The organism is Streptomyces flaveolus, assembly GCF_014648815.1.
Taxonomy (GTDB): domain Bacteria; phylum Actinomycetota; class Actinomycetes; order Streptomycetales; family Streptomycetaceae; genus Streptomyces; species Streptomyces flaveolus.
This window is the reverse complement of the sequence record NZ_BMRV01000022.1, coordinates 1-112580: the sequence shown is the minus strand read 5'-3', so window position 1 is coordinate 112580 and position 112580 is coordinate 1. Positions and strand designations below refer to the sequence as shown.

Annotated in this window: 95 protein-coding genes and 2 riboswitches; of the genes, 32 read left to right on the top strand and 63 right to left on the bottom strand. The window is 71.9% G+C overall.

What is annotated here, in order from left to right; genetic code table 11:
• Together IEZ05_RS33935 and IEZ05_RS33930 are read right to left on the bottom strand one after the other, a co-directional pair.
• Nucleotides 1-367, bottom strand: a 367-nt coding sequence (locus tag IEZ05_RS33935) for a carboxyl transferase domain-containing protein (RefSeq protein WP_308426982.1), incomplete at its 3' end; no start/stop codon positions are given.
• 154 nt (nucleotides 368-521) lie between these two features.
• The gene (locus IEZ05_RS33930) at nucleotides 522-2879 is read right to left on the bottom strand and encodes a polysaccharide lyase 8 family protein (protein WP_373298902.1); all 2358 of its coding nucleotides are present in this window, start codon (nucleotides 2877-2879) and stop codon (nucleotides 522-524) included.
• A gap of 155 nt (nucleotides 2880-3034) precedes the next feature.
• On the opposite strand from IEZ05_RS33930, the gene IEZ05_RS33925 reads away from it, so the two are divergent.
• Nucleotides 3035-3631, top strand: a complete 597-nt coding sequence (locus IEZ05_RS33925; RefSeq protein WP_189234158.1) for a YceI family protein — start codon at nucleotides 3035-3037, stop codon at nucleotides 3629-3631.
• Here IEZ05_RS33925 and IEZ05_RS33920 read toward each other — a convergent pair.
• Nucleotides 3618-4193 (bottom strand): cysteine hydrolase family protein, encoded by a 576-nt coding sequence (locus IEZ05_RS33920; protein WP_189234157.1) that lies wholly within the window; start codon nucleotides 4191-4193, stop codon nucleotides 3618-3620. The genes IEZ05_RS33925 and IEZ05_RS33920 overlap by 14 nt on opposite strands.
• A gap of 227 nt (nucleotides 4194-4420) precedes the next feature.
• On the opposite strand from IEZ05_RS33920, the gene IEZ05_RS33915 reads away from it, so the two are divergent.
• Nucleotides 4421-5590, top strand: a complete 1170-nt coding sequence (locus tag IEZ05_RS33915) for a Cmx/CmrA family chloramphenicol efflux MFS transporter (protein WP_189234156.1) — start codon at nucleotides 4421-4423, stop codon at nucleotides 5588-5590.
• 135 nt (nucleotides 5591-5725) lie between these two features.
• Here the strand turns inward: IEZ05_RS33915 and IEZ05_RS33910 are convergent, their stop codons facing one another.
• The 6 genes from IEZ05_RS33910 to ureA all read right to left on the bottom strand — a co-directional run bounded on the left by IEZ05_RS33910 (nucleotide 5726) and on the right by ureA (nucleotide 13104).
• A complete protein-coding gene (locus IEZ05_RS33910; RefSeq protein WP_189234155.1) occupies nucleotides 5726-7069 on the bottom strand; it encodes a hypothetical protein in 1344 nt (447 codons plus the stop codon).
• Between the two features lie 60 nt (nucleotides 7070-7129).
• Entirely contained in the window at nucleotides 7130-8734 is a 1605-nt protein-coding gene (cimA, locus tag IEZ05_RS33905; RefSeq protein WP_189234154.1) for a citramalate synthase, read from the bottom strand.
• A 309-nt stretch (nucleotides 8735-9043) separates the two neighbouring features.
• Nucleotides 9044-9646, bottom strand: coding sequence for a TetR/AcrR family transcriptional regulator (locus IEZ05_RS33900; RefSeq protein WP_189234153.1), 603 nt, complete (start codon nucleotides 9644-9646; stop codon nucleotides 9044-9046).
• A 10-nt stretch (nucleotides 9647-9656) separates the two neighbouring features.
• A complete protein-coding gene (locus IEZ05_RS33895) occupies nucleotides 9657-10676 on the bottom strand; it encodes an agmatine deiminase family protein (protein WP_189234152.1) in 1020 nt (339 codons plus the stop codon).
• 14 nt (nucleotides 10677-10690) lie between these two features.
• Nucleotides 10691-12403, bottom strand: a complete 1713-nt coding sequence (locus tag IEZ05_RS33890) for an urease subunit alpha (protein ID WP_189234151.1) — start codon at nucleotides 12401-12403, stop codon at nucleotides 10691-10693.
• On the bottom strand, nucleotides 12400-13104 hold the full coding sequence (ureA, locus tag IEZ05_RS33885; protein ID WP_189234150.1) for an urease subunit gamma: 705 nt from the start codon (nucleotides 13102-13104) through the stop codon (nucleotides 12400-12402). The genes IEZ05_RS33890 and ureA overlap by 4 nt, the downstream gene beginning before the upstream one ends.
• Nucleotides 13105-13248: 144 nt before the next feature.
• Here ureA and IEZ05_RS33880 point away from each other — a divergent pair, with 144 nt between their 5' ends.
• Nucleotides 13249-14706 carry a cytosine permease gene (locus IEZ05_RS33880; protein WP_189234149.1) on the top strand — a complete coding sequence of 486 codons (1458 nt, stop codon included), beginning with the start codon at nucleotides 13249-13251 and terminating at the stop codon, nucleotides 14704-14706.
• Nucleotides 14707-14919: 213 nt separating this feature from the next.
• On the opposite strand, the gene IEZ05_RS33875 is transcribed toward IEZ05_RS33880, so the two are convergent.
• The 3 genes from IEZ05_RS33875 to IEZ05_RS36895 all read right to left on the bottom strand — a co-directional run bounded on the left by IEZ05_RS33875 (nucleotide 14920) and on the right by IEZ05_RS36895 (nucleotide 17531).
• Nucleotides 14920-16008, bottom strand: coding sequence for a branched-chain amino acid aminotransferase (locus IEZ05_RS33875; RefSeq protein ID WP_189234148.1), 1089 nt, complete (start codon nucleotides 16006-16008; stop codon nucleotides 14920-14922).
• A gap of 260 nt (nucleotides 16009-16268) precedes the next feature.
• Complete coding sequence (locus tag IEZ05_RS33870; protein WP_189234147.1) at nucleotides 16269-17312, bottom strand: 3-isopropylmalate dehydrogenase; 1044 nt, start codon at nucleotides 17310-17312, stop codon at nucleotides 16269-16271.
• Nucleotides 17313-17399: 87 nt separating this feature from the next.
• On the bottom strand, nucleotides 17400-17531 hold the full coding sequence (locus tag IEZ05_RS36895) for a hypothetical protein (RefSeq protein WP_077799388.1): 132 nt from the start codon (nucleotides 17529-17531) through the stop codon (nucleotides 17400-17402).
• Between the two features lie 329 nt (nucleotides 17532-17860).
• Between IEZ05_RS36895 and IEZ05_RS33865 the strand changes: the two genes are divergently transcribed.
• Complete coding sequence (locus IEZ05_RS33865; protein ID WP_189234146.1) at nucleotides 17861-18067, top strand: DUF5988 family protein; 207 nt, start codon at nucleotides 17861-17863, stop codon at nucleotides 18065-18067.
• A gap of 65 nt (nucleotides 18068-18132) precedes the next feature.
• Here IEZ05_RS33865 and pruA read toward each other — a convergent pair whose 3' ends face one another.
• Both pruA and IEZ05_RS33855 read right to left on the bottom strand, forming a co-directional pair.
• On the bottom strand, nucleotides 18133-19764 hold the full coding sequence (pruA, locus tag IEZ05_RS33860; RefSeq protein ID WP_189234145.1) for an L-glutamate gamma-semialdehyde dehydrogenase: 1632 nt from the start codon (nucleotides 19762-19764) through the stop codon (nucleotides 18133-18135).
• 46 nt (nucleotides 19765-19810) lie between these two features.
• Nucleotides 19811-20737 carry a proline dehydrogenase family protein gene (locus IEZ05_RS33855; RefSeq protein WP_189234144.1) on the bottom strand — a complete coding sequence of 309 codons (927 nt, stop codon included), beginning with the start codon at nucleotides 20735-20737 and terminating at the stop codon, nucleotides 19811-19813.
• A gap of 164 nt (nucleotides 20738-20901) precedes the next feature.
• Between IEZ05_RS33855 and IEZ05_RS33850 the strand changes: the two genes are divergently transcribed.
• Nucleotides 20902-22140 carry a PucR family transcriptional regulator gene (locus tag IEZ05_RS33850; RefSeq protein ID WP_189234143.1) on the top strand — a complete coding sequence of 413 codons (1239 nt, stop codon included), beginning with the start codon at nucleotides 20902-20904 and terminating at the stop codon, nucleotides 22138-22140.
• Here the strand turns inward: IEZ05_RS33850 and IEZ05_RS33845 are convergent.
• The gene (locus IEZ05_RS33845) at nucleotides 22121-22711 is read right to left on the bottom strand and encodes a TetR/AcrR family transcriptional regulator (protein ID WP_189234142.1); all 591 of its coding nucleotides are present in this window, start codon (nucleotides 22709-22711) and stop codon (nucleotides 22121-22123) included. The genes IEZ05_RS33850 and IEZ05_RS33845 overlap by 20 nt on opposite strands.
• An 83-nt stretch (nucleotides 22712-22794) precedes the next feature.
• Between IEZ05_RS33845 and IEZ05_RS33840 the strand changes: the two genes are divergently transcribed.
• On the top strand, nucleotides 22795-24342 hold the full coding sequence (locus tag IEZ05_RS33840) for an MFS transporter (RefSeq protein WP_189234141.1): 1548 nt from the start codon (nucleotides 22795-22797) through the stop codon (nucleotides 24340-24342).
• Nucleotides 24343-24350: 8 nt separating this feature from the next.
• Here the strand turns inward: IEZ05_RS33840 and serA are convergent, their stop codons facing one another.
• From serA to IEZ05_RS33810, 6 genes are all read right to left on the bottom strand, one after another.
• Nucleotides 24351-25940, bottom strand: coding sequence for a phosphoglycerate dehydrogenase (gene serA / locus IEZ05_RS33835; RefSeq protein ID WP_189234140.1), 1590 nt, complete (start codon nucleotides 25938-25940; stop codon nucleotides 24351-24353).
• Between the two features lie 268 nt (nucleotides 25941-26208).
• Nucleotides 26209-27207, bottom strand: a complete 999-nt coding sequence (ilvC, locus tag IEZ05_RS33830; protein WP_189234139.1) for a ketol-acid reductoisomerase — start codon at nucleotides 27205-27207, stop codon at nucleotides 26209-26211.
• Nucleotides 27208-27325: 118 nt separating this feature from the next.
• Nucleotides 27326-27850 carry an acetolactate synthase small subunit gene (gene ilvN, locus IEZ05_RS33825; protein ID WP_189234138.1) on the bottom strand — a complete coding sequence of 175 codons (525 nt, stop codon included), beginning with the start codon at nucleotides 27848-27850 and terminating at the stop codon, nucleotides 27326-27328.
• Between the two features lie 21 nt (nucleotides 27851-27871).
• Nucleotides 27872-29719 (bottom strand): acetolactate synthase large subunit, encoded by a 1848-nt coding sequence (locus IEZ05_RS33820; RefSeq protein WP_189234137.1) that lies wholly within the window; start codon nucleotides 29717-29719, stop codon nucleotides 27872-27874.
• A gap of 243 nt (nucleotides 29720-29962) precedes the next feature.
• On the bottom strand, nucleotides 29963-33046 hold the full coding sequence (locus IEZ05_RS33815; protein ID WP_189234136.1) for a putative bifunctional diguanylate cyclase/phosphodiesterase: 3084 nt from the start codon (nucleotides 33044-33046) through the stop codon (nucleotides 29963-29965).
• Between the two features lie 398 nt (nucleotides 33047-33444).
• On the bottom strand, nucleotides 33445-34386 hold the full coding sequence (locus IEZ05_RS33810; RefSeq protein ID WP_189234135.1) for a 2-hydroxyacid dehydrogenase: 942 nt from the start codon (nucleotides 34384-34386) through the stop codon (nucleotides 33445-33447).
• 75 nt (nucleotides 34387-34461) lie between these two features.
• Here IEZ05_RS33810 and IEZ05_RS33805 point away from each other — a divergent pair, with 75 nt between their 5' ends.
• Both IEZ05_RS33805 and IEZ05_RS33800 read left to right on the top strand, forming a co-directional pair.
• A complete protein-coding gene (locus tag IEZ05_RS33805) occupies nucleotides 34462-35460 on the top strand; it encodes an aldo/keto reductase (RefSeq protein WP_189234134.1) in 999 nt (332 codons plus the stop codon).
• Nucleotides 35461-35517: 57 nt separating this feature from the next.
• A complete protein-coding gene (locus tag IEZ05_RS33800; protein WP_189234133.1) occupies nucleotides 35518-36717 on the top strand; it encodes a PQQ-dependent sugar dehydrogenase in 1200 nt (399 codons plus the stop codon).
• Nucleotides 36718-36727: 10 nt separating this feature from the next.
• Here IEZ05_RS33800 and IEZ05_RS33795 read toward each other — a convergent pair whose 3' ends face one another.
• From IEZ05_RS33795 to IEZ05_RS33770, 6 genes are all read right to left on the bottom strand, one after another.
• Complete coding sequence (locus tag IEZ05_RS33795) at nucleotides 36728-36943, bottom strand: DUF6191 domain-containing protein (RefSeq protein ID WP_189234161.1); 216 nt, start codon at nucleotides 36941-36943, stop codon at nucleotides 36728-36730.
• A 37-nt stretch (nucleotides 36944-36980) separates the two neighbouring features.
• On the bottom strand, nucleotides 36981-40103 hold the full coding sequence (locus tag IEZ05_RS33790) for a helix-turn-helix transcriptional regulator (RefSeq protein WP_189234132.1): 3123 nt from the start codon (nucleotides 40101-40103) through the stop codon (nucleotides 36981-36983).
• 104 nt (nucleotides 40104-40207) lie between these two features.
• Nucleotides 40208-40393: a hypothetical protein gene (locus IEZ05_RS33785; protein ID WP_189234131.1), complete on the bottom strand. Its 186-nt coding sequence runs from the start codon at nucleotides 40391-40393 to the stop codon at nucleotides 40208-40210.
• 195 nt (nucleotides 40394-40588) lie between these two features.
• The gene (locus IEZ05_RS33780) at nucleotides 40589-41170 is read right to left on the bottom strand and encodes a hypothetical protein (RefSeq protein WP_189234130.1); all 582 of its coding nucleotides are present in this window, start codon (nucleotides 41168-41170) and stop codon (nucleotides 40589-40591) included.
• A 35-nt stretch (nucleotides 41171-41205) separates the two neighbouring features.
• The gene (locus tag IEZ05_RS33775) at nucleotides 41206-41781 is read right to left on the bottom strand and encodes a GNAT family N-acetyltransferase (RefSeq protein WP_189234129.1); all 576 of its coding nucleotides are present in this window, start codon (nucleotides 41779-41781) and stop codon (nucleotides 41206-41208) included.
• Nucleotides 41759-44005, bottom strand: a complete 2247-nt coding sequence (locus tag IEZ05_RS33770; protein WP_189234128.1) for an MMPL family transporter — start codon at nucleotides 44003-44005, stop codon at nucleotides 41759-41761. The genes IEZ05_RS33775 and IEZ05_RS33770 overlap by 23 nt, the downstream gene beginning before the upstream one ends.
• 251 nt (nucleotides 44006-44256) lie before the next feature.
• On the opposite strand from IEZ05_RS33770, the gene IEZ05_RS33765 reads away from it, so the two are divergent.
• Nucleotides 44257-45024 (top strand): SAM-dependent methyltransferase, encoded by a 768-nt coding sequence (locus IEZ05_RS33765; protein ID WP_189234127.1) that lies wholly within the window; start codon nucleotides 44257-44259, stop codon nucleotides 45022-45024.
• 111 nt (nucleotides 45025-45135) lie between these two features.
• On the opposite strand, the gene gatB is transcribed toward IEZ05_RS33765, so the two are convergent.
• The 10 genes from gatB to IEZ05_RS33715 form a co-directional block, all read right to left on the bottom strand.
• On the bottom strand, nucleotides 45136-46647 hold the full coding sequence (gatB, locus tag IEZ05_RS33760; protein ID WP_189234126.1) for an Asp-tRNA(Asn)/Glu-tRNA(Gln) amidotransferase subunit GatB: 1512 nt from the start codon (nucleotides 46645-46647) through the stop codon (nucleotides 45136-45138).
• 15 nt (nucleotides 46648-46662) lie between these two features.
• Nucleotides 46663-46902 carry a hypothetical protein gene (locus IEZ05_RS33755; protein ID WP_166002421.1) on the bottom strand — a complete coding sequence of 80 codons (240 nt, stop codon included), beginning with the start codon at nucleotides 46900-46902 and terminating at the stop codon, nucleotides 46663-46665.
• Entirely contained in the window at nucleotides 46899-48392 is a 1494-nt protein-coding gene (gatA, locus tag IEZ05_RS33750) for an Asp-tRNA(Asn)/Glu-tRNA(Gln) amidotransferase subunit GatA (RefSeq protein WP_189234125.1), read from the bottom strand. Before gatA ends, IEZ05_RS33755 begins: the two co-directional genes overlap by 4 nt.
• A 5-nt stretch (nucleotides 48393-48397) precedes the next feature.
• Entirely contained in the window at nucleotides 48398-48694 is a 297-nt protein-coding gene (gene gatC, locus IEZ05_RS33745; protein WP_070023066.1) for an Asp-tRNA(Asn)/Glu-tRNA(Gln) amidotransferase subunit GatC, read from the bottom strand.
• Nucleotides 48695-48775: 81 nt separating this feature from the next.
• Nucleotides 48776-49294 carry a cupin domain-containing protein gene (locus tag IEZ05_RS33740; protein WP_189234124.1) on the bottom strand — a complete coding sequence of 173 codons (519 nt, stop codon included), beginning with the start codon at nucleotides 49292-49294 and terminating at the stop codon, nucleotides 48776-48778.
• A 430-nt stretch (nucleotides 49295-49724) separates the two neighbouring features.
• On the bottom strand, nucleotides 49725-51944 hold the full coding sequence (locus IEZ05_RS33735) for a putative bifunctional diguanylate cyclase/phosphodiesterase (RefSeq protein WP_189234123.1): 2220 nt from the start codon (nucleotides 51942-51944) through the stop codon (nucleotides 49725-49727).
• Nucleotides 51945-52203: 259 nt separating this feature from the next.
• The gene (gene ligA, locus IEZ05_RS33730) at nucleotides 52204-54399 is read right to left on the bottom strand and encodes an NAD-dependent DNA ligase LigA (RefSeq protein ID WP_189234122.1); all 2196 of its coding nucleotides are present in this window, start codon (nucleotides 54397-54399) and stop codon (nucleotides 52204-52206) included.
• A 15-nt stretch (nucleotides 54400-54414) separates the two neighbouring features.
• A complete protein-coding gene (locus IEZ05_RS33725) occupies nucleotides 54415-55416 on the bottom strand; it encodes a methionine synthase (protein ID WP_189234121.1) in 1002 nt (333 codons plus the stop codon).
• 151 nt (nucleotides 55417-55567) lie between these two features.
• Nucleotides 55568-56257 carry an SDR family oxidoreductase gene (locus IEZ05_RS33720; RefSeq protein ID WP_189234120.1) on the bottom strand — a complete coding sequence of 230 codons (690 nt, stop codon included), beginning with the start codon at nucleotides 56255-56257 and terminating at the stop codon, nucleotides 55568-55570.
• Nucleotides 56258-56284: 27 nt separating this feature from the next.
• Nucleotides 56285-56824 carry an LOG family protein gene (locus IEZ05_RS33715; protein WP_189234119.1) on the bottom strand — a complete coding sequence of 180 codons (540 nt, stop codon included), beginning with the start codon at nucleotides 56822-56824 and terminating at the stop codon, nucleotides 56285-56287.
• 95 nt (nucleotides 56825-56919) lie between these two features.
• Between IEZ05_RS33715 and IEZ05_RS33710 the strand changes: the two genes are divergently transcribed.
• Both IEZ05_RS33710 and IEZ05_RS33705 read left to right on the top strand, forming a co-directional pair.
• On the top strand, nucleotides 56920-57243 hold the full coding sequence (locus IEZ05_RS33710) for a DUF427 domain-containing protein (protein ID WP_189234118.1): 324 nt from the start codon (nucleotides 56920-56922) through the stop codon (nucleotides 57241-57243).
• Nucleotides 57244-57279: 36 nt separating this feature from the next.
• The gene (locus IEZ05_RS33705) at nucleotides 57280-58059 is read left to right on the top strand and encodes an alpha/beta fold hydrolase (RefSeq protein ID WP_189234117.1); all 780 of its coding nucleotides are present in this window, start codon (nucleotides 57280-57282) and stop codon (nucleotides 58057-58059) included.
• Between the two features lie 12 nt (nucleotides 58060-58071).
• Here the strand turns inward: IEZ05_RS33705 and mnmA are convergent, their stop codons facing one another.
• The gene (gene mnmA, locus IEZ05_RS33700) at nucleotides 58072-59202 is read right to left on the bottom strand and encodes a tRNA 2-thiouridine(34) synthase MnmA (protein WP_189234116.1); all 1131 of its coding nucleotides are present in this window, start codon (nucleotides 59200-59202) and stop codon (nucleotides 58072-58074) included.
• A gap of 60 nt (nucleotides 59203-59262) precedes the next feature.
• Here mnmA and IEZ05_RS33695 point away from each other — a divergent pair, with 60 nt between their 5' ends.
• Nucleotides 59263-59964 carry an N-acetylmuramoyl-L-alanine amidase gene (locus IEZ05_RS33695; RefSeq protein WP_189234115.1) on the top strand — a complete coding sequence of 234 codons (702 nt, stop codon included), beginning with the start codon at nucleotides 59263-59265 and terminating at the stop codon, nucleotides 59962-59964.
• Nucleotides 59965-59980: 16 nt separating this feature from the next.
• On the opposite strand, the gene IEZ05_RS33690 is transcribed toward IEZ05_RS33695, so the two are convergent.
• The 3 genes from IEZ05_RS33690 to IEZ05_RS33680 all read right to left on the bottom strand — a co-directional run bounded on the left by IEZ05_RS33690 (nucleotide 59981) and on the right by IEZ05_RS33680 (nucleotide 61707).
• Entirely contained in the window at nucleotides 59981-61144 is a 1164-nt protein-coding gene (locus IEZ05_RS33690; RefSeq protein WP_189234114.1) for a cysteine desulfurase family protein, read from the bottom strand.
• Between the two features lie 90 nt (nucleotides 61145-61234).
• Nucleotides 61235-61501 (bottom strand): DUF4190 domain-containing protein, encoded by a 267-nt coding sequence (locus IEZ05_RS33685; RefSeq protein ID WP_189234113.1) that lies wholly within the window; start codon nucleotides 61499-61501, stop codon nucleotides 61235-61237.
• A gap of 38 nt (nucleotides 61502-61539) precedes the next feature.
• Complete coding sequence (locus IEZ05_RS33680; RefSeq protein ID WP_189234112.1) at nucleotides 61540-61707, bottom strand: hypothetical protein; 168 nt, start codon at nucleotides 61705-61707, stop codon at nucleotides 61540-61542.
• A gap of 115 nt (nucleotides 61708-61822) precedes the next feature.
• Here IEZ05_RS33680 and IEZ05_RS33675 point away from each other — a divergent pair, with 115 nt between their 5' ends.
• Nucleotides 61823-62449, top strand: a complete 627-nt coding sequence (locus IEZ05_RS33675; RefSeq protein WP_189234111.1) for a TetR family transcriptional regulator — start codon at nucleotides 61823-61825, stop codon at nucleotides 62447-62449.
• Between the two features lie 102 nt (nucleotides 62450-62551).
• Here IEZ05_RS33675 and IEZ05_RS33670 read toward each other — a convergent pair whose 3' ends face one another.
• The 10 genes from IEZ05_RS33670 to IEZ05_RS33625 all read right to left on the bottom strand — a co-directional run bounded on the left by IEZ05_RS33670 (nucleotide 62552) and on the right by IEZ05_RS33625 (nucleotide 73586).
• Nucleotides 62552-63412 carry a thioesterase family protein gene (locus IEZ05_RS33670; RefSeq protein WP_189234110.1) on the bottom strand — a complete coding sequence of 287 codons (861 nt, stop codon included), beginning with the start codon at nucleotides 63410-63412 and terminating at the stop codon, nucleotides 62552-62554.
• Between the two features lie 90 nt (nucleotides 63413-63502).
• Nucleotides 63503-64162 carry a trimeric intracellular cation channel family protein gene (locus IEZ05_RS33665; protein ID WP_189234109.1) on the bottom strand — a complete coding sequence of 220 codons (660 nt, stop codon included), beginning with the start codon at nucleotides 64160-64162 and terminating at the stop codon, nucleotides 63503-63505.
• Nucleotides 64163-64232: 70 nt separating this feature from the next.
• Nucleotides 64233-65741 (bottom strand): ABC transporter ATP-binding protein, encoded by a 1509-nt coding sequence (locus tag IEZ05_RS33660; RefSeq protein WP_189234108.1) that lies wholly within the window; start codon nucleotides 65739-65741, stop codon nucleotides 64233-64235.
• The gene (locus IEZ05_RS33655; protein WP_189234107.1) at nucleotides 65738-66835 is read right to left on the bottom strand and encodes an ABC transporter ATP-binding protein; all 1098 of its coding nucleotides are present in this window, start codon (nucleotides 66833-66835) and stop codon (nucleotides 65738-65740) included. Before IEZ05_RS33655 ends, IEZ05_RS33660 begins: the two co-directional genes overlap by 4 nt.
• Nucleotides 66832-67839, bottom strand: a complete 1008-nt coding sequence (locus IEZ05_RS33650; RefSeq protein ID WP_161163154.1) for an ABC transporter permease — start codon at nucleotides 67837-67839, stop codon at nucleotides 66832-66834. Before IEZ05_RS33650 ends, IEZ05_RS33655 begins: the two co-directional genes overlap by 4 nt.
• 69 nt (nucleotides 67840-67908) lie before the next feature.
• Nucleotides 67909-69660 (bottom strand): ABC transporter substrate-binding protein, encoded by a 1752-nt coding sequence (locus IEZ05_RS33645; protein WP_457852747.1) that lies wholly within the window; start codon nucleotides 69658-69660, stop codon nucleotides 67909-67911.
• Between the two features lie 59 nt (nucleotides 69661-69719).
• Complete coding sequence (locus IEZ05_RS33640; protein WP_189234105.1) at nucleotides 69720-70718, bottom strand: ABC transporter permease; 999 nt, start codon at nucleotides 70716-70718, stop codon at nucleotides 69720-69722.
• A 356-nt stretch (nucleotides 70719-71074) separates the two neighbouring features.
• Nucleotides 71075-71872: an enhanced serine sensitivity protein SseB C-terminal domain-containing protein gene (locus tag IEZ05_RS33635; RefSeq protein ID WP_189234104.1), complete on the bottom strand. Its 798-nt coding sequence runs from the start codon at nucleotides 71870-71872 to the stop codon at nucleotides 71075-71077.
• 167 nt (nucleotides 71873-72039) lie between these two features.
• The gene (locus tag IEZ05_RS33630) at nucleotides 72040-72840 is read right to left on the bottom strand and encodes an enhanced serine sensitivity protein SseB (protein WP_189234103.1); all 801 of its coding nucleotides are present in this window, start codon (nucleotides 72838-72840) and stop codon (nucleotides 72040-72042) included.
• Between the two features lie 80 nt (nucleotides 72841-72920).
• A complete protein-coding gene (locus IEZ05_RS33625; protein WP_189234102.1) occupies nucleotides 72921-73586 on the bottom strand; it encodes an AAA family ATPase in 666 nt (221 codons plus the stop codon).
• 179 nt (nucleotides 73587-73765) lie between these two features.
• A riboswitch (glycine riboswitch) is annotated at nucleotides 73766-73860 on the top strand.
• Nucleotides 73861-73977, top strand: a riboswitch (glycine riboswitch).
• A gap of 43 nt (nucleotides 73978-74020) precedes the next feature.
• On the opposite strand from IEZ05_RS33625, the gene gcvT reads away from it, so the two are divergent.
• The 7 genes from gcvT to IEZ05_RS33590 all read left to right on the top strand — a co-directional run bounded on the left by gcvT (nucleotide 74021) and on the right by IEZ05_RS33590 (nucleotide 81098).
• Nucleotides 74021-75139, top strand: coding sequence for a glycine cleavage system aminomethyltransferase GcvT (gene gcvT, locus IEZ05_RS33620; RefSeq protein WP_189234101.1), 1119 nt, complete (start codon nucleotides 74021-74023; stop codon nucleotides 75137-75139).
• Nucleotides 75140-75252: 113 nt separating this feature from the next.
• Nucleotides 75253-75630, top strand: coding sequence for a glycine cleavage system protein GcvH (gene gcvH / locus IEZ05_RS33615; RefSeq protein WP_189234100.1), 378 nt, complete (start codon nucleotides 75253-75255; stop codon nucleotides 75628-75630).
• 14 nt (nucleotides 75631-75644) lie between these two features.
• Complete coding sequence (gene glyA, locus IEZ05_RS33610; RefSeq protein ID WP_189234099.1) at nucleotides 75645-76907, top strand: serine hydroxymethyltransferase; 1263 nt, start codon at nucleotides 75645-75647, stop codon at nucleotides 76905-76907.
• 89 nt (nucleotides 76908-76996) lie between these two features.
• Complete coding sequence (locus IEZ05_RS33605) at nucleotides 76997-78364, top strand: L-serine ammonia-lyase (RefSeq protein WP_189234098.1); 1368 nt, start codon at nucleotides 76997-76999, stop codon at nucleotides 78362-78364.
• 108 nt (nucleotides 78365-78472) lie between these two features.
• A complete protein-coding gene (locus tag IEZ05_RS33600) occupies nucleotides 78473-78868 on the top strand; it encodes a hypothetical protein (protein WP_189234097.1) in 396 nt (131 codons plus the stop codon).
• Nucleotides 78869-78997: 129 nt separating this feature from the next.
• Complete coding sequence (locus IEZ05_RS33595) at nucleotides 78998-80410, top strand: MFS transporter (protein ID WP_189234096.1); 1413 nt, start codon at nucleotides 78998-79000, stop codon at nucleotides 80408-80410.
• 130 nt (nucleotides 80411-80540) lie between these two features.
• Nucleotides 80541-81098 (top strand): glycoside hydrolase family 25 protein, encoded by a 558-nt coding sequence (locus IEZ05_RS33590; protein ID WP_189234095.1) that lies wholly within the window; start codon nucleotides 80541-80543, stop codon nucleotides 81096-81098.
• A 7-nt stretch (nucleotides 81099-81105) separates the two neighbouring features.
• On the opposite strand, the gene IEZ05_RS33585 is transcribed toward IEZ05_RS33590, so the two are convergent.
• The 3 genes from IEZ05_RS33585 to IEZ05_RS33575 form a co-directional block, all read right to left on the bottom strand.
• A complete protein-coding gene (locus IEZ05_RS33585) occupies nucleotides 81106-81846 on the bottom strand; it encodes an NADPH-dependent F420 reductase (RefSeq protein ID WP_268255245.1) in 741 nt (246 codons plus the stop codon).
• 140 nt (nucleotides 81847-81986) lie between these two features.
• A complete protein-coding gene (locus IEZ05_RS33580; RefSeq protein ID WP_189234093.1) occupies nucleotides 81987-82199 on the bottom strand; it encodes an EF-hand domain-containing protein in 213 nt (70 codons plus the stop codon).
• Between the two features lie 59 nt (nucleotides 82200-82258).
• A complete protein-coding gene (locus IEZ05_RS33575) occupies nucleotides 82259-83173 on the bottom strand; it encodes a helix-turn-helix domain-containing protein (protein ID WP_189234092.1) in 915 nt (304 codons plus the stop codon).
• 49 nt (nucleotides 83174-83222) lie between these two features.
• Between IEZ05_RS33575 and IEZ05_RS33570 the strand changes: the two genes are divergently transcribed.
• Entirely contained in the window at nucleotides 83223-83915 is a 693-nt protein-coding gene (locus IEZ05_RS33570) for a GNAT family N-acetyltransferase (RefSeq protein ID WP_189234091.1), read from the top strand.
• On the opposite strand, the gene IEZ05_RS33565 is transcribed toward IEZ05_RS33570, so the two are convergent.
• From IEZ05_RS33565 to IEZ05_RS33535, 7 genes are all read right to left on the bottom strand, one after another.
• On the bottom strand, nucleotides 83869-84480 hold the full coding sequence (locus IEZ05_RS33565; protein ID WP_189234090.1) for an ADP-ribosyltransferase: 612 nt from the start codon (nucleotides 84478-84480) through the stop codon (nucleotides 83869-83871). The two genes, IEZ05_RS33570 and IEZ05_RS33565, sit on opposite strands and share 47 nt — an antisense overlap.
• A gap of 95 nt (nucleotides 84481-84575) precedes the next feature.
• On the bottom strand, nucleotides 84576-85757 hold the full coding sequence (locus IEZ05_RS33560; RefSeq protein WP_189234089.1) for a YncE family protein: 1182 nt from the start codon (nucleotides 85755-85757) through the stop codon (nucleotides 84576-84578).
• A complete protein-coding gene (locus IEZ05_RS33555; protein WP_189234088.1) occupies nucleotides 85757-86536 on the bottom strand; it encodes a polysaccharide deacetylase family protein in 780 nt (259 codons plus the stop codon). The genes IEZ05_RS33560 and IEZ05_RS33555 overlap by 1 nt, the downstream gene beginning before the upstream one ends.
• Nucleotides 86537-86645: 109 nt before the next feature.
• Entirely contained in the window at nucleotides 86646-87149 is a 504-nt protein-coding gene (locus IEZ05_RS33550; RefSeq protein ID WP_189234087.1) for an ATP-binding protein, read from the bottom strand.
• A 272-nt stretch (nucleotides 87150-87421) separates the two neighbouring features.
• Nucleotides 87422-88189, bottom strand: coding sequence for an enoyl-CoA hydratase/isomerase family protein (locus tag IEZ05_RS33545; protein WP_189234086.1), 768 nt, complete (start codon nucleotides 88187-88189; stop codon nucleotides 87422-87424).
• Nucleotides 88190-88602: 413 nt separating this feature from the next.
• A complete protein-coding gene (locus IEZ05_RS33540; RefSeq protein WP_373298899.1) occupies nucleotides 88603-89862 on the bottom strand; it encodes a L,D-transpeptidase in 1260 nt (419 codons plus the stop codon).
• Between the two features lie 144 nt (nucleotides 89863-90006).
• Complete coding sequence (locus IEZ05_RS33535; RefSeq protein ID WP_189234084.1) at nucleotides 90007-91245, bottom strand: L,D-transpeptidase; 1239 nt, start codon at nucleotides 91243-91245, stop codon at nucleotides 90007-90009.
• A gap of 163 nt (nucleotides 91246-91408) precedes the next feature.
• Between IEZ05_RS33535 and glgX the strand changes: the two genes are divergently transcribed.
• Complete coding sequence (glgX, locus tag IEZ05_RS33530; protein ID WP_189234083.1) at nucleotides 91409-93667, top strand: glycogen debranching protein GlgX; 2259 nt, start codon at nucleotides 91409-91411, stop codon at nucleotides 93665-93667.
• A gap of 33 nt (nucleotides 93668-93700) precedes the next feature.
• Here the strand turns inward: glgX and IEZ05_RS33525 are convergent, their stop codons facing one another.
• Nucleotides 93701-94516 carry an alpha/beta fold hydrolase gene (locus IEZ05_RS33525; protein ID WP_189234082.1) on the bottom strand — a complete coding sequence of 272 codons (816 nt, stop codon included), beginning with the start codon at nucleotides 94514-94516 and terminating at the stop codon, nucleotides 93701-93703.
• A gap of 203 nt (nucleotides 94517-94719) precedes the next feature.
• On the opposite strand from IEZ05_RS33525, the gene IEZ05_RS37160 reads away from it, so the two are divergent.
• The 9 genes from IEZ05_RS37160 (at nucleotide 94720) to IEZ05_RS33485 (ending at nucleotide 108603) form a co-directional block, all read left to right on the top strand.
• The gene (locus tag IEZ05_RS37160; protein ID WP_373298898.1) at nucleotides 94720-94815 is read left to right on the top strand and encodes a putative leader peptide; all 96 of its coding nucleotides are present in this window, start codon (nucleotides 94720-94722) and stop codon (nucleotides 94813-94815) included.
• A 59-nt stretch (nucleotides 94816-94874) separates the two neighbouring features.
• On the top strand, nucleotides 94875-96275 hold the full coding sequence (locus tag IEZ05_RS33520) for a sulfatase family protein (RefSeq protein ID WP_189234081.1): 1401 nt from the start codon (nucleotides 94875-94877) through the stop codon (nucleotides 96273-96275).
• Between the two features lie 130 nt (nucleotides 96276-96405).
• Entirely contained in the window at nucleotides 96406-98283 is a 1878-nt protein-coding gene (locus tag IEZ05_RS33515; RefSeq protein ID WP_189234080.1) for an ABC transporter ATP-binding protein, read from the top strand.
• The gene (locus IEZ05_RS33510; protein ID WP_189234079.1) at nucleotides 98280-100148 is read left to right on the top strand and encodes an ABC transporter ATP-binding protein; all 1869 of its coding nucleotides are present in this window, start codon (nucleotides 98280-98282) and stop codon (nucleotides 100146-100148) included. Before IEZ05_RS33515 ends, IEZ05_RS33510 begins: the two co-directional genes overlap by 4 nt.
• Entirely contained in the window at nucleotides 100145-101908 is a 1764-nt protein-coding gene (locus IEZ05_RS33505) for an ABC transporter ATP-binding protein (RefSeq protein WP_229869974.1), read from the top strand. The genes IEZ05_RS33510 and IEZ05_RS33505 overlap by 4 nt, the downstream gene beginning before the upstream one ends.
• Nucleotides 101905-103707, top strand: coding sequence for an ABC transporter ATP-binding protein (locus IEZ05_RS33500; protein WP_189234078.1), 1803 nt, complete (start codon nucleotides 101905-101907; stop codon nucleotides 103705-103707). Before IEZ05_RS33505 ends, IEZ05_RS33500 begins: the two co-directional genes overlap by 4 nt.
• 297 nt (nucleotides 103708-104004) lie before the next feature.
• Nucleotides 104005-106035 (top strand): M4 family metallopeptidase, encoded by a 2031-nt coding sequence (locus IEZ05_RS33495; protein ID WP_189234077.1) that lies wholly within the window; start codon nucleotides 104005-104007, stop codon nucleotides 106033-106035.
• Nucleotides 106036-106363: 328 nt separating this feature from the next.
• Entirely contained in the window at nucleotides 106364-108013 is a 1650-nt protein-coding gene (locus tag IEZ05_RS33490) for a M4 family metallopeptidase (protein ID WP_189234076.1), read from the top strand.
• Nucleotides 108014-108093: 80 nt separating this feature from the next.
• On the top strand, nucleotides 108094-108603 hold the full coding sequence (locus tag IEZ05_RS33485) for a DUF1990 family protein (protein WP_189234075.1): 510 nt from the start codon (nucleotides 108094-108096) through the stop codon (nucleotides 108601-108603).
• Between the two features lie 39 nt (nucleotides 108604-108642).
• Here the strand turns inward: IEZ05_RS33485 and IEZ05_RS33480 are convergent, their stop codons facing one another.
• The gene (locus tag IEZ05_RS33480) at nucleotides 108643-111261 is read right to left on the bottom strand and encodes a glycosyltransferase family 1 protein (protein WP_189234074.1); all 2619 of its coding nucleotides are present in this window, start codon (nucleotides 111259-111261) and stop codon (nucleotides 108643-108645) included.
• 452 nt (nucleotides 111262-111713) lie between these two features.
• Here IEZ05_RS33480 and IEZ05_RS33475 point away from each other — a divergent pair.
• On the top strand, nucleotides 111714-112580 hold an 867-nt coding region (locus IEZ05_RS33475), incomplete at its 3' end, for a maltotransferase domain-containing protein (protein ID WP_189234073.1).

Sequence of the window (112580 nt, the reverse complement as noted above, 5' to 3'; positions counted from 1 at the left end):
TGTGGATCTTCGTGGCGTGGGCCTCGCCCAGCGCACCGCCGAAGATACGGAAGTCGTGCGCGTAGACGAAGACGGTGCGGCCCTCCACCGTGCCCCAGCCGGTGACCACACCGTCCGTGTACGGCTTCTTGGCCTCCAGGCCGAACCCGGTCGCCCGGTGCCGGCGCAACTGCTCGACCTCCCGGAACGAGCCCGGGTCCAGGAGCAGCTCGATCCGCTCGCGCGCGGTCAGCTTGCCCTTGGCGTGCTGCGCCGCCGTCGCCTTCTCGCTCGGCCCGGCCGCCGCCTGGGCACGGATCTCGTGCAGTTCGGCTACTCGCCCGCGCGCGTCCGTCGGCTCACCCGGCGCCTCATCCAAAACGGTCATGTAGCGACTCTACGAAGCGGACCGAGGAAAGCGAGCCGTCGACTCCGTACAGTCTCCGACGTGTTTTCCTGGTACCACTGAACAGAACCTCGAGAACATGCAGCCGTTTCGACTGCTCAGGGGGCCTGAGCCTTGTAGAGGTCGCACAAAGCCGTCAGCTGAGAGTCACCTCACATTCGTGGGTGGTACATACCACCCCTGGAGTGACACGGAGGTGCAGCCGGCGCCCGGTGGCGACGATCCCGACCGACTCGTCGGCCCTCACGACGCCCCTCACCGGGTGGTCCCAGACGATCTCCAGGGGCGCCCCCGTGCGCGGCGGCTCGCTCACGCAGAGCGTAGCGGTACGGCCTCGGCGCCGGACCAGCACGCTCGCCCCCGCCGTCGCGGTGAGCGGACCGGCCGTGCCGGGCTGCCAGAAGTTCGCCGCCGTCAGGCCGAGCGAGGGTACGGCGACGGCCTGGCACCGGTCGTCGTTGGCGAGGACCGTCATCCATCCGCGGTCGGCGGCGCGTCGGGCGACCGTCCGGCGGGACGCCCCCGGCATGACGACGTAGACGTACCCGGCGCCGTCCGGGTCCGTGCCGTGGTCCAGCCACAGCGTCTGCCAGCGGCGGGTGCGGCGCTCGGTGGTGCTGGTGGTGTTGATGTCCGACCAGGCGCCGGTGCGGTCCTCGCGCAGGGTCCGCAGGCCGCCGTCGGGCACGATCCAGCCGCCGTGGCCCTCCAGGTGGGCCCAGTCCCGGCCGCGGGTGAGGGTCTGGGTGCCGCCCTCCCCGAGGTTGCGGTTGTCGACGACCGTCTCGACGGGGACGCCGTCCACGCAGGTGATGCCGGCGCCCAGGCAGACCACGGCGTCGGCGAGGAAGTACCAGGACTTGCGGGCTTCGAGGGTGGATCCGAGACCCTTGAGGTGCTGGCCGACTGCGGCGTACTCGCCGTCGGTCGCCCCGCCGACCCAGCGCACGTCGGGCTTGGGCTCGCCCCACTCTCCGCCCGCCCGGTCGGGGAGCCGCCGGGTGGAGACGGTGGTGCCGGGCAGGCGGTACCAGTCGACGGTCGGCCAGAACCAGTCGGTGTACTGGTCGGACCGGCTTGCGTCGGCCCACCAGGTGAGCATCCCGGAGCCGGTGTGCCAGCCGCGGGGGTTCTCGCCGTTGCCGCACTCGTAGTGGGCGATGCGGTCGCTGGCCATGGCGAGGCCCGCGGTGAACGCGGGCCGGCGGTGCACGGCGCGGTCCATGGCGGTGTAGAGGTGGTGTCCGGTGGGTTCGGGCGCGGCCTCGACGGGCGCGTCGGCGATGGCCCGCAGCCGGGCCAGGTCGGCCACCCCGAACTGGGGCGCGGTGAGGACGGGGGTGACGGTGTCGCGTGCGATCCAGCCCTTGATCCGCGCGTGCCAGCGGCCGCGCTCGGCCTCGCTCGCGCCGCCCGCGAGCACCGCCATGGCCGCGATGAGCTGCTGCCCGTGGAAGTGGTCGCTGCGCATGACGTGCAGGTCGTCGCTCGCGAGGTATCCGCGGCTGATGGCGCGCCCGTTGACGCCGTCCATGACCAGTCCGTCGTGGATGAGCGGCGCGTAGGCGCGCTCAACGCTGTCGAGGACGATCTGCCTGCCCGGGTCGGTGACCTCCCACTCCGACCCGGCGAGCAGGGCGAACAGCCGGCCCAGCCCGTCCAGCATGACCTGGCCGTACGTCCCCGAGTAGGCGACCCAGGTGTGCTGGACGAACGACCCGTCGGCGTAGAGGCCGTCGCCCTCGGTGACGTACGGGAAGACGGGCGAGAGGGCGTCGCGGGCGAGGGCGATCTTGGCCGGGGTGCGGCCCAGGATGCCGCGCAGGGCGACGGAGCGGCACAGGTCGACGCGGTTGGCGCCGGTGGAGGTGCCGGTGTAGTCGCCGAGCATGGTGTCGGGGACGAAGTGGTCGACGGCGGCACAGGCCGCGGTGACGCGCTCGGGGCCGAGGTGGTCGTACAGGGCGGCCGTGATGTCCATGAGCAGGCGCGGGCTGCCGATCTGCCACTCCCACCAGTTGCCGTAGCGCGTGGTGGCGGGGTGGTAGACGGTGGCGGAGAGGTGGTCGAGGCCGCGCAGGACGTCGGCGAGGAGGGCCGCGTCGCCGGTGGATCCGGTGCCTTGCTGGACGTACGCCTGCGTCATGGTCCACAGCCGGCCGTAGCTGAAGGTGATGCCGGCGGGCGGGTCGAAGGGGTGGCCGGGCCAGAGCGACGTGGGGGTGGGGGCCATCGTGGCGCGGAAGGCGCGGGCGCGTTCGCCGGTCTCGGCGAGCCGTGAGGCGTACGGTTCGGCGGCCGGGTCGTAGCCGGTGCCGAGGGCGATGTCGAGCCAGCGGCGCCGGAGCGTGGCGTAGGCGTCCTCGGCTGCTGCGGCGGGGGCGGTGAGCGCCGGGGTGAGGCCGGCGGCCAGGGCCGCGGCGAGCAGGACGGTGCGTCGGGTGGGAGAGGCGGGGGGCCGGTGCGCGCGGTGCCGCGGAGAGGTCATGCTCATGCCGTCTATCACGTCCCCGAAGGACGGGGAAGCATGCCGTGCGGAGTGATCCTCCCGAGAAACATCGCGGATGATGTTGAAGATTGAACGGAATAGGTCTACGGTCGTTCTCGTTGGGACTGATTGAACATTCAACCAAAACCAAGGAGAACGTCATGGGCCTCTTCGGCAACAAGTCCGCCGCCGCCACCCCCGCCGCCGTCAACCCGGACCTCGCCGCCCTCACCGGCGACTACGCGATCGACCCGTCCCACACCACGATCGGTTTCGTCGCCCGGCACGCCATGGTCACGAACGTCAAGGGCAAGTTCCTCGACTTCACCGGCACGCTGCACCTGGACGGCACCGCCCCGGCCGAGTCCACGGCGTCCCTCGACATCACGATGGACAGCATCGACACCGGGTCCGCCGACCGCGACGGTCACCTGAAGAGCGCGGACTTCTTCAAGACGGACGAGTTCCCCACGATGACCTTCCGCTCCACCAAGGCGGAGGCCCTCGGCGGTGACGACTACCGCATCACCGGCGACCTGACGATCCTCGGCACCACCAAGCCGATCACCATCGACCTGGAGTTCAACGGCGCCGCCAGGGACCCCTTCGGCAACGAGCGCGTCGGCTTCGAGGGCAAGGCGGAGATCCTGCGCTCCGAGTGGGGCCTGACCTGGAACGCGGCCCTGGAGACGGGCGGCGTCCTGGTGTCCGACAAGATCAAGCTGAACTTCGACATCTCGGCGATCAAGCAGGCGTGAGGCCCCCGGCCCCCTCGGGGGCGGTGAAGTCCACGTCGGCGGCGGCCCGGACCCGGATACGGCGGCCGGGCCAGCCGATCGTCCGGTAGATCGCGTTGTACTGGGCGATCGAGCGGTCCGCCGGGACGAGATCGGCGTCCGCCTCACCGCGCAGCGAGGTGGTGTGCCCGTCGGCCACGACGACCAGGTCGTAGCCCCGGCTCAGCGCCTGCCGCGCCGTGGTGTCCACGCAGACCTCCGTGGCGAAGCCGGTCACGATCAGCTCGGTGACGCCGAGGGCCTTGAGCGTCCCGTCGAGATCGGTGGCCAGGAAGCTGTCGGGCGTGGTCTTGTCGACGACCGCCTCCCCCTCGCGGGGCGCCAGCTCCGGCACGACCCGCCACCCCTCGGTGCCGGGCACCAGTTCCTCGTCCCCCTGCCGCACCGTCACCACGGGCACACCGGCGGCCCGGGCCCGCTCGCTCAGCCCCGCGATCGCGGCGACGGTCTGCGCTGGCCGGTGGGCGATGCCCATCAGCGCGTTCTGCATGTCGATGACGAGGACGGCGGAGGAGTGCGGCATGGGGTCACGCTAATCGCTCGTGCCGCGGCGGGAAACGGGCTAGCCTTCCCTCCGTGAACAGCCCCGAAGCATCCAGACTCCGGCCACCGGCTCTCCGGTGGCCGTTCGTGATGTCGGACTGAGGGGCGCGCTCCGCGCGTACCCGGGCCGTCGTCGTCGTGACCGCCGCCGGACAGCCGTCCGCCGTGTCGTGTTCGACGTCGACTTCCGGAGTGCGGAGTTTCTTCATGCCGTTCGCTCTTCTTCTGCTGGGCCTTGCCGTGTTCGCCCAGGGAACGTCCGAGTTCATGCTGTCCGGGCTGGTCCCGGACATCGCGAGGGATCTACAGGTCACCGTCCCCGCGGCGGGGGCCCTGACCTCCGCCTTCGCGGTGGGAATGGTCGTCGGGGCGCCGCTGATGGCGGGCCTCGCACGGCGGTGGTCGCGGCGCGGGGCCCTGCTCGGGTTCCTGGTCGTCTTCCTCGCCGTCCATGTGATCGGTGCCGTCACCGACAGCTTCGGGACACTGCTCGTCACCCGCGTGGCCGGTGCGCTGGCCAACGCCGGGTTCCTGGCCGTCGCCCTGGTGACCGCCGCCGGCATGGTGCCGCCGCACGCCAAGGGGCGGGCCACGTCCATGCTGCTGGGCGGGGTGACGCTGGCCTGCGTGGTCGGGGTGCCGGCCGGGGCGCTCCTCGGGCAGGTGTGGGGCTGGCGGTCGGCCTTCTGGGCGGTGGCCCTGCTGTCGGTGCCCGCCGTGATCGCCGTCGCCCGGTCGGTGCCGGCCGGGGCCGCCGATGCCGCCGCTCCCCCGCTGCGGGGTGAGCTGGAGGCCCTGCGCAGCCCGCGTCTGTCGGTCACCCTGCTGCTGGGGGCACTGGTGAACGGGGCGACCTTCTGCACCTTCACCTACCTCGCTCCCCTGGCCACCGAGGTCGGCGGGCTGGACGGCGCGTGGACGCCCGGGGTGCTCGCGCTGTTCGGTGCGGGGTCGTTCGTCGGGGTCAGCGCCGGTGGACGGCTCGCCGACCGGCGCCCGGGGCCGGTGGTGACGGCCGGCGGGGCCGCGCTGTGCGCCGGGTGGGCGCTGCTCGCGCTCGGCGCCGGACACCCGGTGCTCGTGCTCGGGCTCGTGTTCGCGCAGGGTGCGCTGTCCTTCGGCGTCGGGTCCACACTGATCGCGCAAGCCCTCTACGCGGCGCCGGGCGCGCCCACGCTGGCGGGCGGCTTCGCGACGGCCGCGTTCAACGTGGGCGCGGCGCTGGGTCCGTGGGCCGGGGGCGCGGCGATCGGCGCGGGGTTCGGTTACCGGTCGCCGGTGTGGGTGAGCGCGGGCCTCGCGGCATGCGCCGTCGCCCTCGCCCTCGCGGCCCCGGTCGCGGGCACGGCCCGGTCGTGGGGTACGCGGCGGGCCTGACCGAGGCACCGCCCACCGGCGTGGTGGGGTGAGCGCGGGGCTCGCGGCCGCCGCCGGCCCCGCCTCCTCGGCCACCGGCACGGCCCGGCCGTGCCGTACGAGCCGGGCCTGACCGGGGCGGTGGGGGTGGGCTGTTCAGAAGCCTCCGCCGAAGTCCCCTCCGCCGCCTCCGCCGCCGAAGTCGCCGCCGCCGAAACCGCCGCCGAAGTCGCCGGGGTCGAAGTCGCCGCCGGACACGTCACCCCCGTCGTACCCGCCGAAGTCGCCGTACCCGGCGCCGTAGTCGGCCGCGTAGGCCGGGGTGGCCATCATGCTGCCCAGCATCGTGCCGACCAGCAGGCCGGGCAGGATGCCGCCGCCGAAGTAGCCGCCCGCCCAGGGGCCGTAGGCCGGGCCCGCGTCCCAGTACGGGCGGCGGCCGTAGTCGGTCTCCACCTCGCGGACCATGGGGTCCCGGCCGTCGGACAGGCGGGCCCGGTCGGCCGCGCAGACCGGCACCTCGCGCGTGGCGCCGCCCGGCGGGGTCCAGGTGGCGTCGGCGACGGACGGACCGTGGCGCGGGTCGAAGAAGCACGGCGGGCGGCGCTCAGGCAGGGGCCTGCCCTCACGGCGCGCGGAGAGCTGCGCGAGGGAGAAGCGGCCGTCCTCCAGTGCCTCGGTGACGGCCCGGACGTCCTCCGGCCGACGGGCGTCGGCCATGTACGTCTTCGCCTGGTCGTAGGCGTCCAGGGCGCGTTCGTAGTCGGCGCGCATCGCGTCGTCCGCGCGGGGCTCGGCGGGGTGGAAGTCCAGGCGGTCGAGTTCCTCGCCGAACGCCGTGATGTCCTCGTCGACCACCACCCGCAGCCGCTCCAGCGCCGCCCGCTGCTCCTCCTCGCGGCGGTGCCGGTTGCGCCGCACCAGCGCGTAGGCGCCCGCGCCGCCGACCACCACGACCGCGCCGGCGCCGATCAGCGCGCCCGTCGAGACGGCGGAGCCGCCCGAGTCCCAGGAGGCGGGGGCCGAGCCGCGCACGCTGCGCAGCGCGTCGTCGACGAAGTCGTTCAGCTGGGCCTTGGGGTCACCGGCGCCCTGCACGGCCGTGACCAGGTTGTTCACTCCCTGCCGGCTCAGCACGCTGCTGTCGGCGCGCGCGTCGAAGCGGTCGCCGAGGCGGATGCCGTACAAGCCGGTGATGCCGGTCTCCGTGCGGAGGTTCTGGAAGAGGTTCTGCGTCGGGTAGTCCGCCGGCAGGACCGCCACGAAGACCGGCTCGTCCGCGCTCTCGATCTTGTCGGCGAGCGCGTCGGCGTCCGCGTCGGACAGCAGGTCGGAGGCGGCCGGGTCCACGTACACGGGACTTTCACGCAGGGCCGCGCCGATCTCGGACACGTCCGTGGCCGCGTGGGCGCCGGGCGCACCGGCCATCAGCACCGCGAGGGCGGCGACGACCGGCACGACCAGCAGGCGTATGAGGACTTGCATACGGACGTCCTTCATACGTTCGAAAGTACCCGAATCCCCACCAATGAGACATCAGTGAGGACCGGGAAACCTCGCTCACCGGGCCGGTGCGACCCCCGCGCGCAGCAGGCCGTACGTGTACGCGTCCTCCAGCGCCTGCCAGGACGCGGCGATGACGTTCTCCGCGACGCCGACCGTGGACCACTCGCCCGTCCCGTCGGACGTGGAGATGAGGACCCGGGTCGTGGACTGGGTGCCGTGCACGCCCTCCAGGATGCGGACCTTGTAGTCGACCAGGTCGAGCTTGGCGAGCTCCGGGTAGATCTTCTCCAGGGCGACCCGCAGGGCGCGGTCCAGGGCGTTGACCGGGCCGTTGCCCTCGGCCGTGGCGACGATGCGCTCGCCCTTGGCCCACAGCTTCACGGTGGCCTCGTTGGCGTGGGTGCCGTCGGGGCGGTCCTCGACGATCGCGCGCCAGGACTCGACCTCGAAGTACTCCAGCTTCCTGCCCTCGGCCTCCGCGCGCAGGAGGAGTTCGAAGCTCGCGTCCGCGGCCTCGTACGTGTAGCCCCTGAGCTCGCGCTCCTTGACCCGCTCGACGACCCGGCCGACCAGTTCGCGGTCGCCGCCGAGGTCGATGCCGAGTTCCTTGCCCTTGAGCTCGATGGAGGCGCGGCCGGCCATGTCGGAGACCAGCATGCGCATGGTGTTGCCGACCAGCTCGGGGTCGATGTGCTGGTACAGGTCCGGGTCGACCTTGATCGCTGAGGCGTGCAGACCGGCCTTGTGCGCGAAGGCGGAGACGCCGACGTAGGGCTGGTGGGTGGAGGGGGTGAGGTTGACGACCTCGGCGATGGCGTGGGAGATCCGCGTCATCTCGCGCAGCCGGCCCTCGGGCAGCACCTTCTTGCCGTACTTCAGCTCGAGGGCGGCCACCACGGGGAACAGGTTGGCGTTGCCGACGCGCTCGCCGTAGCCGTTCGCCGTGCACTGCACGTGGGTCGCGCCCGCGTCGACCGCCGCGAGGGTGTTGGCGACCGCGCACCCGGTGTCGTCCTGGGCGTGGATGCCGAGCCGGGCGCCGGTGTCGGCCAGCACCGTGGCGACCACGGCCTGGATCTGCGCCGGGAGCATGCCGCCGTTGGTGTCGCACAGGACGACGACGTCGGCGCCCGCCTCGGAGGCGGCGCGGACGACGGCCTTCGCGTACTCGGGGTTGGCGCGGTAGCCGTCGAAGAAGTGCTCGCAGTCGACGAAGACCCGGCGGCCCTGGGCCTTCAGGTGGGAGACGGTGTCCGCGACCATGGCCACGTTCTCGTCGAGCGTGGTGCGCAGCGCCAGTTCGACGTGCCGGTCGTGGGACTTGGCGACCAGCGTGATCACCTGGGCGCCGGACTCCAGCAGCGCCCTGACCTGGGGGTCCTCGGCTGCGGTCGTTCCGGCGCGGCGGGTGGAGCCGAAGGCGACCAACTGGGCGTGCTGGAAGTCGATCTCCTGCTGGGCGCGGGCGAAGAACTCGGTGTCACGGGGGTTCGCGCCGGGCCAGCCGCCCTCGATGAAGCCCACACCGAAGTCGTCCAGGTGCCGTGCGATGGCCAGCTTGTCCGCGACCGTGAGGTTGATGCCCTCGCGCTGCGCGCCGTCGCGCAGGGTGGTGTCGAAGACGTGGAACGAATCGTCGAGTTCGCTGGTTGCGGTCATGATCTGAAGGCTCCTGTAGGGGATCTCGGTCAACCGGAATGACCGGCTCCACCGTCCATCTATGATCCCTCGCGCTCTCTTCCCGGCTTGAGGTGGGCCAGGAAAACGAAAAACCTCTCGCGGGTGCGAGAGGTCTGCGCGCGGGTCGAGGACGACGGTGTCCACCCGTACCTGGTCGTACGTGATGGTCACTGCGGACCGGCGCGCCTGCTGCCAATAATCATGGCGAACGAGAGCACGGCGGCAGTCTGGCACAGTCCGTCCCGCTTCTCACCGTCCGTCTCAGGATGCGAACGGGGAGCGTCCGCGTCAGGCCTCCGCGTAGAGACCGTCGGTGAGGAACTCCCTCACGTGGCCGAGGACCTGCGCCCGGTCCGTCCCGCGCAGCCCGATCGCGACGTGGATGGCGAAACCGTCGAGGAGGGCGCGCAGGCGGGCCGCGAAACGGTCGGGGTCGACGGGGCGGAACTCGCCGCGCGAGACGCCCTCGGCGAGCAGGGCGACGAGGTCGCGGTGCCAGGCGCCCTCGATGGCGGCCTGCCGGTCGCGGGCCTCGTCGTCCGCGTTCTGCGAGCGGTTCCACACCTCCAGCCACAGCGTCCAGTGCGGGTCGCGGTGGCCGTCGGGCACATAGAGGTCGACGTAGGCGTCGAGGCGTTCGCGGGCCGTGCCCGCCCGGGTGAGCAGGCGGGCGCGCTCCGCGCCGAGGCGGCCCTCGCTCCACTCCAGGGTGCGCAGCAGCAGCTCGTCCTTGGAGTGGAAGTAGTAGAGGAGATGGCCGCTGCTCATGCCGACCTCGCGGCCGAGCGCCGCCATGGTGAGCTTCTCCAGGCCGCGCTCGGCGATCATCTCCATGGCGGCGGCGAGCACGTTCTCGCGCGGCGGGGCCTGCCTGCGCCCACCACCGGCCATGTCCCCGCTCCTAGATCCTCGGCTGCTGCTGTGTGATGCAGTGGATGCCTCCGCCGCCCGCGAAGATCGTACGCGCGTCCACCAGGGTCACTGTGCGCTCGGGGAACAGACGGCGGAAGATGCCCGCCGCGAGTTCGTCGTTCGGGTCGTCGAAGGCGCAGAGGACGACGCCGTCGTTGCACAGGTAGTGGTTGATGTACGAGTAGTCGACCCAGTCGCCCTCCTCGTCCTTCAGGACCGTCGGGGCGGGGATCTCGACGACCTCCAGGCGACGGCCCTTGGCGTCGGTCTGGCCACGGAGGATGTCCAGGTACAGCTGGGAGCGGGCGTGGTCGGGGTGGCCGGGGTCGCGCTGGCTGTGCACGACGACGGTGCCCGGCCGCGCGAAGGCCGCGACGATGTCGACGTGGCCCTGGGTGCCGTACGTGCCGTAGTCGCCGGCCAGGCCGTGCGGGAGCCAGATCGCCTTGGTGGTGCCGAGCTTGGCGTGGATCTCCGCCTCGACCTCCTCGCGGGTCCAGCCGGGGTTGCGGCCGGAGCCGAGCTGGACGGTGTCGGTCAGCAGGACCGTGCCCTCGCCGTCGACGTGGATCGCGCCGCCCTCGTTGACGAGCGTGCTGCTCAGTACGGGGACACCGGCGAGATCCGCGACATGGCGGCCGATCTTGGAGTCGTGCTCCCAGCGGGCCCAGTCCTGGGCGCCCCAGCCGTTGAACACCCAGTCCACGGCGGCCAGACCGCCCTGCCCGTCCGTCACGAAGGTGGGGCCGATGTCCCGCATCCAGGCGTCGTCCAGCTCGCGTTCCACCAGGTCGACGTCGGGGCCGAGCAGCTCGCGCGCGGTGTCTCCCTGGCCGGGCCCGTGCACCATCGTCACCGGCTCGAAACGGCGCACCGCGCGGGCGACGGACGCCCAGGCCGCCCGGGCCTCGGCCAGCTCCTCGTCGTTCGTGAACGTCGGGTTGGGGCCGGGCCAGGCCATCCAGGTGCGTTCGTGCGGGGCCCACTCGGGGGGCATGCGGAAGGTCATGGAGGTGTCCCAGGTCAGAGGAAGTAGAGACGGTTGAGGGAGACGGAGTCGGCCGGTTCGGAGCGCAGCGGGTCGCCGTCGAGGGTGACCAGGCCGGTGCGCTGGTCGACGTCGACCTGTCCGGTACGGGAGTTCAGCCGCAGGTCGGCCGGTCCGATGCCGCGGGTGCCGCGTACGGCGACCCTGCGCCGGCGGGTCGGCATGGTGTCGTTGCCCTGGTCGAGGGCGGCCTGCGCGACGAAGGCCACCGAGATGTCGGCCGGGGTGGCGCCGTGCGCGCCGAACTGCGGTCCGAGGACGAGGGGTTCGCAGGTGTCGGTGGCCGCGTTCGGGTCGCCGACCACGCCGTAGGCCGGGAAGCCTGACTTGAGGACCAGCTGCGGCTTGGCGCCGAAGTACTCCGGGCGCCACAGGACGATGTCGGCGAGCTTGCCGACCTCGATCGAGCCGACCTCGTGGGACAGCCCGTGGGCGATGGCGGGGTTGATGGTCAGCTTGGCGATGTAGCGCAGGACGCGTTCGTTGTCGTTGTCGTCGTCGGGTGCGCCGAACTCGGCCTTCATCTTGCCGGCCATCGCGAAGGTACGGCGGACCGTCTCGCCGGCCCGGCCCATGCCCTGCGCGTCGGAGGAGGTGATGCCGATCGCGCCCAGGTCGTGCAGCACGTCCTCGGCGCCCATGGTCCCGGCGCGGATGCGGTCGCGGGCCATGGCGGCGTCGCCCGGCAGGTCGGTCTTGAGGTCGTGGACGGAGACGATCATGCCGTAGTGCTCGGCGACCGCGTCCCGGCCGAAGGGCAGGGTGGGGTTGGTGGAGGAGCCGATGACGTTGGGGACGCCTGCCATCTTCAGCACGTTGGGGACGTGTCCGCCGCCGCAGCCCTCGATGTGGAAGGCGTGGATGGTGCGGCCCTCCAGGACGCGGAGGGTGTCCTCCACGGAGAGGCATTCGTTGAGGCCGTCGCTGTGCAGGGCGACCTGGACGTCGTGCTCCTCGGCGACGCGCAGCGCGGTGTCGAGGGCGCGCGTGTGGGCGCCCATGTCCTCGTGCACCTTGAATCCGCTGGCCCCGCCCTCGGCCAGGGCCTCGATGAGCGGCGCCTCGTGGGACGAGGAACCCCGGCCCAGGAAGCCGATGTTGACCGGCCAGGCGTCGAACGCGCCGAACGCGTGCTTCAGTGCCCAGGGCGAGTTGACGCCGACGCCCCAGACCGGGCCGAACTCCTGGCCGATGATCGTCGTCACACCGGACGCGAGCGACGCCTCCATGATGCGCGGGGAGAGCAGGTGGACGTGGGTGTCGACGGCTCCGGCGGTGGCGATGAGGCCCTCGCCGGACACGATGGACGTGCCCGTGCCGACCACGACGTCGACGCCGTCGAGGGTGTCGGGGTTGCCGGCCCGGCCGATGGAGCAGATCCGGCCCTCGCGGATGCCGATGGAGACCTTCCGGATCCCCTGCGCCGCGTCGATCACGACGACGTTGCTGATGACGACGTCGCAGGTCTCGCGGACGGCGGCGGCCTTGAGGTGCAGCCCGTCGCGGGCGGTCTTGCCGAAGCCGGCGAGGAACTCGTCGCCGTACCGCTGGGCGTCGGACTCGACGCGGACGGTCAGCCCCGAGTCGCCGAGGCGGACGCGGTCGCCGGCGCGGGGGCCGTGGGTCGCGGCGTACTCGTACGGGGTGAGGCGGCGGGCCTCGGCGGGGTGGCCTCCTGGACGGCTCATCGCTCGACCTCCTGATCAGGTGTTTCCGTGACGCCGAGGTAGCCGCAGGCGGCGGCCCGGCGCAGGGCCTCCTCCTTCGCGCCCGGCGCGTCCAGCGGGCCGTCGACCAGACCGGCGAACCCGATCGCGACGCGGAGCCCGCCGATGGGCACGAGCCCGACCTCGGCGCTCTCCCCCGGCCCGAAGCGCACCGACGACCCGGCGGGAACGGCCAGGCGCATGCCGTAGGCCCGTTCGCGGTCGAAGTCCAGGCGCGGGTTGGCCTCGAAGAAGTGGAAGTGGGAGGTGACGGAGACCGGGACGGTGGCGGTGTTGGTGACGGTCAGCCGGATCACCGCCTCGGGTTCGGCGTGCTGCGGGCCGGGCAGCAGCGCACCCGGGGCGCGCTCCCCCAGGCCGCCGCCGATGGGGTCGGAGACGACCGCGAGCCGGGAGCCGTCGTCGAAGACCGCCTCCACGTGCACCTCGGTGACCACGTCGGCGACACCGGGCAGCACGTCGTCGGGTCCGAGCACGGACCGGGCGCGCTCGACGGCCTCCGCGAGCCGGGCACCGTCGCGGGCGGCCTCGCAGACGGTGTCCGCGATCAGGGCCGTCGCCTCCGGGACGTTCAGCCGGAGCCCTCTGGCCCGGCGGGCACGGGCCAGTTCGGCCGCCCCGAAGAGCAGCAGCCGGTCACGTTCCGTGGGAGTCAGTCTCACGACGCGGCACCTCCTTGCCTTCCACGCATTAGAGCATCACTCTAAACGTCGAATTCATGGAACGGAAACGTTGACGGACAGCCTTGGCGGACGTCACATTGAACGTCGCTCTAATCATCAGGCGGCCGTCGAAGGAGACCAGCCATGCCGATAGAACAGCGCGGTGTCGACACCATCCCCGAAGCCGAACGCACCAGCGGGCCCCGGGACCTGGTCTCGATCCTGCTGGGGTCCAACCTCTGCCTGGGCGTGATCGTCTTCGGCTGGCTGCCGCCGTCCTTCGGCCTCGACTTCTGGGGCTCGGTCAGTTCGGTGGTGGCGGGAACGGTCGTCGGCACGCTGTTCACGGCCCCGCTCGCGCTGGTCTCGCTGCGCACCGCGACCAACCTGTCGACGTCCTCCGGTGCCCAGTTCGGCGTGCGCGGCCGGCTGGTCGGCTCGGTGGTCGGCCTGCTGCTGGCCCTCGGCTACACCGCGCTGACCGTGTGGATCGGCGGGGACGTCATGGTGGGCGTGCTCGGCCGGCTGTTCGGACTGCCGGACGGCGGGGCCTCGTACGCCGTCGTCTACGGGCTGCTCGCGGCGGCGACCGTCGCGGGCGCGGTCTACGGCTACCGGGTGCTGCTCGCCATGTCGCGGGTGCTGGCCTTCGGCATGACGGCGCTGCTGGTGCTGGGCGTGATCGCCTACGCCCCCGACTTCACGACCGCCGCGCTGCCGGAGGCGGGCGGCTATCTGCTGGGCGGGTTCTGGCCGACCTGGCTGCTGTCCGCCGTGGCCGCCGGACTGTCCGGGCCGATCGCCTTCATCACGCTGCTCGGCGACTACACCCGTTACATCTCCCCGGCCCGCTTCTCCTCCCGCCGGGTCCTGCACGCGACCTGGCTGGGGCTGCTGCTGGGCCTGCTGGTGCCGCAGCTCTTCGGCACCTTCACGGCGTTCGCGGCGCGCGGCGCGCTCGACTACGCGGGTCCGCTGGTCGACGCCTCCCCCGGCTGGTACCTGGTGCCGCTGCTGCTCGCCGCCTCCGCGGGGTCGGTCGGCAACGCGGGGCTGATGCTCTACTCGATGGGCCTGGACCTGGACGCCATCCTGCCGCGCGCCTCCCGTGCCCGGGCCACCTGCACGGTGGCCGTCGTCGCCACGGTCTGCGTCTTCGTCGGGCACTACGCGTGGGACGCGCAGTCGGCGATGACGTCGTTCGTGCTGCTGCTCACGGCGATCGGCACGCCCTGGGCGGTCATCACCCTCATAGGCTTCGTCCGCTCCGGCGGACGGTACGACGCCGACGCCCTCCAGGTCTTCAACCGGCGGGCGCGGGGCGGCGTCTACTGGTACCGGGCGGGCTGGAACCTCCCGGCCACGGTCGCCTGGGCGGCGGGCGCGCTCGTCGGCGTGCTGGCGGTGTCCCTGCCGACGTACCAGGGCCCGCTGCTGGCGTTCACGGGCGGGGTGGACTGCAGCTTCCTGCTGTCGGGCCTGGTGGGCGGGGTGGTCTACGTGCTGTCGACGCAGGGCGCGGTGGCGCCCGCGGCACCGGAGGCCGAAACGACGGCGCCGCCCGCTCCCGACCCGGCCGAGTCACACGCGGAGCGCGCATGAGCGACGTCACCTCCGCGGCACCGGAACGGACGGGGTGCCCCCGCTTCCCGGCCGACCGAGTCGCACGGCGGGCGCGTAGGGACGACGTCATCTTCGCGCCGGAACGGACGGAGTACGCCCGCTTCCCGGCCGACCGAGTCGGGTGGTGGGTGGGCACAGGCCGGGGGTCCGGGGGCGGAGCCCCCGGCGGGTTCGCCCCCGGCGCCGGGTGCCTCACGCCAGACGGTGCATCCAGCCGTGCTTGTCCTCGACCGTCCCGCGCTGGATGTCGAGCAGAGCCGCACGCAGCCGCTGCGTCACCTCACCCGGCTCGCCCCCGCTCTGCTGCCACTCCGCACCGGCCCGCTTCACCGTGCCGACCGGCGTGATCACGGCCGCCGTACCGCAGGCGAAGACCTCCGTGAGGGTGCCGTTCTCCGAGTCGCGCTGCCACTGCTCCACCGAGACGCGGCCCTCCTCGGCCTCGTAGCCGAGGTCACGGGCGACGGTGAGCAGGGAGTCGCGGGTGACGCCCTCCAGGATGGAGCCGGTGAGGGACGGGGTGACGATCTTGTCGCCGTACACGAAGTACAGGTTCATCCCGCCGAGTTCTTCGACCCACTTGCGCTCGATCGCGTCGAGGTAGCAGACCTGGTCGCAGCCCTTCGCCGCGGCCTCGGCCTGCGCGAGTAGCGACGCGGCGTAGTTGCCGCCGGTCTTGGCGTCGCCCATGCCGCCCGGGACGGCGCGGACGCGGTCCTCGGAGACCCAGATGGAGACCGGCTTGACCCCGCCCGGGAAGTACGCGCCGGCCGGGGAGGCGATGACGAGGAAGAGGTACTCGTTGGCCGGCTTGACGCCCAGGCCGACCTCGGTCGCGATCATGAAGGGGCGCAGGTAGAGGGACTCCTCGCCGCCGTGCTCCGGAACCCACTTCTGGTCCTGGCTCACCAGCGCGTCGCACGCCTCGATGAACGTCTCCACCGGCAGCTCGGGCATGCCGAGGCGGCGCGAGGACGCCTGGAAGCGCTGCGCGTTCTTCTCCGGACGGAAGGTGGCGACGGATCCGTCGGGCCGGCGGTAGGCCTTCAGGCCCTCGAAGATCTCCTGCGCGTAGTGCAGGACCATGGTGGCCGGGTCGAGGGAGAGCGGGGCGTACGGGACGAGCTGGCCGTCGTGCCAGCCGCGGCCCTCCGTCCACTTGATCGTCACCATGTGATCGGTGAAGTGGCGGCCGAACCCCGGGTTGGCCAGGATCGCCCCCCGCTCGGCGTCGGAGAGCGGGTTGGCGGACGGCTTGAGCTCGATCGTGGGCGTCGTCATGGGTTGATGTCCTTCACCGGTTGTCGTGACGGGCCGCGTTCACGCCCGTACGGCCGGTGGCCGGTGCTAGGACGTCCGAGCATTCCCTCATGTCGCGGCTTCGCGTTCGATTATCGCGCGCGGGTGGCGACGGGTGAAACAGGGTGAATGCGGCCCAGGATTCGATGGTCGCACCTGGCGGACGCAGGAGAAAGCCGCCGGGCGCCTTGTTTTTCGGACCCGGCGGCTTCGAAAGGTTGTGTTTCGAGTGCGCGGCCCGGTCAGCCGGCTACTCGTACGGCGAGCGCGTCGCCGATCTCGGAGGTGCTGCGGCCGGGCTTGCCGACACGCTCGCCGAGGTCGGCCGCGACGGCCTCCTCGATCCGGGTCGCCTCGTCCTCGTGGCCGAGATGGCGCAGCAGCAGGGCGACGGACAGGACCGTGGCGGTCGGGTCGGCCTTGCCCTGGCCGGCGATGTCGGGCGCGGAACCGTGCACCGGCTCGAACATCGAGGGGAATTCGCCGGACGGGTTGATGTTCCCGCTCGCGGCGACGCCGATGCCGCCGGAGACGGCCGCGGCCAGGTCGGTGATGATGTCGCCGAACAGGTTGTCGGTGACGATCACGTCGAAGCGCTCGGGCTGCGTGACGAGGTAGATCGTCGCCGCGTCCACGTGCATGTACTCGGTGGTGACCTCGGGGAACTCCTCGGCCACCTTGTTGAAGACGTTGGTCCACAGGTGACCGGCGAAGGTCAGCACGTTGTTCTTGTGGATCAGCGCCAGCTTCTTGCGCGGGCGGGCCTGGGCGCGGGCGAAGGCGTCGCGGACGACGCGCTCGACACCGTAGGCCGTGTTGACGGAGACCTCGGTGGCGACCTCGTGCTCGGTGCCCTTGCGGATGGTGCCGCCGTTGCCCGTGTACGGGCCCTCGGTGCCCTCGCGGACGACGACGAAGTCGATCTCCGGCTGGCCGGCGAGCGGGGTGGCGACACCGGGCAGGAGCTTCGACGGGCGGAGGTTCACGTGGTGGTCGAAGGCGAAGCGGAGCTTGAGCAGGAAGCCGCGCTCCAGCACGCCGGACGGCACCGACGGGTCGCCGATCGCGCCGAGCAGGATGGCGTCGTGCGCCTTGAGGGCGTCGAGGTCGGCGTCGGTGAGGGTCTCACCGGTGGCGTGGTAGCGCCGGGCGCCGAAGTCGAACTCCTTGGTCTCCAGCTTCACATCCTGCGGAAGGACGGCGGAGAGGACCTTGAGACCTTCGGCCACGACCTCCTGGCCGATGCCGTCACCCGGGATCACTGCGAGATTGAGGCTGCGAGACATGACCGCACCCTACCCCTCGTCCCACGGGATGACATGCGGTGTCCGGCATGCGGACACCGCGGGTCCCTGCCCGGGGCTGGCCCGTCCTCAGTGGCCGGTGGAGCCGCCGTTGTCCCGGCGGTCGAGGGCGCGCTGGAGGGCGGCGGCGGCGTTCTTGCGGTCGGAGTCGCTGGTGCGGGAGGTGTGGCGGACTCGGCGGCGGACGGTCGTCTCGGCCATGGGGAATCGACTCCTTCGACACAGATGCGGAGTGCGGAAAAGGGGTTACGAGACACCGGAAGGGGCGGGGAGCCGTGGGGCCGCAGGGATTGCCTGCACGGGGCCCGGCTCACGACCGCCATTCGCTTGATCGAGCGAGGCGTTCGGCTCCTACAAAACTAAGGGAGCGACGCGCTCCTGTCTGCACAATTACTCGGACTTCCTACTATCTGAGACGGCGGAGTGGGCCCCACGGCGCCGACCTGCGATGTCGCAGGAGTACGGCTCCACACGACTGATCCTCCGCAGGGCGTGTGGCATCGGGCTCCGGGCGCGGGAACGGTGAGGGCATGAGCGACACGGCCAGAGCACTTCTCGAGGGCGGACCGCAGGATCTGCCCGACCGGGTTGTCCCGATCACGACACCCGGAGAAGACCTGAAGATCCAGCTGCGCAACGGCTACGAGCACTTCAGGCCCACCGACCGCCACGCGGACACCTCCGAGGGCAGGCTCCGGGTGTACGAGTGGTGGGAGCGGACCGAGATGCCCGGCTAGGGCCGGGAAACACGCGGACGGGCCAGGTCCGAAGACCTGGCCCGTCGGGCGTTCGCGTGCGGGTGTCAGCCCATGTGCGGGTACGTGTAGTCGGTCGGCGCGACCAGCGTCTCCTTGATGGCGCGGGTCAGCGTCCAGCGCATCAGGTTCTGCGGGGCACCGGCCTTGTCGTTGGTGCCGGAGGCACGGCCGCCGCCGAAGGGCTGCTGACCGACGACGGCACCGGTCGACTTGTCGTTGATGTAGAAGTTGCCGGCCGCGTAGCGCAGCTTCTCCATCGTGTACGCCGCCGCCGCGCGGTCGTTGGAGATGACCGAGCCGGTGAGGGCGTAGTCGGACACCGACTCCATCTGGGTCAGCATCTCGTCGTACTTGTCGTCCTCGTAGACGTGCACGGCGAGGATCGGGCCGAAGTACTCGGTGCGGAACACCTCGTTCTCCGGGTCGGAGCACTCGATGACCGTCGGGCGGACGAAGTAGCCGACCGAGTCGTCGTAGGAACCGCCGGCGACGATCGTGCAGGCGTCGTCCTCCTTGGCGCGGTCGATGGCGGCCTTGTTCTTGGCGAAGGACCGCTCGTCGATGACGGCGCCGATGAAGTTCGACAGGTCGGTGACGTCACCCATGGTGAGGTAGTCGACCTCGGCGGCGAACTCCTCCTTGAACCCGTCGTTCCAGATGGACGCCGGGATGTACGCGCGGGAGGTGGCGCTGCACTTCTGGCCCTGGTACTCGAAGGCACCGCGGGTCAGGGCGGTCTTGAGCACCGCGCGGTCGGCCGACGGGTGGGCGACCAGGAAGTCCTTGCCGCCGGTCTCGCCGACCAGACGCGGGTAGGTGCGGTACTTCTCGATGTTGTTGCCGACCGTCTTCCACAGGTGCTGGAAGGTCTTGGTCGAGCCGGTGAAGTGGATGCCGGCCAGGTCGCGGTGGTTCAGGGCGACCTCGGAGACCGCCAGGCCGTCACCGGTGACCAGGTTGATGACGCCCTTGGGCAGACCGGCCTCCTCCAGCAGCTCCATGAGCAGCACGGCGGCGTGGGTCTGCGTCGGGGACGGCTTCCAGACCACCACGTTGCCCATCAGGGCCGGGGCGGTGGGCAGGTTGGCCGCGATCGCGCTGAAGTTGAACGGCGTGATCGCGTAGACGAAGCCCTCCAGCGGGCGGTGGTCCATGCGGTTCCACACGCCGGGCGAGTTGGCCGGGGGCTGCTCGGCCAGGATGTTCCGCGCGTAGTGGACGTTGAAGCGCCAGAAGTCGACGAGCTCGCAGGGGCTGTCGATCTCGGCCTGCTGGGCCGTCTTGGACTGGCCGAGCATGGTGGAGGCGGCGATGGTCTCGCGCCACGGGCCGGACAGCAGCTCGGCGGCGCGCAGGATGATCGCCGCGCGGTCGTCGAAGGACATCGCGCGCCACGCCGGGGCGGCGGCCAGGGCGGCGTCGATCGCGTCCTGGGCGTCCTGCTGGGTGGCGTTCGCGTACGTACCCAGGCGGGCCTTGTGGTTGTGCGGCTGCACGACGTCGAAGCGCTCGCCGCCGCCCATCCGCTTGACCCCGCCGATGGTGCAGGGCAGGTCGATCGGGTTGTCGGCCAGCTCCTTGAGCTTGGCCTCCAGCCGGGCGCGCTCGGGCGAGCCGGGGGCGTAGCCGTGCACCGGCTCGTTGACGGGGGCGGGGACCTGGGTCACAGCGTCCATGGGTTCCGTAACTCCTTTAACTGAGCGGTCTTGCGAGCGGGTGGGCTCAGCCCTTGCTGACCATCGAGCGGACGAAGAACCGGAGGTTCGCCGGCTTCTCCGCCAGACGGCGCATGAAGTAGCCGTACCAGTCGGTGCCGTAGGCCGTGTAGACGCGCATGCGGTGACCCTCGGCGGCCAGTCGCAGGTGCTCGTCGCCCCGGATGCCGTACAGCATCTGGAACTCGTACTCGTCGAGCTTGCGTCCGGCGGACCGGGCCAGCTCCTGGGCGATGGAGATCAGGCGGGGGTCGTGGGACCCGATCATCGGGTAGCCCTCGCCCTCCATCAGCGTGCGCAGGATGCGGACGTACGCCTTGTCGATCTCGTGCTTCTGCTGGTAGGCGACCTCTGCGGGCTCCTTGTAGGCGCCCTTCACCAACCGTACGCGACTGCCGCTCTCGGCGAGGCGGCGTGCGTCGGCCTCGGTGCGGAAGAGGTAGGCCTGGATGACGCAGCCGGTCCCCGGGACGTCCTTGCGGAGCTCCTCGTGGATGGCGAACATCGAGTCGAGGGTGGTGTGGTCCTCGGCGTCCAGGGTGACCGTGGTGCCGATCTCGGCGGCGGCCTCGACGACCGGGCGGACGTTCTTCAGGGCCAGCTCGTGGCCGCCGTCCAGCGCCTGGCCGAACATCGACAGCTTCACGGACATCTCGGCGCGGGTGCCGAGGTCGAGCGGCTTGAGCCGCTCGATCAGCTCCAGGTAGGCGTCGCGGGCGGCCTCGGCCTGGGCGGGGTTCGTGATGTCCTCGCCGACGACGTCCATCGTCAGCTCCAGGCCCTTGCCGGTGAGGTCCTGGATGATCGGCACGATCTCGTCGACCGTCTCGCCGGGGATGAACCGGTCGACGACCGGCTTGGTCACCGGCGCGGCCGAGACCAGACGTCGCATCTTGTCGCTGCGCGACGCGGCGAGAATCACGGGACCCAGCACGGGGCACCTCCACTTACCAAGCAACACAAGGCCAATACCCGACGTTTCGGGAACGGCACGGAGAACCACCGTGAAATCTAAGGACCTCCCCGATCGTCGGCCATCGACAGCTGTCACGCATCCGTGCCACGGTTCTCAGACAGATGTATGAAGCGTCGGCACATATGCGGCAGAATGCCCGCGTGACGTCGGATTCCAGAGGTGCGGCAGGCCCCGGGGGCTCCCGGGGCGACTACCAGGAACTGGTCGACGAGATCTCCGAGCTGCTCGGCGCGCCGGCGACCCTGGAGAACCGCGACTTCGAGCTGATCGCCTTCGGCGCGTACGACAGCGAGGGGGAGCTGGACCCCTCCGCCCTGGACCCGGTGCGCACCCGCTCGATCCTCACCCGCCGTTCGACGGCGGCCGTCCGGGCGTGGTTCGAGGGCTTCGGCATCACCCGGGCGACCGGCCCGGTGCGTATCCCGCCGACCCCGGAGGCGGGGGTGTACCGGGGGCGGATCTGTCTGCCGGTCCGGCACCGGGGGGTCGTCCTCGGGTACGTCTGGCTCCTGGACACCGATCCGGGACCGACACAGCGGCAGCTCACCGCGGCCATGGAGGTGACGGCCCGGATCGGCGCGCTGCTGGCGGACGAGGCGCAGCACGGCGCCGATCTCAGCCGGGAGCTGCGGGCCGTCCTGACCGCCGAGCGCGACTGGCAGCGGGACATGGCCGTGACCGAACTGCGCACCGCCCTCGGCGCCCGCGCGGACACCCTGCACACGGTGGTGTGCGTGACCCCCTGGCCGTCCGCCGACCCCGACGACGCACCCTCGGTGCGTACGGTGCCGGGGGCGACGGCGCTGTGCACGGTGCCGTGGAGCGGGGCGGCCAGGTCGCTGGCGCTGCTGGTCCGGCTGCGCTCGACGGACGTGCTGACCCCGGCGACGTCGGCGGCGGGACGGCTGCTGGAGCGGGCCCGTGGGACGGCGGGGGCCGCTGCGTCGGCGAAGGTCGCGGCGGGCGTCGCCGCCCCGCGCACCGGGCTGGGTGAGCTGGCGGACGCCTGGTGGGAAGCGTCGGCGGCGGCCCGTGCGGCGCTCGCCGAGACCCGGTTCGGTCCGGTCGCCGAGTGGGCGTCCATCGGCCCGTTCCGTCTGCTGGCCGCGCTGCCCCCGCGGTCCGCGCACGACCCCGCCGTCCGGGCGCTGCTCTCCCCCGCCCACCGCGAGCTGGCCCGCACCGCCGAGGTGTACCTCGACCGCGCGGGACAGGCCGGCCGCACCGCCGCCGAGCTGGGCATCCACCGGCAGACGCTGTACTACCGGCTCTCCCGCGTGGAGCAGCTCACGGGCCTGGACCTGGACGACGGCGAGGACCGGCTGCTGCTGCACATGGCGCTCAAGGCCTGCCGGCTGTAGCGGCCTCGATCACCTGGCGGAGCCCCGTGGTCAGGGCGTCGGCGTCGGGCGCGCTCTTCGGATCGAAGGCCCACTGCGCGATGAGGCCCGTCATCAGGGTGACGTAGAAGGCGCCCAGGGTGTCCGTGGTCTCGTCCGTCACGTCCTCCTCCCTGCCGCCCATGAGCAGGGGGATGATGCCGCGTCCGGCCTCGCGCTGGGCGCGGCCGAGGTGGTCGCGCAGCTCGGGCATCCGGTCGCCCATGACCAGCACCTCCATGCTGAGGCGCCAGACCGAGCCGGGCTCCCGCATGGTGCCGATGATGTTGGACCACACCTGCCGGAACCGCTCGACCGAGCCGGGTTCGGTGTCGTCCAGAGCGGGACCCTCGCCTTCGAAGGCGCCCCCCATCCCCTCGATCAGCGCGATGTACGCCTGTGCGAGCAGGACGTCCTTCGAGCCGTAGTGGTACCCGATGGACGCCAGGTTGGTCCCCGACTCCTTGACGATGTCCCGCGCGGTGGTACGCGCGAACCCCTTCTCCAGCAGGCAGCGCTTGGCGCCCTCGAGCAGATCCTCACGGTGTCCCATGGCCTCACCTTACCCGCCCTTCCATACGCACGTCTTAAACAATGTTCTAGACAGGCGTATAAGACGTGCGTACAGTCGCCGTCATGACAACGAACCCGCCCCGCGCCGGGCGCCGTGAGTGGACGGCGCTCGCCGTCCTGATGCTGCCGCTGCTCCTGGTCTCGATGGACGTCTCCGTCCTGTACTTCGCCATCCCCTCGATCAGCGCAGATCTGGAACCGAGCGGCACGCAGCAGCTGTGGATCTTCGACATCTACGGCTTCGTCCTGGCCGGCCTGCTGATGACGATGGGGTCGCTGGGCGACCGCATCGGGCGGCGCAGGCTGCTGCTGATCGGCGCGGCGGCCTTCGGCGCGGCCTCTGCGGTGGCTGCCTACGCGCACAGCGCCGAGACCCTCATCGCGGCCCGTGCGGTCCTCGGCATCGGCGGCGCGACCCTGATGCCGTCGACGATGGCGCTGATCCGCACGATGTTCTCCGACCCCTCGCAGCGCGCGAAGGCGATCGGGTTGTGGTCCGGGGTGATGACGGCGGGCATCGCGCTCGGCTCGGTGATGAGCGGCGTGCTGGTCGAGTACTTCTGGTGGGGCTCGGTCTTCCTGGTCAACCTGCCCGCGATGGCGCTGCTCCTGGTCCTCGGCCCGGTGCTGCTGCCGGAGTCGCGCAGCCCCCGCGCCGGCCGCTTCGACCTGCCGAGCGTGCCGCTGTCGATGGCCGCGGTCCTGCCCGTGATCTACGGCCTGAAGGAGATCCCGACCGAGGGCTGGCACGTGGAGTACGTGATGTCGGTGACCGTCGGCCTGCTCTTCGCGGCACTGTTCGTGCACCGCCAGCGCACCGCCGCGTCCCCGCTGATCTCACCGCACCTGTTCCGCACCCGCGGCTTCACCCCGGCCGTCGTCCTCAACCTGGTGTCGGCCTTCGGGATGATGGGCTCCTCCTACTACACCACCCAGTACCTCCAGTCGGTGCTGGACAAGAGCGCGCTGGAGGCCGCGCTGTGGGCCCTGCTGCCGTCGGTGCCGATCGGTCTTGCCGCGCCGCTCGCCATGCGGCTGGTCCAGCGGGGCGTGGATCGGGCGTATGTCGTCGCGGGCGGATTCGTGGTCGCTGCGGCCGGGTACGGCCTGCTGGCCCTCTCCGGCACCGACTCCCTGTGGCTGCTGCTGGGTGCGTGCGCGGTCATGGCGAGCGGCATCGTCGCGGTGATGTCCCAGCTAGCCGACCTGGCGCTCAGCTCCGCACCGGTCGACAAGGCCGGCGCGGCATCCTCCCTGATGGAGACCGGCACCGAGTTCGGCGGCGCCCTGAGCCTGGCCGTCCTCGGTTCGGTCGGCACGGCCGTGTACCACCGCGAGATGCCGGCGGCGGCGCCGGACGCGGCCCGGGAGACTCTGGGCGGCGCGCTGGCCGTCGCGCGTGACCTTCCCGGGACCGCGGGAGAAGCGCTGGCGACGGCGGCGCGGACGGCGTTCACCCACGGGATGCAGGGCGCGGCCGTCGCGGGTGCGGTGCTGCTGCTGGTGGCGGCCGTCCCCGCGGCGCGAGCACTGCGCGGGATCCGGGTGCGCGAGGAGGCGGAAACGGCAAACGCCGGACAGGCCGACTCGCTCAGCCCGTCCGGCGTCTGAAGAAGACGTCAGACCAGGTTCACCGACCGTGCGGACGCCGCGCCGATCTCCGAGGCGACCTCCGTCAGCACCCCGGAGGGCACCGTGTCGTCGACGGTCAGCACCGCGAGGGCCTCGCCGCCGACGGTCGCGCGGGCGACCTGCATGCCGGCGATGTTCAGGCCCGCCTCGCCGATGACCCGGCCGACGGTGCCGACGACACCCGGACGGTCCTCGTAGCGCAGCACCACCATGTGGTCGGCGAGGGCGAGGTCGACGTCGTACTCGCCGATGGCGACGATCTTCTGCACGTGCTTCGGGCCGGCCAGCGTGCCGGAGACCGACACCTCCTGGCCGTCGGAGAGGGTGCCGCGCACGGTGACCACGTTGCGGTGGTCGGCCGACTCGGAGCTGGTGGTCAGGCGGACCTCGACGCCGCGCTCCTGGGCGAACAGCGGGGCGTTGACGTAGGACACGGTCTCGTCGACGACGTCCTCGAAGACACCCTTGAGGGCGGAGAGCTCCAGCACCTTCACGTCGTGCTGGGTGATCTCGCCGTAGACCTCGACGTCGAGGCGGACGGCGACCTCGCCGGCCAGCGCGGTGAAGATGCGGCCGAGGCGCTCGGCGAGCGGCAGACCCGGCTTGACGTCCTCGGCGATGACGCCGCCCTGGACGTTCACCGCGTCGGGGACCAGCTCGCCGGCGAGGGCGAGGCGCACCGACTTGGCGACGGCGATGCCGGCCTTCTCCTGAGCCTCGTCGGTGGAGGCACCGAGGTGCGGGGTGCAGACGACCTGGTCGAACTCGAACAGCGGCGAGTCGGTGCAGGGCTCCTTGGCGTACACGTCCAGGCCGGCGCCGGCGACGCGGCCCTCCTTCAGCGCCGAGTACAGCGCCTCCTCGTCGACGATGCCGCCGCGCGCGGCGTTGACGATGCGGACGCTCGGCTTGACCTTGCGCAGCGCCTCGTCGCCGATCAGGCCGAGGGTCTCGGGGGTCTTGGGCAGGTGGACGGTGATGAAGTCGGAGACCTCGAGGAGCTCGTCCAGCGACAGCACCTTGACGCCCATCTGCGCGGCGCGCGCGGGCTGCACGTAGGGGTCGTAGGCGACGACCTTCATGCCGAAGGCGGACATGCGCTGCGCGACGAGGGCGCCGATGCGGCCGAGGCCGACGACGCCGAGGGTCTTCTCGGCGAGCTCGACGCCGGTGTACTTGCTGCGCTTCCACTCGCCGTTCTTGAGCGCGGCGTTGGCCTGCGGGATGTTGCGGGCGGTGGCGACGAGCAGACCGCAGGCCAGTTCGGCGGCGGTGACGATGTTGGAGGTCGGGGCGTTCACGACCATCACGCCGGCCTTGGTGGCGGCGGAGACGTCCACGTTGTCCAGGCCGACGCCGGCTCGTGCGACGACCTTCAGCTTCTTGGCGGCGGCGATGGCCTCGGCGTCGACCTTGGTGGCGGAGCGGACCAGGATCGCGTCCACGTCGGCGATGGCGGGCAGCAGTTCGGCCCGGTCCGCGCCGTTGCAGTGGCGGATCTCGAAGTCGGGGCCAAGCGCGTCCACGGTCGCGGGCGACAGCTCTTCAGCGATGAGTACGACGGGTTTCGAGCTCACGTGAGTCCTCACAAGTCCAATGCGGACGGCCGTCCCGACGGCCGCAGGCGGTGGAGGGTTGAGTGGCCGCGTGGAAGACGCACGACGCTGTGAGCCTGACGCGTATGTTCTGCAGCAGTCTAGTGGCGTGGCGGAGGTCGTCCTGCGCCTCTGCGGAAGGATCACCCGTCCGTGGCTGGACGGGATGGACAACGCCGTGCGTACGACGTTACCCCGGGTTCGCCGAAGGGGCCGGAGCGATGTGCTCCGGCCCCTTCGGCCGTGAGGCTTACGCCTCCTCGTCGACCCAGCTCATGAGCTTGCGCAGCTCCTTGCCGGTGGTCTCCAGCAGGTGCTCGGAGTCCTGCTGCTTGTACTCGTTGTACTTCTTCAGACCGCCGTGGTACTCGTCCATCCAGTTCTTGGCGAACGTGCCGTCCTGGATCTCGGCGAGGACCTTCTTCATCTCGGCCTTGGTGGCGTCCGTGATGATCCGCGGGCCGGTGACGTAGTCGCCCCACTCGGCGGTCTCGGAGATCGACCAGCGCATCTTCTCCAGGCCGCCCTCGTACATGAGGTCCACGATCAGCTTCAGCTCGTGCAGGCACTCGAAGTAGGCGATCTCCGGCTGGTAGCCCGCCTCGGTCAGCGTCTCGAAGCCCGCCTTGACCAGGGCCGCGGTGCCACCGCAGAGGACGGCCTGCTCGCCGAACAGGTCGGTCTCGGTCTCCTCGGTGAAGGTCGTCTTGATGACGCCGGCGCGGGTGCCGCCGATGCCCTTCGCGTACGACAGGGCCAGCGCGAAGGCGTTGCCGGTCGCGTCCTGCTCGACGGCGGCGATGCACGGAACGCCGCGGCCCTCCTCGTACTGACGGCGCACCAGGTGGCCCGGGCCCTTCGGGGCGACCATGCAGACGTCCACGCCGGCCGGGGGCTTGATGAAGCCGTAGCGGATGTTGAGGCCGTGGCCGAAGAACAGCGCGTCGCCGTCCTTCAGGTTGTCCTTGATGTGCTCCTCGTAGACCTGGGCCTGGATGGGGTCCGGGACGAGGATCATGATGACGTCGGCCTCGGCGGCGGCCTCGGACGGGCTCACCACGCGCAGGCCCTGCTCCTCGGCCTTGGCCTTGGACTTGGAGCCTTCGTGCAGACCGACGCGCACGTCGACGCCGGAGTCGCGCAGCGACAGGGCGTGGGCGTGGCCCTGGCTGCCGTAACCGATGACCGCGACCTTGCGGCCCTGGATGATGGACAGGTCGGCGTCGGCGTCGTAGAACAGCTCGGCCACTGGGTTCTCTCCTTGTGTGCAGGTGTTGCGTCCCACCGTATGCCGGTGAGGGGAAGGGAAGTTTCGGGGTCTCGGAATGCGGGCGGCCGGGCGTGGCGCCGGCCGCCCGTTTCCGTCGTTATGCGGACCGGTCGAGTGCGCGCAGCGAACGGTCCGTGATCGAACGGGCGCCCCGGCCGATGGCGATCGTGCCGGACTGGACGAGTTCCTTGATGCCGTACGGTTCCAGCATCTTGAGCATGGCGGACAGCTTGTCGCTGCTGCCGGTGGCCTCGATGGTGACGGCCTCCGGGGAGACGTCGACCGTCTTGGCGCGGAAGAGCTGGACGATCTCGACGATCTGGGAGCGCGTCTCGTTGTCGGAGCGCACCTTCACCAGAACGAGTTCGCGCTGCACGGCCTGGGTCGGCTCCAGCTCGACGATCTTGAGCACGTTGACCAGCTTGTTGAGCTGCTTGGTCACCTGCTCGAGCGGGAAGTCCTCGACGCTCACGACGATGGTGATGCGGGAGATGTCGGGGTGCTCGGTGACGCCGACGGCGAGCGAGTCGATGTTGAAGCCGCGGCGGGAGAAGAGGGCGGTGATCCGCGCCAGGACGCCGGGGGTGTTCTCCACCAGGACGGAGAGCGTGTGCTTGGACATGGTCTCTTCGGTCTCTCTCGCTCAGTCGTCTTCGTTGTCGCCGAAGTCGGGGCGGACGTCCCGGGCGGCCATGATCTCGTCGTTGGAGGTGCCGGCGGCCACCATCGGCCAGACCATCGCGTCCTCGTGGACGATGAAGTCGACGACGACGGGGCGGTCGTTGACGGAGTTCGCCTCCTCGATCACCTTGTCGAGATCGGCGGGGTCCTCGCAGCGGATGGCGTAGCAGCCCATGGCCTCCGACAGCTTGACGAAGTCGGGGACGCGGGTGCCGCGGGCGTCCGGGTTGATGTCCTCGGGACCGGAGTGCAGCACCGTGTTGGAGTACCGCTGGTTGTAGAACAGGGTCTGCCACTGGCGGACCATGCCGAGGGCGCCGTTGTTGATGATGGCGACCTTGATCGGGATGTTGTTCAGGGCGCAGGTGGTCAGTTCCTGATTCGTCATCTGGAAGCAGCCGTCGCCGTCGATCGCCCAGACGGTCCGGTCGGGGACGCCGGCCTTGGCGCCCATGGCGGCCGGGACGGCGTAGCCCATGGTTCCGGCGCCGCCCGAGTTCAGCCAGGTGGCGGGCTGCTCGTACTGGACGAAGTGCGCGGCCCACATCTGGTGCTGACCGACGCCGGCCGCGAAGATCGTGCCCTCGGGCGCCAGCTGTCCGATGCGCTCGATGACCGCCTGCGGGGAGAGCGAGCCGTCCTCGGGCTGGTCGTAGCCCAGGGGGTAGGTGTCGCGCCAGCGGCTGAGGTCCTTCCACCAGGCGGTGTAGTCGCCCCGGTTGCCCTCGCTGTGCTCCTTCTGGACGGCCTGGACCAGGTCGGCGATGACCTCGCGGGCGTCACCGACGATCGGCACGTCGGCCTCGCGGTTCTTGCCGATCTCCGCCGGGTCGATGTCGGCGTGGACGATCTTGGCGTACGGGGCGAAGCTGTCCAGCTTGCCGGTGACGCGGTCGTCGAAGCGGGCTCCGAGGGCGACGATCAGGTCGGCCTTCTGCAGCGCGGTGACGGCGGTGACCGCACCGTGCATGCCCGGCATTCCCACGTGCAGCGGGTGGCTGTCGGGGAATGCGCCGAGCGCCATCAGGGTGGTGGTGACGGGCGCTCCGGTGAGTTCGGCGAGGACCTTCAGCTCGGCGGTGGCCCGGGCCTTGAGGACGCCGCCGCCGACGTAGAGCACGGGGCGCTTCGCGGCGGTGATCAGCTTGGCCGCCTCGCGGATCTGCTTGGCGTGCGGCTTGGTGACCGGGCGGTAGCCGGGCAGGTCCATGACCGGCGGCCAGGAGAAGGTCGTCTGCGCCTGCAGCACGTCCTTCGGGATGTCGACGAGGACCGGACCGGGGCGGCCGGTCGAGGCGATGTGGAACGCCTCGGCGATCGTCTTCGGGATGTCCTCGGCCTTGGTGACCAGGAAGCTGTGCTTGGTGATCGGCATCGTGATGCCGACGATGTCCGCCTCCTGGAAGGCGTCCGTACCGATCGCCTTGGTGACGACCTGGCCGGTGATCGCGACCAGCGGCACCGAATCCATGTTTGCGTCGGCGATCGGCGTCACCAGGTTGGTGGCGCCGGGGCCCGAGGTCGCCATGCAGACGCCGACCTTTCCGGTCGCCTGCGCGTAACCGGTGGCCGCGTGGCCCGCACCCTGCTCGTGACGGACGAGCACGTGGCGCACCCGGCTGGAGTCCATCATCGGGTCGTACGCGGGGAGGATCGTGCCCCCGGGAATGCCGAATACGGTGTCGACCCCGACCTCCTCAAGCGAGCGGATGAGGGACTTCGCACCCGTGACGTGCTCGGGAGCGGACTGGTGTCCTCCGGATCGGGGCCGCGGCTGCGGGTGATGGGCCCCGGTGGCCTGCTCGGTCATCGGCATTCTCTTCTCGATGCTGAGGGTTTTTGCGAGGATTGGGCGATCTGCGGCTGCTGCTCGGCAGGTGCCTGTGCAACAAAAAACCCCTCGTGCCATAAGGCAAGCGAGGGGAGCGCGCCGGGTGTGGGTCGCTGGGAGTCCGGGTCGGTCCGGACGTCACCAGCTTCAGCCGACGCGCTTTCCAAGTACGAGAATTCGGGTGCGCATGGCACTGACCCTCCCCCCGGCACGCACTCACTGTCAAGTGGGTGGGACGGGCGTCTCATTATGTGAGCGCAGGGCCGTTCCACCTCCCAGGACGGCAGGCATCCCGGAGCCCACACCACCGACGACCGGGCTGGTGGGAGCGTTGCCGACGCCCGCGCCGACGGTGTTGGTGTACACCCCCGCGCCACCGCCGGCGAACACCGGTTCGGCCGGTCCGTGCGGCACCGGGTAGTGGCCGGTTGCGAGCGCTCTGCGCAGCCGGTGCTCGTCCAGCGGCCCGGAGAAGGCCATGCCCTGCCCGTGCGTGCAGCCCATCGCCCGCAGGGCGACGATCTGCTCGGGCAGGTCCACGCCGTCGGCCACGGACGCGAGTCCGAGGTCGGTGGCGATACGCAGCAGCCCACTGGTGATCTTGTGCAGCCGCGCGGACTCGACGACGCCCTCGACCAGGCTGCGGTCCAGCTTGAGGACGTCGACGGGGAGCCGCCTGAGGGCGGTGATCGCCGCGTAGCCGCTGCCGAAGCCGTCGCGGGTGATCCGGACGCCGACCCGCCGCAGGGCGTTGAGCCGGCGCTCCAGTTCGTCCAGGCCGACCCGGGGGTCGGTGTCGGACAGCTCGATCACCAGGGAACCCGGCGGCAGCCCGTGCCGGGTGAGCAGGGCCTCCACGGAGCCCAGCGGCATGGAGCGGTCGAGCAGCCGGCGGGCGCCGATGCGCACGGCCACCGGCACCGACAGGCCCGCCGCCGCGCGTTCCGCGGCCTGCTCGACGGCCTCCTGGAGCACCCAGCGGTCCAGCTCGGCCGTCTTGTCGCCGTCCTCGGTGACCCGCAGGAACTCGGCGGGGGTGAACAGCACCCCCTGGGACGAGCGCCAGCGCGCCTGGGCGCAGACGGACGTGATCCGGCCGTCCGTCAGGGACACCACCGGCTGGTGCAGCAGCGCGAACTCGCCGTCGTGCAGCGCGGCCCGCAGCCGGCCGGCCAGCTCGGCCTTGCGTACGACGTCCTGCTGCATCTGCGGGCGGTACAGCTCGACGCGTCCCTTGCCGCCCGCCTTGGCGCGGTACATGGCGAGGTCGGCGTTGCGCAGCAGCTCGCCCGCGCCGAGGCCCGGTTCGGCGAACGCGACGCCGATGGAGGCGTTGACGCGGACATCGTTGCCGTCGATGAGGTAGGGCTGCGAGAGCGTCGTCCTGAGGCGGTCGGCGAGCTCCAGGATGTGGCCCTCCCGTGCGGCCCGGTCGCGGGTGCCGTCCCCGGCGATCAGGGCGGCGAACTCGTCGCCGCCCAGCCGGGAGGCGGTGTCCCCCTTGCGGACGGCCTCCTGGAGTCTGCGCGCGGCCTGGACGAGGAGCTCGTCCCCGGCCTGGTGCCCGATGGTGTCGTTGACCGCCTTGAAGCCGTCGAGGTCGATGAAGAGCACCGCCGTGCCGCGCAGGGCGGCGCCCCGGTCGGAGGCGCGGCGGCCGGACAGGGCCTGCTGGACGCGCCGGGTGAACAGGGCGCGGTTGGGCAGGTCGGTGAGCGGGTCGTGCTCGGCGTTGTGCTGGAGCTGCGCCTGGAGGCGCACTCTTTCCGTCACGTCCCGGCTGTTGAAGATGAGGCCCCCGTGGTGCCGGTTGACGGTCGACTCGACGTTGAGCCAGCCGCCGTCCCCGGACCGGAAGCGGCACTCGATGCGCGTGGTGGGTTCCTCGACCGGGTCGGCGGCGAGGAAGCGGCGCACCTCGTGCACGACGCAGCCGAGGTCCTCCGGGTGGATGAGCCCGGCCAGCTCGCTGCCGACGAGGTCCTCCGCCGGACGGCCGTAGACCCCGGCGGCGGCCGGGGAGACGTAGCGGAGGATGCCGTTGGGCGCGGCGATCATGATGACGTCGCTGGAGCCCTGTACCAGGGAACGGAAGTGGTTCTCCTTCTGGGCCAGTTCCTGGGTGAGGGTGATGTTGTCGAGCAGCATGATGCCCTGGCGTACGACCAGCGCGAGCACCACCGTGCCGCAGGTCAGCAGCACCACACGGTCGACGCTGCGGCCGTTGAGGACGTTGTAGAGGATCCCCAGGGTGCAGACCGCGGCGGCGAGGTAGGGAGTCAGCGCGGCCAGCGACCCGGCGATGGGCCGGGATGCCGGGTAGCGGCTGTGCTCGTCACCCGGCGTCGACGCGGGCTGGGCGGCGGGCACCGGACGAGGGTCCGCCGGACGCCGGCCCGGCACGTGCTCGTGGACCACCCGCGTGTGGCCGCCGGCTCCCTCCTCGCCCCGCGGCCGTCCGCGCCACGACGTGGCCCAGGGGGCGTAGGCCAGCAGCAGCGAGCCCGCGAACCAGCCGGCGTCGAGCAACTGGCCGGAGCGGTAGTTGTTGTGCAGCAGCGGCGAGGTGAACAGGGCGTCGCACATCACCGTCAGTGCGAGCGCGCCGATGGCGGTGTTGACCGTGGACCGTCCCACGGGCGAACGCCTGAAGTGCAGCGCGAGCACCATGCTGATCAGGGCGATGTCGAGCAGCGGATACGCCACGGAGAGCGCGGCGTGCGCCACGCTGGAACCACCCTCGGCCTTCGCCGCCTGGGCGAGCGCCAGGCTCCAGGCCAGGGTCAGCAGCGAACCGCCGATCAGCCAGGCGTCCAGCCCGAGGCAGATCCAACCCGCCTTGGTCACCGGTCGTTTGGCCAGCACCAGCAGTCCCACGATCGCGGGCGGCGCGAAGCACAGGAAGAACAGGTCGGCGTAGCTGGGGCTGGGCACCGGCTGCCGCAGGACGACCTCGTACCAGCCCCAGACCAGGTTGCCCAGGGCCGCCATCGCCGAGGAGAGGGCGAACAGGAGCCAGGCGGGCCGGAAGCGGACCCGGTGGCCGCGGGCGTAGACGAAGCAGGAGACGGCTGCGGCGCCGGCGGCGGCGCTCAGCCCGAAATCGCCCATGATCGTCGCGACGTACTCGGAACCCCAGCCGAACGCGGAACCGACGGCGTACGCCGCGCAGACCACGGCCAGGGCGAGCTGGCGGAAGAGGGCGGGCCCGCCGACGTGCGGCGTCGGCGCGGGCGGCAGGGGTCCGGACGGAGTCGTCGTCCGCGGCGCTCCGTCCAGCGTGGACACGGACGTGGGCGGACTCACCGGGACCTCCCGGTCCGCGCCGCCGCGTCCCGCGGGCCGGGGTGCGCCGCAGCCGGCTGCCTCCTGCGGCTGCTCTGGCGGCGTTGATGATGACCGTGCTGACCGTGATGGCCACCGTGGTGACCTTGCTGACCCCGCCTGCGCGTGGCCGTGCGCCAGGGTCGCCGGCGGCGGCTCCGCCGCGTCGGGTCGTTCGTCCATAGGCCGTGCATCGCCCGTCGCCCCCCTCACAGTCTGAGTTGTCCGTCCCCGGCGCCGAACCGTGCGCGGCGCATCCCCTGTCGGACGATACACCAGTCTCGTCACTCAGGGACATAGCTTCTCTACGCTCCGTGACGACCAGGGAATATGCGGGTACCCACCGCGCCCGAAAGGTTGCGGAGGGTGCCTGAAACGGATTACCCGCCCGTCGTCACGATCACGTTGCGCAGCGGCTCCCGGTTCACGAACCGGGTCAACTGGTCCGTCAACAGCCGCTTGGCGCGCGGCAGGAAGGCGGACGTCGGCCCGCCGGCGTGCGGGCTGACGAGCACTCCCGGAGCCTGCCACAGCGGGTGGCCCGGCGGCAGCGGTTCGGGGTCGGTGACGTCGAGGGCGGCGGTGACGCGCCCGCTCTCCAGTTCGGCGAGCAGCGCCTTGGTGTCGACGACGGGGCCGCGCGCCACGTTGACGAGCAGGGCCCCGTCCTTCATCCGGGCCAGGAAGTCCGCGTTCACGAGGCCGCGGGTCGCCTCGGTGAGCGGCGTGGAGAGGATGACGACGTCCGCCTCCGGAAGCAGGGCGGGCAGTTCGGTGAGCGGGTGCACCGGACCGCGCGCCGTGGTGCGAGCGGAGCGCGCGACGCGCGCCACCCGCGCGACCTCGAACGGCACGAGCCGGTCCTCGATCGCGGCGCCGATCGACCCGTATCCGACGATGAGCACGTTCCGGTCGGCGAGCGCCGGCCGGAAGCCGCCGAGCCATTCGCCCCGGTCCTGCGCCCGCACGAAGTCGGGAACACCGCGCAGCGACGCCAGGATCAGGGTCAGGGTCAGCTCCGCGGTGCTGGCCTCGTGCACACCGCGCGCGTTGCACAGCCGTACGCCCGCGGGCAGGTGCCCGAGTCCCGGCTCCACGTGGTCGATGCCGGCGGAGAGCGTCTGGACGACCTGCACGGACCGCATCCGCGGCAGCGGGCGTATCCCGAGCCCGCTGGGCTTCATGTAGGGGACGACGTAGAACGCGCAGTCGGCCGGGTCGGCGGGGAAGTCCTCCTCGCCGTTCCAGTAACGGTATGCGGGACCCTCGGGGAGGCCCTCGATCTCGTCCGGCGGGATGGGCAGCCACACGTCAGCAGTCATGTCAGGAGGCTATGTCAGGACCGTGGAACGGCAGAGGTTAGGTTGGGTGGCCTGACGAGGGAGGGTCACGACCAGGTGGAGCGCAGGACGATCGGCGCGACGGCACTCGCTGTGGGGGCCGTCGGACTGGGGTGCATGCCGATGAACTGGGCGTACAGCGCGTCGCGGCAGCGGGGGGACGAGTCGGTCAGGGCGGTGCACCGGGCCCTCGACCTGGGCGTCTCCCTGCTGGACACGGCGGACATGTACGGCCCGTTCACCAACGAGCTGCTGCTGGGACGGGTGTTGAAGGAGCGGCGCTCCGATGCGTTCGTGTCGACGAAGGTCGGACTGCTCGTCGGTGACCAGCACATCGTGGCCAACGGCCGTCCCGGCTATGTGCGGCGCGCCTGCGACGCCTCCCTGCGCCGGCTGCAGACGGACGTCATCGACCTTTACCAACTGCACCGGGCGGACCCGGAGGTGCCCGTCGAGGAGACCTGGGGCGCGATGGCGGAGCTGGTGCGGGCCGGGAAGGTACGGGCGCTCGGCCTGTGCGCGGTCGGTGCCCGGTCGGCCCGGCGGCCGGGGGCGCGGCTGCACGACGCGACCGTGCGGCAGCTGGAGCGGGTGCAGCAGGTCTTCCCGGTGAGCGCGGTCGAGGCCGAGCTGTCGGTGTGGTCGCCGGAGGCGCTGCGGACGCTGCTGCCGTGGTGCGAGAGCAGGGGCGTCGGTTTCCTCGCCGCGATGCCGCTCGGCAACGGCTTCCTGACGGGCACCCTGACCCCCGGTCAGGGCTTCGAGCCGGAGGACCTGCGGGCCCGGCACCCCCGTTTCACCGCCGAGATGATGGCCGCCAACCAGCCGATCGTGGCCGGGCTGCGCCGGATCGCGACCCGGCACGGCGACGACGTGACGCCGGCGCAGGTGGCGCTGGCCTGGGTGCTGGCGCAGGGGCGGCACGTGGTGCCGGTGCCGGGCACCAAGCAGGAGCGCTGGGTGACACAGAACGCGGGGGCGGCCTCGCTGCGGCTGACCGGGCCGGACCTGGCGGAGGTCGGCGGCCTGCCGACGGCGCAGGGCTCGTGGGACTGAGGCGGTGGACGGGATTCCAGATTCCGTGATCGGGAACCTGGAGAGGCCCAGCGGTGTATGACAGGGAGAACCCGCCGCGTCGAAGGGACTCCGATCGTGCGACGTCGATCCGTGACGGCCGTGCTGGCCGCCGCCCTCCTGCTGACGGCCGGCTGCTCCTCCGGTGACGGGGAGCCGTCGGGCGCGGACGGGAGCGCCTCCGCCGACCGTACGACGGCGGGGTCGTCGCCTCCGGGCCCGGCCGCCGAGCGGACACCGCCCGCGAAGGGCTCCGTGAAGGTGGTCCGCACGGTCACCACGGGCCTGAGGAGTCCGTGGGGTCTGGCTCCGCTGCCGGGCGGTGGCCTGCTGGTCTCCTCGCGTGACGAGGCCACGATCACGCGGGTCGACGAGAAGACGGGCCGCAAGACGGAGCTCGGCGAGGTGCCCGGGGTGTCGCCGGCCGGGGAGGGCGGCCTGCTGGGCATCGCCCTCTCCCCCGACTACGCGTCGGACCACATGATCTACGCCTACTTCACCTCGGCCTCGGACAACCGCATCGTGCGCATGCTGTACGACGCGAAGAAGCCGCCGGGAGAGCAGCTGGGCGCCCCGGACACGGTGTTCAAGGGCATCCCCAAGGGCGTCATCCACAACGGCGGCCGGATCGCGTTCGGGCCGGACGGGATGCTGTACGCGGGCACGGGCGAGAGCGGTGAGAGGGGCCTGTCGCAGGACAAGGAGTCCCTCGGCGGCAAGATCCTGCGCCTGACGCCGCAGGGCGAGCCGGCGCCCGGCAACCCGTTCCCGGACTCCCCGGTGTACTCCTTCGGGCACCGCAACGTGCAGGGGCTGGCCTGGGACGGCAAGCAGCGGCTGTTCGCCTCGGAGTTCGGGCAGGAAACCTGGGACGAGCTGAACGCGATCGAGCCCGGGGGCAACTACGGCTGGCCCGAGGCGGAGGGCAGGTCCGGCGACTCCGCCTTCCTGAACCCCGTCGCCCAGTGGAGCACCGACGAGGCCTCGCCCAGCGGCGTCGCCTTCGCCGAGGGTTCCGTGTGGATGGCGGGCCTGCGCGGCGAGCGGCTGTGGCGCGTCCCGCTGAACGGAACACGGACCTCGGCCGACCCGCAGGCGTTCCTGGAGGGCGAGTACGGCCGGCTGCGCACGGTGGCCGCGGCGGGCGGCGACAAGCTGTGGCTCGTGACCAGCGACACGGACGGCCGGGGCGACGCGGGGGACGGGGACGACCGGATCCTGGAGCTGGAGGTGACGTAGGCGGCGCCCGTCAGGCCTCCGGCGGTTCCTCGGTGGACGCCCGTGGCCCGGCCTCCGGCCTCCCGGAGCCCGCCCGGTGGACGACGACCTTGCCCGAGGCGAGGTCTATCGGGCCGTGGCCCGGGTCGCCGTCGCCGACGTCCTCCCGGGTCAGTTCCAGCCGGTTCTGCTCGTCGCGGGTGTGCTGGCGACCGGGGGCGAACAGCCCCTCGAAAGCGTCGAACACGCGTCCTCCCTCGGTCGGCGTCCCTCCAGCGTAGGCCTCAGTCGGCCGAACGGGTGGTGAGCGTCCCGGCCGGGAACAGCGCCAGCCGGTGCGCGAGCGCCGCCGCCTCGCCGCGGCCCGAGACGCCGAGCTTGGCCAGGATGTTGGACACGTGGACGCTGGCGGTCTTCGGCGAGATGAAGAGCTCCTCGGCTATCTGGCGGTTGGTGCGGCCGTCGGAGACCAGGCGCAGGACGTCCCGTTCCCGGCTGGTGAGACCGAGGGCGTCGGCCGGGTCGGCGGGGGCGGTGGCCGGTTCGGCGGCGCGGCCGAGGACGAGCCCGGCGCGCAGGGCGAGCCGGTCGACGGCGTCACCGAGCGGGCGGGCGCCGAGGTGGCCGGCGACGGTGCGGGCGAGACGGAGCAGTTCCGTGGCGCGGGCCCGCTCGTCGTCGCCGCCGGCGGCCAGCAGGGCACCGGCCAGCCGGTGGCGGACGCGGGCGAGGTCGTAGGGCCGCTCCAGGCACTCGAACGCGGTGACCGTCTCCGACCAGGCCCGTACGGTGTCCCGGCCCCGGGCGCGGTCGAGTTCGGCGCGGACCCAGCGTTCGTGGGCGACCCAGACCGGGGCGCCCGTGGTGAGCGACTTGGCGGCCCCGGCGAGGCGTTCGAGTACCTCGGCGCGGCCCTGCTCGGTGGCCGGCAGGCCGTGTGCGTCGGCCTCGGCCTCGGCGGCGGCCAGCAGCAGGGGCCAGCCGTAGCGCTGGGTGCCGGGCGGGAAGCCGGCTGTCAGGGCGCGGTCGAGTTCGGCCCGGGCGTCGAGGACACGGCCCTCGGCGGCGGCGACGCCGAGGGTGAGGGCGGCGAGCGGCAGGTGGTACTGCGGCGTGAGGTTGTGCGTGCCGTAGGCGGCGCGGGCCTCGGCGAGCAGCCGGGCGGCCTCGGCCGTCTCACCGCGGGCGAGCGCGACGACGGCGCGCTTGAGGCAGGCGCCGCCGCGCGGTGCGGGCCCCCTGCCCGGGGCCGCGGCGGTGAGCGCGGCCTCGATCGCCTCGTCCCAGCGGCCCAGGGAGATGAGCGACTCGGCGAGGTTGCCCCACACCCAGGCCTCGGACTCCAGCAGACCCGTGCGGCGGGTGAGGTCGATGCCCTCGCGCAGGATGCCGACCGCCTCCTCGGAGCGGCCGATGCTCTCCAGGACCGAGGGCAGGTTGACATGGCTGCGGGCGACCACGACGGACTGCCCCTGCGCCACGACCCGGTCCCTGACCTGGTACATCTCGGCGAGCCCCGCGTCGATGTGGCCGGAGTCGACCATCAGTCCGCCGAGGGTGAGCCGGGCGTTGAGTTCGATGTCGGAGGCGCCCACCATCCGCGCGTACTCCACGGCGCGCTCCGCGGCGGTCACGGCGTCCGGGCCGGGGTTGTGGAGCATCGACCAGTTGGCCGCCATGGCCAGCACCTCGGCGTGCACCTTGGACGGCGGCAGCCCGCGGACCAGTTCCTGGGCGATGCCCAGCTCACGCCAGCCGTCGCCGCGGCCCTGGGCCTGGACCAGCAGGGAGCGCTGCGTCCAGAACCAGGCGGCGCGCTGCGGGTCCCGTGCGCTCGGCCGGGCGTCGGGGCCGGGTTCCTGTTCCTCCTCCAGCAGGCGCAGCGCCCGCTTGGTGATCTTCAGGGCGCGCTCGCGTTCCCCGCACAGCCGTCCGGCCACGGCGGCCTCGGCCATCAGGTCGAGGTAGCGCAGGGGCGCGGTCTCCGGGTGGCAGCCACAGGGCGGATAGACCTCGGTGTAGTCGACGGGGCGCAGGGTGTCGCGTACGTCGTCGGGGGCGGCGTCCCACAGTTCCATGGCCCGTTCCAGCAGCCGGAGCTGCTCGGAGTAGGCGTGGCGCCGGCGGGCCTCGACGGAGGCGTCGAGTACGGCGGGCAGGGCTTTGGCCGGGTCGTGGGCGTGGTACCAGTAGCTGGCCAGGCGCATCACGCGCTCGGCGGCGGGCACCAGCGTCGGATCGGCGTCCAGGGCCTCGGCGTAGCGGCGGTTGAGGCGGGAGCGCTCGCCGGGGAGCAGGTCGTCGGCGACGGCCTCGCGGACCAGGGAGTGGCGGAAGCGGTAGCCGTCCCCGTCGGGCGCGGGGAGCAGGAGGTTGGCGTTCACGGCGGCCCGCAGCGCCTCGATGAGGTCGTCCTCGGCGAGCCCGGCGACGGCGGCGAGCAGCCGGTACTCCACCGTGGAGCCGCCCTCGGCGACGATCCGGGCGACGCGCTGCGCGCTCTCGGGCAGGGCCTCGACGCGGACCAGGAGCAGGTCGCGCAGGGAGTCGGTGAGGCCGGTGCAGCAGCCCTCGTGGGCGGCGACGGCGAGTTCCTCGACGAAGAAGGCGTTGCCGTCGGAGCGCTCGAAGATCTCGTCGACCTGGAGCTGGTCGGGTTCGTGGGCGAGGATGCCGGCGATCTGGCGGCCGACCTCGTCGCGGGTGAAGCGGCCGAGTTCGATGCGGCGGACGGTGCGCAGGCGGTCGAGCTCGGCGAGCAGGGGGCGCAGCGGGTGGCGGCGGTGGATGTCGTCGGAGCGATAGGTGGCCAGGACGACGAGGCGGCCGGTGCGCAGGGTGCGGAAGAGGTAGGCGATCAGGTGCCGGGTGGAGGCGTCGGCCCAGTGCAGGTCCTCCAGGACGAGGACGACGGTGTGCCGGGCGGCGACGCGCTCCAGCAGGCGGGCGGTGAGCTCGAAGAGGCGGGCCATGCTCTCCTCGTCGTGCCGTCCGCCGCCGGCGCCGGCGCCGAGGACGGACTCGCCCAGTTCGGGCAGCAGCCGGGCCAGTTCCTCCTCCTGCCCGGCGGCAGCAGCGGCCAGCTCCGCGGGCAGTTCGCGGCGCAGGGCGCGCAGCGCGGTGGAGAAGGGGGCGAAGGGCAGCCCGTCGGCGCCGATCTCGACGCAGCCGCCGAGTGCGACGACGGCGCCCTGCCGGCGTGCGGCGGTGGCGAACTCCTCGACGAGGCGGGTCTTGCCGACGCCCGCCTCGCCGCCGAGCAGCAGTGCCTGCGGCTCTCCGGCGCCGGACGCCTGGGCGGTCCCCCCGCCGGCGGCGCGGACGAGTGAGTCGTGCAACGTGTCCAGTTCGCCTGCGCGGCCGATGAACACGGGACTGACGGACCTGGTCTCCACGTGCCCGAGCATCGCACGCGGGTTGGGCGGCGGGGCACCGGTTTTCGGGAGGAGGGCGGTGGACGGCACGACGGCGGGGAGGGAGGCCGTGCGGCCTCCCTCCCCGGTCCCCCCGTTCACGCGGCCCGGGCGAACCGGTGCCTGCGCAGCCGGGACGTATGGCTCTCCGCCGGGGCCGCGCCGTGGCGGGCGTCCCGGCGGGCGGCGCGACGGGCGCGGACTGCCTCGCGGGCCAGCCTGGCCCGGTCGGCCCGGCGGATCAGTTCGGCGGCGCGGAGCTGCTGGATCTCGTACTCGTACATGGTGTGTCCCTTGGTGAGAGGCCGGTTTCGCATTCGCTCGCTTGCGATGCCTCTACCTTCGTCTCCCAGGGGGGTGGGCCACATCGGGTAAGTTCCGCATCTTCGGTGCCCGCGCGGGGCCTTAGACACGGGTGAGGGGTCTTAGGGCGTGCGCCGGGGGCGCGCTGATGCCCTAAGACCCCTCAGGAGGTCGGGTCAGCCGGTGGACGGCAGTCCCAGCAGGACGTCCGTGTACTTGAGGACGGCCAGGAGCAGCCCGATGACGCCGAGCGCGACCCCCGCCCAGGCGACCGACTTGATCCACGGCGCCTGCGGCCTGCCGGGGGCGCCGAAGGCGGGCCGGGCCAGCACCACGACACCGACGATCAGCGCGAGCAGGGCGAACAGGCCGCCCCACAGTGCGGTGGCGTGCCAGGCGTTGCCGTAGCCCTTCTCGATCAGCGTGGCGACGTTGGAGGACGACGAGGTCTCCAGCTGGCCGATCAGCGACTCGCGCGCGGAGGCCACGGTGCCGACCCAGCTGCCGGTCAGCGCGACGATGCCGAGCCCGGCGGAGACGACGGCGCCGGCGCCCTGGCCGACACCCGTCGGGCCGTCCTTCTCGACGACACCCGCGTCGGCATAGGTCTCCGCGTCGGTCTCGTCCACCGCGGGGGCGTCGACCGCGGTGGCGTCACCGTCCACGGCCGTGTTCTCGGTGGCCTCGGTCTTCGCCACCTCGTCCACCTTGTCCAGGTCGGTCTTGCCGGCGGTCTCGTCCACTGTCTTCGTTCCCATGCCTCGCACCGTACGGACGCTCTCTGAGAGGTCCCTTAATGATCGTTGTGAGCGCCGCGCGCGCGTGCCGCACGCCACTCGGGCGCCAGTACCGCCCACACCTCGGTGTCTTGGCGGACGCCCCGATAGGGGAAGGTTTCGCGCAGTACGCCCTCCCGCATCATGCCGAGCCGCCGGGCGGCGTTGACACTGGGGGTGTTCGCGGACGAGGCGTGCCATTCCACGCGGTGCATGCCGCGCTCGTCGAAGGCCCAGTCGATCAGGACGCGGGCCCCGCGGGTGACGAGGCCCCGGCCCGTTCCGGCGGGCTCCAGCCAGCAGCCGATCTCGCAGACGCCGGTGGCCGCGTCGAAGACGCGGAAGAGCAGCCCGCCGACGAGCTTGCCGTCCAGCCACAGCCCGTGCAGGAAGCCGCTGTCGGCGGCGTGCCGGTCGGCGTAGGACTGGAGCAGTTCCCTGGCGGAGCCGATGTCGGTGGCCTTCGCGCCGAAGGGGATGTGCTCGGTGATGAAGTCCCTCCCCCGGTCCAGGTGGGCCAGGAACTCCTCGGCGTGCCAGGTCTCCAGGGGGCGCAGTTCGGCTCCGTCGTCACCCAGTGATATCGCGTACATCGCGCTGCCGTTCCTCCTCCGCCAGGACGTCCGCCACTTCGGCGTCCGTCGCCGCGGCCAGCCTCTCATGGGCGGCGCGGCACTCCGGCGGTTCGATGCTGAGGCGGGGCAGCCAGGCGTCCAGCCGACGCGGCAGCCACCAGTTGGCCCGGCCGAGCAGGTGCATCAGCGCGGGCACCAGGAGCGTGCGGAGCACGAAGGCGTCCAGCGCTACGGCGGCGGCGAGCGCGATGCCGAACATGGCGATCACCCGGTCGCCGCTGAGCACGAAGGCGAGGAACACCGAGATCATGATGACCGCGGCGGAGTTGATCACCCGGCTGGTCTCGGCGAGCCCGACGCGCACGGCCCGGCGGTTGTCGCCGGTCTCCAGCCACTCCTCGTACATCCGGCTGACCAGGAAGACCTGATAGTCCATGGAGAGCCCGAAGAGCACCGACACCATGATCACGGGCAGGAAGGGCTCGATCGGGCCCGCGCTGCCGAGTCCGAGCAGTTCGCTGCCCCAGCCCCATTGGAAGATCGCGACGACGATCCCGAAGGAGGCGGCCACGGCGGCGACGTTCATCGCCGCGGCCTTGACCGGGATGCCGATCGAGCGGAAGGCCAGCAGGAGCAGCAGGCAGCCGAGCCCGACGACGACCCCGACGAACAGCGGCAGCTTGCCGACGATGACCCCGGCGAAGTCGTCGTAGCCGGCCGTCACTCCGCCGACGTGCACGTCGAGCGACGTACCGGTCTCGGCACGCGGCAGCACCTCGGAGCGCAGCCGCTCGACGAGGTCGCTGGTCGTCCGGGACTGTGGGGCCGACTCGGGCACGACGGCGAGATACGCGGTGTCGCCGGCGGAGTTGTACGTCACCGGCGTCACCGAGGAGACCCCCTCGGTGGCGCGCAGCGAGGCGCCCAGGTTGTCCAGGGCGAGCCGGTCCTCTGCGCCGCCCACCTTGGTGACCAGGGTGAGGGGGCCGTTCACCCCGGGGCCGAAGCCGTCGGCGAGCAGGTCGTACGCCTGGCGGGTGGTCGTGCCCCGGGGGTCGTTGCCCTGGTCGGAGGTGCCCAGGCGCAGTCCGAGGGTGGGTAGGGCGAGGACCGTGACGACGACCAGCGCGAGGACGCCGAGCAGCTTGGGGTGGCGCTCGACGAACGCCGACCAGCGGGCGGCGAGCCCGGTCGGCAGCTCGGGTTCGGGCCCGTGCTCGGCGAGTCGGCGCCGCTCGCGGCGGCTCAGGGCGCGCGGGCCGATGTACGACAGCAGGGCCGGCAGCAGCGTCACGGAGGCGGCGACGGTGAGCACGACGGTCAGCGAGGCGGCGATGGCCACGCCGTTGAGGAAGCTGAGGCGCAGGATCAGCATGCCGAGGAGGGCGATGCACACGGTGGCGCCCGCGAAGACGACCGCGCGTCCCGTGGTCGCGACGGCACTGGTGGCGGCCTCGGTGACGGACAGGCCGCGCTTCAGCCCGCGCCGGTGCCGGGTGACGACGAACAGCGCGTAGTCGATGCCCACGCCGAGCCCGATGAGGGTGCCCAGCATGGGCGCGAAGTCGGCGACGGTCATGGCGTGGCCGAGCAGGGTGATGCCGGCGTAGGCGGTGCCGACGGAGACCAGTGCCGTGGCGATGGGCAGCAGGGAGGCGGCGAGGGACCCGAAGGCGAGGAACAGCACGACCGCGGCGACGGCCACACCGACGGCCTCGGCGAGGTGGCCGCCGGAGGACTCGGTGAGCGCGACGGCGCTGCCGCCCAGTTCGACCTGGAGCCCGTCGGTCGCGGCGGCCCTTGCGGTGTCGACGACCGCGCGCGCCTGGGCCGCGTCGATGTCCTGGGCCGGGGCGTCGAAGGTGACCGTGGCGTACGCCGTGTGGGCGTTCTCGCTGATCAGGGCCGATTCGGGGTCGTCGTACGGGTTGGTCACCGAGGCCACCCCGGGCAGCTCCGCGATGCGGTCCAGGGTGCGGGTCATGGTCTGTTCGACGTCGGCCGCGCGGACCGTCCCGGACGTGGTGTGCCAGACGACGGTGTCGCTGTCGCCGTCGAGTGCGGGGAAGCCCGATGCGAGCAGCCGGGAGGCGCGGTCGGAGTCGGTGCCGGGAACGCCGTAGTCGTTGGAGTACGCGGAGCCGGAGACGACGGCGGCCGTGGCGACCCCGCCGAGGGCGAGGAGCCAGAGCAGAACGGCGACGAGGCGGCGCTGGACACACCAGCGTGCGAGGGCTGCCACGAAACGTGCTCCCGGATGTCAGATTGTGGATCTTTGTCAGGGAACAGTCGTTCATGGTGTGAACAGCCCGCAAAGAACGCATGAGCAATGCGAAAGCCACTCTTACAGTCGGACGTGATCATTTGCGTACTTCGTGGTCTTATTCACAACACCGGGAGACGGTTCCCCGGACAATCAGGTGAACTCCGCCGTGGCGCGCGGCCGGAAATCCAGGTGCGCGCCACGCCGGCCGCCGCTATGCATGGCTGTCTATGTCCGAACTCACTCACACCGCCTATCCGCGCAGCAACGGTTACGACCTGCGCTGGATCATCGAGCACCAGATGGGCCCACATCCGCTGTGGCTGCTGGAATGGCTGGCCCCGGCCCTGGGGCTCGACCGCCTGCCGCCCGGCGCCCGGGTCCTGGACCTGGGCTGCGGACGGGCGCTCACCTCGGTCTTCCTGGCCCGGGAGTACGGCCTTCAGGTGACCGCCGCCGACCTGTGGATCCGGCCCGACGAGAACGCGGTGCGCATCGCCGAGGCGGGCGTCGCGGACCGGGTGCTGCCGGTGTACGCCGAGGCGCACGACCTGCCCTTCGGCGAGGGCACGTTCGACGCGGTCGTCAGCATCGACGCCTACCAGTACTTCGGCACCAGTGACCTCTACCTGCCCACGCTCACCCGGCTGCTCAAGCCCGGCGGGCGGATCGGCGTCGTCGTCCCGGCGCTGCGGGAGGAGCCGGAGGGCGTGGAGCCGCCGGAGCATCTGAGGCCGTACTGGGATCCGGGGTTCTGGGCGTTCCACTCCCCCGCCTGGTGGCGACGGCACTGGACGCGCAGCGGCGCCGTGGAGGTCGAGGCCGCGGACTGGCAGCCGGACGGCTGGCGGGACTGGCTGCGGTGGAGCGAGGTGTGCGCGAAGGAGAGCCCGAGCGAGTTCATGGCGGGGATGGCACGCGACTCGGTGGAACTGCTGCGCGCCGACCAAGGGCGCGCGCTGGGCTTCGCACGGGTCGTGGGGCGCCGTACGGCGTGACACGCCATGCCGTGCGCCGTGACAGGCACCGTGCGGCACACCGCCGTACGGCGTGACGCCGAGGGGGATGCACCGTGACCGATGCATCCCCCGAAGCGGTGAGAACCGGCGTCAGCCCTCGACGCCCAGCTTCTCCAGGATCAGTTCCTTGACGCGGGCCGCGTCCGCCTGACCCCGGGTCGCCTTCATGACCGCGCCGACCAGGGCGCCGGCCGCGGCCACCTTGCCGCCGCGGATCTTGTCGGCGACGCCCGGGTTGCCGGCGATGGCCTCGTCGACGGCGGCGGTCAGCGCGCCCTCGTCGGAGACGACCTTCAGGCCGCGCTTGTCGACGACCTCGTCCGGCGTGCCCTCACCGGCGAGGACACCCTCGATGACCTGGCGGGCCAGCTTGTCGTTCAGGTCGCCCTTCGTGACCAGCTCGGTCACCCGGGCCACCTGCTGCGGCGTGATCGCCAGCTCGTCCAGCGACTTCTGGGACTCGTTGGCGCTGCGGGCCAGCTCGCCCATCCACCACTTGCGGGCGGAGGCCGCGTCGGCACCGGCGTCGATCGTGGCGACGATCGGGTCCAGCGCACCGGCGTTGAGGATGGCCTGCATGTCGGTGCCGGAGATGCCCCACTCCTCGCGGAGCCGGTTGCGGCGCACCAGCGGCAGTTCGGGAAGGGCGGACCGGATCTCCTCGACCCACTCGCGGGACGGGGCCACCGGCACCAGGTCGGGCTCCGGGAAGTACCGGTAGTCCTCGGCCTCCTCCTTCACGCGGCCCGAGGTCGTCGACCCGGTGTCCTCGTGGAAGTGGCGGGTCTCCTGGATGATCGTGCCGCCGCTGTTCAGGACCGCCGCGTGCCGCTGGATCTCGAAGCGGGCCGCGCGCTCCACGGACCGCAGCGAGTTGACGTTCTTGGTCTCGGAGCGGGTACCGAACTTCTCGGTGCCGTTCGGACGCAGCGACAGGTTGACGTCGCAGCGCATCTGGCCCATCTCCATCCGGGCCTCGGACACGCCGAGCGCGCGGATGACCTCGCGCAGCTCGCGGACGTACGCCCGCGCGACCTCCGGCGCACGCTCCCCCGCGCCCTCGATCGGCTTGGTGACGATCTCGATGAGCGGGATGCCGGCGCGGTTGTAGTCCAGCAGGGAGTGGGACGCGCCGTGGATACGGCCGGTGGCGCCGCCGACGTGCGTCGACTTGCCGGTGTCCTCCTCCATGTGGGCGCGCTCGATCTGGACGCGGAAGGTCTCGCCGTCCTCCAGCTGCACGTCGAGGTAGCCGTTGAAGGCGATCGGCTCGTCGTACTGGGAGGTCTGGAAGTTCTTCGGCATGTCCGGATAGAAGTAGTTCTTCCGGGCGAAGCGGCACCACTCGGCGATCTCGCAGTTCAGCGCGAGGCCGATCTTGATCGCCGACTCGACGCCGGTCGCGTTGACGACCGGGAGCGCGCCGGGCATGCCGAGGCAGACGGGGCAGGTCTGGGTGTTCGGGTCGGCGCCCAGTGCGGTCGAACAGCCGCAGAACATCTTGGTCCGGGTGCCGAGTTCGACATGGACCTCGAGGCCCATGACGGGGTCGTACGACGCCAGCGCGTCCTCGTACGACACCAGGTCGGTCGTGGTGGTCACGGTGAAACTTCCCTCTCAGCCCAGCAGGACGTCGTCGTCGCCCAGCCGCTTCAGCTCGCGGTAGAGGATGGCGAGGCCGGTGACGATGGCGGCGGCGGACACGGCGGCGTCGACCAGACGGAGCGTGTCGCTCTCGGCGCGGGCGAGCTTCGCCTGCTTGGCGACGCTGAGCGCGCCGAACGCGGTGGTGGCCATGGACAGGTACAGGCCGTTCTTGGACTTCTTGAAGCCCTTGGCCTTCGACAGCTTGCTCACAGCGACGGAGCCTCCTCCAGCAGCGGGTGGCCCCACTTTTCCACGAAGGCGGCCTCGACGGCGGCGCCGACCTTGTAGAGCCGGTCGTCCTTCATGGCGGGGGCGATGATCTGCAGGCCCACCGGCAGGTTGTCCTCGGGGGCGAGGCCACAGGGCAGCGACATGGCCGCGTTGCCCGCCAGGTTGGTGGGGATGGTGCACAGGTCGGCCAGGTACATCGCCATCGGGTCGTCGGCGCGCTCGCCGATCGCGAAGGCGGTGGTCGGGGTCGTCGGGGAGACGATCACGTCGACCTGCTCGAACGCCTTCTCGAAGTCCCGCGTGATGAGGGTGCGGACCTTCTGGGCGCTGCCGTAGTACGCGTCGTAGTAGCCGGAGCTCAGGGCGTACGTGCCGAGCATGATGCGCCGCTTGACCTCGGGGCCGAAGCCGGCCTCGCGGGTCAGGGAGGTGACCTCCTCGGCGGAGTGCGTGCCGTCGTCGCCGGTCCGCAGGCCGTAGCGCAGGCCGTCGAAGCGGGCGAGGTTGGAGGAGCACTCGGAGGGCGCGATCAGGTAGTACGCGGAGAGCGCGAGGTCGAAGGACGGGCAGTCCAGCTCGACGATCTCGGCGCCCAGCTCCTTGAGCAGCTCGACGGACTCGTCGAAGCGCTGGATGACGCCGGCCTGGTAGCCCTTGCCGCGGAACTGCTTGACGACACCGACGCGCATGCCCTGCACGCTGCCGTTGCGGGCGGCCTCGACGACCGCGGGGACCGGGGCGTCGATGGAGGTGGAGTCCATCGGGTCGTGCCCGGCGATCACCTCGTGCAGCAGGGCCGCGTCCAGGACCGTGCGGGCGCAGGGGCCGCCCTGGTCGAGGGAGGAGGAGAAGGCCACCATGCCGTAGCGGGAGACGCCGCCGTACGTCGGCTTGACGCCGACCGTGCCGGTGACGGCCGCGGGCTGGCGGATGGAGCCGCCGGTGTCGGTGCCGATGGCCAGCGGGGCCTGGAAGGCGGCGAGGGCCGCGGAGGAGCCGCCGCCGGAGCCGCCGGGGATCTTGGTGAGGTCCCAGGGGTTGCCGGTCGGGCCGTACGCGCTGTTCTCGGTGGAGGAGCCCATCGCGAACTCGTCCATGTTGGTCTTGCCGAGGATGACGACGTCGGCGGCCTTGAGGCGCTTGGTGACGGTGGCGTCGTACGGCGGGATCCAGCCCTCGAGGATCTTCGAACCGACGGTCGTCGGCACGCCCTCGGTGGTGAAGATGTCCTTGAGCGCGAGCGGGACGCCGGCCAGCGGGCCGAGCTTCTCGCCGCGCTCGCGCTTCTCGTCCACGGCACGGGCCTGGGCGAGGGCGCCCTCGCGGTCGACGTGCAGGAAGGCGTGCACCTTCTCGTCGACGGCGTCGATGCGGGCCAGATGGGCCTCGGTGACCTCGACCGCGGTCAGCTCGCCGGAGGCGATCTTCGCGGCGATCTCGGCCGCGGTGAGCTTGATGATGTCGCTCATGGCGGTTACTCCTCCCCCAGGATCTGCGGCACCTTGAAACGCTGCTGCTCCTGGGCCGGGGCGCCGGAGAGCGCCTGCTCGGGCGTGAGCGACGGACGGACCTCGTCCGCGCGCATGACGTTCGTCAGCGGGAGCGGGTGAGAGGTCGGCGGTACGTCTTGGTCGGCGACCTCGCTGACGCGGGCGACCGCGCCGATGATGTCGTCCAGCTGTCCCGCGAAGTGCTCGAGCTCTTCGGGCTTCAGCTCCAGACGCGCCAGCCGGGCGAGGTGGGCGACCTCCTCGCGCGTGATGCCAGGCATGCAGCGTTCCTCTGGGGTGAGTGCGTGTGTTTCGGGCCGATCGGTTCGGGCCCAATCCTATGGGGCCGGGCCGGGTGGCCGTTAAACGGTTTCCCCCGGCGCCGCTCGCCTGCGTCGCGCCTCCCAGGCCGCGCTGCTCAGGAAGTGGTTGTCGTAGAGGTCCTGCACGTCGAGGATGCTCTCCGGCGGGACCTCGCCGAGGCGGATGCGCTGCAGGTGACGGAAGTACTCGAAGCGTTCGACGCCCGGCGTGAGGACGATGAGCAGGTCGGCGTCGGCTCCGGGCACGGCGGCGAAGGCGTGCGGCTTGCCGGGCGGGACGACGACGAGGTCGCCGGGGCCCGCGGTGAGGACCTCGTCGCCCGAGAGGATGTCGGCGGCGCCGTCCAGCAGGAAGAACATCTCGGCGGAGTTGTCGTGCCAGTGCGGCTTGGCGCCGTCGGCGCCCGCCGTGAGGGTGACGCGCTGGGTGGACAGGGCTCCGCCGGTCGCGCTGCTGTCGGCCAGCAGGCGCACGGTGGTGGGCGCGCGGCCGACGACCTCGGCCTCGGCCGCGCGGACGATCACGGACTCGTCGGACTTCGGAACGAACAGCGACATCGTCGGACCCCTTGGCGACGGTACGGGTGCGGCGGCACGGCTCGCGCCGGCCCACCCCGATCCAACCACCGGCACGGGACCGTGCCGGGCTGCACGCGCGGGTACCCGCGCACGCGCCGCCCAGCGGGCCCCTTGCGGGGTGCTGCGCGTGGTCGTGCCGGGGTGGACGCCGCGGCCGGCCGCGCTGCCCGCAGGGGCTCGCCCGCCGCCGGGGACAGCTCACGGCGCTCGGCCGGTGCCGCTGCGCCCACCCGTGCCGCCCCTGGGGGTACCTCCCAGGCTGTTCAGGCACTGGGGGAAGCACGACTGCCCGCAGCCGAGTCGGCCTGTCGGCTGCGCGCCGTCCGCAAGGCGAGCCCTCCGGGCACTGCCTCACTCGGGGGGGGGCGTCACCCGGCCCTCGCGGCCGGCAGCCGTACCCGCGGGCGCGTCACTCGTCGGTCGCCGCGGCCGGCAGCGCCGCGGCGGGGCGGACCCAGCCGCGTGAACCCCGGGCGCGCAGCCATGCCGTGGTCTCCTCGGGCGGCATCGCCGCCGCGACCAGCCAGCCCTGTACGGCGTCGCAGCCCAGGTCGCGCAGGCGTTCCCAGGTCTCGTCGTCCTCGACGCCCTCGGCGACGACCAGCAGGCCGAGGGAGTGCGCGAGGTCGACGGTGCAGCGCACGATCTCGGCGTCCTCGGTGTCGACGGCCAGCCGGGCCACGAACGAGCGGTCGATCTTGAGTTCGCTGACCGGGAGCCGGCGCAGGTGCACGAGGGAGGAGTAGCCGGTGCCGAAGTCGTCCAGGGACATCTTCACGCCGTGCGCGGTCAGTCCGGCGAGGGTGTCGGCGGCGCGCTGCGGGTCCTCCAGCAGGACGTGCTCCGTGATCTCCAGCTGGAGCGCCCCCGCCGGGACACCGTGCCGGGCCAGCCGCGCGGCGACCGAGCCGGCGAAGCCGGGGGTGTGGACGTCGCGCGGGGAGACGTTGACGGCGACCGGCACGAACAGGCCCTGGGCCCGCCACCGGGCGACCTGTCCGAGCGCCGTCTCCAGTACGTACTCCGTCAGATGGGGCATCAGCCCGGAGGACTCGGCGATGGCTATGAACTCGTCGGGCGGCACGCTGCCGCGCTCGGGGTGAACCCAGCGGACCAGTGCCTCCAGGCCGGCCACCTGTCCGTCGAAGCGGACCTTGGGCTGGTAGTGCAGCCGGACCTCGTGGGCGTCCAGGGCCCGGCGCAGATCGCCCAGCAGCCCGAGCCGGTCCGGGGTGTTGGAGTCGCGCTTGGACTCGTAGACCTCCACGCCCGTGCGGTCCCGCTTCGCCTGGTACATCGCCACGTCCGCCCGGCGCAACAGCCCCTCGGCGTCCAGCGCGTGGTCGGGGAAGACGGCGACCCCGGCGCTGGCCTCCAGGACGAGGGTGAGCCCGTCCAGGTCGAGCGGCGAGCTCAGCTCGGCGACGAGAGCCCGGGCGACCCGCGTCGCCGAGGTGGTGGAGTCGGCGACCGGCAGCAGGACGGCGAACTCGTCACCGCCCAGCCGCGCGGCCTCCGCTCCGCGCGGCAGTGCCAGCCGCAGCCGGTCGGCGGTCTGCAACAGCAGCCGGTCACCGGCGAGATGTCCGAGGGTGTCGTTGACCGACCGGAAACGGTCCAGGTCGATCAGCATCAGTGCGGCGCGGGCGCCGACCCGTTCGGCGTCGTCCAGCGCGGTCCAGGTCCGCTCCAGCAGCCACTGCCGGTTGGGCAGTCCGGTCAGCGGATCGCGCAACTGCTCCTCAGCCCGGGCTCGGGCGATCCACAGCGTGGAGTCGAGGGCGATCAGCGGGATGGAGAACAGCGGCAGCAGCAGCGGCTTCGCGACGGCGACCACGCAGACCAGCGGCGCGATGCCGAGCAGCGCGACGGCCACCAGTCCGTGCCTGACCAGGGCGGTGCGGGCGACCGTGGGCAGTCCGGCCCGCGGGGTGTGCAGGTACCACAGCAGGGCGCGGGTGACGGCGAGGTAGGCGACGGCGACGAGCACCACCTTGGGGGCCGCGTACACCCCCCAGGTGTTCGGGTCCCAGGGGTGCTCCACGGACGGTACGGAGCCGCAGACCCCCAGCAGCAGGGCGCCCGCGGCGATGCCGAGGATGTCCACCGCGCCGTGCAGGACGCCTTGCCGCCAGCGGCCCCGGCGGGCTATGCCGACCAGGACGACGACGGTGAGGCTGACCATGCCGGCCGGGACCCAGCCGTAGAGCAGCAGGACGGCGAGGGTGAGGGCGGCGCCCGAGCCGGTGCCGCCCCACCAGCGGGAGCGGCCGAGCATCACGAGGTGGCCGACGACGATGCCGGTCAGCACGGCGAGGGACCAGCCGGCGGTGCCGGACGGGAAGAGGGCGTGGCCCTCGGCGAACGCCCGGTAGAAGCCGGCGCCCAGGACGAACCCGGCCGCGGCCACGACCGCCGCGGGCAACGCGGGCCAGGACAGGTGCCGTTCGGCGTCGGGGTCGGACATCGCGGGCGCGCCGGCGGCGGGCGGCGCGGTGCCCGGGGCGTCCGCCGCGGGGTGCCGTGCGCCACCACCGCGCTGCCCGAGCCACCGGCTCACGTGCCACGTCCCCACCAGGTGACGCAGGCGCAGCCGTGAGCCCGCGGCGGCGCTCTCGGTCGGTTCCATTCCCGTCCCTCTCACAGCCGGCGGTGCCCACGCCACGCGGCCCTGCGCCCGACAACCCTCAACGGCTCCGCGTTGGAGAACCCTTCCCCCTGTTCCTTGGGGCAGGGGGATGCCCCCGACCGCAGCTGGGCACGGCAGGCGCACCCCTCAACAGTAGGCCGCGGAAGGCTTCCTGGGGCACCGGTCGTCGACGGTTGCCCGAATGCGACCCGGCCACCCGTATGCATCTGGTATGCGCCGATCGGGTGGCCTTCAACCGCTATTCCTCGGCCGAAAGCGCGGCGCCGGTGGCCGCTTCGGGTCCTTCCTCGAGCAGGACGGTGAAACCGTCCTCGTTCAGGACGGGCACCTTGAGTTGCATCGCCTTGTCGTATTTGGACCCGGGATTGTCGCCCACCACCACGAACGACGTCTTCTTGGACACCGATCCGGTCACCTTGGCGCCGCGGCTCTGCAACGCGTCCTTGGCTCCGTCGCGCGTGTAGTTCTCCAGCGTGCCGGTGACGACGACGGTGAGTCCTTCGAGCGGGCGCGGGCCCTCGTCCTCGCCGGTCGACTGTTCCTCCAGCGGAACTCCGGCCGCCTTCCACTTCCGGACGATCTCGCGGTGCCAGTCCTCGGCGAACCACTCCTTGAGGGAGGCGGCGATGATGGGGCCGACGCCGTCGGTGTTGGCCAACTCCTCCTCGGTGGCCTGCTCGATGCGGTCGACGGAGCGGAACTGGCGGGCGAGTTCCTGGGCGGCGACCGGGCCGACGTGCCGGATGGAGAGGCCGTTGAGGAACCGGGCGAGCGGCCGGTTCTTGGCCTCCTCGATGTTCCTCAGCAGGGCGAGGGTGTTCTTCTTCGGCTCGCCCTTCTGGTTGGCGAAGACCGTGACGATCTTCTCCTCGCCGGTCTTGGGGTCGCGCTTGGGCAGCCCGCTGTCCGGATCGAGGACGTACGCCTTGATGGGCAGCAGCTTCTCGACGGTGAGGTCGAAGAGGTCGCCCTCGTCGACGAGCGGCGGATCGGCCGGCTCCAGCGGCCGGGTCAGCGCGGCCGCGACGACGCCGCCGAAGTGCTCGATGTCCAGGCACTCCCGGCCGGCGAGGTAGGAGACGCGCTCGCGCAGCTGGGCCGGGCAGGTACGGGCGTTGGGGCAGCGGAGGTCGATGTCGCCCTCCTTCATGGCCTTCAGCGGCGTCCCGCACTCGGGGCACGCGGCCGGCATGACGAACTCCCGCTCGCAGCCGTCCCGCAGGTCGGCGACCGGCCCGAGGATCTCGGGGATCACGTCACCGGCCTTGCGCAGCACCACCGTGTCGCCGATGAGGACGCCCTTGGCCTTGACGACCTCCTGGTTGTGCAGGGTGGCGAACTCCACCTCGCTGCCGGCCACGGTGACCGGCTCGACCTGCGCGTACGGCGTGACGCGGCCGGTGCGTCCGACGCCCACCTTGATGTCGACGAGCTTGGTGTTGACCTCCTCGGGCGCGTACTTGTAGGCGATGGCCCAGCGCGGGGCGCGCGCGGTGGAACCGAGGCGGCCCTGGAGGCGGATCTCGTCGAGCTTGACGACGACGCCGTCGATCTCGTGCGCCACCGAGTGCCGGTTCTCGCCGTAGTACGCGATGAACTCCCGGACGCCGTCGAGGCCGTCGACCACCCTGTTGTGCGGGGAGGTGGGCAGGCCCCAGGTCGCCAGGAGGTCGTACGCCTGGGAGAGGCGGGTCATGCCCGTGTAGCCCTCCAGGGCGCCGATGCCGTGGACGACCATGTGCAGGGGGCGGGAGGCGGTGACGCGCGGGTCCTTCTGGCGCAGTGAACCGGCCGCCGCGTTGCGCGGGTTGGCGAAGGGCTTGTCGCCGGCCTCGACCAGCCGGGCGTTGAGCTCCTGGAACTTCTCCATCGGGAAGTAGACCTCGCCGCGGATCTCCACGAGGTCGGGGACCTTGTCGCCCGTGAGGCGCTCGGGGATCTCGGCGATGGTGCGGACGTTGGGCGTGATGTCCTCGCCGGTGCGGCCGTCGCCGCGGGTGGCCGCGCGGACCAGCCGGCCGCGCTCGTAGGTGAGGTTGACGGCCAGTCCGTCGACCTTCAGCTCGCACAGGAAGTGGTACTTCTGCTCGCCCAGCTCCTTGGCGATGCGCTCGGTCCAGGCGGCGAGCTCGTCGTCGTTGAAGGTGTTGTCGAGGGAGAGCATGCGGGAGCGGTGCTCGACGGCCGTGAACTCCGTCTCGTAGGAACCGGCGACCTTCTGGGTCGGCGAGTCCGGGGTGCGCAGCTCCGGGTACTCCTCCTCCAGCGCCTCCAGGGAACGCAGCAGCCGGTCGAAGTCCGCGTCGCTGATGACGGGGGCGTCCTTCACGTAGTACCGGAAGCGGTGTTCCTCGATCTGCTCAGCGAGCTGCACGTGCTTCTCGCGCGCCTCGGCGGGCACACTCGTCGTCTCCGCCTGCTTGTCGCCGGCCACCGTGTCGTCCTCCCGTTACTCTGGGTTGTCCGCGAGGGATCTCGCCGCCCGGACGCAGTGGGCGAGCGCGCGGCGGGCGTACTCGGGGGACGCGCCCGCGAGTCCGCACGACGGCGTCACCGTGACCGCCTCCGCGAGAAGCCCCGGATGCAGCCCCAGCCTGCGCCACAGCGTCCTGACACCCATGACGCTACCGGCAGGGTCTGACAATGGGCCGTCCGTCCCCGGTACGACACCGGTGAACAGCCGGGTGCCGCCCTCCACCGCCTCGCCGATCGCGTCGTCGTCACGTTCGGTGAGGAGGGAGAAGTCGAAGGAGATGCCCGCGACGCCGGCCCGGCGCAGCAGGGCGAACGGGACGTCGGGGGCGCAGGAGTGGACCACGACGGGGCCCTCGCCGTGCGCCCCGACGGTGTCCCGCAGAGCCCCCTCCACGACCTGCCGGTCCACGGCCCGGTACGTGCGGTAGCCGCTGGCGCTGCGCACCTGGCCGCGCAGCACCGCGGTGAGGGACGGCTCGTCGAGCTGGAGCACGAGTGTCGCGCCGGGCACGCGGCGCCGGAGCTCGGCGAGGTGCAGGCGCAGGCCCTCGGCGAGGGAGGCGGCGAGGTCGCGGGTGGCACCGGCGTCGGACAGGACGGCCTCGCCGCCTCGCAGTTCCAGGGCGGCGGCCAGCGTCCAGGGGCCGACGGCCTGGACCTTCAGCGGCCCCTCGTAACCCTGCGTGAACTCCTCCAGCGCGTCGAGGTCCTCCCCCAGCCAGGCCCGGGCCCGTTTGGTGTCGCGGCCCGGGCGGTCGCCGAGGCGCCAGCCGCTGGGCTCCACGCGCGCGTACAGCTCGACGAGCATCCCGGCGCTGCGGCCGATCATGTCGGCGCCGGGGCCGCGGGCGGGCAGCTCGGGCAGGTACGGGAAGTTCTCGAAGGTGCCGGTGACGGTCTTGACGGCCTCTCGGGCGTCCTGGCCCGGCATGCTGCCGATGCCGGTGGCGGGGGCAAGGGGGAGGGTGGCGTTCACGAGAAGAAGCGTACGCAGGGGCTGGGGTAGGTTGTTCGCCCCCGCCGCCCCTTCCCTTCCCGTCCCCGGGGGCTGCGCCCCCGGGCCCCCGCTTTCGGCCTGGACGGCCTCGTCCTCAAACGCCGGACGGGCTGGACGCGCCCGGCACCGACTAGCGCCCCGGGCGCACCGTCAGGTCGTTGACCTCCGCGTCCCTGGGCAGGTCCAGGGCCATGACGATCGTCGTGGCGACCGACTCGGGGTCGATCCACTGCGCGGGGTCGTACTCCTTGCCCTCCTGCTGGTGGACCTTGGCCTGCATGGGGCTGGCGGTGCGGCCGGGGTAGACGGAGGTGACGCGGACGCCGTTCGCGTGCTCCTCCTGGCGCAGGGAGTCGGCCAGGGCCTTCAGTCCGTGCTTGGAGGCGGCGTACGCGGACCAGCCGGCGTGGGCGTTGAGTCCGGAACCGGAGTTGACGAAGACGACCTGGCCCTGGGCGACGCGGAGCTGGGGCAGGAAGAGGCGGGTGAGCTCGGCCGGGGCGACCAGGTTGACGCTCAGCTGGTGGCGCCAGGTCTTCGGGGTGAGGTCGCCGACGGGGCCGAGGTCGACCACGCCCGCGATGTGCAGCAGGGAGTCCACGCGGTCGGGCAGTGTCTGGTGGGAGAAGGCCCAGGACAGCTTGTCCGGGTCCGCCAGGTCGCCGACCAGCGTCTTGGCGCCGGGGAACGCGGCCGCCAGTTCCTTCGCGCGGCCCGCGTCGCGCGCGTGCAGCACGACCTCGTCGCCGCGCTCGTGCAGGCGGCGGGTCACGGCCGCGCCGATGCCGGAGCCCGCTCCGGTGATCACATGTGTAGCCATGACCGCCATGCTCGCATCACCGCGGGCTCACTCCACGCCCTGGCTCTCCTCCAGGTAAGCCAGTGCGCCGACCGGCTCCTCGGCGAAGAACACCAGCTCGGTGAGGGGGTGCGGCAGGAACCCCTCGTCCTCCATGCGGCGGAACTGTTCCTTGAGCCCGTCGTAGAAGCCGGCCGTGTTGAGCAGGACGACCGGCTTGTCGGTGTGCCCGTGCTTCTTCAGCTCCAGGATCTCCGTCGCCTCGTCCAGGGTGCCGGTGCCGCCCACCATGATCACCACGGCGTCGGCCTTCTCCAGCAGCAGCCGCTTGCGCTCGGCGAGGTCCTTGGCGATCACCATCTCGTCGGCGCCCTCGCGCGCCTTGGCCGCCAGGAAGTCCACGGAGACGCCCAGGAGCCTGCCTCCGGCCTCGTGCACACCGTCGGCGACGACCTTCATCAGCCCGGTGTCCGAACCGCCCCACACGAGCGTGTGCCCGCCCTTGCCGAGGAGGGTGCCGAACTCCTTCGCGGGGCGCGTGTAGCGCTCGTCGAGGTCGGCGGCGGAGAGGAAGACGCAGATGTTCATGGGACCACGGTACGGGGGGCGTGGCGCCCGGGAAGAACCCGGCTTCGGCGCACGCTGTACGGAAGACGTGGGCCACCCGAGGAGGATCGATCATCGTGACGAAGGGTCATCGCATCACCATCGAGCGGAGCGACCGGCACGTGCGCGCGGTGCACGGCGGACAGGTCCTGGCGGAGAGCGACGGGGCACTGGTCCTGCGCGAGACGGGCTGTCCCGACCGGTACTACCTCCCCGCCGAGGACGTACGCATGGACCTGCTGACGCCGTCCGCCACACGCACGCACTGCCCGTTCAAGGGCGACGCGTCCTACTGGTCGCTGCCGGACGCGGCGGACCTCGCCTGGGCCTACCCGGACCCGAAGCCGGACGTGGCGGAGATCAAGGACCACCTGTGTTTCTACGACGTCGAGGTGTCCTGAGGGATGAAACGCGTGCCGTAGGGCAGTCTGCACAAGATGGACAAGAAGACCCTTTCGCGTGACGGCACGCGCATCGCGTACGAACGCGCCGGGCAGGGGCCGGCCGTCGTCCTGGTCAGCGGTGCGATGTCCACGGGGGCCACGCTGGCGCCCCTGGCCGCGGAGCTGTCGAACCGTTTCGACGTCACCGTGTACGACCGCCGGGGCCGCGGCGGAAGCGGGGACACGGCGCCCTACGCGGTGGAGCGCGAGGTCGAGGACCTCGCGGCGCTGATCGAGGCGGTCGGCGGCGAGGCGTCGCTGTACGGCATCTCGTCCGGCGGCGCGCTGGTGCTGCGGGCGGCGGCGAGCGGGCTGCCGGTGCGCCGGGTCGCCGTCTACGAGGTGCCGTACGCCATGGACGACGACGCCGCGCGGGCCCGCGCGGAGTACACCGAGCGGCTGGGCGAGGCGCTCGGGCAGGGCCGGCGCGGGGACGCGGTGGAGCTGTTCCTGCGCCTCACCGGCCTGGGCGAGGAGATGATCCGGGGCGCCCGCCGGTCGCCGATGTGGGCCGGCCTGGAGTCGGTCGCGCCGAGCCTCGGGTACGACGACGCGGTGATGGGCGACGCCCGGGTGCCGCGGGCCCGGCTGGCGGAGATCACCGTGCCCGTGCTGGCCCTGGCGGGCGACGCGGGCGCCGAGTGGATGCGCGAGGCGGCACGGGCGGTCGCCGACGCCGTGCCCGAGGGCACGTACCGAGCCCTCGGGGGGCAGAGCCACATGGTGGAGCCGGGCGTCCTGGCACCGGTGCTCGCGGAGTTCTTCGCGGCGTAGGAGGGCGCCCGGTCAGGCCACGCCCGCCGTCGCGCGCGTCGTCGACGCGATCGTCGCCGAGCCCACCACGCGCGTGCCGTCGTACAGCACGATCGCCTGGCCGGGGGCCACGCCGCGCACCGGCTCGGTGAACGACACCTCCAGCGTGCCGTCGACCAGGCCGGCGGTGACCTCGGTCTCGCCGCCGTGGGCACGGAGCTGGGCGGTGTAGGTGCCGGGGCCGGTGGGGGCGGCGCCGCACCAGCGGGGCTTGATCGCGGTGAGCGCGGTGACGTCCAGCGCCTCGGCCGGGCCCACCGTGACGGTGTTGTCCACCGGGGAGATGTCGAGGACGTAGCGGGGCTTGCCGTCGGCGGCGGGCGTGCCGATCCGCAGGCCCTTGCGCTGGCCGATGGTGAAGCCGTAGGCGCCCTCGTGGGTGCCGAGGCGGTTGCCGGCCTCGTCGACGATGTCGCCCTCGGCCCTGCCGAGGCGGTTCGCGAGGAAGCCCTGGGTGTCGCCGTCGGCGATGAAGCAGATGTCGTGCGAGTCGGGCTTCTTGGCGACGGCGAGTCCCCTGCGCTCGGCCTCCGCGCGGATCTCGTCCTTGGTGGTGAGCGTGTCGCCGAGCGGGAACATGGCGTGGGCGAGCTGCCGGTCGTCCAGCACGCCGAGGACGTAGCTCTGGTCCTTGGCCATGTCGGAGGCGCGGTGCAGTTCGCGGGTGCCGTCCTCGCGCAGGATCACCTTCGCGTAGTGACCGGTGCAGACCGCGTCGAAGCCGAGCGCTAGGGCCTTGTCGAGCAGCGCGGCGAACTTGATCTTCTCGTTGCAGCGCAGGCACGGGTTGGGGGTGCGGCCGGCCTCGTACTCGGCGACGAAGTCCTCGACCACGTCCTCGCGGAAGCGGTCGGCGAGGTCCCACACGTAGAAGGGGATGCCGATGACGTCCGCGGCGCGGCGGGCGTCCCGGGAGTCCTCGATGGTGCAACAGCCCCGGGCGCCCGTGCGGAAGGACTGCGGGTTGGCGGAGAGCGCCAGGTGGACGCCGGTCACGTCGTGCCCCGCCTCGGCCGCGCGGGCGGCGGCGACGGCGGAGTCGACTCCGCCCGACATGGCGGCGAGGACGCGGAGGGGGCGGGTGCGGTGCGGGGTGTCAGTCATAACCCTTCCAGGGTACGGGGGCGCGGGAACCGGAGCGCGCGCGTATGCGTTGAAGATCGCATGGGGGCGAAGAGCGGGTCCACGGGCGGATCCAGGGACGCGGACCGGCACATCGGCCGCCGGGCGCTGCTCGTCGGCGGCACGGCGGCGGCCCTGGGCACGGCGGTGCTGGCGCGCGACGAGCTGGCGCGGCTGTGGTGGCGCACGCCGGGCGTGGAGAAGCCCCGCGAGAAGGGCGCCGTCGACTACGCGGGCGCCCGGTGGGTGGCGGCGTCGGACGCCAACTGGCGGCGCGCGGACCGGCCCGACGACTTCGGCATCGACATGGTGATCGTCCATGTCACGCAGGGCAGCTTCGCGAGCGCCGTGAAGGCGTTCCAGGACCCCGGTCACAAGGCCGCCACGCACTACATCGTGGGCCAGGACGGTCGCGTCACGCAGATGATCCGCGAGCTGGACGTGGCCTACCAGGCGGGCAACCGGGACTACAACGAGCGCAGTGTCGGCATCGAGCACGAGGGTTTCGTGGACCGGCCGCAGGACTTCACGGAGGCGATGTACGCCGCGTCGGCCCGGCTGACCGCCGGTATCTGCGCGCGGTACGAGATACCCGTGGACCGCGAGCACATCATCGGCCACGTGGAGGTGCCGGGCACCGACCACACCGATCCGGGGCCGCACTGGGACTGGGACCGGTACATGGAGCTGGTGCGGCGGGCGGCGACGAGCGGTCCGTCCGCCGGCGCCTCGACAAGCGCCTGACCCCGCCGCCCGACCCCTACGTCAGCCCCGCCGCCCGCGCGCGTTCCACCGCCGGGCCGATCGCCTTGGCGAGCGCCTCGACGTCGGCCTCCGTGGAGGTGTGGCCGAGGGAGAAGCGCAGGGTGCCCCGGGCGAGGCCGGGGTCGGTGCCGGTGGCCAGCAGGACGTGGCTGGGCTGGGCGACGCCGGCGGTGCAGGCTGAGCCGGTGGAGCACTCGATGCCCTGGGCGTCGAGGAGGAGGAGCAGGGAGTCGCCCTCGCAGCCGGGGAAGGTGAAGTGGGCGTTGGCCGGCAGCCGGTCCACCGGGTCGCCGCCCAGGATGGCGTCCGGGACCGCCGTACGGACCGCGTCGACCAGGTCGTCGCGCAGGGCGCCGATCTCGCGGGCGAACCACTCGCGCTGCTCGGTGGCGAGGCGGCCGGCCACCGCGAAGGAGGCGACGGCGGGCACGTCGAGGGTGCCGGAGCGGACGTGGCGTTCCTGACCGCCGCCGTGCAGGACGGGTACGGGGGTGTACTCGCGGCCGAGCAGCAGCGCGCCGATGCCGTAGGGGCCGCCGATCTTGTGGCCGGAAACCGTCATCGCGGCGAGTCCGGAGGCGGCGAAGTCGACCGGGAGCTGACCGACGGCCTGGACCGCGTCGGCGTGCAGTGGAACGTCGAACTCGGCGGCCACGTCGGCGAGTTCACGGACCGGCATGATCGTGCCGATCTCGTTGTTGGCCCACATGACGGTGGCGAGGGCGACGTCGCCGGGGTCGCGGGCGATGGCTTCGCGCAGCGCCTCGGGGTGGACGCGGCCGTACGCGTCGACCGGCAGGTACTCGACGGTCGCGCCCTCGTGTTCGCCGAGCCAGTGGACGGCGTCGAGGACGGCGTGGTGCTCGACGGGGCTGGCCAGGACCCGGGTGCGGGCCGGGTCGGCGTCGCGGCGGGCCCAGTACAGGCCCTTGACGGCGAGATTGTCGGCCTCGGTGCCGCCGGAGGTGTAGACGACCTCGCTGGGCCGGGCGCCGAGGGCGTCGGCGAGGGTCTCGCGGGCCTCCTCGACGGTGCGCCGTGCGCGGCGGCCGGACGCGTGGAGGGAGGAGGCGTTGCCGGTGGCGCCCACGTGCGCGGTGAGTGCCTCGACCGCCTCGGGGAGCATCGGGGTGGTCGCGGCGTGGTCGAGGTAAGCCATGGTGGGGCCGATTCTACGGGGCGGCCCCGCGCGGCCTCAGATCAAGGTTGGCCTCTTCGGCGAACCGGGACCGGCAGCAGGACGGGTGGCTCACAGACTCCACGACATCGTGTTGTCCGCGGACATGACCGCCACCAGGACCAGCAGGTCGGCGACGCCCAGGCCGAGGCCGAGGAGGGCCCGGCCGCGGCGGGCGGTACCGCGCCACAGGGCGACGCCGGCCAGCGCGATGGCGACGGGGCCCAGGAAGACGTTGAGGACGAGCAGGCCGAGGAGGCCGAGAACGAAGGACGCGACGGCCATGCCGTCGGTGTCCCGGATACCGGTCCGGCGGGTGGCCGGTGCGGTGAGCTGCACGGTGTTCTCCTTACGGTGCGTCGATGGACCGGCGGCGGTCAGTGGACGGAGCTGCTCCGGCGGCGGCCGTGCCGCTCGCGGACCGCGAAGACGCCGAGCCAGACGGCGAGGACCAGGCCGAGGGCGACGGACACGGTGAGCGGCGCGTGGGCGACGGTGCCCAGGACGGCGCCGAAGAGCAGAAGTGCGACGACGAGAAACAGCATGGAGCGGATCCCCCAACCTTCGGTGAACGGTTGTAGTTACAGTTGTTCACTGACTTCCCAGTCTAGCGCGCCCCATGGCTTTTCAATTCCGGAGAACAGTTGTTAACTGCATGGCATGAGTCACACCCTCGGCGTTCGGCAGGCCCAGAAGCAGAAGACCCGTCAGGCGCTCCTGGACGCGGCGCTCGCGCTGCTGGAGGAGCAGAGCCTGAGCAGCCTGGGCCTGCGCGAGGTCACCCGTGCCGTCGGCGTCGCCCCGACCGCCTTCTACCGGCACTTCCGCTCCACCGCCGACCTCGGCGTGGCACTGGTGGAGGAGGCGCTGGGCAGCCTGCATCCGATGATCCGGACGACGGTGTCGCCCGCGGAGGACAGTGACGAACGGATCGCCCGCGCCGTGGAGTTGATCGCCGGTCACGTGGCCGCACATCCCGCTCACGTCCGGTTCATCGCCCGGGAGCGGCACGGCGGGGTGCAGCCGGTGCGGGAGGCGATACACGGCCAACTGGCCCGGTTCGCCGAGGAGGTGCAGGCCGAGCTGGCCAAGGACCCGCAGTCGGCGGGCTGGCACGACGACGACCTGCTGATGCTCGCTGGCCTCTACGTCGACCAGATGCTGATCACGGCCTCGCTGTTCCTGGAGACGCTGGAGGCCCCGGAGGAGGAGCGCCGGCGCGTCACCGCGGTCGCGACCCGCCGGATGCGGCTGATCAGCATCGGCCGCCGGCACTGGCTGGACTGACCGGGCGGGGAGACGCGGCACGCACGCCGGGACGCCGAGACGGGCAGGTCTCGGCGTCCCGGCGTGCGGTGACAAACGGGCGGGCACCGCCCGCGGGGCGCGTCAGCCGAGCCGGACCCGGGCCAGCTGACGGGACTGGGCGACCAGGCGGTCGGCGCTGTCCCAGACCTCGGCGTCCTCTTCGAGGAAGCCGCCGGCGAGGTTGCGGGTGGTGATGGAGACGCGCAGCGGGCCCGGTGCCGGGCGGCAGCGCACGTGCACGGTCAGCTCGACCGTCGGCACCCAGCCCTTGAGCCCGAGCTCGAAGGCAGTCGGGGGCAGCGCGTCCACCGCGAGGAGCAGCGAGAGGGGGTCGGCGTCGCGGCCGTCGGCGAGCCCGAACCAGGCCCGCATCTCTCCCCTGCCCGAGGGCTGCCCGAGGGCCCAGCCCAGGGTGGCGGGGTCCAGCTTGAGCATCAGCCGGTCGGCGATGGCGGAGCTGCCCTCCACGGGGGCGGGGCCGTCCTCCGGGCCGAAGCACTGGTCCATGGGCGGGATGGCGGGCGGCTTCGCCGAGGTGCGGACGTCGTCGGGCAGCGTCCCGAGGTCGCCGTAGGAGGCGAGGACGCGGATGCGCTCAACCTCGTTGCCCTCGTCGTCGTACTGGAAGAGGGACGCCTGGCCGGTGGAGAGCGTACGGCCGGTGCGGACCGTCTCCGTGCGGACGACCGCCGGGCCCGGCCGGGACGCGGTGAGGTAGTGCGCCGAGATGGTGAAGGGGTCGGGATGCGGCAGGGCGTCCCCGAGAGCGCGGCCCAGGACGGCCAGCAGGTAGCCGCCGTTGACGGCACTGATGATCGTCCAGCCGGCGGAGAGGTCGATGTCGTAGACGCCGGGTGCGCGCCGGGTGACGCTGGTGTCCCGGTCGAACTCGCTGTCGCCGATGGTGGCCCGGGTGGCCGGTGCGGAGGCTGCTTCTGGCATGGCTGCACGCTACAACAGGAAACTACTAAGCGGTAGCTTTTCCTTGCTGCCGCTGCCGCTGCCGCTGCCCCGGAGCGGACGGAAGACCTCTCACTCCCCCTCGACGACCGTCGACCGCCGGTTCCACGCGCGCGGCGCCCGCCAGTGGAAGCGCAGCGCCAGCAGACGCAGCAGGAAGGCGGTGACCACCGCGAGACCGCTGGTGAACGGGCTCAGCGCGTCGAAGCGGATGCACAGGACGACCATCGTGGCGCCGACGATGGCCGGGACGGCGTACAGGTCGCGGTCCCAGCGCAGCAGCGACGGCACCTCGTTGGCCAGGACGTCGCGCAGCACACCGCCGCCCACCGCGGTGGCCATGCCCAGACAGGCGGAGGCGGTCAGGCCGAGCCCGTAGTCGTACGCCTTGGTCGTGCCGGCGACGCAGAACAGGCCGAGGCCGGCCGCGTCGAAGACGTTGACGCCGGTCTGGAGGCGCTCGACGTGGGGGTGGAGGAAGAAGACCAGCACCGTGGCGAGCAGCGGGGTCAGGAAGTACCCCAGGTCCGTGAACGCGGCGGGCGGCACCGCCCCGATGATCAGGTCCCGGAACAGCCCGCCGCCCAGCGCGGTGACCTGGGCGAGGACGGCGATGCCGAACACGTCGAAGTTCTTGCGGACGGCCAGCAGCGCGCCCGAGATGGCGAAGACGAAGATGCCGATCAGGTCGAGCGTGTGCTGCACGGTGGGGCTGAAGAGTTGCTCGTACACCCTGCCATTCTCACCTGCCGGTGAGCCCCCGCCTTACAAACGAAGGCGGGGGCTCACGGACCGGGCCGGGTTACTTCTTCTTCTTGGCCGGAGGTTCGGCTTCGGCGTCGGTCTCGGGGGCGTCCGTCTCCGACGACTCGGGCGCGGCGGCCTGCGCCGGACTGGCCTCAGCCGTCTCGGACTCGGCGTCCGCCGACTCCGCCGTGGAGCCGGCCTCCGCAGCGGGCTCGGGCGCCTCGCTCTCCGCGTCCGCGGTCTCCGCGCCGCCGGCCTCCGCCTCCGGAGCCGCCGGGGCGTCCGCCTTCGCGGCCTCCACCTTCGGAGCCTCCGCGTCCGCAGCCTTTGCCTCCGGGGCGTCCGCCTTGGCCGTCTCCGCGTCCGCGGCCTCCACCTTCGGAGCCTCCGCCTTCGCGGGCCCCGCGTCTGCGGTCTCCGCTGCCGCGGTCTCCGCCGGCTTCGCCCGGGCCTCGTCCGAGACCGTCTCCGCCGCCTCCTTGGCGGCGGTGAGCAGGACGACGTCCTGCGGGGCCTGGTCCTCGAAGTTCTCCGGGTGGTGGCAGGCCACCTGCTGGCCCGGCCGCAGCTCCTTCAGCGGCGGCTCGGTGGTCTTGCAGATCTGCGTCGCCTTCCAGCACCGCGTGTGGAAGCGGCAGCCGCTCGGCGGGGCGATCGGCGAGGGCACGTCGCCGCGGAGCAGGATCCGCTCGCTCTTGGCGCCCCGGCGCTTCGGGTCCGGCACCGGCACCGCCGACATCAGCGCCTTGGTGTACGGGTGCATCGGCGCCTCGTACAGCGAGGTGCGGTCGGCGAGCTCGACGATCTTGCCCAGGTACATCACCGCGATCCGGTCCGAGACGTGCCGGACGACGGACAGGTCGTGCGCGATGATCACGTACGTCAGGCCGAGCTCCTGCTGGAGGTCGTCCATGAGGTTGACGACCTGCGCCTGGATGGAGACGTCCAGCGCGGAGACCGGCTCGTCCGCCACGACCAGCTTCGGCTTCAGGGCGAGCGCGCGGGCGATGCCGATGCGCTGGCGCTGGCCGCCGGAGAACTCGTGCGGGTAGCGGTTGTAGTGCTCGGGGCTCAGGCCCACCAGCTCCAGGAGCCGCTGGACCTCCTTCTTCACCCCGCCCTCGGGCTCCACGCCCTGGAGACGGAACGGCGCCGAGACGATGCTGCCGATGGTATGGCGCGGGTTCAGCGAGCCGTACGGGTCCTGGAAGATCATCTGGATGTCCCGCCGCAGCGGACGCATCCCGGCCGTGTTCAGCCGCGTGATGTCCTTGCCATCGAAGTGGATCGAGCCGCCCGTCGGGTCCTGGAGCCGGGTGATGACCCGGCCCATGGTCGACTTGCCGCAGCCCGACTCACCGACCACGCCGAGGGTCTCGCCCTTGCGCACCTCGAAGTCGATGCCGTCGACGGCCTTGACCGCGCCCGCCTGGCGCCGGAGAACACCCTTGTGGATCGGGAAGTGCTTCTGCAGGCCCTCGACCTTCAGCAGCACCTCGCGCTCCTCGGGAGAGGATGCCTGGGCCGGGACCGTCGTCGCGTCCTTCTTCTTCGTATCGCTCACAGCTTCGGCGCAATCTCTTCGGTCCAGATCCGCGTGCGGTCCTCCGGCGAGAGGTGACAGGCGGAGAAGTGCCCGCTGCCGACCACCTGGAGTTCCGGCCGCACGGTACGGGTGACATCCCCCTTGGGGATGTCCGCGTACGGGCAGCGGGGGTGGAAGGCGCAGCCCGAGGGGACGTTGATGAGGCTCGGCGGCGAGCCCTTGACCGGGATGAGCCGCTCGGAGGTCTCGCGGTCGATGCGCGGCATCGAGCCGAGCAGACCCCAGGTGTACGGGTGCTGCGGCCGCTCGAAGACGTCGTCGACCGAACCGCGCTCCACGCACCGGCCGCCGTACATCACCAGGACGTCGTCGGCGATCTCGGCGACCACGCCGAGGTCGTGGGTGATGAGGACGACCGCGGAGCCGAACTCCTTCTGCAGGTCCCGGATCAGGTCGAGGATCTGCGCCTGGACGGTCACGTCCAGGGCGGTCGTCGGCTCGTCCGCGATGAGCAGTTCGGGGTTGTTGACCAGCGCCATCGCGATCATCGCGCGCTGGCGCATACCGCCGGAGAACTCGTGCGGGTAGCTGTCGACGCGCTTGCCGGGCTCGGGGATGCCGACCCGGTCGAGCATCTCGATCGCCCGCTTGCGCGCGGTCTTCTTGTTGACGTCGTGGTGGACCCGGTACGCCTCCACGATCTGATTGCCGATCGTGTAGTACGGGTGCATCGCGGACAGCGGGTCCTGGAAGATCATCGCCATCTCGCGGCCGCGCAGCCGGCGGACCTCGTCCGGGTCGGCGGAGACGAGCTCCTTGCCGCCCAGCCAGATCTCGCCGGACATCTGCACGTTCTTGCCGCGCGAGCCGAGCCGGTGCAGGCCCATGATCGCCAGTGAGGTGACGGACTTGCCGGATCCCGACTCGCCGACGATGCAGAGGGTCTTGCCCTTCTCCACCTGGAAGCTGAGCCCGTCGACGGACTTGACCAGGCCGTCGTCGGTGGGGAAGTGCACCTTGAGGTCGCGGACCGCGAGGAACGCGTCGGGCGCGTTCGAGGGCGAGCCCGTGGGCTCACCCACGGCGGCCCCGGTCTTGGAGAGTTCGGTCACGAGAGCCTCACGCGTGGGTCGGCGGCGGCGTACAGCAGGTCCACCAGGAGATTGGCGATCACGACGAAGAAGGCTGCGAGCAGGGTGACGCCGAGGATCGGGGGCAGGTCGTTGTCGGTGATGCCCTGCACCGCGTACTGGCCGATGCCGGGCAGCGAGAACACCTTCTCGGTGATCACGGCGCCGCCGAGCAGCAGGCCGAGGTCCATGCCGAAGACGGTGATGATCGGGGTCAGCGCGGCCCGCAGCCCGTGCCGGGCCACGACCCTGCGCTCCCGCAGGCCCTTGGCGCGGGCCGTGCGGATGAAGTCCTCGTTCATCGTCTCCAGCATGCCCGAGCGGGTGAGCCGCGCGTAGATGGCGGAGTACAGCAGGGCCAGCGAGCACCAGGCCGGGAAGAGCGTGTTGGCCCATTGGGCCGGGTTCTCGGTGAGCGGCACGTAGGTGCGGCCGAAGATCGGCCACTGGAAGGTGAACAGCAGGAGCAGCAGGTTGCCCGTGAAGAACATGGGCAGCGAGACACCGGCGAGCGCGACGCCCATGAAGGTGCGGTCGAAGACGCTGCGGGGCTTGAGCGCCGAGATCACGCCGATCAGGACACCGGAGACCAGCCACAGCACGGCGGCGCCGCCGGCCAGCGAGAGGGTCACCGGGAGGCGGGAGGTGAGCTGCGGCCACACCTCGACGTGGTTCTTGAAGGAGTAGCCGAAGCAGGGCGCGTCACACTGCGCCGTGGTGGGGCCCAGGTTGTAGGTGGCGCCGCTGACGATCCCCTTGATGAAGTGCCAGTACTGGACGTACAGGGGCTCGTCCAGACCGAGGTTCTGCTTGACCGCGAGGATGTCTGCCTTCGTCGGACTCTTTCCGATGTACTGCTGCGCGAGCTGGTCGGCGGTCTGACCGGCGAGCCGCGGCAGCAGGAAGAAGATCGCGAAGGTGACCGCGGTGACGACCAGCAGCAGGATCACTGCCGCGAACGTCCGACGGAGGATGTACGAGATCACGGGGACCGGCGCTGGTGCCCGCGGGCCGCGAAGCCCGCGGGCACCAATGCCTTCACCTGCCTTCCGGGGCTACTTCTTGGTCGTGCCGATGTTGAGGTAGTCGTACTGACCGCTGAAGGCCGCCGTGGACACCAGGTTGGTGTAGGTGGTCGGGCGGTACAGCAGGACCTTGAAGTAGGTCAGCGGGACGAGGGTGGCCAGGTCCATCGCACGCTTGTCGATCTGGGCGTACAGCGCGTTGCGCTCGGTGTCGCTCTCGGTGGCGATGGCCTTCTCGAGCGTCTCGTTGATCTGCTTGTCGTTGATGTACGACAGGTTGGTGTTGCCCGAGGCGCCGATCGCGTCACCGTGCAGGATCTGCTGCAGGAAACCGTAGCCGGACGGCCAGTCGGCACCCCACTGCATCATGTGCAGACCGATGTTCTGCTTCTTGTCGAACGTCGGCACACCCGCGTAGTCGGTGAAGTACTTGCCCGACGGGTACTGCTTCAGGCTGGCGTTGATGCCGACCTTCTTCAGCGAGGCGATGATCGCGGTGGCCGCGTCGATCTCCTGCGGGCGGTCGCTGCGCGCCGAGATGTTCGTGTTGATGGCCGTCTTGCCGCAGGCCTTCAGCTGCTCCTTGGCCTTGGCGACGTCGCCCTTGTTGCCGTCGGTGGCGTAGACGTCCGACTTCTCGTAGCCGGTGATGTCCGGCGGGAGGACGGTGGTGGCGACCTCACCGCGGATCGGACCGCCGAGGGCGGTCTGCACGGAGACCTTGTCGATGGCGTACTGGACGGCCTTGCGGCACTCGACCTTGTCGAACGGCGCGACCTGCGAGTTGATCGCCATGTAAACCAGGCGGCCACCGTAGGTGTTGTCGGTGTTGGCCTTCAGGGAGGCGTCGTTGACGACCTTCGCCTGCGTCGCGGCCTGGACGCCCGTGCCGCCGAGGTCGATCGCGGTGCCGGCCTGGACGTCCTGGTCGATCGTCTCGGCGTTGACCTTGAGCTTGACGACGATCTTTTCCGGGTACTGCTTGCGCAGCGGGTCCGTCTTCGGGTCCCAGTTCTCGTTGCGGACGAGGACGGCCTGCTTGCCCTCCTCGTAGCTCTCGAACTTGTACGAGCCGGAGGACACGATGCTCTTGACGTAGTCGATGCCCTTGTCCTTGGACTGGGGCACCGGAGCCGTCTGCGGCGTCGCGACCAGGTAGTCGAACTCCTGGAAGGAGCGGTTGAGGTGGAAGACGATCGTGGTGTCGTCCGGCGTCTCGATGGACTTCAGGCCCTCGGGGCTCTTGTCCTTGTACGGGCCCTTGTACTTGTCGCCGTCCTTCATGAACTGCTGGAAGTAGTTCGGGCCGAGGGAGAGCACGTCACGCGCGAAGTTGGAGCGCTCGACGGCGTACTTGACGTCCTTCGAGGTGATCGGGGTGCCGTCCTGGTACTTCAGACCCGCGCGCAGCTTGTACGTCCAGGTCTTGCCGCCGTCGCTCGGCACGCCCTTGCTGGCGGCGAGGTCCGGGACCAGGGTGTTGCCCTTCTCGCCCGCGCCGGGCTGGAAGGTCATCAGCGGGCGCGCGTACAGCCGGCTGAGGTTGTACATGTACGCGTAGTACGTGTTGCCGGGGTCGAAGGAGTCCGGGACGTCCGAGTACTCGTACGTGACCGTCCCACCCTTCTGGGTGGAGGCGTTGACGACACCCTTGGTCGCTGCGTTGGCCTCAGCCGACTTCTTACCGTTGTTGTCCGAGCTGTCATCGGCCTTGCTGCAAGCCGAAAGCAGCAGGCTTGCACTGCCGATGGCCGCGACCGCGGCCAGCGCTGACCTTCGCATGATGGTCTGCTTCCCCTCCATTGTTGGCAAATCTTTGGGACTCTCGGGGCAGTCGCCGGTCAGCGGCTGCGCGGGTCGAGAGCGTCACGGAGACCGTCGCCGAGCAGGTTGAACGCCAGGACGGTCACGAAGATGGCGAGACCGGGAACGATCATGAACTGGGGGTCGACCTGGTAGAAGGCGACCGCCTGGTTGATCATGCCGCCCCACGAGGCCTGCGGGGGCTGGATGCCGACGCCGAGGAAGCTCAGGGACGCCTCGAAGATGATGTTGGTCGGGATGAGCAGCGTCGAGTAGACGATGATCGGGCCCACGAGGTTCGGCAGCAGCTCCCGGAAGAGGATGTAGGGGCCCTTGGCCCCCATCCCCCGGGAGGCGTCGACGAACTCCCGTTCACGCAGGGCCAGCGTCTGACCGCGGACGATGCGGCCCAGATAGGGCCAGTTGAAGAAGCCGATGACGAAGACCAGCACCATGATGTGCAGCGGCAGGCCCTCCAGTCCGAAGGCGCCGCCCTGCAGGGTCGCCGAGATGGCGATCGCGAACAGCAGCAGGGGGAAGGCCAGGAAGGTGTCCATCAGCCGGCTGATGATGGTGTCGACGCGTCCGCCGTAGTAGCCGGCCACCACGCCGAGGATCGTGCCGATCGTGTTGGACAGGATCGTGGCGCCGAAGGCGACGACCAGCGAGACCCAGGAGCCCTCGAGGATGCGGGTGGCGATGTCCCGGCCGAACTTCGGCTCCACACCGAGCGGGTGGTCCCAGCTCATGCCGCCGAAGTCACCCTTGGGCAGCGAGGTGTTGGGGTCGATCAGATCCTGGTTGAGGGCGTTGGGGTCCAGGCCGAAGATCGCCTGGATGGGGCGGGAGAGGATCGCGAGGAGGATCAGCAGGATCACGACGACCCCGCCGGCCACGGCCACCTTGTCCTTCTTGAAACGGGACCAGGCGATCTGCCCCAGGGAACGGCCCTCGATCTGCCCCTTATCGGCACCGGCGAGGACAGCCTCGGGCTGTGCCTCGGCTTGCGCCCCGGTGGTCTCGATCGGTGCGGTCACAGTGACCCGACCCCTCTCGCCGGTGGTGACCGGCCTACACCCGCCGTGGATTACGGCTTTGTCGACTTGCTCTCGATCACGGGATCGAACGATCCGGTGTCTGTCTCGGGAGTCTTCAGCGTCGTCAGGATCACCCGCCAGGTCTGACCGGGAAAGTATGCGCAACCGTGATGCATTGCTGGGGATTCCGTTATCCGAACAGTGGGTAACGGCCTTCGGACGAAGGACAGTTGGGACACAACGGCGAAATCGCCGACCTTCGCGACCTTCTGTCGTCGTCTACGCGCGAAGAAATGTGTGTGTGACGTGAAGATCACGGAGCGTCGCCGGTACGGGCGACCCGACCCCACACACCGTCAGAAGCTCCCGCGGGCCGGAGGGTAGCCGTACCCGGCGGCGGGCGCCTGGGCGGGGGCCGCGTGGGCCTCGCGGTCGTAGAAGGGGCGGGCGTGGGCACGCAGCCACATCGCGACCGGGTCGTGGGCGTCGGTCATCGCCACCGTCGACACCGGCAGTCCCTCTGGCACCGCGCCGACGGACTGCTGCATCATCGCGCGCACCGCGTCCACGGCCGGCGGCGACGTGTCGTACACGTCCAGGCCGATGGCGAGGTAGGGGGCGCCGAGCGACGGCTGCACCCAGGCGCGGCGCAACGCGCGGACCGCCGGGGTGCGGTGGGCGTTCTGCGCGAGCAGGGCGTAGAACTGCGGGATCTCGATGGCCGGTTCGGACAGGCGCAGGGGCCCGGCGGGCTGGCGGTCCAGACCGGAGGCGATGCGGCGCAGGTCGAGCCAGGGGATGCCGACGCCGCCGCCGGGGGCGTGCGGATTGAGCCAGAGGCCGTAGTGGTCCGGGTAGAGGGCGCGGGCCACTTCCAGACCGTCGACCACCTCGTACGACCGGTTCCAGCCGCTGGCGGAGAGCTCCTGGGCGGAGGTGACGCAGGGCGCGTAGGCGCAGCCGCCGACCTCCATGCTCCCGTACTGGGCGTCCGGGGAGCCGGCCTGGCCGTGCCACAGCAGCATCCAGACCTGGCCGGTGGCGGGGGCGGCGAGGGCGCGCAGCAGGGCCTCGTAGGCGTCGTAGCGTCCGGGCGTCACCTGGCGCAGCATGTGCTCGACCTGCCCGGTCGCGGCAGTACCGCTCGCGCTCACCTTTTACCGACCCTTCGAGAATCGTCCCCTGTTTGTGAACCCAGCTTAGGGCTCCGCCGGTCGCAGTGGCTTCAGAGCTCGGGGCCAATGCCGTCTTGCCTTCGCCGGCCGAGTGCGGCTTGTCGCGCCGTTCCCCGCGCCCGTTCGGGGCGCTTGCCTGCCGGCGTTCACACGTCTCGGTCGTAGAACGGGCGTACATGGGCCCGCATCCAGTCGCAGACCGGGTCCTGGGCTGCTTCCAGGAGGACCAGGTTGACCGGCCACTTGACCGGGGCCGCGCCGAGGGCGCGGCCGAGGGCGTCGAGGGGGAGGGCGCGGGCGTCGCCCTCCCAGTGGGTCAGTTCCACGCCGACGAACATCATCGGGTCGGCGGTCTCGACGGCGGCCAGGCAACGGCGGGCGGTGCGGACGACGCCGATGGCGGCGAACTCGGCGGAGGCCGCGGCCAGGAAGTCCACCGGGTCGTCCTGCCAGTCGGGTTCGAAGAGGCGGACCCGGCCGCCGGACGCGGGACCGTCCAGCGGGGTGCGCCCGGCCCGGCACAGCTCGGCCACGGCGGCCGGCGGCAGCGGGACGCCGACCACGCCGTCCGGGTTCACGGCGATGCCGACCTGCGGGGGCAGGCCGCGGGCGAACTCGGCGGCCGGGGCGATGGTGTACCCCATGTGGGGGCCGGCGACCCGGCGGAGCTGCTCCTCGGAACTGAACACCGGCACGTGGGCCTGGCCGCCGATCTCCACCGTGGGCAGGTCGAGGGGTCCGGTGTCCGGGCCGCCGCCGTTGGGCAGCGGGACCCAGACGAGGCTGCGGCCGAGCACCTCCACGATCCGGCCGCCGGCACCCGGCACGCCGAGGGAGGCGGACAGCACCTCCTCCAGCTCGTTGCCGGGCCATCCACCGTGCGGGTGGGGATGCGCCTGCGCCGGGAACTCCGGTGAGAGGTCCGCGAAGCCTGCTGGGAAGTCCATCTGCCTACCGCCTGCCTGGTACCGCTGCTGTGGCTGAAAAGGCTAACCCGTTCGGCCCCACCGGCACACGGTCCGTCACCTCAGCCCGTGAAGGCGATCCGGTGCAGTGTGTCCGCCGACGCCCGGTCGAGGAGGACCGCCGAGGCGCAGCCGGCGGGCAGGGTGCCCTCGGTCACGGAGGCGAGCAGGCGGTCGGTCGCCGCGCGGTGCCGCAGGAATGCGTACCGGGAGACGCCCCGGCCGCGCTCGCGCTGGCCGGCCAGCGCGTCGTCGGCGCCGACGTCGAGGAGCAGCAGGTGCAGGGTGCCGCCGCGGCGGCGGGCCTCACGGGCGAGCCAGCCGCGCACCCAGGCCTGGGTGCCGCAGTCGTGCACGACGACGCCCTCGCCGGAGCGCAGGGCGCGGCGCAGCCCGGCGTAGTGGGCGAGGCGGACCAGGGGCCGGTAGAGGGCGTACGGGAGGAGGCGCGGCATGCGGCGGTCCCAGCGGTCGCGGGTGTCCTGGGAGTCGATGCGCAGGCCGCGCACCGTGCGCCGCATCAGGGTGGACTTGCCGCTGCCGGGCAGGCCGGTGATCACCACGACGTCGCGGGGCCCGAAGAGCAGGGCGTGCGGGCTGCGGCCGTCGCGGTCGCGCAGATCGCGGACGACGGGTGCGGGCATGTCGGCACACGTCCCCTCGGCCGGGGCGGGCCGCTTCGGCAGCGCGATGCCCGAGGTCGTTGCGTAAGCCGTGGTCCTGTTCACCGTGATCGTCCTCCCCTGGGGCGGTTCACGAGTTCCCGTCCCCGTCGAGTGTAAAGAGAAGGTAATGCGGCGGTCTCGCGTTTTCGTGCGCTTACTGCCACAAGCCGGTTACAGATCACGGTCTGCCACGAACAGGCCCGGCGTGCAATGATGGCGGCGCCAACTGCATACCGGCCGTTTGAATCCGCGCGGGAGAGTCCCCGGCCATCGCCGGGGCGCCGAAGGAGCAAGTCCCTCCCTTGAATCTCTCAGGCCCCGTTACCGCGCGGGCGAGGCACATCTGAAAAGCGGGCCGCCGCTCGACGGCTGCCCCACCCAAGGTGCAAGTCCTGACCGCCGTACTCCGGTGGTCATGGCGAACCTCTCAGGTTCCGATGACAGATGGGGAGGACCGCCCTCGCCCGTCCTGTTGTGCCCTGGGAGACGAACGACCGATGAGCAGTACCGAACTCCGCCGTACCGCGCTGGATGCCACGCATCGCGCGCTGGGCGCGACGATGACCGACTTCGCCGGCTGGGACATGCCCCTGCGCTACGGCTCCGAGCGCGACGAGCACGTCGCGGTGCGCACCCGGGCCGGGCTCTTCGACCTCTCCCACATGGGCGAGATCACCGTCACCGGCCCCCAGGCCGCCGGCCTGCTGGACTTCGCGCTGGTCGGGAACATCGGCAGCGTGAAGCCGGGCCGCGCCCGCTACACCATGATCTGCCGCGAGGACGGCGGCATCCTGGACGACCTGATCGTCTACCGCCTGGGCGAGACCGAGTACATGGTCGTCGCCAACGCCTCCAACGCGCAGGTCGTGCTGGACGCGCTCACCGAGCGGGCCGCCGGGTTCGACGCCGAGGTCCGCGACGACCGCGACGCCTACGCGCTGCTGGCCGTGCAGGGCCCGGAGTCCCCCGGCATCCTCGCGTCGCTCACCGACGCCGACCTGGACGGCCTGAAGTACTACGCGGGCCTGCCCGGCACCGTCGCCGGCGTCCCCGCGCTCATCGCGCGCACCGGGTACACCGGCGAGGACGGCTTCGAGCTGTTCGTGAAGCCGGAGCACGCCGTGGAGCTGTGGCAGGCGCTGACCAAGGCGGGCGAGGGCGCCGGGCTGGTCCCGTGCGGTCTGTCCTGCCGGGACACGCTCCGCCTGGAGGCGGGCATGCCGCTGTACGGGCACGAGCTGACGACGTCGCTGACGCCCTTCGACGCCGGGCTCGGCCGGGTGGTGAAGTTCGAGAAGGAGGGCGACTTCGTGGGCCGGGCCGCCCTCCAGGAGGCCGCTTCCCGGGCCGAGGCGAACCCGCCCCGCGTCCTGGTCGGCCTGGTCGCCGAGGGCCGCCGGGTCCCGCGCGCCGGGTACCAGGTCGTCGCCGGCGGCGAGGTGGTCGGCGAGGTCACCTCCGGCGCCCCGTCCCCGACGCTGGGCAAGCCGATCGCCATGGCGTACGTCGACGCGGCGCACGCGGCTCCCGGCACCGCCGGGGTCGGCGTGGACATCCGGGGCACCCACGAGCCGTACGAGGTCGTGGCGCTGCCCTTCTACAAGCGCCAGAAGTAGACACTGGGCGTGCGGGGCGCTTCGGCGCCCCCGTACGCGTCCGGCGCTTCTCAGCAGCAGTTTCGTAGTCCCCCCGTCATCACCACTCCCCCGCGTACAGGAGAATTCAGGCCATGAGCAACCCCCAGCAGCTGCGCTACAGCAAGGAGCACGAGTGGCTGTCGGGCGCCGAGGACGGCGTCTCGACGGTCGGCATCACGGAGCACGCGGCCAACGCGCTCGGTGACGTCGTCTTCGTCCAGCTCCCCGAGGTCGGCGCCACCGTGTCCGCGGGCGAGACCTGCGGCGAACTGGAGTCGACCAAGTCGGTCTCCGACCTGTACTCCCCCGTCTCCGGCGAGGTCACCGACGTCAACGAGGACGTCGTCAGCGACCCGTCGCTGGTGAACACCGCGCCCTTCGAGGGCGGCTGGCTGTTCAAGGTGCGGGTCAGCGAGGAGCCGGGCGACCTGCTCTCCGCCGACGAGTACACCGAATTCGCCGGCGCCTGAGGAGACACGGACGCATGTCGCTTCTGAACACCCCCCTGCACGAGCTCGACCCCGACGTCGCCGCCGCCGTCGACGCCGAGCTGCACCGCCAGCAGTCCACTCTCGAAATGATCGCCTCCGAGAACTTCGCGCCCGTCGCGGTCATGGAGGCCCAGGGCTCGGTCCTCACCAACAAGTACGCCGAGGGCTACCCGGGCCGCCGCTACTACGGCGGCTGCGAGCACGTCGACGTGGTCGAGCAGATCGCCATCGACCGGGTCAAGGACCTCTTCGGCGCCGAGCACGCCAACGTGCAGCCGCACTCGGGCGCCCAGGCCAACGCGGCGGCGATGTTCGCGCTGCTCAAGCCGGGCGACACGATCATGGGTCTGAACCTCGCCCACGGTGGGCACCTGACCCACGGCATGAAGATCAACTTCTCCGGCAAGCTCTACAACGTCGTCGCCTACCACGTCGGCGACGACGGCCAGGTCGACATGGCCGAGGTGGAGCGCCTCGCCAAGGAGAACCAGCCGAAGCTGATCGTGGCGGGCTGGTCGGCCTACCCGCGGCAGCTCGACTTCGCCGAGTTCCGCCGGATCGCGGACGAGGTCGGCGCGTACCTGATGGTCGACATGGCGCACTTCGCCGGTCTGGTCGCGGCGGGCCTGCACCCGAACCCGGTCCCGCACGCCCACGTGGTGACCACCACGACCCACAAGACGCTGGGCGGTCCGCGCGGCGGTGTGATCCTCTCCACGGCCGAACTGGCCAAGAAGATCAACTCCGCCGTCTTCCCCGGTCAGCAGGGTGGCCCGCTGGAGCACGTGGTGGCCGCCAAGGCCGTCGCCTTCAAGGTCGCGGCGAGCGAGGACTTCAAGGAGCGCCAGCGTCGTACGCTGGAAGGCGCCCGGATCCTGGCCGGGCGCCTGGTGAAGGACGACGCGAAGGCGGCGGGCGTGTCCGTCCTGACCGGCGGCACGGACGTCCACCTGGTCCTGGTCGACCTGCGCGACTCGGAGCTGGACGGCCAGCAGGCCGAGGACCGTCTCCACGAGGTCGGCATCACGGTCAACCGCAACGCCGTGCCGAACGACCCGCGCCCGCCGATGGTGACGTCCGGTCTGCGCATCGGTACGCCGGCCCTGGCGACCCGCGGCTTCACGGCCGAGGACTTCGCCGAGGTCGCGGACGTGATCGCCGAGGCGCTCAAGCCGTCCTACGACGCGAAGGCGCTGAAGGCCCGGGTGAAGGCCCTGGCGGACAAGCACCCGCTGTACCCGGGTCTGGACAAGTAACCAACAGCATCACCCAGGGGCGCCGCGCAGGCCACGAGCGAGCACGGCGCCCCACCCTCTCCGCATCACCCCCGTTCTGAGGAGTTCCCGTGGCCATCTCGGTCTTCGACCTGTTCTCGATCGGCATCGGCCCGTCGAGCTCGCACACGGTCGGCCCGATGCGCGCGGCGCGCATGTTCGCCCGGCGCCTGCGCAACGAGGAACTGCTGGGCTCGGTGGCCTCGGTCCGGGCCGAGCTGTACGGCTCGCTCGGCGCCACCGGCCACGGCCACGGCACGCCCAAGGCGGTGCTGCTCGGCCTGGAGGGCGAGTCGCCGCGCACGGTGGACGTGGAGACGGCGGACGACCGCGTCGAGACGATCAGGACCTCGGGCCGCATCCGGCTCCTCGGCGAGCGCGAGATCGCCTTCTCCTACGACGACGACATGGTCCTGCACCGCCGCGAGACCCTCCCGTACCACGCCAACGGCATGACGCTGTGGGCGTACGACGCGGCGGGCACGGAGGTGCTCTCGAAGACGTACTACTCGGTCGGCGGCGGTTTCGTCGTGGACGAGGACGCGGTGGGCGCCGACCGCATCAAGCTCGACGACACCGTGCTGAAGTACCCCTTCCGCACCGGCGACGAGCTGCTGCGCCTGACCGAGGAGACGGGTCTGTCGATCTCCGCGCTGATGCTGGAGAACGAGCGGGCCTGGCGCGACGAGGACGAGATCCGCGAGGGCCTGCTGGAGATCTGGCGCGTGATGCAGGCGTGCGTGGCCCGCGGCATGTCCCGCGAGGGCATCCTGCCGGGCGGCCTGAAGGTCCGCCGCCGCGCCGCGAACACCGCGCGCAAGCTGCGCTCCGAGGGCGACCCGCAGGCCCTGGCCATGGAGTGGATCACGCTCTACGCGATGGCCGTGAACGAGGAGAACGCGGCCGGCGGCCGGGTCGTCACGGCGCCGACGAACGGCGCGGCGGGGATCATCCCGGCGGTCCTGCACTACTACATGAACTTCGTCCCCGGCGCCGACGAGGAGGGAGTGGTCCGCTTCCTGCTGGCGGCCGGCGCGATCGGCATGCTCTTCAAGGAGAACGCCTCCATCTCCGGCGCCGAGGTCGGCTGCCAGGGCGAGGTCGGCTCCGCCTGCTCGATGGCGGCGGGCGCGCTCGCCGAGGTGCTGGGCGGCTCCCCGGAGCAGGTGGAGAACGCCGCCGAGATCGGCATGGAACACAACCTCGGCCTCACCTGCGACCCCGTCGGCGGCCTCGTCCAGATCCCCTGCATCGAGCGCAACGGCATGGCCGCGGTGAAGGCGGTCACGGCGGCCCGGATGGCGATGCGCGGCGACGGCTCGCACAAGGTGTCCCTCGACAAGGTCATCAAGACCATGAAGGAGACGGGCGCCGACATGTCGGTGAAGTACAAGGAGACGGCCCGGGGCGGCCTGGCGGTGAACATCATCGAGTGCTGAGCCGGGAGACCTCCCGAGGCTCGGTGTGGCGGCTCCCGGACGGGGCAGCACAAAGGAGATCGCGCCGGACCCGGCGCGGGGAGGCACGGTACGAGCGGAGGTTCACGCGTGGACTGGCTGTTCATCGTCAAGCCCGCGAGCACCGGCCCGGACGGTGGATCGTCCGCCAAGAGTCACATGCTGGAACTCGCCGAGACCGAGCCTCGGCGGGAGTGGTGCCTGTCCAGGTGGCGGCGGATGGCCGCGGGCGACCGCCTGTGGGTCTATTTCGCCAGTCCGGTGCGGGAGGTCGCCGCGGTGGCCGAGATCGAGGACGAGCCGTTCGAAGCGGCCGGGAATCCTCGGCAGCCGTGGCGTGTCCGGGCGACGCTCAGCCCGGCGGCGACCCGCCGGCTGCACCGCGACCCCGTTCCGCTGCACATGCTGGCCAACCGGCACCCCCAAGGGGTCACCCGCGTGAAGGACGCCGACCTGGCGCTTCTGCTGCGGCACGCCGGCCTGTAGCACCGCCTCGGGCCCTTCGGCGTCTCGGAGAGCTCGCGTGTCTCACATGGTGGCATCGACTTTCCGTCAGGTAAGACGCCTGAGATCGTTTCAGGGCACACACATGTTCCACGCGTGAAAGACCGAGCCATGTCCGCATCCGCCGCCGGTTCAGCCGGGGCACCCGTCAATCCGCGCTCCCGTGTTCTCATCGCCAGCCTCATCGGCACGACGATCGAGTTCTACGACTTCTACATCTACGCGACCGCCGCCGTTCTGGTCTTCCCGTCGCTCTTCTTCCCGAACAGCGACCCGACCACGGCGCTGCTGTCGTCCTTCGCGGTCTTCGGTGCCGCGATGGTCGCCCGCCCGATCGGGGCCGTCTTCTTCGGGCACCTCGGTGACCGGCTCGGCCGCAAGAAGACGCTGGTGGTCTCGCTCCTCACCATGGGCATCGCCACCTTCCTCATCGGCGCGCTGCCCACCTACGCACAGGCCGGCTGGGTCGCCACCGCGCTGCTCGTGCTGATGCGGCTCGCCCAGGGCTTCGCGCTCGGCGGCGAGTGGAGCGGTGCCGCCCTGGTCGCCACCGAGAACGCCCCCAAGGGCAAGCGGGCCCTGTACGGCACCTTCCCGCAGCTGGGCGCCCCGCTCGGCTTCATCATCGGCAACGGCCTGTTCCTGATCATCGGCGCGCTGCTGCCGTCCGCGGCCGGCACCGACCCCACCCAGCCGTCCGAGGCCTTCACCAGCTGGGGCTGGCGCATCCCGTTCCTGTTCTCCGCCGTGATGGTCGCGATCGGGCTGTGGGTGCGGTCGCGACTGGTGGAGTCGGCGGTGTTCACCAAGACCCAGGAGACGGGGAAGGTGCGCAAGCTGCCGCTCGCCACCGTGGTCCAGGGCCACTGGAAGCAGCTGATCCTGGGCACCTTCATCATGCTGGCCACGTACGTGCTCTTCTACCTGATGACCACGTTCTCGCTGAGCTACGGGCGCACTGCCGAGGACGCCGCCGTGCCCGGTCTGGGGTACAGCTACACCACGTTCGTCCTGATGATGATCTTCGGTGTGGTGTTCTTCGCCGTGTTCACCCTGGTCTCCGGACCGCTCGCCGACAAGTACGGACGGCGCACCACCCTGATCTGGATCACCGCCGCGATCGTGGTCTTCGGTCTGGTCTGGGTGCCCCTGATCGACCTGGGCACCCTCGGCGTGGTGCTGTGGCTCGTGCTCGGTTTCACGCTGATGGGCATGACGTTCGGTCCGATGGGCGCGCTGCTGCCCGAGCTGTTCCCGACGAGCGTGCGCTACACCGGTTCCGGCATCTCGTACAACGTCAGTTCGATCCTCGGGGCGGCGGTCGCGCCGTTCATAGCGGTGGCGCTGTGGGAGGCCGGTGACGGCTCGCCGTGGCTGGTCGGCGTCTACCTGTCCGCGATGGCCGTGCTGACGCTGACCGCGCTGCTCCTCGGCAAGGAGACCAAGGACGTCTCCCTGGACGACGACGAGGCCGCCTCCGCCGACGACGGCACCCGCGCCCCGGCCGCCTCCTCCGCCTCCTGAACCGACCGGCGCACGCCACCGCCGTACGCCGAGCGCCCTCGCGCCCGGCGTACGGGTCGCCGATCCCGGGCATAACTACAGCTCCCGCCCCCAGGGCACTTCAGCCCCACCGGCATCCGAGGGAGTCCTCATGCTGCGCGGCATCGACGTGAGCGCGTACCAGTCCTCCAGCTACGGCACGGACGGCCTGTCCTTCGTCTTCATCAAGGCGACGGAGGGCCGTTCGTACGTCAACCCCAAGCTCGCCGCCCAGACGGAACGGGCCCGCGACGCCGGGCTCGTCGTCGGCTTCTACCACTTCCTGTGGCCGGGCAACCTCACCGCCCAGGCCGAGTACTTCCTGTCCAAGACGCCGGAGAGGAAGGGCGACATCCTCGCCGTCGACTGGGAGTCGACCGGCGAGGGCACCCACGCGAGCAACGCCGAGAAGGACCGCTTCATCCGGAAGCTGAGGGAACTGCGACCGGACAACCGGGTGATCCTGTACTGCAACCGCCATTTCTGGCTCACCGTCGACACCACCTCGTACGCCGGCGACGGCCTCTGGATCGCCGACTACGTGACGGCGGGCAAGCCGCGCATCCAGGCGAAGTGGCGCTTCCACCAGTACACCGACGACCCGGTCGACACGAACGTCGCGGACTTCGCGAGCAAGGCCACGCTGAAGCAGTGGGCGCAGAGCGCCTGAGCGGCCGTCAGCCCCGGAAGTCCGCGGGGCGCTCCGGGGACGCCTGCGCCAGTGCCTTGGCGACGTCGTCCACGCCCGCGCGCAGGCCGTACACCGGGGTGTCGGGCTGCTGGCGCCAGGAGTCGTCGATGCCGCCGGCGTCCACGGTGTCGAAGCCGAGTTCGTCGATCAGGGCCCGGACCTTCGCCTTGGCCGCCTCGTCGTCGCCGGCCACCGGGAGGGCCATGCGGTCGGGGTCGCCGGCCGGGCGCGGGCGGTCCAGGATGTCCTGGGCGTAGGTGCCGTTGAAGGCCTTGATCACCGGGTGGCCGAGGTGGCGTTCGGTCCAGCGGCTCTCGGTGAGGCCCTCGTCCTCGATGCCGGCGATCCGGCCGTCGCGCTGCTGCGGGTAGTAGTTGCCGGTGTCGATGACCGCGACGTCGTCGGCGGCCCCGTCCAGGACGCCGGACGGCAGGTCGGGGATCGCCTTGAGGGGGATCGTGACGACCACGATCTCCGCGCCGCGCGCCGCCTCCCCGACCGGTACGGGGGTCGCCCCGGTCTCCTCGGCCAGCGCGGTGAGCGTGTGCGGGCCGCGGGAGTTGGCGACGGAGACGTCGTGCCCGAGTGCGGTCAGCCGCCTGGTGAGGTTGCCGCCGATGTTGCCCGCGCCGATGATGCCGATCTTCATGGTCCTGACTCGCCTGGCCTTCCGGAGGTCGTGTCCTGCGGGTCCGGCGCGTTTCGCCGCGCCGGTGGTCAGCAGCAACCTCCGGCCGCGGCGGGCTATTCCGGCGCCGCCCGTCCTTCACCGCTCCGGAGCAGCGCGAGCGTCTCCTCCGGCTCCCGGCGCATGACGAGGGGGGCGCCCGTCCGGTCGGCCGGACGGGCGCCCCCCTCGGGCATCGCCTACTTGTTGAGGTGCGCCCAGAACTCGTCGAACGACAGCAGCTTGTCGCCGTTGAGGTCTCGGCCGGCGATGATCGCCTCGGCCACCGACTCGGTGACGTTCCAGTCACCGCCCTGGGCCAGCGCGGTCTTGAACTCGGCAGCGGTGATGAACCCGTCACCGTCCGTATCGATCCGCTCGAACTGCTTGCGCGCTTCCTCGATGTCCGCCACCGATCAGCCCCTCATCCGTGCTCCGGTCGTGCTGTCGCACGCCACTGACGCAGGTCAGATTAGCTGCCCGTCCGGGCCTCCAGTGCGGCGACCACCCACCCGAACTCCTCCTCGTACGTCGGCTGGGGTCCGAGACCGCTGACGACGGCCGACAGTTCCCGGTACCGGCCGACCCGGCTGTGCGTCATCGCGGTCAGGCGTTCCCGTACGGCGGCGGCGTCGGCGTCGCCGAGCAGCGGACGCAGGACGTCCCCGGCCTCGGGCGCCTCGGGGGCGACGCCCCGGCGCAGCGCGTCGCCCGCGAGCTGCACGAGGCGGCTGACGAACCACATGGACGTGCCCGCGGGGACGTCCGGCCCCCGGTCGGCCGCGTTGAACTCCACCATCGAGCGCATCAGCGCCCGGAACCCGGGGTCCTGGATCAGTTCGGCCAGTTCCACCCAGGCGTCCACCTGCTCCGGCGTCGGATCGTCGGGCAGCGTGGCCGCCGTGAACCGCAGCCGGCTGCGGACGTCGGGGTCCGCCGTGTCGATCCCGTCGAACAGTTCCGTCATGAAGTCTTCGACGATCCGCCCGCGTTCGGCGGCGGACAGCCGCGCCAGTTTGTTCATCAGGGTCGTCTCCTCCGCGGTCGAGCCGCGTCGCGCCACGGTCGACAGCACCGCACGGGTCACCTTGAGCGACGCGATCTGCGCGTCCAGCGCGCTCACGTGCGCCGCCGCGACCTGCGCGACCGTCGTCTCGCCGGACAGGATCCGGCGTACGTCGTCCAGGCCGAGGCCCAGTTCCCGCAGGGTGCGGATCAGCTCCAGGCGGGCCGTCGAGGCCGCGTCGTAGAGCCGGTAGCCGCCGGCGGAGCGGGTCACCGGGGGCAGCGCGCCCTCGTCGGACCAGTAGCGGATGGTGCGCACGGTCAGTCCGGTGGTCCGCGCCAGCTCACCGATGGTCATGAGTCCGGTGCCGTCGTCGGTCATGTCTGGGAGTGTGGACCTTCCAGTGGGTGGAGACTCAAGGGGCACGGTGATGGAGAGCCTGCGGGAGATCCTGGACGCGGCGGCGCGGGGCGCCTTCCCGCCGCCGGACGGCGGGACGACGGTGGTCGCGCAGCCCGGTCCGCGGGACGCGGGCGTCATCGCCTTCACGGGGCACTCGGTCGTCTTCACGGACGAGGACGAGGGGTGGGTGCGCGAGACGCTGGGCTCCCTGGAGTGCGACCCGCTCGCCGCGACGATGCACGCGCGGTTCCTGGCGGCCCTCATGGAGCGGACCGGCCGGACGACCGACACGATCGACGTGCTGCTGACCGGGGCACCGCTCGCGGGACGACCGGAACTCACGCTGACGGAGGTCGCCGATCCCCGGCATCCGCGAGTGGTCTCCGCGCGGCGGCGGCGCGACGACGTGCGGGTGTGGGCGGCGGACGGCGGAGTGCTCGTGCTGGGCCGCGGGGTCGCCGGGCGGCTGGAGGTCGCGGTGGAGGTGGCGGAGGACGCCCGGCACCGGGGCCTGGGGCGGCGGCTGGTGGCGGCGGCGCGGCAGCTGGCCGGGGGCGAGCCGGTGTGGGCCCAGGTGTCGCCGGGGAACGCCCGCAGTCTGCGGGCGTTCCAGGCGGCGGGTTACCGGCCGGTGGGGTCGGAGACGCTGTTCCTCCTCCCCCGCGGGCGGGGGGTCAGTGCCAGGGCTTGTAGTGCGGGTTGCTCTCGCACTCGCTCATGATCTCGGTCTTGGTCTGCTTGTCGACCGGGCAGACACCGATGACGTACTGCCGCTGGATGCCGCCCGGGAAGGCGACCTCGACCTGGTCGGCCCACTTGTGGGTGTCGCCGATGGTCTTGTTGACGTCGATGCCGCCGGGCGCGTCGATGTAGTAGTTGTAGCCGGACTTGTACCAGGTCTTGTACAGGTCGTGGTCGTAGGTCGTCGACACGTACGGCGAGGGCTGGTTGACCAGGACGTACTTCTCGATGTCGTACTGGCCGTTGCGCACGTCCTTGGCGTGGAAGCCCTCCTCGAAGACGATCTGCGGGCCCCGGCTGTCGCTGCGGTAGAGGGTGCCGCAGGTGGTGCGCCAGACCGGCTGGGGCGTGATGCGGGCGACGTCGACGTCACGGTCGGCGGCGGCCATGATCTTGTCGTCGAACTGGGGGCAGGCGGGGGCGGCCTTCGCGGGTGCCGTCGCCGGGGCCGCCGCGCCGGGGACGGCGGCGGCGGAGGTGGCGAGGACGGCGGAAAGGGACAGGACGGCAGCGGCGGCCCGGCGCCGCAGGCGTGTGGTGATCATGCGCGTACGATCCCGGGTCCGCGGCGACGGCCCGCGGATCATCACCCGATGGTGGCGTGTTGACCGAACTCCCTTGCCGCGTGCCCTCCTTGCGGTCAGCGGAAGATGCCGGTGTGGCCGAGCGAGTAGCGGCCGGGCTGCGGGTAGACGGCGAGGCCGTGCGGGCCGTTGCCGACCTTGATGCGGGCGAGCTGTTCGCCGGTGCGGGTGTCGATGGCGTACACCTCGGCGTCGTAGCGGCCGGAGAGCCACAGGACCTTGCCGTCGGCGGAGACACCGCCCATGTCGGGGCTGCCGCCGCCGGGCAGGCGCCACTTCTTGGTGAGCTCGTCGCGGGTGAAGTCGAAGACGGAGACGGTGCCTTCTCCCCGGTTGGAGACGTACATCTCGCGGGAGTCGCGGCCGACGTAGAGACCGTGGGCGCCCTTGCCGGTGGGCAGGAGGGTGGGCGTGGTGAACGCGTCGCCGTCGAGCACCCACATGCCGTCGGCCTTCATGTCGGCGATGTAGAACTTCTTGCCGTCGGGCGAGACCTTGACGTCCTGCGGCATGGCACCGTCGAAGGGGAGCCTCTGCTGGGCCACGACCTCCATCTTCCGGGTGTCGACCTTGAGCAGTTCGCCGCTGAACTCGCAGGAGACGATGAAGTAGCGCCCGTCGAGGGAGAAGTCGGCGTGGTTGACGCCGTAGCAGGTGACGGGGACCGTCTTCTTCACCTTCATGGTGTGCGGGTCGCGGAAGACCAGCTCCCGGTCGAGGGACGCCATGACGACCGCGTACTTGCCGTCGGGTGTGAAGTAGAGGTTGTAGGGGTCGTGGACGTCGACCGGTGCGCCTGCCTCGCCCGTCCTCGGGTCGATGGGGGTGAGGGTGTTGCCGCGGTTGTTGTTGACCCACAGGGTCTTCAGGTCCCAGGACGGCACCACGTGCTGGGGCTGGCGGCCGACCGGGATGGTGTCGACGACCTCGTGGGTCTTCGGGTCGATGACCGTGACGGTGTCGGACTCGGTGTTGGGGACGTAGATCCGGGAGGGGAAGTCCTTGACCACCGGGGAGAGCTTGTTCGGGCGGTCGGCGGCGTAGACGTCCTTCGGGTCGAGGACGGGCGGCATGCCGGGCAGGCCGTCGACGGCGGGCTTCCGCTCGGCGGGGGTGGCCTTGGCGGCACGGGTGCTCGGGTGCGTCCCGCCGGACTGCTGCTGTCCGTCGCCGCAGGCGGCGAGGGCGACGAGGGCGAGGCCCGCGATCAGGGTGCGGGTGAGGGTTCTGGCGTGCATCAGCCGATCAGCTCCGTGGTGGTCACCGCGTGCAGTCCGCGGTGGTCGAGTTCGTCGAGCAGGGAAGGGAGCGCGGCGACCGTGTCCGCGTAGCCGAAATGGAGGCTCACCACGGACCCGCCGCGGACCGCGCCGAGCACGGTGCGGGTGACGGCGGTGGCGCCGGGTGAGGTGAAGTCGAGGGAGTCGACGTCGTAGGAGAGGACGTGCGGGTAACCGGCGCGGACGGCCAGCCGTTCGACGAGCGGGGAGGCGCGGGCGGCGCGGGAGGGCCGGAACCAGGTGCCGATGGAGCCGGTGAGGCGCTTCAGGCGCCGGGCGCAGTCGGTGATCTCGGCGTATGCCTCCGCCTCGGTCATGGCGTTGACGTCCAGGTGGCGCTGGGTGTGGTTGCCGAGGTCGTGGCCGCCGTCGAGGATGCGGCGGGCCAGTTCCGGGTGGGCGTCCAGCCAGGTGCCGACGGCCAGTACGGTGACGCGGGCCCCGTGCCGTTCGGCCTCGGTCAGGATCGCGTGGGCGGTGGCGGGGTCGCCCTGGCCGTGGAAGGTGAGCGCGACGCGGGCGCGGGCGCGGGGGCCGTGGGCGATCTGGACGGGGTGGCCCGGGAAGCGACGGGGCGCGGGGGCGGCGGGCGTGCGGGGCGGGGCCGGCGTGGAGCCGGAGGGGCGCGCGGCGGGGTGGGCGACGGCGCCCTTCGGGCCGCATCCGGTGGTCAGCGCTCCCGCGGCGACGAGTCCGGCGCACGCGGCCAGTGCGGTTCGGCGGTCGGTCGTGGTCACCGCACCATTTAAGGTGCGTCGCGCCCGAAAGCGGGTGATTCGCCCGAACGGTGGCCGGTCCCGCGAGCGGCCGGTCGGCCGGTGCGGGGTCAGCGGGCGCCGCGCGGGCTCAGCGGTCCGTCACCCTCATCTCGAACCAGGTGGTCTTGCCGCGCGGCAGCAGATCCACCCCCCAGCGGTCGGACAGCTTGTCGACCAGGAAGAGTCCGCGTCCGCTGATGTCCGTCTCCTGGACCGGCATCAGACAGGGCAGCCCCCGGGAGGGGTCGCGGACCTCGACGCGGATCCAGCCGGGGCGGCGGCGCATGTGGAGGCCGAAGACGCGGGCGCCGGTGTGGCGTACGGCGTTGCCCACCAGTTCGGAGACGAGCAGGACGGTGTCCTCCGTCACCTTGGGGGACACCTTCCACTGGCGCAGGGCCACCACCTGGGCCAGCCGGCGGGCGGTGGCGGCGGACTCGGGGCGCGACGGTAACGGAACCTCGCACTCCGTGGGATTGCCGAACAGTTCCAGCGCCTTGAGCGCGTATTCGTCCTCGACCGCCGGCGACCAGCGCGCCGCGGTCGCACGTCCGGCTCCCCGCGGCTGTTCCGTACCCTCCAGCCCCGCCATGCCCCCATCATGGCCGCCGCCGGCGGGCTCTGGAGCCGTTCCCGGTGAATGCGCCGGCGCAGAGCCGGTGCCGCCCAGGAGGCGCCTGGCATGTGCCAGGGGCAGTTCGGTACCGCGAACAGCGTCGCTGACCTGCGCGGACTGCTCGGCCGGAGACAAGCGGGGGACTCCCTCGACAAGGCGCGCTTAATGGTGCGTTAAGGCTGCCATAAACCGCCCCATCGAGGGACCCGGATCAGACATCACGTCAATTGCCAAAGGAGGGGCCGGTGTCAGACGAACTTCGCCTTGCCGGGGCCCTCCTCCACGAAGCTGCGCATGCCGCGCTCGCGGTCCTCGGTGGCGAACAGGCCTGCGAACCAGTTCCGTTCGACGGCGAGGCCGGTCTCGATGTCCGTCTCCAGACCGGTGTCGATCGCCTCCTTCGCCGCGCGCAGCGCGATCGCGGGGCCCTTCGCGAGGCGGGCGGCCCAGGCGTGCGCCTGCTCGTAGACCTCGGCGGCGGGCACCACGCGGTCCGCCAGGCCGATCGTCAGCGCCTCGTCGGCCTTCACCTGGCGGCCGGTGAAGATCAGGTCCTTGGCCTTGGAGGGGCCGACCAGCCGGGACAGGCGCTGGGTGCCGCCCGCGCCCGGGATCAGGCCGAGCAGGATCTCGGGCTGGCCGAACTTGGCGTTGTCCGCGGCGATGCGGAAGTCGGCGCAGAGGGCGAGTTCGCAGCCGCCGCCCAGCGCGTACCCCGTCACGGCGGCGACGACCGGCTTGGGGATGCGGGCCACCGCGGTGAAGGAGTCCTGCAGGGCACGGGCGCGCAGGATCATCGCCGCGTGGTCCATCACCTGCATCTCCTTGATGTCCGCGCCGGCCGCGAACACCTTCTCGCCGCCGTAGATCACGACGGCGCGCACGTCCTCGCGCCGCGTGGCCTCCTCGGCGAGTTCCTTCAGCCGGTCCTGCGTGGCGACGTCCAGCGCGTTCATGGGCGGGCGGTCCAGGCGCAGCGTGCCGACGCCGTCCGCGACTTCGAGATGTACGGTCATGCTCCGCAGGTTAGCGGGGGTTAACCGCTGGCGTCGGTGCCGTCGCTCACACCCGGCCGGGGGCCCGGGGGTTGCCCCCGGACGGGCACAGCGCGGGGGTTAACCGCTGGCGTCGGTGCCGTCGCTCACACTCGGCCGGGGGCCCGGGGGTTGCCCCCGGACGGGCACAGCGCGGGGGTTAACCGCTGGCGTCGGTGCCGTCGCTCACACTCGGCCGGGGGCCCGGGGGTTGCCCCCCGGACGGGCACAGCGCGGGGGTTAACCGCTGGCGTCGGTGCCGTCGCTCACACCCGGCCGGGGGCCCGGGGGTTGCCCCCCCCGGACGGGCACAGCGCGGGGGGCAACGGCTGCGGCCCCGGTGCCGTACCTCGCATCGAGGGCACCGGGGCCGTACGCGGCTCGCGCCGGGAGGCTCAGGCCTTCCACTGCTCCCAGGACATGTTCCAGCCGTTGAGGCCGTTGTCCGGGGCGATGGTCTCGTCGTTCGAGTTCTTGACGACCACCACGTCGCCGATGAGGGAGTTGTCGAAGAACCAGGCGGCCGGGGTCTTGCCGTCCCAGCCGCCCTGCACGTCGCGCAGGCCGACGCAGCCGTGGCTGGCGTTGCGGTTGCCGAAGGCGTCGCCGCCCCAGTAGTTGCCGTGGATGAAGGTGCCCGAGGTGGACAGGCGCATGGCGTGCGGGACGTCCTTGATGTCGTACTCGCCGCCGTAGCCGACCGTCTCGCCGTTCATGCGGGTCACCTCGAGCTTCTCGGTGATGACCATCTTGCCGTTCCAGGTCTCGTACCCGGGGGCGCCCGTGGTGACCGGGACGGTCTTGAGGACCTTGTCGTCCCGCACGACCTGCATCGTGAGCTTCTTGGCGTCCACGACGGAGACCTGCTTGCGGCCGACGGTGAAGGAGACGGTCTTGGTCTGCTTGCCGTAGACGCCCTCGCGGCCCTCGACGCCGTCGAGCGCGAGGTCGACGGTGACCTTGGTTCCGGCCTGCCAGTACTGCTCGGGGCGGAAGTCCAGGCGGTCGTTGCCGAACCAGTGGCCCTGGACCTCGACGGCCGGCTCGGTCTTGATGCGGATGGCCTTCTCGACGTCCTCGGGGTGGGTGATGCCCCGGCTGAAGCGGATCGAGAACGGCATCCCGACGCCGACCTTCGAGCCGTCCTCGGGAGTGAAGGTGCCGGTGAAGGTGTTCTTCGGCGTCAGCGTGGTGAAGCGGGAGTCCTCCGCCGCGGTGCGGCCCTCGGAGTCCTGGGCGACGGCGTGCACGGTGTACGCGGTGGAGGCGGCCAGGTGGGTGGACGGCGTCCAGGTGGCGCCGTCCCCGGATATCTTCCCCTCGACCGGGTGGCCCTCGGCGTCCTTGACCACGACCTCGGTCAGCTTGCCCTTGGCGGCGCCGACCTTGAGGGCGCCGCTGGTGTCGACGGCCTTCGCCCCGTTGGCCGGCGCGATGGTGACGACCGCCTCGGACTGCTTGCTCTGTGCCGCGGTGGCGTCCTTGGCGTTGCCGCCCTTGCCGTCCCCGGACCCCGAGTCCGCACCGCCTCCGCCGCACGCGCTGACCGCCAGCAGCACGCCCAGCATCAGCGCGGGCAGCCTCCTGCCGGTCCCCTTGCCGCTCCGCCCCCGGATGCCGGCCGACGACGTCCCCGATATCGGACGCACGTTCACCTTGTCTCCCCTCGCCGGGCCTGGTCCGGCCCGCGCCCCAGTGCGCACACTCGCGCATCGGCGCATCGTAACCGCAGGCCAGGGACGTTGCGGCCAAGGGAATTGTCACTGTTCCGTACCGAGTTGGCGCCGCGGGGCTCCGCGTCACCGGACCGCGCTGCCCGCCTTCCACGCCCTCCAGCTCATGTTCCACCCGCCGAGGCCGTTGTCGGGGTCGACCTTCTTGTCCTTGCTGCGGACGACTTCGACGACGTCGCCGATCAGGCTGCGGTCGAAGAACCAGCCCGCCGGGGTGTCGGACCCGCCGCCCTTGACGTCGCGCAGGCCGACGCAGCCGTGGCTGACGTTGGCGCGGCCGAAGGTGTCGACGGGCGCCCAGTAGTTGCCGTGCAGGAAGGTGCCGGAGCTGGTCAGGCGGATGGCGTGCGGGACGTCCGGGATGTCGTACTCGCCGCCGAAGCCGACCGTGCGGCTGTTCATGCGGGTGACGTCGAGCATCTCGGTGACCACCATCTTGCCGTTGTAGGTGGGCGTCGACGGCGCCCCGGCGGTGATCGGCACGGTGGCCAGCAGGGTGCCGTCCCGGCGCACCTCCATGGTCCGCTCGACCGCGTCGACCAGCGACACCTGGCTGCGGCCGACGGTGAAGGAGAACGCCTTGTGCTGGAGCCCGTAGACGCCGGGCGCGCCCTCCACGTCCCTCAGCTTCAGGGCGACGGTGACCTTCGTGCCGGGCTTCCAGTAGTTCCTGGGCCGGAAGTCGAGGCGGTCCTTGCCGAACCAGTGGGGGCGGACCTCGGTGGCGGGCTTCGCGGTCACGGAGACGGCGCGTTCCACGGCGGCGCGGTCGGTGATCTCGCGGTTGAACTCCAGCGAAACGATCATGCCGGTGCCGACGACCGAGCGGTTCTCGGGGGCGGTGTACGCGATGAAGCGTTCCTCGGGGACGTAGGTCGTGAAGGTGGTGTGCCGGGCGGAGCGGCGCCCGTGGCCGTCCAGGGCCACGGCGTCGACGGTGTACTTGGCGGCGAGCGCGAGCCGGTCGTCGGCGGGCTTCCAGCTGAGGCCGTCGGCGGAGATCCGGCCGGGGACCGGAGTCTCCTGCGCGTCCTGCGACTTGACGACCTTCACCGACTCCAGGCGCCCCTCGGGCACCCGCACCGACAGTTCCCGATCCGGCCGCACCCCCTTGCTCGCGTCGTCCGGGGTGACGCGGATGACGTCCTCGGGGGCGGGCGGCTTGCCGAACACCTCCCCGATGCCGGAGCCGATGCTGCTGCCGCCCGAGGTGCATCCGGCGGCCCCGGCCAGCAGTCCTGCCCATGTCATTACGGCGGCCAGCGCGGCCCCCGCGCGCCGCGCGCGCCCATGTACGTGCCTCACATCCACCCGTAACGACCGGCCGGCCCTGGGGAAACGTGAGTGCGAGCCACGGGGTGGGCAGAACAGTGGGGAGGACGACGCGACGGGGAGCAGCGGTCGGGACACCGTGCGCCCATTTTCCCGTCACTGCGACGTCGTTCCACGAGCCGCAGGAGGCTGACAGGTGTCCAGCGCAGCCGAGCAGGAGGCGGTGGCCGGGAAGCGGGCCGCCGAGGACGGGCGCCCCGCCGTCGTGGTGAACGGTGCGCGGCGTGCCGCGCCGCCGCCCGCCGTGCCGGCCTGGCCGGGCACGCCGGTGCCGCTGGGCGCCCGCTTCCGGGCGGGTCCGGACGAGGCGCCGGGGACCAACTTCGCGCTGTGGGCGGGCGGGGCGGAGGCGGTCGAGCTGTGCCTGTTCGACGAGCGGGGTCCCGGCGGTGCGGAGCGGCGGGTGCGGCTGACCGAGCTGACGCACGAGATCTGGCACGGCTTCGTGCCGGGCGTGCTGCCCGGGCAGCGCTACGGCTACCGGGTGCACGGCCGCTGGGACCCGTGGACCGGCGCCCGCTGGAACCCGGCGAAGCTGCTGCTCGACCCGTACGCCCGCGCGGTGGACGGCGAGTTCGGGCTGCCGCCCGAGGTGTACGGGCACGTCCGCGACTGGCCCGAGCAGCACGTGGCGGACACCGTGCGCGACAACCGGGACTCGGCGCCGTACGTCCCCAAGGGCGTCGTCGTCCACGACGACGACGACTGGTCGGACGACCGCAGGCCCAAGACGCCGTGGGCGGACTCCGTCATCTACGAGCTGCACGTGCGCGGTTTCACCAAGCGGCACCCCGGCATCCCCGAGGAGCTGCGCGGCACGTACGCGGGCCTGGCGCACCCGGCGGCGATAGAGCACCTGGTGAAGCTGGGCGTGACCGCCGTCGAGCTGCTGCCGGTGCACCAGTTCGCGCACGAGGACCATCTGCTGAAGCGTGGCCTGAGGAACTACTGGGGCTACAACTCGATCGGCTACTTCGCCCCGCACGCCGCCTACGCCGCCTCCGGCACGACGGGACAGCAGGTCGGCGAGTTCAAGCGGATGGTGCGCGCCCTGCACGCGGCCGGCATCGAGGTCATCCTCGACGTGGTCTACAACCACACGGCGGAGGCCGGCGAGCTGGGCCCGATGCTGTCCCTGAAGGGCATCGACAACCGCGGCTACTACCGTCTCCAGCACGACGCCCGCCGCTACGCCGACTACACCGGCTGCGGCAACACCCTGCACGTCGTCCAGCCGCACGTCCTGCGCCTGATCACCGACTCGCTGCGGTACTGGGTGACGGAGATGGGCGTGGACGGCTTCCGTTTCGACCTGGCGGCGGCGCTGGCCCGCTCGATGCACGACGTCGACATGCTCTCCCCGTTCCTCGCGGTGATCGCGCAGGACCCGGTGCTGCGCCGGGTGAAGCTGATCGCCGAGCCGTGGGACGTCGGCTCGGGCGGCTACCAGGTGGGCGCTTTCCCACCGCTGTGGACGGAGTGGAACGACCGCTACCGGGGCGCCGTGCGGGACTTCTGGCGGCATGCCCTGCCGGACGTCCGGGAGATGGGCTACCGCCTGTCCGGCTCCAGCGACCTGTACGCCTGGGGCGGGCGGCGGCCGTACGCGTCGGTCAACTTCGTCACCGCGCACGACGGGTTCACGCTGCGCGACCTGGTGTCGTACGAGCGCAAGCACAACGAGGCCAACGGCGAGGGCAACCGGGACGGCGCGGACGACAACCGGTCCTGGAACTGCGGCGCGGAGGGCGAGACGGACGACGAGGGCGTCCGCGCGCTCAGGCGGCGCCAGTTGCGCAACCTGCTGACCACGCTGCTGCTGTCGACCGGCGTGCCGATGCTGGTGGCGGGCGACGAGATGGGGCGCACCCAGCGCGGCAGCAACAACGCCTACTGCCAGGACAACGAGATCAGCTGGGTGGACTGGAGCCTGCTGGACGACCCGGACTGGCGGCCCCTGTTCGAGCTGACCTCCCGGCTGATCGCGCTGCGCCACCGGCACCCGGTGCTGCGCCGCCGGGCCTTCTTCTCCGGCCGGGCCCACTCCGCGGACGGCCTGCGCGACCTGGCCTGGTTCACCGCCCGGGGCACGGAGATGACGGAGGGCGACTGGTACGCCCCCGCCGCCACTCTCGGCATGTACCTGTCCGGGCGGGACATCCCCGGCCGGGACGAGCGCGGTGCGCCGATCACCGACGACAGTTTCCTGGCCGTCCTGCACGCCGGGGACCGGCCGGTGGACTTCGTGCTGCCGGCGGCGCCGTGGGCGGAGCGGTACGAGGTGGTCGTGGACACCGACAGGGAGGAGCAGTCGGGGGCGCCGGGCGAGGAGTACCCGGCGGGGGCCCCGATCAGGGTGCCTGGCCGGACGGTACTGCTGCTCAGGGCGGGCTGAGCCGGTCCGCCCGGGGGCACGGCCGCGGCCCGGTCAGTGCTTCAGGAACTCCAGCAGGTCGGCGTTGAGCCGGTCCCGGTGGGTGACGAACAGGCCGTGCCCCGCGTTCGGGTACTCGCGCAGCTCCGCGCCCGGCACGAGTGCGGCGGTGCGCCGGCCGGTGGTCTCGATCGGCGCGGAGGCGTCGGCGGTGCCGTGCACGACGAGCGTGGGCAGGTCGATCCCGGCCAGCGCGAGCCGGTGGTCGTGGTGGAAGGTGGCCGCGAAGAGCTGCGAGGTGGCCCAGGGGGACGCCGACATGCACTGCCGCAGGGTCCAGTCGATCAGTGCGGGGGAGACGTCGTTGCCCAGGTGGGTGGCGTACCAGGTCTGCGCCCGGTCGGCGAACCACTTGGGCCGGTCGGTGGCGAACTGCCGCAGCGTCTCCTGGAGCACGGCCTCGGGCAGCCCCTCCGGGTTGTCGTCGGTGAGTTCGAGGAACGGCAGCACGGCGGCGACGAAGGCCACCCGGGACACGCGTTCCTGTCCGTGCCGGGCCAGGTACCGGGCGACCTCCGCGCCGCCCGTCGAGTGGCCGACCATCGTCACGTCCCGCAGGCCGAGGTGGTCGAGCAGCGCGGCGATGTCGTCGGCGGAGGCGTCCAGGTCGTAGCCCGTCGAGGGGCGCTCGGAACGGCCGTGGCCGCGCCGGTCCAGGGTGACGCAGCGGTAGCCCCGCTCGGTGAAGAAGGGGATCTGGTATTCCCACATGTCGCTGTTCAGCGCCCAGCTGGCGACGAACAGCAGGGGCTCGCCCCGGCCGTAGTCCTCGTAGGCCAGCCGGGTGCCGTCGAAGGTCTCGAAGAACATGGACTCCCCCTCGGTGATGGTCTCGAACCGGGCTCCAGTCTCGGCCGGACGGCCCGGGCGGACCATTCCCTCCCGGGTAATGGCGGTGCGGACCTCGGCGTGGGCGGCGGCCGCGCCCGCGTGTTGCGGCTCCTTGTCGGCTTCGTGAACGCGTCGGCGATCTTCTTGACCGGGGGCCGGCCCGGCTGACAGCGTCCCAGGTCATGAGGACCGTCGCCGCTCTCCGGTGCGTGTGCGCCGCGCTCGTGGCGCGGCGCCATGTCGACCTGTGCCGCCAGTCCAGCGCCGTCTGTCGCTGACCCGCGCCCTCCGCGCCTCTCCCTCTTTCTCTCCCTCTCTTCTCTCCCCTGGATCACGCATGCCCGAGATATCCCGTCGTGTCTTCGGTGGCCTGGTCGGCGGCGGGGCGGTGACGGCTGTCGCCGGTACGTCCGCCACCGCCTCGGCCGCTCCCGCCGAACGCCCGTTCCGGTCCCGCCCCGCCTCCGCCCGCCCGCGCAGACGCCCGAACATCCTGTTCATCCTCGGCGACGACCTCGGGTGGGCCGACCTGTCGTCGTACGGCGCCCCGCACATCCGGACGCCGAACCTGGACCGGCTCGCCGCGCAGGGGGTGCGGTTCACCGACGCCTACTCCGGCTCGGCGACCTGCTCCCCGACCCGGTTCAGCCTCTACACGGGCCGCTATCCGGGCCGCACGAAGGGCGGCCTCGCCGAACCCATCGGCAATCGCACCCAGGGCCTGGACCCGAATCACCCGACCCTCGCCTCGCTGCTGAAGAAGGCCGGCTACGCGACCGCCCTGATCGGCAAGTGGCACTGCGGCTGGCTGCCGGACTACAGCCCCACCAAGTCGGGATGGGACGAGTTCTTCGGCAACTTCGGCGGCGCCCTGGAGTACTTCTCCAAGCTGGGCCAGCTCGGCGACTACGACCTGTACGAGGGCGACGCCACCTACCAGGACCTGCGGTACTACACCACGGTCCTCACCGAGCGCGCCGTCGAGTACGTCGGCCGCGACCACGACAAGCCGTGGCTGCTCAACCTCAACTTCACCACCCCGCACTGGCCGTGGCTGACCGAGGACGACGCGGAGACGGGCGCGGAGATCGCGGCGGAGATCCGGTCGGGGAACGTGCTGGGCGCGCTGCTGCACAACGACGGCGGCTCGGTGGAGAAGTACCGGGAGATGGTCGAGAACCTGGACGCCTCGGTCGGCCGGGTGCTCGCCGCGCTGCGCCGCTCCGGCCAGGAGGAGAACACGCTCGTCGTCTTCGCCAGCGACAACGGCGGCGAGCGCTTCTCCTACCAGTGGCCGCTCAGCGGCGGCAAGTCCGAACTGCTGGAGGGCGGCATCCGGGTGCCGACCGTCCTGCGCTGGCCGGCCGGCGTCGACGCCCGGCAGGTCAGCCACGAGCCCGTCTACTCGCCCGACTGGACGGCCACCCTGCTGGAGCTGGGCGGCGCCCGGCCGGACCCGGCGTACCCGCTCGACGGGCACAGCTTCGCCGGCTACCTGCTGCGCGGCGAGAAGGCGCCCGAGCGCGACCTGTTCTGGCGGGTGCGGGGCAACCGGGCGCTGCGGCGCGGCCACTGGAAGTACTACCGCGACGCGGACGGCCGGAACCACCTGTTCGACCTGGCGGCCGACGCCCGCGAGCAGGCCGACCTCGCCGCCGACCGGCCGGAGCTGCTGGCCGAGCTGAAGTCGGCCTGGGAGAAGGTGGACGCCACGCTGCTGCCGTACCCGGCGGGCTGACGCGGGGGTACGGCACGTCGGCCGGTGCGCTCGACGGCGCACCGGCCGGCGGCCGGTGCCTCCGTACGACCCCCGGGTGCGACGAAAACTCGGTGGGCACTGTCAGTGGTGAACCGTAGGCTCGCTGCTGATGCCCACGACACCTGCCCCCGCCCCGGACTCCGTCGGCAAGCGTTCCGCCGTGCGTTCCCTGCTGCGGCTGTGGCCGTACGTCCGCCCCGTGCGGGCGCGGCTGTCCACCGCCGCGTTCGTCGCGATCCTCGCCTCCTGCGTGGGGCTGGTGATCCCGCTCGTCCTGAAGTGGATGGTGGACGGGCCGGTCGCCGACCGGGACCCGGCGGGCGTGTGGCTCGGCGCGCTGTACCTGCTGCTCCTGGGACTGGCGGAGGCGCTGCTGTTCGGGCTGCGGCGCTGGCTGGTGGCCCGGCCGCTGGCGGGCGTCGAGGCGGGGATGCGGGCGGATCTGTACCGGCATCTGCAGCGGCTGCCGGTCGCCTTCCACGACCGGTGGGCCTCGGGCCAGTTGCTGTCGCGCGGGACGACGGATCTGATGCTGCTGCGCATGTTCCTCGCCTTCCCCCTGACGTTCCTGCTGGTCAACGGTGTCACGATCCTGGTCGGCGTGGGCATCATGCTGGTGCAGGACTGGACGCTGGGGCTGGTCGTCCTCGGACCGGCCATCCCCGTGATGATCACCTGCGCGGTCTTCGAGAAGAAGTACTCCGAGGTGGCGCGGCGCGCGCAGGACCAGGTCGGGGACCTGACGACCGTGGTCGAGGAGAGCGTGCTCGGCATCCGCATCATCAAGGGCTTCGGGCGGCACCGCAGTCAGGCCCGCGCCTTCCACGAGCTGTCGCACACGCTGCGGGGGACGGAGCTGCGCAAGGCGCGGCTGCTGGCGGCCATCTGGGCGGTCATCGTGACGCTGCCGGAGCTGGCGATCGGTGCGGCGCTGGTGGTCGGGGCGGTACAGGTGGCGGACGGCGCGTTGTCGGCGGGGACGCTGGTGGCGTTCCTGTCGACGGCGCTGGCGCTGCGGTGGCCGGTGGAGTCCATCGGGTTCCTGCTGGCGATGAGCCAGGAGGCGGCGACGGCGACGGACCGGTACTTCGAGGTGATGGACGCGGAGGTCGAGGCGCCGGGGGTTGTCGGTGGCCCTGCCTCGGTGCCGGGGGGCAAGGACCGCGGCCCGGCGCCACGGGGTGCCTCCCAGGCACTGGGGGAGACACGACTGCCCGCAGCTACCGCGAGAGCGGGCGGGTTGCGGTTCGAAGGGGTTCGCTTCCGGTATCCCGACGCGCCTCCCGATTCCCCGCCCCTGCTCGACCGGGTCGACCTGCACATCCGGCCCGGTGAGTCCATGGCCCTCGTCGGTGCGACCGGCAGCGGGAAGACGACCCTGACCGCGTTGATCCCCCGGCTGCACGAGGTGACCGAGGGACGGATCACGCTGGACGGCCAGGACATCGCCGACCTGCCCCGCGAGGAGCTGCGCGCCCTGGTCGCCGTGGCCTTCGAGGAGCCCACGCTCTTCTCGGCGAGCGTCGGCGAGAACGTGCTGATGGGGGCCGGTGAGGGCGCCGGCCCCGACGCGCTGGGGCGGGCGCTCGCCGTCGCGCAGGCCGACTTCGCGCACGCCCTGCCGCAGGGCACCGACACCCAGGTCGGCGAGCAGGGCCTCAGCCTGTCCGGCGGGCAGCGGCAGCGCCTCGCGCTCGCCCGGGCCGTGGTCGGAGGACCGAGGTTCCTCGTCCTCGACGACCCGCTGTCCGCCCTGGACGTGCACACGGAGGCCGCCGTCGAGGCCGCCCTGCGCAGGGTGCTCGCGGACACCACCGCGTTGATCGTCGCGCACCGCCCTTCCACGGTCCTGCTCGCCGACCGGGTGGCCCTGCTGTCCCGGGGCCGGATCGCCGCCGTCGGCACCCACCACGAACTGCTGCGCACGAACGCCGAGTACGCCCATCTGATGTCCGGCGCGGGCGAACAGGAGGAAGACCGGCTATGACGGCCCCCCTCACGTCCCCGCCCGCTCCCGGCGAAGCGGAGGATCCGCCCCGGTCCCAGGGCGCGGAGCACACCGGCGACGACTTCGACCGCGACGTCCTGCCCAGCCCGCCGGGCGCCACGGCGGCCCTGCTGCGCTCGCTGCTGGCGCCCCTGCGGGTCCGTGTCGCGGTCACGGTCCTGCTCCTGCTGCTCCAGCAGGCGGCCGTGCAGGCGGGACCGCTCCTGGTGGCGTACGCCATCGACCGTGCTGTGCCGGCCTTCCGCGACCACGACCACGGGCCGCTGATCGCGGTCGGTGCCGGATACCTGCTGTGCTCGCTGACCGCCGGCGCCCTGCAGTACGCGTTCATCGCCGCGTCCGCCCGCGTCAACCAGGACGTGCTGCTGGACCTGAGGGGCCGGATCTTCCGGCACGCGCAGGCGCTCAGCGTCGACTTCCACGAGCGCTACACGTCGGGGCGGCTCATCTCCCGCTCCACCACGGACGTCGAGTCGCTGCGGGAGCTGCTCAGCGAGGGGCTGCAGGAGCTGATCACGGTCATCCTGTCCTTCGTCTACATCTCGGTGATGCTGCTGTGGCTGGACCTCGGCCTCGGCGCGGTAGCGGTGGCCTCGTTCGTGCCGCTGTACGGGCTGGTGCGGATGTACCAGCGGCGCGCGGGGCGCGTGTACCGGCAGCGGTCCACGGCGATCGCGGCGGTGATCGTGAAGTTCGTGGAGACGATGAACGGCATCCGCCCGGTGCGCGCCTTCCGCCGGGAGGCCGCCAACGACGCCGACTTCGCCGTGCTGAACCGGCGGCACGAGCGGACCAACGGCGACGCGCTGCTGGAGATGGCCCGTTACGTCGTCGGCTCCCGGCTGGTCGCCAACACGGCCGTCGCGGGAATCGTGCTGTGGGGTGCCTACCGGGTCGCGGACGGCACGCTGGCGCTCGGTGTGCTGGCGGCGGCGGTGCTGTATCTGCGCCGGCTGTACGACCCGATCGACCGGCTCGGCATGTTCCTGAACTCCTACCAGTCGGCGGCGGCCTCGCTGGAGAAGATCGCCGGGCTGCTGGCCCAGACGCCGTCCGTGCCCGAGCCGGCGACGCCGAGGGAGCTGCCGCCGCCGGTGTCGGAACATCCCGGGCGCGAGGTCGTCTTCGACGGGGTCCGCTTCGGCTACCGCACCGGCGGTGAGGTGCTGCCCCGCTTCGACCTGACGATCCCGGCCGGGCAGACCGTCGCCGTGGTCGGCTCGACGGGCGCGGGCAAGTCGACGCTGGCCAAGCTGCTCGCCCGGTTCTACGACCCCTCCGACGGGCGGGTCCTGCTCGACGGCACCGACCTGCGCGACCTCGCCGTGCCCGAACTGCGGCGCGGGGTGGTGATGGTGACGCAGGAGGCGTTCCTGTTCTCCGGCACGGTCGCCGAGAACATCGCCATCGGGCGTCCGGAGGCGACGCGGGAGGAGATCGAGCGGGCCGCGAAGGCGATCGGCGCCCACGACTTCATCGCCGCGCTGCCCGACGGCTACGACACCGACGTCCGCAAGCGGGGTGGCCGGATCTCCGCCGGGCAGCGGCAACTGGTGGCGTTCGCGCGGGCGTTGCTCGCCGACCCGGCGGTGCTGATCCTGGACGAGGCGACCAGCTCGCTGGACGTCCCCGGTGAGCGGGCGGTGCAGCGGGCCATGGCGACGGTGCTGAAGGGCCGTACGGCGGTGGTGATCGCGCACCGGCTGTCGACGGTGGAGATCGCCGACCGGGTGCTGGTGATGGAGCACGGCCGGATCGTGGAGGACGGCGCCCCGGCCGAACTGATCGCGGGGACGGGGCGGTTCGCGGACCTGCACCGGGCGTGGCGGGACAGTCTCGCGTGAGCGGGGCCGGGGGGTGGCGGACGGGCGGCGCCTCGATCGACGCGTACGAGGATCCCGGCACGCCCGACCGCCGGGGCGGCTGGCGGTATCTGTGGTGGCTGGTCGGGCGGCAGTGGCGGCGCTGTGCGGCGGGGGCGGTGCTCGCCAGCGCCTGGATGGTGCTGCTGGCGGCGACGCCGTACCTGATGGCCCGGGCGGTCGACCACGGGCTGGAGCCCGGTGACCTGGGCGCGCTGGCGGGCTGGACGGGTGCGCTGGCCGCGGCGGGGGTGGTCAACGCCTGGCTGGGCATCCTGCGGCACCGCACGATGACGCGGGTCCGGATGGACGCCAACTTCCGCACGGTCAAGGTCGTCGTCGGGCACGCGACACGGCTCGGCGCGGCGCTGCGGCGGCAGGTGGGGACCGGTGAGGTCGTCACCATCGGGGTGGGCGACGTGCAGACGATCAGCCAGTCGCTGACGGCGGTCGGGCCCGGTGTCGGGGCGATCGTCGCGTACGCGGCGGTCGGCGGTCTGATGCTGTCGGTGTCGGCGCAGCTGGCCCTGGTGGTGCTGCTCGGCGTACCGGCCCTCGGAGTGCTGCTGGGGCCGCTGATGGGCCGGTTGCAGGGCCGGGAGACCGAGTACCGGGAGCGGCAGGGCGTGCTGACGGCGCGGATCGGCGACCTGGCGGGCGGGCTGCGGGTGCTGAACGGGCTGGGCGGCAAGAACCTGGTCGCGGACGCCTTCCGGCGGGACTCGGCGCGGCTGCGCGAGCAGGGGTACCGGGTCGGGGCGGTGACCAGCTGGATCCAGGCCATCGGGGTGGGGCTGCCGATGCTGTTCCTGGGGCTGGTGACCTGGCTGGGCGCCCGGCTGGCCGCGCGCGGCGAGATCAGCGTGGGCGAGCTGGTGTCGGTGTACGGCTATGTCGTGGCGCTGGGCTGGCCGGTGGCGTTCCTGATCGAGATGAGCCACCAGCTGAGCCGGGGCGTGGTGGCCGCCCGCCGCGTGGTCGCGTTCCTGCGGCTGGAGGCCGAGCCGGACGAGGGCACGTGCGACGCCCCGGCGGAGCCGGCGGTGCTGTACGACCCGGCGTCCGGGGTGCGGGTGCCGCCGGGGCGGCTGACCGTGCTGGCCGGGGCCCGGCCGGCCGACGCGGCCGCCGTGATCGACCGCCTCGGCCGGTACGCCCCCTCCGACGTCACGTGGGGTGACGTCCCGCTGGCGGGCATACCGCTGACGCAGGTACGGGAGCGCATCCTGGTGGCGGAGGCGGAGGCCGACCTGTTCGCGGGCACCCTGCGCGAGGTGATCGGCGCCGCCGGACCGCGCGCGCGGGGCGTGCCCACGGAGGGCCACCTGTCCCGGGCCGTCGGCGCGGCCGCCGCCGACGACATCGTCCGAGGCCTGCCCGAAGGGCTGGACACGGCCGTCGCCGCACAGGGCCGCGATCTGTCGGGCGGCCAGCGGCAGCGGGTGCGGCTGGCGCGGGCCCTGGCCGCGGAGCCGGAGGTGCTGCTGGCCGTGGAACCGACGTCGGCCCTGGACGCCCACACCGAGGCGGCGGTGGCGGACCGGCTGCGGGCGGCGCGCGCGGGCCGTACGACCGTACTGGCCTGCACGTCGCCGCTGGTGCTCGACCGGGCGGACGTCGTGCACTACCTCGTCGACGGCAAGGTCGCGGCCTGCGGAAGCCACCGGGAACTGCTCGACGCCGAGCCGGGCTACCGGGAGCTGGTCGCGCGGGACGCCGAGGAAGAGGAGGCCGTGCGATGACCTCGCCGGAGCAGGGGACGCCGGGCCGGCTCCCCGTCGCCGAGCGCGCCGCCGTCCGACGGGCGATGGCCGGCCTGGTGCGCGCCGACGGGCGGGCGTTCGCCGCGCTGCTCGGCCTGAACGCGCTGGCGGCCCTGGCCGGGCTCGCCGGGCCGTGGCTGCTGGGCCGGATCGTCGACGAGGTGCGGGCCGGGGGCGGGGTGGACGCCGTGGACCGGATGGCGCTCGCCATCCTGGTGTGCTCGGCGGCCCAGTTGCTGCTGGCCCGCTGGGCCCGGTACGTGGGGCACCGCTTCGGTGAGCGGACGCTGGCCCGGGTGCGGGAGCGGTTCGTGGACCGGGCGCTGGCGCTGCCCGCGTCCGTGGTGGAACGGGCGGGCACCGGGGACCTGACGACGCGGGGCACGGCCGACGTGACCACCGTCGGGACCACGCTGCGCGACGCCGGCCCGGACCTGCTGGTCAACGCCGTGCAGACGCTGTTCCTCTCCGTCGCGCTGTTCGTGCTCTCCCCGCCGCTCGGCGCCGTCGCGCTGGTGCTGCTGATGCCGATCCGGTGGGCGCTGCGCTGGTATCTGCGCCACGCCCGCGACGGCTATCTCGCCGAGGGTGCGGCCAATTCGGACGTCGCCGAGATCGTCGCCTCGACGGTGGCGGGCGCCCGCACGATCGAGGCCTTCCGGCTGGCCGGGCAGCGGGTCGAGGCGAGCCGCCGGGCGCTGGCGGTCTCGCGGCGCGCCCGGTTCCACACGCTGTATCTGCGCAGCGTGCTCTTCCCGGTGGTCGAGGTGTCGTACGTGGTGCCCGTGGCGGGCGTGCTGCTGACGGGTGGGTTCCTCCACGCGCACGGGATGGTGAGCGTGGGCGCCGTGGTGGCCTGTGCGCTGTATCTCCAGCAGCTGACGGTGCCGCTCGACGAGGTGCTGATGCGGTTCGAGGAACTCCAGCGCAGCGGCGCCTCCTTCGCCCGGGTGGAAGGGCTCGCGCTGGCTCCGCGGGCCGCGGCGGACGACGCGGCGGTGCCGGCGGACGACCGCATCGACGTGTCCGGGGTGCGCTACGCGTACGACCGGGGCGGCGAGGTGCTGCGCGGCGTGGACCTGACCGTGCGGCCGGGTGAGCGGCTGGCCGTCGTCGGGCCGTCCGGGGCGGGCAAGACCACGCTGAGCCGGCTGCTCGCGGGGGTCGACGCGCCGGACGAGGGCTCGGTGACGGTGGGCGGGGTGCCCGTGGTCGCGCTCGCTCCGGAGCGGCTGCGCCGTCAGGTCGTGCTGGTCACCCAGGAGCACCACGTCTTCCTGGGCACGGTTCGCGACAATCTGCTCATCGCCGAACCGGACGCGTTCGACGACGCGTTGTGGGCCGCCCTCCGCGCGGTCGGCGCCGAGGAGTGGGTGCGGGAGCTGCCGGACGGCCTGGGCACCGAGCTGGGCGGCGACGGCAGCCGCGCCGACGGCTCCCGGGCCCAGCAGCTCGCCCTCGCCCGGGTGGTACTGGCCGACCCGCACACGCTGATCCTGGACGAGGCCACCGCCCTGCTGGACCCGACCACGGCCCGGCACACCGAGCGCGCGCTCGCCGCCGTGCTGGAAGGCCGTACGGTCATCGCCATCGCGCACCGGCTGCACACCGCGCACGACGCCGACCGCGTGGCCGTGATGGAGGACGGCCGGCTGACCGAACTCGGCACGCACGACGAGCTGGTGGCGGCCGGTGGAGCCTATGCGGCGCTGTGGGGGTCCTGGCACGGAGAGGCCCGCCGGGACCCCTCCGCCGGCGGTGCGGCGGCGGCCGGCTGACTGAGCGGGCAGTCAGTACGGACCCTCACGGCAACCAATCCGTATATCGAACATGAACGCCCGGACAACGAACGATTTCCGGCCAACTTACTGACGCGGTCCTGACAAGGGTCGAGATCTCCTGCCACTCTTCCCACGGCCGCTCCACAGCGTCCCCACAGCTTCCTCATCAGTGCTGTGCCGCGGCCAGCTCCTTGCACGTGGTTTCTGCGTACCGCCTAGCTCTGCCCGGCCGGCCCACCCGCCGTCCGGTCTCCCCTGGCCGCGCGACCCGCGGCCACGCAGAAGGAGTCAGTGTTGAGCAACAACACTCCCCACAGACGCACCTCCCACACCACGCACCGCCGCGCGGCGGGCGTCGCCCTCGCCGGTGTCGCCGCGCTGATCGCCACGGCCTTCCAGGCCGGCGGCGCCACCGCCGCCCCGCGGCCGGCCCCCGCGCCGGGCGCCGAGTCCGTCAAACTCACCCCGGCCCAGCGCGCGGAGCTGATCCGGGACGCCAACGCCGCCAAGGCGGAGACGGCCGAGGACCTCGGCCTGGGCGCCAAGGAGAAGCTGGTCGTCCGGGACGTGGTCAAGGACCGCGACGGCACGCTGCACACCCGCTACGAGCGGACCTACGACGGGCTGCCCGTCCTCGGCGGCGACCTCGTCGTCACCACCGCCGCGTCCGGGAAGACCGAGAAGGTCGTGAAGGCCACGGCCAAGGCCATCAAGCCGGCCACCGTGACGCCGAAGATCACCGCCGCGAAGGCCGAGCAGCAGGCGGTCTCCGCCGCGAAGGCCGCCGGAGCCGAGCAGCCGGACGCCGACCGCGCCCCGCGCAAGGTCATCTGGGCGGGCAACGGCACGCCGGTCCTGGCGTACGAGACGGTCGTGGGCGGCCTCCAGGAGGACGGCACGCCGAACGAGCTGCACGTCGTCACCGACGCGGCCACCGGCGCCAAGCTGTACGAGTACCAGGCGATCCACGAGGGCACCGGCAACACCATGTACAGCGGCACGGTGACGCTGGGCACCGCGCAGTCCGGGTCGTCGTACACGCTGACCGACACGGCGCGCGGCAACCACAAGACGTACAACCTCAACCGCGGCACCTCCGGCACCGGCACGCTCTTCTCCGGCCCCGACGACACGTGGGGCAACGGCAGCGCGTCCAACACGGAGACCGCCGCCGCCGACGCCCACTACGGCGCCGCGCTGACCTGGGACTACTACAAGAACGTCCAGGGCCGCTCCGGCATCCGCGGTGACGGCGTGGGCGCGTACTCCCGGGTCCACTACGGCAACAACTACGTCAACGCCTTCTGGTCGGACAGCTGCTTCTGCATGACGTACGGCGACGGTTCGGGCAACACCCACCCGCTGACGTCCATCGACGTGGCCGCGCACGAGATGACCCACGGCATCACCTCCAACACCGCGGGCCTCAACTACAGCGGCGAGTCCGGCGGTCTGAACGAGGCCACCTCGGACATCTTCGGCTCCTCGGTCGAGTTCTACGCGAACAACTCCTCGGACGTCGGTGACTACCTCATCGGCGAGGAGATCGACATCAACGGGGACGGCAGCCCGCTGCGCTACATGGACAAGCCGAGCAAGGACGGCGCGTCCAAGGACTCCTGGTACTCCGGCCTCGGCGGGATCGACGTCCACTACTCGTCGGGACCGGCGAACCACTTCTTCTACCTGCTGAGCGAGGGCAGCGGCACCAAGACCATCAACGGTGTCACCTACAACTCGCCCACCTCGGACGGTCTTCCGGTCACCGGCATCGGCCGCGCCAAGGCGGAGAAGATCTGGTTCCGCGCGCTGACCACGAAGTTCACGTCGACCACCAACTACGCGGGCGCCCGTACCGGCACCCTCGCGGCGACCGGTGAGCTGTACGGCACCGACAGCGCCGAGTACAAGGCGGTCCAGGACGCGTGGGCGGCCATCAACGTCGGCTCGCGCTCGGGCGGCGGTGGCGGTGGTGGCGGCACGACCGTCGAGAACACCGCCAACGTGAACATCCCCGACTACGGGTCCGCGGTGACCTCCTCGATCACGGTCTCCGGCCGCACCGGCAACGCGCCGAGCAACCTCCAGGTGGGCGTGGACATCGTGCACACCTGGCGCGGTGACCTGCAGATCGACCTGGTCGCCCCGGACGGGTCGACGTACCGCCTGAAGAGCAGCGGCTACGACCCGGCGGCGGACGTGCACGAGACCTACACGGTCAACGCCTCGTCGGAAACGGCCAACGGCACCTGGAAGCTGCGTGTCCAGGACCTGGGCCCGGCGGACACCGGCTACATCGACGCCTGGCGCCTCACCTTCCCGTAGGCCCGCCGGCCCGTCCGCGGGTCCGCACCGGTCCCGCCACAGTCAGGGCGCCGTCCCCGGAGGTTCGACTCCCGGGGGCGGCGCCCTCCCCACGACCGCCCTCTTTTTGCCAAGCCCATACGCGGACGGGGTTGCGGTTTTGCCGAGGTCACACGGGTTCACGTTTCCGCAACATTCACCCGGACGTCGATTTCCGGCCAACATCATTCGACCCTCCTGACATGTACGCGGCACGGGTGCCACTCTTCCCTCACCCGCCGCACAACTTCGCAGTCAACGCCGGCCGGCCACCCCACGCCGACCGGACTCCCCCACCGAAGGAGCTTGTGTGTCCTCCCTCTTCGCTCGCCACAAGCGCAGCACGCTGGCCGTCGCCACCGCCGTCGCGGCCGGCGCCCTGCTCACCACCGGCCTGACCGCCGGCAGCGCCACCGCCGACACCTCCGCGCCGCGGGCCCTGCCGGGCGCCCCGGTGCTGCTGTCGGACTCCGCCCGCACCGCGCTCATCCAGGAGCAGCAGCACTCCGCTGCCGCGACGGCCCAGCAGATAGGCCTCGGCGCGAAGGAGAAGCTCGTCGTCAAGGACGTCGTCCGGGACGTCGACGGCACCGTCCACACCCGCTACGAGCGCACCTACGAGGGGCTGCCCGTCCTCGGCGGCGACCTCGTCGTGCACCAGGCGAAGTCCGGCGCCACCCAGGGCGTGACCAGAGCGACGAACGCCGCCATCAAGGTCGCCACCGTGACGCCGAAGATCGCCGCGGACAGGGCCGAGCAGCAGGCGCTGGTCGCCGCGAAGGACGCCGGGTCGTCGAAGACCGCGGCCGACTCCGCGCCCCGCAAGGTGATCTGGGCGGCCGACGGCAAGCCGGTCCTCGCCTACGAGACCGTCGTCGGCGGCCTCCAGGACGACGGCACCCCCAACGAGCTGCACGTCATCACCGACGCCGCCACCGGCGCCAAGCTGCACGAGTACCAGGGCATCGAGACGGGCTCCGGCAAGAGCCTGTACTCGGGCACGGTCACCCTCGGCACCTACAAGTCGGGCACGACGTACCAGCTGTACGACACGGGACGCGGCGGCCACAAGACGTACAACCTGGCCCGCAAGACCTCCGGCACCGGCACCCTGTTCACCGACGCCGACGACGTGTGGGGCACCGGCACCGCCTCCAGCTCCTCCACCGACCAGACGGCCGCCGTGGACGCCGCCTACGGCGCGCAGGTCACCTGGGACTTCTACAAGAACACCTTCGGCCGCAACGGCATCAAGAACGACGGCAAGGCCGCCTACTCCCGGGTCCACTACGGCAACCAGTACGTCAACGCCTTCTGGTCCGACAGCTGCTTCTGCATGACCTACGGCGACGGCTACGGCAACACCAGCCCGCTGACCTCGCTGGACGTGGCCGGGCACGAGATGAGCCACGGCGTCACCTCCAACACCGCGGGCCTCAACTACAGCGGCGAGTCCGGCGGCCTCAACGAGGCGACCAGCGACATCTTCGGCACCGGCGTGGAGTACTACGCGGCCAACTCCGCCGACAAGGGCGACTACCTCATCGGCGAGAAGATCGACATCAACGGCGACGGCACCCCGCTGCGCTACATGGACAAGCCCAGCAAGGACGGCGCGTCCAAGGACTACTGGTCCTCCAGCCTCGGCAGCGTCGACGTGCACTACTCGTCGGGCCCGGCGAACCACTTCTTCTTCCTGCTCGCCGAGGGCAGCGGAGCGAAGACCGTGGACGGGGTCAGCTACAACTCCCCGACGTACAACGGCTCCACCGTCACCGGCATCGGCCGCGCCAAGGCGCTGCAGATCTGGTACAAGGCGCTGACCACGTACATGACGTCGACGACCAACTACAAGGCCGCCCGCACGGCGACCCTGAACGCGGCCTCGGCCCTGTACGGCTCGACCAGCACCGAGTACAAGGCGGTGGCCGCGGCCTGGACCGCGGTCAACGTGAGCTGACCGGTACCGGCACGAGCACCGGCACCACGGGCGGCACCCGGAACCACTGGTTCCCGGGTGCCGCCCTACTCTTGGTGCCCATGTCCTTCACGTACGACGACGTCGGCGCCACCCGCGAGCAGGACCACTGCCCGCCCGGCTTCCGCCCCATGCACGTACGCACGCGCCTCGGGGAGGGCGAGCCGGTGTTCCGGCGGGCGGCCGAGGCCGTGCTCACCTGGGAGATGCACCGGGCGATGGGCGTCGGCATCGACGCGAGCGCGGACCGTGCCGCACCCGGCGTCGACGTCACCGTCACCCTCGCCGGGATGATCAAGGCGCCCTGCCGGGTGGTGTGGACGCTGGAGGAGCACCGCCGGGCCGGCTGGGCGTACGGCACCCTGCCCGGCCATCCCGAGTCCGGCGAGGAGGCCTTCGTCGTGGACCGCACCGGCGACGGCACGGTCTGGCTGACCGTGACCGCGTTCAGCCGCCCGGCCAAGTGGTACGCGAAGGCGGGCGGACCGGCGACCCGGGGATTCCAGCACGCCTACGCCCGCCGCTGCGGCACCGTCCTGCGGCGGCTGAGCGGCGGCGAGGACGAGGACTGACCCCCGCCCCGCCGCCGCCCCGGGCGCTCCCGGGGGCGCTCACCTCATCAGCAGCCCCGCCGCCTCCCCCAGCTCGTCCGACGGCACCGCGACCAGCCCCGCCTCCGCACCGGACGCCAGCAGCCGGTGCGCGGGCAGGATGCGGACCGTGTAGCCGAAGGGGCCGGTGCGGTCCAGGGCGAGCGGGCCCTCGTACACCCAGCGGCCCTCCAGGTCGGGGCCGCCCACCGGTTTCAGCGGCACGGTCGCCGCGTCCGTGATGCGGTCCTCGGAGTCCACCCGGCCGGAGACCGCCTGGACCTCCACGTCGTCCGGGGCGAGGTCGCCGAGGTTCACCCGCACTCGCAGGCCGAGCGTCGTGCCGAGCTCCGCCGTGGCGGCGGGCGCGGACGTCTCGACGTGGTCGACGCTCACCCCGGGCCAGGCCGCCCGCAGCCGGGTCTTCCACTCGGCGAGCGCCCGGGCGGCGTCCGGGTCCATCGCGCGGTGCGCCTCGGCCGCCGGGGCGTACAGCCGCTCGACGTACTCCCTGACCATGCGGCCGGCCAGCACCTTCGGGCCGAGCAGGCTCAGGGTCCTGCGGACCATCTCGATCCACCGGTCGGGCAGCCCGCTCGCGCCCCGCTCGTAGAAGCGGGGGGTGATCCGCTGCTCCAGCAGGTCGTAGAGGGCGGCGGCCTCTATGGCGTCGCGCCGGTCGGCGTCGGTTCCGGCGCCGTCGGCGGTGGGGATGGCCCAGCCGAAGTCCGGCTGGTACCACTCGTCCCACCAGCCGTCCAGCACCGACAGGTTGAGGCAGCCGTTGAGCGCCGCCTTCATGCCGCTGGTCCCGCACGCCTCCAGGGGGCGCAGGGGGTTGTTCAGCCAGATGTCGCAGCCCGGGTAGAGCTTCTGCGCCATCGCCATGCCGTAGTCGGGCAGGAAGACGATGCGGTGCCGCACCCGCGGGTCGTCCGCGAACCGCACCAGCTCCTGCACCAGCCGCTTGCCGCCGTCGTCCGCCGGGTGCGCCTTGCCGGCGACGACGATCTGGATCGGCCGCTCGGGATGCAGCAGCAGCTCCATCAGCCGGTCCCGGTCGCGCAGCATCAGCGTGAGGCGCTTGTACGACGGGACGCGCCGCGCGAATCCGATGGTGAGCACGTCCGGGTCGAGGACGTCGTCGATCCAGCCCAGCTCGGCCGTCCCCGCGCCGCGCTGCCGCCAGGAGGCGCGCAGCCGCTCGCGCACCTCGGTCACCAGCTGCTCGCGCAGGGTGCGGCGCAGCTCCCAGATGTCCTGGTCGGGGATGTCGGCGACGGAGTCCCAACGGTCCGAGCCGCCGACGGTCAGGGCGTCCTCGGCGCGCTGCACGCCGATCTGCCGGGCGCCGAGCCGGAACACCTCGGGGGCGACCCAGGTCGGGGCGTGCACGCCGTTGGTGACGGAGGTGATCGGCACCTCCTCGGCGTCGAAGCCGGGCCACAGTCCGGAGAACATCTCCCGGCTGACGCCGCCGTGCAGCAGGGAGACGCCGTTGGCGCGCTGGGCCAGACGCAGGCCCATCACGGCCATGTTGAACAGGTTGGGCTCGCCGCCGGGGTAGGTCTCCATGCCGAGCCGCAGGACGCGCTCGACGTCGATGCGCGGGAGTTCGGCGCCGGGTCCGAAGTGGCGGGCGACCAGTTCGCGGTCGAAGCGGTCGATGCCGGCCGGGACGGGCGTGTGCGTGGTGAAGACGGTGCCCGCCCGGACCGCCTCCAGCGCGGAGTCGAACTCCAGTCCCTGGTCGCAGAGTTCGGCGATGCGCTCCAGGCCCAGGAACCCGGCGTGGCCCTCGTTGGTGTGGAACACCTCCGGTTCGGGGTGGCCGGTGAGCCGGCAGTACGTCCGTACCGCCCGGACACCTCCTATGCCGAGCAGCATCTCCTGGAGGAGCCGGTGTTCGCTGCCGCCGCCGTAGAGCCGGTCGGTGACGCCGCGTTCGCCGAGGTCGTTCTCCTCGACGTCCGAGTCGAGGAGCAGCAGCGGCACCCGGCCGACCTGGGCCAGCCAGATCCGGGCCCGCAGCTCCCGGCCGCCGGGCAGGGCGAGGGCGACGCGGGCGAGGGTGCCGTCGGGCTCCTTGAGCAGGGCCAGCGGCAGCTCGTGGGGGTCGAGGACGGGATAGTGCTCCTGCTGCCAGCCGTCCCGGGACAGGGACTGCCGGAAGTAGCCGTGCCGGTAGAGCAGGCCGACCCCGACGAGCGGCACCCCGAGGTCGCTGGCCGCCTTCAGGTGGTCGCCGGCCAGGATGCCGAGGCCGCCGGAGTACTGGGGCAGGGCGGCGGTGATGCCGAACTCGGGTGAGAAGTAGGCGACGGCGGCGGGCAGTCGGCCCGGCTGGACCTGGTACCAGCGGTCGCCGGTCATGTAGTGGTCGAGGTCGTCGGCCACCGCGGCCAGCCGGCGCAGGAACCGGCGGTCCTCGGCCAGCTCCGCCAGGCGCGCGGGCGGAACGGTGCCGAGCAGCCGCACCGGGTCGCGGCCGGACTCGGCCCAGCATCCGGGGTCGACGGACTGGAAGAGGTCGCGGGTCTCCGCGTGCCAGGACCAGCGCAGATTGCGGGCCAGATCGCTGAGGGGCCTCAGGGGGTCGGGGAGAACGGGACGGACGGTCAGTCGACGGATCGCCTTCACACTCCACCTCTGCGCGTTCGCTCGATTGGACGGGGTGTGCGTTACCTCGTCGCTTATGACGTTACCGGCGTTGCTCTGTCCCCCGCTGGGAGCTTCGCCCCATGAACCCCCGATCGGCTTGAACGGCCTCGTCCTCGAACGCCGGACGGGCCGATACGCACCGGCGTGTCGATATGGCCGGATCTTTCCCCATCGGCCTCCTTGTGACATGTCGCCCCGCACGAAAAGCTGCACATGTCGCGGAGGCACTGATTGCGGGAGCGACGCGCGGGAAGGCGTTCGAACGGGACCCGCCGCATGTGTCGACATACGCGCGAGTAGTTAACAAAGTGCCGGATTGCCCACCCGAACAGCAGGGGAAGGCTCCTGCGGTACACCCCACACAGCACGCCCCGCAGGCCCACCTCCCCAGAGTCATCCGCCCACCCTCGTTGACGCGGACAGGAGCGGTCATGCCCGCCACGCACCACTCGTCATCCCCCACCGCACCCGGCACCGGAGCGGTCCCCGCGCGCCCGGCCGAGGCCGGGCCGCCGGCCCCGGAACCATCCTCGGCCGAGGACTCCACCGTCGTCGGGCGCATTCCCGTCCTCGACGTGCGCCCCGTCGTCCGGGGCGGGCGCCGCCCCGCCAAGGCCGTGACCGGCGAGGCGTTCGAGATATCGGCCACCGTGTTCCGGGAGGGGCACGACGCGGTCGCGGCCAACGTCGTCCTCAGAGATCCACGGGGCCGGCCGGGCCCGTGGACGCCGATGCGGGAGCTGGCTCCGGGCACCGACCGCTGGGGGGCCACGGTGAGCGCCGGGGAGCCCGGCCTGTGGTCGTACACCGTCGAGGCGTGGGGTGACCCGGTCACCACCTGGCGGCACCACGCGCGGATCAAGATCCCGGCCGGCATGGACACGGAGCTCGTCCTGGAGGAGGGCGCGCGGCTGTACGAGCGCGCCGCGGCGGACGTGCCGGAGAGCCGGGGGCGCACCCGGCTCCTCGCCGCCGTCGACGCGCTGCGGGACGACACACGCCCGGCCGCTTCCCGGCTGGCGGCGGCGTTGACGCCGGAGGTGGACGCGGTGCTGGCCCGGCATCCGCTGCGGGAGCTGGTCACCACCTCCGACCCGCTGTCCCTGCTGGTCGAGCGGGAACGCGCCCTGTACGGCTCCTGGTACGAGTTCTTCCCCCGCTCCGAGGGCACCGAGGACCAGCCCCACGGAACCTTCCGCACCGCCGCCCGCCGGCTGCCCGCGATCGCCGCGATGGGCTTCGACGTCGTCTACCTGCCCCCGGTCCACCCCATCGGCACCACCTTCCGCAAGGGCCGC

Excerpts from the sequence above, each read along its gene's own strand:
- IEZ05_RS33930 (WP_373298902.1), bottom strand. The coding sequence starts at position 2,879 with ATGAGCATGACCTCTCCGCGGCACCGCGCGCACCGGCCCCCCGCCTCT.
- IEZ05_RS33925 (WP_189234158.1), top strand. The coding sequence starts at position 3,035 with ATGGGCCTCTTCGGCAACAAGTCCGCCGCCGCCACCCCCGCCGCCGTC.
- IEZ05_RS33920 (WP_189234157.1), bottom strand. The coding sequence starts at position 4,193 with ATGCCGCACTCCTCCGCCGTCCTCGTCATCGACATGCAGAACGCGCTG.
- IEZ05_RS33915 (WP_189234156.1), top strand. The coding sequence starts at position 4,421 with ATGCCGTTCGCTCTTCTTCTGCTGGGCCTTGCCGTGTTCGCCCAGGGA.
- IEZ05_RS33910 (WP_189234155.1), bottom strand. The coding sequence starts at position 7,069 with ATGAAGGACGTCCGTATGCAAGTCCTCATACGCCTGCTGGTCGTGCCG.
- cimA (WP_189234154.1), bottom strand. The coding sequence starts at position 8,734 with ATGACCGCAACCAGCGAACTCGACGATTCGTTCCACGTCTTCGACACC.
- IEZ05_RS33900 (WP_189234153.1), bottom strand. The coding sequence starts at position 9,646 with ATGGCCGGTGGTGGGCGCAGGCAGGCCCCGCCGCGCGAGAACGTGCTC.
- IEZ05_RS33895 (WP_189234152.1), bottom strand. The coding sequence starts at position 10,676 with ATGACCTTCCGCATGCCCCCCGAGTGGGCCCCGCACGAACGCACCTGG.
- IEZ05_RS33890 (WP_189234151.1), bottom strand. The coding sequence starts at position 12,403 with ATGAGCCGTCCAGGAGGCCACCCCGCCGAGGCCCGCCGCCTCACCCCG.
- IEZ05_RS33880 (WP_189234149.1), top strand. The coding sequence starts at position 13,249 with ATGCCGATAGAACAGCGCGGTGTCGACACCATCCCCGAAGCCGAACGC.
- IEZ05_RS33875 (WP_189234148.1), bottom strand. The coding sequence starts at position 16,008 with ATGACGACGCCCACGATCGAGCTCAAGCCGTCCGCCAACCCGCTCTCC.
- IEZ05_RS33870 (WP_189234147.1), bottom strand. The coding sequence starts at position 17,312 with ATGTCTCGCAGCCTCAATCTCGCAGTGATCCCGGGTGACGGCATCGGC.
- IEZ05_RS36895 (WP_077799388.1), bottom strand. The coding sequence starts at position 17,531 with ATGGCCGAGACGACCGTCCGCCGCCGAGTCCGCCACACCTCCCGCACC.
- IEZ05_RS33865 (WP_189234146.1), top strand. The coding sequence starts at position 17,861 with ATGAGCGACACGGCCAGAGCACTTCTCGAGGGCGGACCGCAGGATCTG.
- pruA (WP_189234145.1), bottom strand. The coding sequence starts at position 19,764 with ATGGACGCTGTGACCCAGGTCCCCGCCCCCGTCAACGAGCCGGTGCAC.
- IEZ05_RS33850 (WP_189234143.1), top strand. The coding sequence starts at position 20,902 with ATGCGGCAGAATGCCCGCGTGACGTCGGATTCCAGAGGTGCGGCAGGC.
- IEZ05_RS33845 (WP_189234142.1), bottom strand. The coding sequence starts at position 22,711 with ATGGGACACCGTGAGGATCTGCTCGAGGGCGCCAAGCGCTGCCTGCTG.
- IEZ05_RS33840 (WP_189234141.1), top strand. The coding sequence starts at position 22,795 with ATGACAACGAACCCGCCCCGCGCCGGGCGCCGTGAGTGGACGGCGCTC.
- ilvN (WP_189234138.1), bottom strand. The coding sequence starts at position 27,850 with ATGTCCAAGCACACGCTCTCCGTCCTGGTGGAGAACACCCCCGGCGTC.
- IEZ05_RS33820 (WP_189234137.1), bottom strand. The coding sequence starts at position 29,719 with ATGACCGAGCAGGCCACCGGGGCCCATCACCCGCAGCCGCGGCCCCGA.
- IEZ05_RS33810 (WP_189234135.1), bottom strand. The coding sequence starts at position 34,386 with ATGACTGCTGACGTGTGGCTGCCCATCCCGCCGGACGAGATCGAGGGC.
- IEZ05_RS33800 (WP_189234133.1), top strand. The coding sequence starts at position 35,518 with ATGACAGGGAGAACCCGCCGCGTCGAAGGGACTCCGATCGTGCGACGT.
- IEZ05_RS33790 (WP_189234132.1), bottom strand. The coding sequence starts at position 40,103 with ATGCTCGGGCACGTGGAGACCAGGTCCGTCAGTCCCGTGTTCATCGGC.
- IEZ05_RS33785 (WP_189234131.1), bottom strand. The coding sequence starts at position 40,393 with ATGTACGAGTACGAGATCCAGCAGCTCCGCGCCGCCGAACTGATCCGC.
- IEZ05_RS33780 (WP_189234130.1), bottom strand. The coding sequence starts at position 41,170 with ATGGGAACGAAGACAGTGGACGAGACCGCCGGCAAGACCGACCTGGAC.
- IEZ05_RS33775 (WP_189234129.1), bottom strand. The coding sequence starts at position 41,781 with ATGTACGCGATATCACTGGGTGACGACGGAGCCGAACTGCGCCCCCTG.
- IEZ05_RS33765 (WP_189234127.1), top strand. The coding sequence starts at position 44,257 with ATGTCCGAACTCACTCACACCGCCTATCCGCGCAGCAACGGTTACGAC.
- gatA (WP_189234125.1), bottom strand. The coding sequence starts at position 48,392 with ATGAGCGACATCATCAAGCTCACCGCGGCCGAGATCGCCGCGAAGATC.
- gatC (WP_070023066.1), bottom strand. The coding sequence starts at position 48,694 with ATGCCTGGCATCACGCGCGAGGAGGTCGCCCACCTCGCCCGGCTGGCG.
- IEZ05_RS33740 (WP_189234124.1), bottom strand. The coding sequence starts at position 49,294 with ATGTCGCTGTTCGTTCCGAAGTCCGACGAGTCCGTGATCGTCCGCGCG.
- IEZ05_RS33735 (WP_189234123.1), bottom strand. The coding sequence starts at position 51,944 with ATGGAACCGACCGAGAGCGCCGCCGCGGGCTCACGGCTGCGCCTGCGT.
- IEZ05_RS33720 (WP_189234120.1), bottom strand. The coding sequence starts at position 56,257 with ATGGCTACACATGTGATCACCGGAGCGGGCTCCGGCATCGGCGCGGCC.
- IEZ05_RS33715 (WP_189234119.1), bottom strand. The coding sequence starts at position 56,824 with ATGAACATCTGCGTCTTCCTCTCCGCCGCCGACCTCGACGAGCGCTAC.
- IEZ05_RS33705 (WP_189234117.1), top strand. The coding sequence starts at position 57,280 with ATGGACAAGAAGACCCTTTCGCGTGACGGCACGCGCATCGCGTACGAA.
- mnmA (WP_189234116.1), bottom strand. The coding sequence starts at position 59,202 with ATGACTGACACCCCGCACCGCACCCGCCCCCTCCGCGTCCTCGCCGCC.
- IEZ05_RS33695 (WP_189234115.1), top strand. The coding sequence starts at position 59,263 with ATGGGGGCGAAGAGCGGGTCCACGGGCGGATCCAGGGACGCGGACCGG.
- IEZ05_RS33690 (WP_189234114.1), bottom strand. The coding sequence starts at position 61,144 with ATGGCTTACCTCGACCACGCCGCGACCACCCCGATGCTCCCCGAGGCG.
- IEZ05_RS33680 (WP_189234112.1), bottom strand. The coding sequence starts at position 61,707 with ATGCTGTTTCTCGTCGTCGCACTTCTGCTCTTCGGCGCCGTCCTGGGC.
- IEZ05_RS33675 (WP_189234111.1), top strand. The coding sequence starts at position 61,823 with ATGAGTCACACCCTCGGCGTTCGGCAGGCCCAGAAGCAGAAGACCCGT.
- IEZ05_RS33670 (WP_189234110.1), bottom strand. The coding sequence starts at position 63,412 with ATGCCAGAAGCAGCCTCCGCACCGGCCACCCGGGCCACCATCGGCGAC.
- IEZ05_RS33645 (WP_457852747.1), bottom strand. The coding sequence starts at position 69,660 with ATGCGAAGGTCAGCGCTGGCCGCGGTCGCGGCCATCGGCAGTGCAAGC.
- IEZ05_RS33630 (WP_189234103.1), bottom strand. The coding sequence starts at position 72,840 with ATGGACTTCCCAGCAGGCTTCGCGGACCTCTCACCGGAGTTCCCGGCG.
- gcvT (WP_189234101.1), top strand. The coding sequence starts at position 74,021 with ATGAGCAGTACCGAACTCCGCCGTACCGCGCTGGATGCCACGCATCGC.
- gcvH (WP_189234100.1), top strand. The coding sequence starts at position 75,253 with ATGAGCAACCCCCAGCAGCTGCGCTACAGCAAGGAGCACGAGTGGCTG.
- glyA (WP_189234099.1), top strand. The coding sequence starts at position 75,645 with ATGTCGCTTCTGAACACCCCCCTGCACGAGCTCGACCCCGACGTCGCC.
- IEZ05_RS33595 (WP_189234096.1), top strand. The coding sequence starts at position 78,998 with ATGTCCGCATCCGCCGCCGGTTCAGCCGGGGCACCCGTCAATCCGCGC.
- IEZ05_RS33590 (WP_189234095.1), top strand. The coding sequence starts at position 80,541 with ATGCTGCGCGGCATCGACGTGAGCGCGTACCAGTCCTCCAGCTACGGC.
- IEZ05_RS33575 (WP_189234092.1), bottom strand. The coding sequence starts at position 83,173 with ATGACCGACGACGGCACCGGACTCATGACCATCGGTGAGCTGGCGCGG.
- IEZ05_RS33570 (WP_189234091.1), top strand. The coding sequence starts at position 83,223 with ATGGAGAGCCTGCGGGAGATCCTGGACGCGGCGGCGCGGGGCGCCTTC.
- IEZ05_RS33565 (WP_189234090.1), bottom strand. The coding sequence starts at position 84,480 with ATGATCACCACACGCCTGCGGCGCCGGGCCGCCGCTGCCGTCCTGTCC.
- IEZ05_RS33560 (WP_189234089.1), bottom strand. The coding sequence starts at position 85,757 with ATGCACGCCAGAACCCTCACCCGCACCCTGATCGCGGGCCTCGCCCTC.
- IEZ05_RS33550 (WP_189234087.1), bottom strand. The coding sequence starts at position 87,149 with ATGGCGGGGCTGGAGGGTACGGAACAGCCGCGGGGAGCCGGACGTGCG.
- IEZ05_RS33545 (WP_189234086.1), bottom strand. The coding sequence starts at position 88,189 with ATGACCGTACATCTCGAAGTCGCGGACGGCGTCGGCACGCTGCGCCTG.
- IEZ05_RS33525 (WP_189234082.1), bottom strand. The coding sequence starts at position 94,516 with ATGTTCTTCGAGACCTTCGACGGCACCCGGCTGGCCTACGAGGACTAC.
- IEZ05_RS37160 (WP_373298898.1), top strand. The coding sequence starts at position 94,720 with ATGAGGACCGTCGCCGCTCTCCGGTGCGTGTGCGCCGCGCTCGTGGCG.
- IEZ05_RS33520 (WP_189234081.1), top strand. The coding sequence starts at position 94,875 with ATGCCCGAGATATCCCGTCGTGTCTTCGGTGGCCTGGTCGGCGGCGGG.
- IEZ05_RS33515 (WP_189234080.1), top strand. The coding sequence starts at position 96,406 with ATGCCCACGACACCTGCCCCCGCCCCGGACTCCGTCGGCAAGCGTTCC.
- IEZ05_RS33510 (WP_189234079.1), top strand. The coding sequence starts at position 98,280 with ATGACGGCCCCCCTCACGTCCCCGCCCGCTCCCGGCGAAGCGGAGGAT.
- IEZ05_RS33500 (WP_189234078.1), top strand. The coding sequence starts at position 101,905 with ATGACCTCGCCGGAGCAGGGGACGCCGGGCCGGCTCCCCGTCGCCGAG.
- IEZ05_RS33485 (WP_189234075.1), top strand. The coding sequence starts at position 108,094 with ATGTCCTTCACGTACGACGACGTCGGCGCCACCCGCGAGCAGGACCAC.